Source organism: Streptomyces arenae, assembly GCF_022343545.1.
GTDB classification, from domain to species: domain Bacteria; phylum Actinomycetota; class Actinomycetes; order Streptomycetales; family Streptomycetaceae; genus Streptomyces; species Streptomyces humi.
In genome coordinates, this window is sequence record NZ_JAKQYH010000042.1 from 1 (window position 1) to 114,579 (window position 114,579).

At 72.4% G+C, this 114,579-nt stretch carries 92 protein-coding genes and 6 pseudogenes (1 of these 98 only partly in view); 32 read left to right on the forward strand and 66 right to left on the reverse strand.

What is annotated here, in order from left to right:
• Positions 1-191: 191 nt before the first annotated feature.
• Positions 192-440 (reverse strand): annotated as a pseudogene (locus MB828_RS17200) (helix-turn-helix domain-containing protein); the annotation flags it as partial.
• A 419-nt stretch (positions 441-859) separates the two neighbouring features.
• On the opposite strand from MB828_RS17200, the gene MB828_RS17205 reads away from it, so the two are divergent.
• Entirely contained in the window at positions 860-1,606 is a 747-nt protein-coding gene (locus MB828_RS17205) for a class I SAM-dependent methyltransferase (RefSeq protein WP_301648967.1), read from the forward strand.
• 194 nt (positions 1,607-1,800) lie between these two features.
• On the opposite strand, the gene MB828_RS17210 is transcribed toward MB828_RS17205, so the two are convergent.
• The 5 genes from MB828_RS17210 to MB828_RS17230 form a co-directional block, all read right to left on the reverse strand.
• Entirely contained in the window at positions 1,801-2,802 is a 1,002-nt protein-coding gene (locus MB828_RS17210; RefSeq protein ID WP_301648968.1) for an isopenicillin N synthase family dioxygenase, read from the reverse strand.
• A 91-nt stretch (positions 2,803-2,893) separates the two neighbouring features.
• Positions 2,894-3,868 carry a homocysteine S-methyltransferase gene (mmuM, locus tag MB828_RS17215; RefSeq protein ID WP_301648969.1) on the reverse strand — a complete coding sequence of 325 codons (975 nt, stop codon included), beginning with the start codon at positions 3,866-3,868 and terminating at the stop codon, positions 2,894-2,896.
• Complete coding sequence (locus tag MB828_RS17220; protein WP_301649127.1) at positions 3,865-4,614, reverse strand: amino acid ABC transporter ATP-binding protein; 750 nt, start codon at positions 4,612-4,614, stop codon at positions 3,865-3,867. Before MB828_RS17220 ends, mmuM begins: the two co-directional genes overlap by 4 nt.
• Positions 4,614-5,444: an amino acid ABC transporter permease gene (locus tag MB828_RS17225; protein ID WP_301648970.1), complete on the reverse strand. Its 831-nt coding sequence runs from the start codon at positions 5,442-5,444 to the stop codon at positions 4,614-4,616. The genes MB828_RS17220 and MB828_RS17225 overlap by 1 nt, the downstream gene beginning before the upstream one ends.
• Positions 5,441-6,346 carry an ABC transporter substrate-binding protein gene (locus tag MB828_RS17230; RefSeq protein ID WP_301648971.1) on the reverse strand — a complete coding sequence of 302 codons (906 nt, stop codon included), beginning with the start codon at positions 6,344-6,346 and terminating at the stop codon, positions 5,441-5,443. Before MB828_RS17230 ends, MB828_RS17225 begins: the two co-directional genes overlap by 4 nt.
• A gap of 170 nt (positions 6,347-6,516) precedes the next feature.
• Here MB828_RS17230 and MB828_RS17235 point away from each other — a divergent pair, with 170 nt between their 5' ends.
• Positions 6,517-7,335 (forward strand): IclR family transcriptional regulator, encoded by an 819-nt coding sequence (locus MB828_RS17235; RefSeq protein WP_301648972.1) that lies wholly within the window; start codon positions 6,517-6,519, stop codon positions 7,333-7,335.
• 23 nt (positions 7,336-7,358) lie between these two features.
• Here MB828_RS17235 and MB828_RS17240 read toward each other — a convergent pair whose 3' ends face one another.
• Complete coding sequence (locus tag MB828_RS17240) at positions 7,359-8,108, reverse strand: IclR family transcriptional regulator domain-containing protein (RefSeq protein WP_165941505.1); 750 nt, start codon at positions 8,106-8,108, stop codon at positions 7,359-7,361.
• A 347-nt stretch (positions 8,109-8,455) separates the two neighbouring features.
• On the opposite strand from MB828_RS17240, the gene MB828_RS17245 reads away from it, so the two are divergent.
• Positions 8,456-9,727 carry a sulfite oxidase gene (locus MB828_RS17245; RefSeq protein ID WP_301648973.1) on the forward strand — a complete coding sequence of 424 codons (1,272 nt, stop codon included), beginning with the start codon at positions 8,456-8,458 and terminating at the stop codon, positions 9,725-9,727.
• 34 nt (positions 9,728-9,761) lie between these two features.
• On the opposite strand, the gene MB828_RS17250 is transcribed toward MB828_RS17245, so the two are convergent.
• Genes MB828_RS17250 through MB828_RS17260 form a run of 3 tightly spaced genes read right to left on the reverse strand, consistent with a single transcriptional unit; the run spans position 9,762 to position 12,765 of the window.
• Positions 9,762-10,595 (reverse strand): carbohydrate ABC transporter permease, encoded by an 834-nt coding sequence (locus tag MB828_RS17250; protein ID WP_301648974.1) that lies wholly within the window; start codon positions 10,593-10,595, stop codon positions 9,762-9,764.
• A 2-nt stretch (positions 10,596-10,597) separates the two neighbouring features.
• Positions 10,598-11,491: a carbohydrate ABC transporter permease gene (locus MB828_RS17255; protein ID WP_301649128.1), complete on the reverse strand. Its 894-nt coding sequence runs from the start codon at positions 11,489-11,491 to the stop codon at positions 10,598-10,600.
• A 29-nt stretch (positions 11,492-11,520) separates the two neighbouring features.
• The gene (locus MB828_RS17260) at positions 11,521-12,765 is read right to left on the reverse strand and encodes an ABC transporter substrate-binding protein (protein WP_301648975.1); all 1,245 of its coding nucleotides are present in this window, start codon (positions 12,763-12,765) and stop codon (positions 11,521-11,523) included.
• Between the two features lie 151 nt (positions 12,766-12,916).
• Between MB828_RS17260 and MB828_RS17265 the strand changes: the two genes are divergently transcribed.
• Positions 12,917-13,726: a DUF427 domain-containing protein gene (locus tag MB828_RS17265; protein ID WP_301648976.1), complete on the forward strand. Its 810-nt coding sequence runs from the start codon at positions 12,917-12,919 to the stop codon at positions 13,724-13,726.
• A gap of 34 nt (positions 13,727-13,760) precedes the next feature.
• Here MB828_RS17265 and MB828_RS17270 read toward each other — a convergent pair whose 3' ends face one another.
• Positions 13,761-15,722, reverse strand: a complete 1,962-nt coding sequence (locus tag MB828_RS17270) for a PAS domain S-box protein (protein WP_301648977.1) — start codon at positions 15,720-15,722, stop codon at positions 13,761-13,763.
• Between the two features lie 229 nt (positions 15,723-15,951).
• Here MB828_RS17270 and MB828_RS17275 point away from each other — a divergent pair, with 229 nt between their 5' ends.
• Complete coding sequence (locus tag MB828_RS17275; RefSeq protein ID WP_301648978.1) at positions 15,952-16,977, forward strand: 6-phosphofructokinase; 1,026 nt, start codon at positions 15,952-15,954, stop codon at positions 16,975-16,977.
• Positions 16,978-17,006: 29 nt separating this feature from the next.
• On the opposite strand, the gene MB828_RS17280 is transcribed toward MB828_RS17275, so the two are convergent.
• The 4 genes from MB828_RS17280 to MB828_RS17295 form a co-directional block, all read right to left on the reverse strand.
• Complete coding sequence (locus MB828_RS17280) at positions 17,007-17,885, reverse strand: universal stress protein (protein ID WP_301648979.1); 879 nt, start codon at positions 17,883-17,885, stop codon at positions 17,007-17,009.
• Positions 17,886-18,057: 172 nt separating this feature from the next.
• Positions 18,058-18,759, reverse strand: coding sequence for a response regulator (locus MB828_RS17285; RefSeq protein ID WP_301648980.1), 702 nt, complete (start codon positions 18,757-18,759; stop codon positions 18,058-18,060).
• Between the two features lie 84 nt (positions 18,760-18,843).
• A complete protein-coding gene (locus tag MB828_RS17290) occupies positions 18,844-19,539 on the reverse strand; it encodes a CBS domain-containing protein (RefSeq protein ID WP_301648981.1) in 696 nt (231 codons plus the stop codon).
• 14 nt (positions 19,540-19,553) lie between these two features.
• The gene (locus MB828_RS17295) at positions 19,554-20,018 is read right to left on the reverse strand and encodes a cyclic nucleotide-binding domain-containing protein (protein ID WP_301648982.1); all 465 of its coding nucleotides are present in this window, start codon (positions 20,016-20,018) and stop codon (positions 19,554-19,556) included.
• A gap of 124 nt (positions 20,019-20,142) precedes the next feature.
• Here MB828_RS17295 and MB828_RS17300 point away from each other — a divergent pair.
• The 5 genes and pseudogenes from MB828_RS17300 to MB828_RS17320 all read left to right on the forward strand — a co-directional run.
• Positions 20,143-20,298: pseudogene (locus tag MB828_RS17300) on the forward strand (universal stress protein); the annotation flags it as partial.
• A gap of 143 nt (positions 20,299-20,441) precedes the next feature.
• Entirely contained in the window at positions 20,442-21,509 is a 1,068-nt protein-coding gene (locus MB828_RS17305) for a zinc-dependent alcohol dehydrogenase family protein (protein ID WP_301648983.1), read from the forward strand.
• 19 nt (positions 21,510-21,528) lie between these two features.
• The gene (locus MB828_RS17310) at positions 21,529-22,203 is read left to right on the forward strand and encodes a helix-turn-helix domain-containing protein (protein WP_133024199.1); all 675 of its coding nucleotides are present in this window, start codon (positions 21,529-21,531) and stop codon (positions 22,201-22,203) included.
• 152 nt (positions 22,204-22,355) lie between these two features.
• Complete coding sequence (locus MB828_RS17315; RefSeq protein WP_301648984.1) at positions 22,356-23,087, forward strand: CBS domain-containing protein; 732 nt, start codon at positions 22,356-22,358, stop codon at positions 23,085-23,087.
• A 12-nt stretch (positions 23,088-23,099) separates the two neighbouring features.
• Positions 23,100-23,729 (forward strand): Rv1733c family protein, encoded by a 630-nt coding sequence (locus tag MB828_RS17320; RefSeq protein WP_301648985.1) that lies wholly within the window; start codon positions 23,100-23,102, stop codon positions 23,727-23,729.
• Between the two features lie 67 nt (positions 23,730-23,796).
• On the opposite strand, the gene MB828_RS17325 is transcribed toward MB828_RS17320, so the two are convergent.
• Entirely contained in the window at positions 23,797-24,462 is a 666-nt protein-coding gene (locus tag MB828_RS17325; protein ID WP_301648986.1) for a CBS domain-containing protein, read from the reverse strand.
• 191 nt (positions 24,463-24,653) lie between these two features.
• On the opposite strand from MB828_RS17325, the gene MB828_RS17330 reads away from it, so the two are divergent.
• Together MB828_RS17330 and MB828_RS17335 are read left to right on the forward strand one after the other, a co-directional pair.
• Complete coding sequence (locus MB828_RS17330) at positions 24,654-25,505, forward strand: universal stress protein (protein ID WP_301648987.1); 852 nt, start codon at positions 24,654-24,656, stop codon at positions 25,503-25,505.
• Positions 25,506-25,530: 25 nt separating this feature from the next.
• Positions 25,531-27,930: a glycoside hydrolase family 65 protein gene (locus MB828_RS17335; protein WP_301648988.1), complete on the forward strand. Its 2,400-nt coding sequence runs from the start codon at positions 25,531-25,533 to the stop codon at positions 27,928-27,930.
• Positions 27,931-28,066: 136 nt separating this feature from the next.
• Here the strand turns inward: MB828_RS17335 and MB828_RS17340 are convergent, their stop codons facing one another.
• Positions 28,067-28,438, reverse strand: a complete 372-nt coding sequence (locus MB828_RS17340) for an STAS domain-containing protein (RefSeq protein WP_133024204.1) — start codon at positions 28,436-28,438, stop codon at positions 28,067-28,069.
• Between the two features lie 222 nt (positions 28,439-28,660).
• On the opposite strand from MB828_RS17340, the gene MB828_RS17345 reads away from it, so the two are divergent.
• The gene (locus MB828_RS17345) at positions 28,661-29,176 is read left to right on the forward strand and encodes a DUF2231 domain-containing protein (protein ID WP_301648989.1); all 516 of its coding nucleotides are present in this window, start codon (positions 28,661-28,663) and stop codon (positions 29,174-29,176) included.
• Positions 29,177-29,344: 168 nt separating this feature from the next.
• Positions 29,345-30,091, forward strand: a complete 747-nt coding sequence (locus MB828_RS17350) for a phosphotransferase family protein (RefSeq protein ID WP_301648990.1) — start codon at positions 29,345-29,347, stop codon at positions 30,089-30,091.
• A 134-nt stretch (positions 30,092-30,225) separates the two neighbouring features.
• Here the strand turns inward: MB828_RS17350 and MB828_RS17355 are convergent, their stop codons facing one another.
• On the reverse strand, positions 30,226-31,107 hold the full coding sequence (locus MB828_RS17355; RefSeq protein WP_301648991.1) for an SDR family oxidoreductase: 882 nt from the start codon (positions 31,105-31,107) through the stop codon (positions 30,226-30,228).
• 89 nt (positions 31,108-31,196) lie between these two features.
• Between MB828_RS17355 and MB828_RS17360 the strand changes: the two genes are divergently transcribed.
• Positions 31,197-31,775 (forward strand): TetR/AcrR family transcriptional regulator, encoded by a 579-nt coding sequence (locus MB828_RS17360; RefSeq protein ID WP_301648992.1) that lies wholly within the window; start codon positions 31,197-31,199, stop codon positions 31,773-31,775.
• Positions 31,776-31,872: 97 nt separating this feature from the next.
• Here MB828_RS17360 and MB828_RS17365 read toward each other — a convergent pair whose 3' ends face one another.
• The 5 genes from MB828_RS17365 to MB828_RS17385 all read right to left on the reverse strand — a co-directional run bounded on the left by MB828_RS17365 (position 31,873) and on the right by MB828_RS17385 (position 35,640).
• Complete coding sequence (locus MB828_RS17365; RefSeq protein ID WP_301648993.1) at positions 31,873-32,406, reverse strand: GNAT family N-acetyltransferase; 534 nt, start codon at positions 32,404-32,406, stop codon at positions 31,873-31,875.
• Positions 32,407-32,628: 222 nt separating this feature from the next.
• The gene (locus MB828_RS17370) at positions 32,629-33,330 is read right to left on the reverse strand and encodes an SDR family oxidoreductase (protein WP_301648994.1); all 702 of its coding nucleotides are present in this window, start codon (positions 33,328-33,330) and stop codon (positions 32,629-32,631) included.
• A gap of 160 nt (positions 33,331-33,490) precedes the next feature.
• Positions 33,491-34,366, reverse strand: a complete 876-nt coding sequence (locus MB828_RS17375) for an alpha/beta fold hydrolase (protein ID WP_301648995.1) — start codon at positions 34,364-34,366, stop codon at positions 33,491-33,493.
• Positions 34,367-34,503: 137 nt separating this feature from the next.
• Positions 34,504-35,022, reverse strand: coding sequence for a hypothetical protein (locus tag MB828_RS17380; protein ID WP_301649129.1), 519 nt, complete (start codon positions 35,020-35,022; stop codon positions 34,504-34,506).
• Positions 35,023-35,190: 168 nt separating this feature from the next.
• A complete protein-coding gene (locus MB828_RS17385) occupies positions 35,191-35,640 on the reverse strand; it encodes an SsgA family sporulation/cell division regulator (protein WP_301648996.1) in 450 nt (149 codons plus the stop codon).
• A 168-nt stretch (positions 35,641-35,808) separates the two neighbouring features.
• Between MB828_RS17385 and MB828_RS17390 the strand changes: the two genes are divergently transcribed.
• A complete protein-coding gene (locus MB828_RS17390) occupies positions 35,809-36,381 on the forward strand; it encodes a TetR/AcrR family transcriptional regulator (RefSeq protein ID WP_301648997.1) in 573 nt (190 codons plus the stop codon).
• Between the two features lie 70 nt (positions 36,382-36,451).
• On the opposite strand, the gene MB828_RS17395 is transcribed toward MB828_RS17390, so the two are convergent.
• Complete coding sequence (locus MB828_RS17395) at positions 36,452-37,021, reverse strand: TetR/AcrR family transcriptional regulator (protein WP_301648998.1); 570 nt, start codon at positions 37,019-37,021, stop codon at positions 36,452-36,454.
• A 322-nt stretch (positions 37,022-37,343) separates the two neighbouring features.
• Between MB828_RS17395 and MB828_RS17400 the strand changes: the two genes are divergently transcribed.
• Positions 37,344-38,363, forward strand: a complete 1,020-nt coding sequence (locus tag MB828_RS17400; protein ID WP_301648999.1) for an alcohol dehydrogenase catalytic domain-containing protein — start codon at positions 37,344-37,346, stop codon at positions 38,361-38,363.
• Positions 38,364-38,450: 87 nt separating this feature from the next.
• Here MB828_RS17400 and MB828_RS17405 read toward each other — a convergent pair whose 3' ends face one another.
• The gene (locus tag MB828_RS17405) at positions 38,451-39,041 is read right to left on the reverse strand and encodes a TetR/AcrR family transcriptional regulator (RefSeq protein WP_301649000.1); all 591 of its coding nucleotides are present in this window, start codon (positions 39,039-39,041) and stop codon (positions 38,451-38,453) included.
• 51 nt (positions 39,042-39,092) lie between these two features.
• Here MB828_RS17405 and MB828_RS17410 point away from each other — a divergent pair, with 51 nt between their 5' ends.
• Positions 39,093-39,644, forward strand: coding sequence for a GNAT family N-acetyltransferase (locus MB828_RS17410; RefSeq protein ID WP_301649001.1), 552 nt, complete (start codon positions 39,093-39,095; stop codon positions 39,642-39,644).
• A gap of 42 nt (positions 39,645-39,686) precedes the next feature.
• Here MB828_RS17410 and MB828_RS17415 read toward each other — a convergent pair whose 3' ends face one another.
• The gene (locus MB828_RS17415; RefSeq protein WP_301649002.1) at positions 39,687-42,413 is read right to left on the reverse strand and encodes an AAA family ATPase; all 2,727 of its coding nucleotides are present in this window, start codon (positions 42,411-42,413) and stop codon (positions 39,687-39,689) included.
• 301 nt (positions 42,414-42,714) lie between these two features.
• Here MB828_RS17415 and MB828_RS17420 point away from each other — a divergent pair, with 301 nt between their 5' ends.
• Entirely contained in the window at positions 42,715-45,576 is a 2,862-nt protein-coding gene (locus MB828_RS17420; RefSeq protein WP_301649003.1) for an ATP-binding protein, read from the forward strand.
• A gap of 9 nt (positions 45,577-45,585) precedes the next feature.
• On the opposite strand, the gene MB828_RS17425 is transcribed toward MB828_RS17420, so the two are convergent.
• On the reverse strand, positions 45,586-45,837 hold the full coding sequence (locus tag MB828_RS17425; RefSeq protein WP_301649004.1) for an FAD-dependent oxidoreductase: 252 nt from the start codon (positions 45,835-45,837) through the stop codon (positions 45,586-45,588).
• Positions 45,838-46,059: 222 nt separating this feature from the next.
• On the opposite strand from MB828_RS17425, the gene MB828_RS17430 reads away from it, so the two are divergent.
• The 4 genes from MB828_RS17430 to MB828_RS17445 all read left to right on the forward strand — a co-directional run bounded on the left by MB828_RS17430 (position 46,060) and on the right by MB828_RS17445 (position 50,368).
• Positions 46,060-47,490, forward strand: a complete 1,431-nt coding sequence (locus MB828_RS17430; RefSeq protein WP_301649005.1) for an AfsR/SARP family transcriptional regulator — start codon at positions 46,060-46,062, stop codon at positions 47,488-47,490.
• 235 nt (positions 47,491-47,725) lie between these two features.
• Positions 47,726-48,568: an alpha/beta fold hydrolase gene (locus MB828_RS17435; RefSeq protein WP_301649006.1), complete on the forward strand. Its 843-nt coding sequence runs from the start codon at positions 47,726-47,728 to the stop codon at positions 48,566-48,568.
• Positions 48,569-48,596: 28 nt separating this feature from the next.
• A complete protein-coding gene (locus MB828_RS17440; RefSeq protein ID WP_301649007.1) occupies positions 48,597-49,316 on the forward strand; it encodes a hypothetical protein in 720 nt (239 codons plus the stop codon).
• 311 nt (positions 49,317-49,627) lie between these two features.
• Positions 49,628-50,368: an enoyl-CoA hydratase/isomerase family protein gene (locus tag MB828_RS17445; RefSeq protein WP_301649008.1), complete on the forward strand. Its 741-nt coding sequence runs from the start codon at positions 49,628-49,630 to the stop codon at positions 50,366-50,368.
• A gap of 122 nt (positions 50,369-50,490) precedes the next feature.
• Here MB828_RS17445 and MB828_RS17450 read toward each other — a convergent pair whose 3' ends face one another.
• From MB828_RS17450 to MB828_RS17485, 8 genes are all read right to left on the reverse strand, one after another.
• Positions 50,491-51,447, reverse strand: a complete 957-nt coding sequence (locus tag MB828_RS17450) for an NADP-dependent oxidoreductase (protein WP_301649009.1) — start codon at positions 51,445-51,447, stop codon at positions 50,491-50,493.
• Positions 51,448-51,559: 112 nt separating this feature from the next.
• Positions 51,560-52,999: a dihydrolipoyl dehydrogenase gene (gene lpdA, locus MB828_RS17455; RefSeq protein ID WP_301649010.1), complete on the reverse strand. Its 1,440-nt coding sequence runs from the start codon at positions 52,997-52,999 to the stop codon at positions 51,560-51,562.
• A gap of 83 nt (positions 53,000-53,082) precedes the next feature.
• Positions 53,083-53,949, reverse strand: a complete 867-nt coding sequence (locus MB828_RS17460) for an alpha/beta fold hydrolase (protein WP_301649011.1) — start codon at positions 53,947-53,949, stop codon at positions 53,083-53,085.
• A gap of 106 nt (positions 53,950-54,055) precedes the next feature.
• Positions 54,056-54,883 carry an enoyl-CoA hydratase/isomerase family protein gene (locus tag MB828_RS17465; protein ID WP_301649012.1) on the reverse strand — a complete coding sequence of 276 codons (828 nt, stop codon included), beginning with the start codon at positions 54,881-54,883 and terminating at the stop codon, positions 54,056-54,058.
• A 209-nt stretch (positions 54,884-55,092) separates the two neighbouring features.
• The gene (locus tag MB828_RS17470; protein ID WP_301649013.1) at positions 55,093-56,775 is read right to left on the reverse strand and encodes a cyclic nucleotide-binding domain-containing thioredoxin-disulfide reductase; all 1,683 of its coding nucleotides are present in this window, start codon (positions 56,773-56,775) and stop codon (positions 55,093-55,095) included.
• Between the two features lie 112 nt (positions 56,776-56,887).
• Positions 56,888-57,628, reverse strand: coding sequence for a helix-turn-helix transcriptional regulator (locus tag MB828_RS17475; protein WP_301649014.1), 741 nt, complete (start codon positions 57,626-57,628; stop codon positions 56,888-56,890).
• Between the two features lie 22 nt (positions 57,629-57,650).
• Complete coding sequence (locus MB828_RS17480) at positions 57,651-58,487, reverse strand: alpha/beta fold hydrolase (protein WP_301649130.1); 837 nt, start codon at positions 58,485-58,487, stop codon at positions 57,651-57,653.
• Between the two features lie 255 nt (positions 58,488-58,742).
• Entirely contained in the window at positions 58,743-61,754 is a 3,012-nt protein-coding gene (locus tag MB828_RS17485) for an AfsR/SARP family transcriptional regulator (protein WP_301649015.1), read from the reverse strand.
• A 1,023-nt stretch (positions 61,755-62,777) separates the two neighbouring features.
• Here MB828_RS17485 and MB828_RS17490 point away from each other — a divergent pair.
• Positions 62,778-66,863: pseudogene (locus MB828_RS17490) on the forward strand (discoidin domain-containing protein).
• A 206-nt stretch (positions 66,864-67,069) separates the two neighbouring features.
• Positions 67,070-67,705: a TetR/AcrR family transcriptional regulator gene (locus MB828_RS17495; protein WP_301649016.1), complete on the forward strand. Its 636-nt coding sequence runs from the start codon at positions 67,070-67,072 to the stop codon at positions 67,703-67,705.
• Positions 67,706-67,786: 81 nt separating this feature from the next.
• Here the strand turns inward: MB828_RS17495 and MB828_RS17500 are convergent, their stop codons facing one another.
• The 6 genes from MB828_RS17500 to MB828_RS17530 all read right to left on the reverse strand — a co-directional run bounded on the left by MB828_RS17500 (position 67,787) and on the right by MB828_RS17530 (position 74,583).
• Entirely contained in the window at positions 67,787-69,283 is a 1,497-nt protein-coding gene (locus MB828_RS17500) for an FAD-dependent monooxygenase (protein ID WP_301649017.1), read from the reverse strand.
• 60 nt (positions 69,284-69,343) lie between these two features.
• Positions 69,344-70,360, reverse strand: a complete 1,017-nt coding sequence (locus tag MB828_RS17505; protein ID WP_301649018.1) for a GlxA family transcriptional regulator — start codon at positions 70,358-70,360, stop codon at positions 69,344-69,346.
• Positions 70,361-70,580: 220 nt separating this feature from the next.
• Positions 70,581-71,387: an MBL fold metallo-hydrolase gene (locus MB828_RS17510; protein ID WP_301649019.1), complete on the reverse strand. Its 807-nt coding sequence runs from the start codon at positions 71,385-71,387 to the stop codon at positions 70,581-70,583.
• A 528-nt stretch (positions 71,388-71,915) separates the two neighbouring features.
• On the reverse strand, positions 71,916-72,824 hold the full coding sequence (locus MB828_RS17520) for an aldo/keto reductase (RefSeq protein WP_301649020.1): 909 nt from the start codon (positions 72,822-72,824) through the stop codon (positions 71,916-71,918).
• Positions 72,825-73,091: 267 nt separating this feature from the next.
• The gene (locus tag MB828_RS17525; RefSeq protein WP_301649021.1) at positions 73,092-73,628 is read right to left on the reverse strand and encodes a DinB family protein; all 537 of its coding nucleotides are present in this window, start codon (positions 73,626-73,628) and stop codon (positions 73,092-73,094) included.
• Between the two features lie 103 nt (positions 73,629-73,731).
• Positions 73,732-74,583, reverse strand: coding sequence for a hypothetical protein (locus MB828_RS17530; RefSeq protein ID WP_301649022.1), 852 nt, complete (start codon positions 74,581-74,583; stop codon positions 73,732-73,734).
• 216 nt (positions 74,584-74,799) lie between these two features.
• Between MB828_RS17530 and MB828_RS17535 the strand changes: the two genes are divergently transcribed.
• Positions 74,800-77,466 (forward strand): helix-turn-helix transcriptional regulator, encoded by a 2,667-nt coding sequence (locus tag MB828_RS17535; protein WP_301649023.1) that lies wholly within the window; start codon positions 74,800-74,802, stop codon positions 77,464-77,466.
• Here the strand turns inward: MB828_RS17535 and MB828_RS17540 are convergent.
• Positions 77,391-77,990: a hypothetical protein gene (locus tag MB828_RS17540; protein WP_343236178.1), complete on the reverse strand. Its 600-nt coding sequence runs from the start codon at positions 77,988-77,990 to the stop codon at positions 77,391-77,393. The two genes, MB828_RS17535 and MB828_RS17540, sit on opposite strands and share 76 nt — an antisense overlap.
• 215 nt (positions 77,991-78,205) lie before the next feature.
• Here MB828_RS17540 and MB828_RS17545 point away from each other — a divergent pair.
• Positions 78,206-78,706: pseudogene (locus MB828_RS17545) on the forward strand (alcohol dehydrogenase catalytic domain-containing protein); the annotation flags it as partial.
• A 213-nt stretch (positions 78,707-78,919) separates the two neighbouring features.
• Here the strand turns inward: MB828_RS17545 and MB828_RS17550 are convergent.
• From MB828_RS17550 to MB828_RS17570, 5 genes are all read right to left on the reverse strand, one after another.
• Complete coding sequence (locus MB828_RS17550) at positions 78,920-79,387, reverse strand: hypothetical protein (RefSeq protein WP_301649024.1); 468 nt, start codon at positions 79,385-79,387, stop codon at positions 78,920-78,922.
• Positions 79,388-79,480: 93 nt separating this feature from the next.
• A complete protein-coding gene (locus MB828_RS17555; RefSeq protein WP_301649025.1) occupies positions 79,481-81,937 on the reverse strand; it encodes an NB-ARC domain-containing protein in 2,457 nt (818 codons plus the stop codon).
• Positions 81,938-82,083: 146 nt separating this feature from the next.
• Positions 82,084-83,241: a hypothetical protein gene (locus MB828_RS17560; RefSeq protein ID WP_301649026.1), complete on the reverse strand. Its 1,158-nt coding sequence runs from the start codon at positions 83,239-83,241 to the stop codon at positions 82,084-82,086.
• Between the two features lie 797 nt (positions 83,242-84,038).
• The gene (locus MB828_RS17565) at positions 84,039-86,852 is read right to left on the reverse strand and encodes a tetratricopeptide repeat protein (RefSeq protein WP_301649027.1); all 2,814 of its coding nucleotides are present in this window, start codon (positions 86,850-86,852) and stop codon (positions 84,039-84,041) included.
• A complete protein-coding gene (locus tag MB828_RS17570) occupies positions 86,849-87,301 on the reverse strand; it encodes a hypothetical protein (RefSeq protein ID WP_301649028.1) in 453 nt (150 codons plus the stop codon). Before MB828_RS17570 ends, MB828_RS17565 begins: the two co-directional genes overlap by 4 nt.
• Before the next feature lie 142 nt (positions 87,302-87,443).
• On the opposite strand from MB828_RS17570, the pseudogene MB828_RS17575 reads away from it, so the two are divergent.
• A pseudogene (locus tag MB828_RS17575) lies at positions 87,444-87,620 on the forward strand (arginase family protein); the annotation flags it as partial.
• Here MB828_RS17575 and MB828_RS17580 read toward each other — a convergent pair.
• Positions 87,605-88,126 (reverse strand): MarR family winged helix-turn-helix transcriptional regulator, encoded by a 522-nt coding sequence (locus MB828_RS17580; protein WP_301649029.1) that lies wholly within the window; start codon positions 88,124-88,126, stop codon positions 87,605-87,607. The pseudogene MB828_RS17575 and the gene MB828_RS17580 overlap by 16 nt on opposite strands.
• Before the next feature lie 40 nt (positions 88,127-88,166).
• On the opposite strand from MB828_RS17580, the pseudogene MB828_RS17585 reads away from it, so the two are divergent.
• Positions 88,167-89,099 (forward strand): annotated as a pseudogene (locus MB828_RS17585) (DMT family transporter).
• Complete coding sequence (locus MB828_RS17590) at positions 89,096-89,218, forward strand: hypothetical protein (RefSeq protein ID WP_301649030.1); 123 nt, start codon at positions 89,096-89,098, stop codon at positions 89,216-89,218. The pseudogene MB828_RS17585 and the gene MB828_RS17590 overlap by 4 nt, the downstream one beginning before the upstream one ends.
• Before the next feature lie 19 nt (positions 89,219-89,237).
• On the opposite strand, the gene MB828_RS17595 is transcribed toward MB828_RS17590, so the two are convergent.
• The 10 genes from MB828_RS17595 to epsC all read right to left on the reverse strand — a co-directional run bounded on the left by MB828_RS17595 (position 89,238) and on the right by epsC (position 99,706).
• Positions 89,238-89,765 (reverse strand): flavin reductase family protein, encoded by a 528-nt coding sequence (locus MB828_RS17595; RefSeq protein WP_301649031.1) that lies wholly within the window; start codon positions 89,763-89,765, stop codon positions 89,238-89,240.
• Entirely contained in the window at positions 89,762-91,165 is a 1,404-nt protein-coding gene (locus MB828_RS17600) for a dihydroorotase (protein ID WP_301649032.1), read from the reverse strand. Before MB828_RS17600 ends, MB828_RS17595 begins: the two co-directional genes overlap by 4 nt.
• Entirely contained in the window at positions 91,153-92,328 is a 1,176-nt protein-coding gene (locus MB828_RS17605; RefSeq protein ID WP_301649033.1) for an acyl-CoA dehydrogenase family protein, read from the reverse strand. Before MB828_RS17605 ends, MB828_RS17600 begins: the two co-directional genes overlap by 13 nt.
• Positions 92,307-93,341 (reverse strand): PrpF domain-containing protein, encoded by a 1,035-nt coding sequence (locus tag MB828_RS17610; protein ID WP_301649034.1) that lies wholly within the window; start codon positions 93,339-93,341, stop codon positions 92,307-92,309. Before MB828_RS17610 ends, MB828_RS17605 begins: the two co-directional genes overlap by 22 nt.
• Positions 93,338-95,206: an asparagine synthase (glutamine-hydrolyzing) gene (gene asnB, locus MB828_RS17615; protein ID WP_301649035.1), complete on the reverse strand. Its 1,869-nt coding sequence runs from the start codon at positions 95,204-95,206 to the stop codon at positions 93,338-93,340. Before asnB ends, MB828_RS17610 begins: the two co-directional genes overlap by 4 nt.
• A 7-nt stretch (positions 95,207-95,213) precedes the next feature.
• Positions 95,214-96,041 carry a cupin domain-containing protein gene (locus tag MB828_RS17620; RefSeq protein ID WP_301649036.1) on the reverse strand — a complete coding sequence of 276 codons (828 nt, stop codon included), beginning with the start codon at positions 96,039-96,041 and terminating at the stop codon, positions 95,214-95,216.
• 491 nt (positions 96,042-96,532) lie between these two features.
• Positions 96,533-97,501, reverse strand: a complete 969-nt coding sequence (locus MB828_RS17625; protein WP_301649037.1) for a DMT family transporter — start codon at positions 97,499-97,501, stop codon at positions 96,533-96,535.
• 84 nt (positions 97,502-97,585) lie between these two features.
• Positions 97,586-98,053, reverse strand: a complete 468-nt coding sequence (locus tag MB828_RS17630) for a cupin domain-containing protein (RefSeq protein WP_133024231.1) — start codon at positions 98,051-98,053, stop codon at positions 97,586-97,588.
• Positions 98,050-99,036, reverse strand: a complete 987-nt coding sequence (locus tag MB828_RS17635) for a PLP-dependent cysteine synthase family protein (RefSeq protein ID WP_301649038.1) — start codon at positions 99,034-99,036, stop codon at positions 98,050-98,052. The genes MB828_RS17630 and MB828_RS17635 overlap by 4 nt, the downstream gene beginning before the upstream one ends.
• 73 nt (positions 99,037-99,109) lie before the next feature.
• Positions 99,110-99,706 carry a serine O-acetyltransferase EpsC gene (gene epsC / locus MB828_RS17640; protein WP_301649131.1) on the reverse strand — a complete coding sequence of 199 codons (597 nt, stop codon included), beginning with the start codon at positions 99,704-99,706 and terminating at the stop codon, positions 99,110-99,112.
• Positions 99,707-100,256: 550 nt separating this feature from the next.
• Here epsC and MB828_RS17645 point away from each other — a divergent pair.
• Both MB828_RS17645 and MB828_RS17650 read left to right on the forward strand, forming a co-directional pair.
• Positions 100,257-101,447, forward strand: coding sequence for a hypothetical protein (locus tag MB828_RS17645; protein WP_301649039.1), 1,191 nt, complete (start codon positions 100,257-100,259; stop codon positions 101,445-101,447).
• Between the two features lie 220 nt (positions 101,448-101,667).
• Positions 101,668-102,114: a hypothetical protein gene (locus MB828_RS17650; RefSeq protein ID WP_301649040.1), complete on the forward strand. Its 447-nt coding sequence runs from the start codon at positions 101,668-101,670 to the stop codon at positions 102,112-102,114.
• Positions 102,115-102,205: 91 nt separating this feature from the next.
• Here the strand turns inward: MB828_RS17650 and MB828_RS17655 are convergent, their stop codons facing one another.
• The 8 genes from MB828_RS17655 to MB828_RS17690 form a co-directional block, all read right to left on the reverse strand.
• The gene (locus MB828_RS17655) at positions 102,206-105,235 is read right to left on the reverse strand and encodes an AfsR/SARP family transcriptional regulator (protein ID WP_301649041.1); all 3,030 of its coding nucleotides are present in this window, start codon (positions 105,233-105,235) and stop codon (positions 102,206-102,208) included.
• 739 nt (positions 105,236-105,974) lie between these two features.
• Entirely contained in the window at positions 105,975-106,226 is a 252-nt protein-coding gene (locus MB828_RS17660) for a tautomerase family protein (RefSeq protein ID WP_301649042.1), read from the reverse strand.
• Positions 106,227-106,236: 10 nt separating this feature from the next.
• Positions 106,237-106,713, reverse strand: coding sequence for a cupin domain-containing protein (locus tag MB828_RS17665; RefSeq protein WP_301649043.1), 477 nt, complete (start codon positions 106,711-106,713; stop codon positions 106,237-106,239).
• On the reverse strand, positions 106,710-108,143 hold the full coding sequence (locus MB828_RS17670) for an MFS transporter (RefSeq protein ID WP_301649044.1): 1,434 nt from the start codon (positions 108,141-108,143) through the stop codon (positions 106,710-106,712). The genes MB828_RS17665 and MB828_RS17670 overlap by 4 nt, the downstream gene beginning before the upstream one ends.
• A complete protein-coding gene (locus tag MB828_RS17675) occupies positions 108,140-108,811 on the reverse strand; it encodes an HAD family hydrolase (RefSeq protein WP_301649045.1) in 672 nt (223 codons plus the stop codon). Before MB828_RS17675 ends, MB828_RS17670 begins: the two co-directional genes overlap by 4 nt.
• Positions 108,808-109,746, reverse strand: a complete 939-nt coding sequence (locus MB828_RS17680) for a pseudouridine-5'-phosphate glycosidase (protein ID WP_301649046.1) — start codon at positions 109,744-109,746, stop codon at positions 108,808-108,810. Before MB828_RS17680 ends, MB828_RS17675 begins: the two co-directional genes overlap by 4 nt.
• A gap of 144 nt (positions 109,747-109,890) precedes the next feature.
• Entirely contained in the window at positions 109,891-110,892 is a 1,002-nt protein-coding gene (locus tag MB828_RS17685) for a helix-turn-helix transcriptional regulator (protein WP_301649047.1), read from the reverse strand.
• 64 nt (positions 110,893-110,956) lie between these two features.
• Positions 110,957-114,579 carry the 3' portion of a S8 family peptidase gene (locus MB828_RS17690; protein WP_301649048.1) on the reverse strand. Its footprint extends 226 nt past the window's final position, so 3,623 of the gene's 3,849 nt are visible here — the last part of the coding sequence; its start codon lies beyond the right edge, outside the window; its stop codon occupies positions 110,957-110,959.

Below are 114,579 nucleotides of genomic sequence, written 5' to 3' on the forward strand. Positions count from 1 at the left end.
GGTCACGGCCGCCACCGCCGGCACGCTGGGCGCCGAGGCGCTGGCGGGGAGGGTGCCGGCGGTGGCGGCCGTGACCGCCAGGCCTACGGTGGCCAGGGCGGCGAGCAGGGCGCGGCGGACCGAGCGGCGCCGTCTGTGGTCCGCGGGAGGTATACCGGAGGTTTCGCTCATGGGGGTGCCTCTCGGGTACGCAGGGCAGCCAGTACCTCAACCGCCTCGACGATGTACCGGTAGACGGTGGCCAGCCCAATCCCGAAGCCGGCCGCGAGCTGGGCGTACGTGTGCCCGCAGCGCAGATGAGCCAGCGCGAGCAGAGCCTGTCGGTCCGCGGTCAGGCGGCGCCAGCGCGTGCCGCGCTCACGCCGCCGGGCTCTCAGTAGGCCGGACAAGTAGCGCAGGGTCGAGGTGGACAGATCGATCCCCGATGGGTAGACAAGCACGTGAAGCTCCGGGCGGACAGGTTGATCTTGGTCGACAACCCATCTACCAGGAGCTTCACCTTTTCCTCAACGCCGTCCTCAACCAACCGACATGCTACGCAACCAGGTTGGAAAGGCCTCACTCTCGACTACGCCGGAAAGCGGCACCACCGCCATGTCCGCACGCTTAGCTTGCACCGTGAGGCAGGCCCGGGCGCACCCGCCGAAAGCTGAGAAAGTGGCCTGAGCGCTGTCCTGGAGGGCGGCGCGGTGCCCCTTGGTGGGGGGAGGGGCGGCTGTGTGGACCGGGCCGTGAGTGCCGGCACGCGGCCCGCGCCCATCGCCTCCCTACCGGCCTTGCACGCCCTCGCGTCACACGTGCTGAGCTGGGATTTCATGCCGTCCGGCCGTAGTGTCACCCCATCGCGAAAGGGGGCCGGATGGACCGGAACATCCGCACTGTCGAGGACGTACTGACACTCCTGGACGACCTGTTCACACCCGACGCCGACCGCTGGACGAGCGACGCGGCCGCCTGGTGGGACACCTTCTATGCCGACCGTTCGAAACCCGTGCCGTTCTTCCAGGCCAAGCCCGACGAGAACCTGGCCTCCTACCTCGACCGCGGCCTCATCACCCCGGGCCGGGCGCTGGACCTGGGCTGCGGTCCCGGACGCAACGCGCTCCACCTGGACTCCCTCGGCTTCCAGGTGGACGCGGTCGACCTCTCCCCGGCGGCCGTCGGCTGGGCCGAGGAACGCGCCCGTGAGGCCGGAGCCCACATCAGGTTCCACCGGGGAGACGCCTTCGCCCTCGCCCGCACCGAACTGGACGGACCCTACGACCTGATCTACGACTCGGGCTGCTTCCACCACCTGCCACCCCACCGCCGCGTCAGCTACCTCGCCCTGCTCGACCAACTGCTCGCACCCGGCGGTCACTTCGCACTCACCTGCTTCACCGACGGAGAGCACGGCGGGTCCGACCTGCCGGACGTGGCCTTCTACCGTGACGCCCGACTCCACGGCGGACTCGCCTACACACCGGAGTCCCTGCGCCGGATCTTCGCCGACCTCACGGAGGTCGAACTCCGGCGCATGCGCGACGAACCGGCCGACTCCGCGTACTTCGGCGAACCCTTCCTCTGGACGGCCCTGTTCCGGCGCGATGCCGTGGACACACGGTGACGGCTCTGCGCCCCCGGCGCGTCCGCCTGTCATGATCACCTCGTCGTGTTCCATGGTGGGAGCGTCGGAGTCGACCCGCCGCGCCCGTGAACCTCGTCGACGAACTGCTGGTCGTCCGGGACGGCGAGGTCGTCGACCGCTGGCCGGTGACGGCCCGGGGCACCAACACCTGATGTCCCACGTCAGCGCATGCGTCAGGAACCGGTCGTGCGCGGGACGATCGTCAGCTCCGGATGATGCTTCCGCACCACCGCGGGATGGGCGCGGGCCCAGCCCTTGAGCTCGTTCCAGCCGAACTCCGCGAACAGCGGGTTGTCCGGGTCCTCCGTCACGCCCGTCGCCTGCGAGGCGCCGGGGAAGGGGAGCGGGGTGATCCGGGCGTCGAGCCGGGGGTTGTAGAAGAACGGCGCGGAGAAGCGCTCACGTGATCCCGGAGGAGAGACCACGCGGTGGTTCGTCGCCTTCAGGTAGCCGTTCGTGGCGACCTCCAGCAACTCGCCCAGGTTCACCACGAACGCGCCCGGCAGGTACGGGACGTCGATGAAGTCCCGCCCGTCCGGCGTCTCCACCTGGAGTCCGGGGACCTCGTCCGTCAGCAGCAGGGTCAGGAAACCGTAGTCCTTGTGCACGCCGACGCCCTGGTCGTCCCCCTGCGGGGCCCGCCCCGGGTAGCGCACCAGTTTGAGGTGCGTGCGCGGATGGCCGGAGAAGGCGTCGTCGTAGAAGTCCGCGGGGCCGCCGACGGCCGCGAGCAGCTCGTGCAGCAGCCGGTGGGCGACCGCGCTGAGCCGGTCCATCCACGCCAGCGAGACCTCCCGTAGCGCGGGGAGGGCCGCGGGCCACTGGTTCGGCCCCTCCAGCCACCAGTAGGGCGGCTCGCCGGGGGCCGGCACGTGCGCGGGCAGCTCGTTGCTGATGTCGAGCTGGTCGCGCCAGTCGCGGCGGCCCTGGGTGTGCTCGTTGCCGATCCGCGTGTAGCCGCGGAAGTGCGGCGAGGCGAGGTTGTCGAGGGCGTGCCGGTCGGCCTCGGGCAGGGCGAAGAAGTCGCGGGCGGTACCGAGCAGCCGGTTCTGTTCGGTGAGGGTGATGCCGTGACCGACCAACTGGAAGAAACCGACGTCGCGGGCGGCCCGGTGGAGCGCTTCGCGGTCGGGGGCGGAGAGGTCGATCACCGGGAGGGCGGCGGGCTGGGACATGGGTGGCGTTCCTTGCGAGTGGTGCGCGTACGAGGGGGAGGCGGGCGGGGGAGCGGGGGCGGGTCGGACGGGGTCGGCCTCGGGATGCCGGTCAGCTGTCTGCCGGCGCGCTGCCGACGCGGTCGGCCAGCTCCCTGATCTCGGCGGGCCCGACCCGGCAGCAGCCGCCGACGAGCGCCGCGCCGGCGCCGAGCCAGGCGGGTGCGAGGTCCGCGATCTCGTCCCGGGCGCCCAGCCAGCTGCGGGATTCGGGGTCCCAGGTGCCGCCACCGTTCGGGTAGACGACGCCGGGCAGGCCCGTGACCAGGGCCAGCGCGGCCGTCGCGGCGGCGGCGGGGGCGCAGTTCACGCCGGTGGCGACGACGGCTTCGCTGCTGCGGGCCAGCGCGAAGGCCTCGGTCAAGGGCTGGCCCGCGCTGGTGGTCGTCCCGCGGACGCTGTACGAGAGCCAGGCGGGGATGCCGAGGCCGTCCAGGGCGGTCAGTACCGCCTCCGCCTCCCGCAGGTCGGGAATGGTCTCGACGGCGAAGACGTCGGGAGCCGCCTCGGCCAGGGCCTCCAGCCGGGGGCGGTGGAAACGGGTCAGCTCGGCCACGGTGAGACCGTAGTTCCCGCGGTATTCCGAGCCGTCGGCCAGCATCGCGCCGTACGGGCCCACGGACGCCGCGACCCAGCGCTTCCCGGCGGTCCCGGACCGGGCGGCCTCGGCGGCATCTGCGGCTTCGGCGGCCTGAGCTGCCTCGGCGGTTTCGGCGGTTTCGGCGGCCTGGGCGGCCTCGCGGGCCAGGGACACGCTGCGTCGCAGCAGTGCCGTGGTCTCGGTGCGGGAGATGCCGAGCCGGGCGAAACCGTCGTAGGTGGCCTGGTAGCCGGCCGTGATGGCGACCTGCGCGCCCGCCGCGAAGTAGGCGCGGTGGACGGCCGCGATCGCGTCGGGCTCGTCGCGGAGCAGGCGGGCGGACCAGAGGGCGCCGCTCAGGTCGTGGCCCTGGGCCTCCAGCTCGTTGGACATGCCGCCGTCCAGGACGAGGGGGCCGGCGGCCAGGGCGTCGCGGAAGGTCGTCACAGCACTCTCGTCACGAAGTCGCGGGTACGGGGGTGGTCGGGGGCCGTGAGGACGCGGCCGGGCGGTCCGGACTCCAGGATCCGGCCGTCGTCGAAGAACACGATCTCGTCGGCGACCTCGCGGGCGAAGCCCAGTTCGTGGGTGACGACGAGCATCGTCATGCCGTCGGCGGCGAGGCCGCGCATGACGTCCAGCACCTCGCCGACCAGTTCCGGGTCGAGGGCCGAGGTCGGCTCGTCGAACAGCATCAGCTTCGGGCGCATGGCCAACGCGCGGGCGATGGCGACCCGTTGCTGCTGGCCGCCGGAGAGCTGGGCGGGGTAGGCGTCGCGCCGGTCGGCCAGGCCGACCCGGTCGAGGAGTGCCAGGGCCTCCTCGGTGGCCTCCGCGCGGGGGCGGCCCGCGCCGACCGGTCCCTCGGCGACGTTGGCGAGGGCCGTCAGGTGCGGGAAGAGGTGGAAGCGCTGGAAGACCATGCCGATGTCACGACGCTGCCGGGCCAGGTCACGGCGGCGCAGTTCGCGCAGCCCGTCCCGGTACGGCTCGTACCCGATCGGTTCGCCGTCCACCAGGATCCGGCCGCCGTCGGGCCGCTCCAGGTGGTTCACGCACCGCAGGAAGGTGGACTTCCCCGAACCGGAGGGGCCGATCACACAGGTGACCGTTCCGCGCGGTACGCGAAGGTCGATCCCGCGCAGTACTTCCCGCCCGGCGAAGGACTTGCGGACACCGGTGGTCTCGATCATCATCGGCTGCCGCCCTTCGCGAAGTGACGTTCCAGGTAGTGCTGGCCGATGTTCAGCACGGTCGTGACGGCCAGGTACCAGATGCTGGCGACGATCAGCAGCGGGATCGTCTGGTAGGTGCGGGCGTACACGATCTGCACGGAGTACAGCAGTTCCGCGTAGGCCAGCACACTCACCAGGGAGGTCGTCTTGAGCATGGAGATGGTCTCGTTGCCGACCGGCGGGATGATCACCCGCATCGCCTGGGGCAGGACGATCCGGCGCAGGGTCCTGGCCCGGGACAGGCCCAGCGCGTCCGCGGCCTCCAGCTGCCCGGGGTCGACCGAGACGATCCCGGCCCGGATGATCTCGGCGAGGTAGGCGGCCTCGTTGAGGCCGAGACCGAGCAGGGCCGCGGTGAAGGTCGTGATGACCGAGTTCGCGGGGACGTCACCGATCGCCGGCAGGAAGGGCAGGTGCAGCGACAGTGTCGGGTACAGCGCGGAGATGAAGCCCCAGAACAGCAGCTGAACCAGCAGCGGGGTGCCCCGGAACAGCCAGATGTACGCCCAACTGACCGCTCGGGCCACGGGGCTGTCCGACAGCCGCATGAGCGCCAGCGCGATGCCGAGCGCGAGCCCGATCGCCATGGCGGCGGCGGTGAGTTCCAGGGTGGTCGCCAGGCCGGTCAGCACCGTCCGGCTGAACAGCCACGCACCGACCGTGTCCCAGCCGAAGCGCCGGTTGGTGATCAGTGACTGGGCCAGGCTCGCGGCGAGCAGCACCACCACGACGGTCAGCACCCACCGGCCCGGCCTGCGGCGCCGGTAGACCGGCAACTCCTCGCTCATGAGGCCGCGTTGATCTCGAACTTGTCCAGGGCACCGGACTCCAGGCCCCACTTGGCGAGCACCTGCTGGTAGCCGCCGCTCGCCTTCAGGTCCTCAAGGGCCGACTTGAGCAGCGCGGTCAGCTCACTGTTCTTCGGCACGGCGATGCCGAAGGGCGCGTTGCCGTAGGAGTCACCGGCGACCTCCAGCTTGCCGCCGGACTGCTTGGCGGCGTAGGCGGCGACCGGGGAGTCGGCCAGGGCGGCGTCGGCGCGGCCGCTGGTGACGGCCAGGTTCACACCGGTGCCGTCCGGGAAGGTACTGACCTTGATCGGCGTCTTGCAGGCCTTCGCCCGGGCCGGCAGGTCCACGAGCGCCTGCGTGGACCCCTTCGCCACGGCGACGGCCCGGCCGCACAGCGAGTCGCCTCCGGGCTTCAGCGCCTTCGGGTTCCCGGCCGGGACCAGCAGGGACGTGCCCGCGTCGAAGTAGGTGACGAAGTCGACGACCTTCTCCCGTTCGGCGGTGTCCGTGAAGGACGAGACGCCGAGCTGGTACTTGCCCGACTGGAGGCCGGGCAGGATCGAGTCGAAGGGCACGTTCACGACGGTCACCTTGACCCCGAGGACGGTGCCCAGGGCTTTGTCGAGGTCGGCCTCCGCGCCGACGACCGTCTTGTTGTCGGCCGCGAAGAAGTCCATCGGCGGGTAGCTGACGTCGCTGGCGACGGTGATCCCGCTCGTCTTCAGCGCGGCCGGGACCTCGGCGGCGAGCGTGGCGTTCTCCGATATCGCGGCGGTGGCGGCGGAAGAAGTGCCGGACGGCGTGCCGGCTGCTTCACCGGTCGGCCCGGAGGGGTCGGCGCAGCCCGCCAGGAGCAGCATCGCGGAGCCGAGGAGCAGTAGCGGGCGCAGAGCGGACAAGACGAACTCCTGAATGATCCTGGCGTGCGAGGGATGGCTGGAGACTATCCCTGGATGCGCAATAGACAAGTCCGGTTGCTCATCATGCACGCACCTTGCAATGAACCTGCAATGTGCGCGCAACGATGGCGCGCGGTGCCTCAGCGGCCCGGCGCTATGCTCGGCCCGCGATGACCACCGACAGCAGCCTGAAACGCGGACTGGCCGTACTCCGACTCTTCGCCGAGCACCCCGCGCGGGACCCGCACGGCCACACCGCCGCCGAGGTCGCGGCGCTGCTGGGCCGTGAACGCAGTCAGGTCTCCCGCATCCTGCGGAGCCTGGAGGCGGCCCGGTTCCTGCGCCGTGATCCCGCGTCGCTGCGCTACTCCGTCGCCTGGGAGCTGTACGCGCGCGCCCAGCAGATCACCGAGGCGAGACTGCGCCGGGACGGCCGCACCGCGCTGGAGGGCGTCGCCGCCGACACGGGGGAGTGCGCCTACCTGGGAGTCCTGCGGGGCGCCAGCTCGGTGACCATCCTGGAGTCGATGCCGCCGGCGCTGTCCTCGTTCGTGTCCTGGGTGGGCCGCGCCTACCCCGCCTACTGCAGCGACGCCGGACAGGCCCTGCTGTTCGACGCCGACGACGCCGAGGTCGCCGCCGTACTCGCCCGCACCGCCTTCGTCCGCCAGGGCCCCAACACCCCGGCCGACCTGGACGACTTCCTCGCCCGTCTGGACGCGGCCCGCAAGCGGGGCTACTCGGTCGTCGACCAGGAGGCCGAGCCCGGCCTGTACTCGCTCGCCGCTCCGGTCAGGGACTTCCGGGGCGAGATCGTCGCCGCCGTACAGGTCGTCGGCCCGCGCCGCCGTCTGGAACCGGCGACGGCGGCCTGCGCGGAGTCGGTGGTGCGCTGGAGCGACTGGCTGACCGCCGCACTGCGCTCGACGGACCCGGAGCCGGACGAGGCGGCGGTGAAGGAGCCGGGCTTGGAGCCGGACCAGGGCTGAGGGCCCGTGGAACGGCCCAGGGCTCAGGCGGGCGGCGAGGCCAGTCGCGCCGCCGCGTCACCGACCGCGGCGACGATCTCGTCCCGGTCGTCCCTGGCCGCCGCGTGCGGCACGACCGCGGTGACCGCCGCCACCACGTCCCCGCGCGCGTCCCGCACCGGCGCGGCCACCTCCAGCACGTCCTCGTCGTACTCGCTCTCGCACACCGCGATCCCGCGTCCGGCGTCCGCGGCGACGCGCGCCCACAGGTCATCGACGTTCCGCGGCGCGTAGGGGCCGCCCGCCCCGATGAAGTCCTCACCGTCCAGGAGCTGTGCCACTTCCGCCCGCGAATGGCCGAAGAGCAGCGCCCGCCCCGCCCCGGTGCACCAGACCGGCGTCAGCCGCCCCGCCCGCGCCCAGGCGAACTCGGCCCAGGCGGCCAGCTCGGCCCGCACCGAGAGCACCATCGGCCCGCGGAGCACGTCCACGTACGCACACGCCCCGAAGCGGACCACCAGCGCCCGCAGCAACGCCCGGCTCTCCACTCCCCAGGGGCCCGCCTGGGCCGCGACGGCCAGGAGATCCGCTCCGGCGCGGAACTCGTGCCCGTCCCGGGCGAGCGTCCCGGTGTTCACCAGATCCCGCAGCAGCCGCGACGCCTGCCCCTTGTCCAGCCCGCTCTCCGCCGCCAGCCGGACCACCCCGGGTCCACCGCGGCTGTCGAGCTCCCCCCGGACCACCCGCTCCACCAGCCCGAGCCCCCGAGGCAGTGCACCCGTCGCCAAGTCCATGCCCCGGATGCTACAGATGCCGGCGCGAAGCCTGTCGCCCCCGCTCCGTGGCGCCCAGCCGCCGCGACGGCACGGATCAGGAGTCCGCGCAGCCCCAATACCCCCGCAGGGCAGCTTCGTTGACACCCACAGGGCTACGTGCTTGCATCGCGTCATGCTTCCGTCGGAGCTCCTGACCCGTCGCCGCGCCGTGGACCTCGTCCGGGTGGCCGCGGCGCTGTGTCGCCTCCCCGGCTGACCGGCTCTCGCCCGGTTCTCCTCTTCGACGCCCGCGTCACGCATGCGTGCGTGGCCGGTCGCCGTGCTCCGCCCGAGTCCTCCGCCCCTCCACCCATGACGGGACAGCCATGTCCGCTGCCGGCTCCGCCGCCCACCACGAGATCGCCTACGACCGCCGCAGGCTGCGCCAGTGGCTCGCCGGGGAGGCCAGAGCGGACGGGGTGACCCGCCGCCGGCTGCTCACGCTGCTGGCCGCGACCGCCGCCGCCACCGCGCTCCCCGGCGGGGACCCGGCCCGCGCCGCTGACTCGCCCATCGTCAAACCGTTGCCGCCCGAGTGGTTCATCCCACGCGGCACCAACGCCGAGACCCGCTGGGAGGCGCTGCGCGGAACCGGTCATCACACCCCCAACGCCCTGTTCTTCGTCCGCAACCACACCGCGACGCCCGTCCTGGACGCCGCCGACTGGCGGCTGCGACTGTGGGGTGACGGACTGCGCGGCACACCGGCCGAGGACAGGCCGGTGGAGTTCGGGTACGACGATCTGCGCGCCCTGCCGGCCGTCACCCGGACCGCGTTCGTCGAGTGCGCCGGCAACGGCCGCAGCTTCTACTCGACGCAGCAGGGCGAGACGGTCACCGGCACCGCGTGGACGCTGGGCGCCGTCGGTGTCGCGCGCTGGCGCGGGGTGCGCCTGGGCGACGTACTGCGCAGGGCCGGCCTGTCCCGGCACGCCGTGGACGTGCAGCCCCGTGGTCTCGACGCCGAGTACGTCAGCGGCGGCGAGAGCCTCGGCCGGGTGCGCCGCCCGCTGCCCGTGGCCAAGGCGCTGGACGACGTGCTGCTCGCGTACGAGATGAACGGCGAGCCGCTGCCGTACGACCACGGCCACCCGGTGCGGGTGCTGGTGCCCTCGTGGGTGGGGATCGCCTCGATCAAGTGGGTCGGTGACATCGAGGTGTCGGCGCAGCCGCTGTACTCGCCGTGGAACACCACGTTCTACCGGCTGTTCGGCCCCGCCTACCCGCAGGAGGGCAGTGCGCCGCTGACCCGGCAGACGATCAAGAGCGCCTTCGAGCTGGCGAGCGGCGCGGTGTTCCCGGCCGGGGAGAGCCGGGTGCTGCACGGCCGGTCCTGGTCCGGTGCGGGTGCGGTCGCGTGGGTCGACGTCAGCACCGACGGCGGGACGACATGGCGGCGGGCCCGGCTGCACGACCGGCCGCGTTCGGGTACCTGGACGCGGTGGTCCGTGCCGTGGACGCCCGGTACCTCCGGTGACACGCACCTGCTGGCCCGTGCCACGGACACGGCGGGCCGTACCCAGCCGGACACCGCCGTGTCCAACACGCAGGGCTACCTGTTCGACGCGGTGGTGCGCCACCCGGTGACCGTGGTCTGACACCGCGGCGCCCGGTCCGGGACGGTGTGGACCCTCAGTCGATCCCGGACCGTTCGACGCCCGCCACGATCCACCGCTGGAAGCAGAGGAACACCACCAGCAACGGCAGGATCGACACCGCCGCCGCGACGAACAGCTCGTGGACCCTGACGACCTGGGACGTGGTGAAGGAGGACAGCGCCACCTGCACCGTCCAGGCGTCGCGGTCCTGCCCGATCACCAGGGGCCACAGGAAGGAGTTCCACGCGCCGATGAACACGATCGTCCCGACGGCGGCGAAGACGGGCCGTGCGTTCGGCACCACGATCAGCCAGTACGTTCGCCAGTAACCCAGCCCGTCGACCTGCGCCGCGTCCTCCAGCTCCGTGGGGAAGCCCAGGAAGTACTGCCGGAAGACGAAGCAGGCGAAGCCCGAGAACAGGGTCGGGACGATCAGCCCCCGGTACGTCGAGATCCAGCCCAGCGACGACACGAGCACGAAGCTCGGGACGAAGGTGACGGCGGCCGGGACCATCAGCGTGCCGAGCACGGCGTAGAAGACCTTGTTCGCGTGCCGGTAGGGGACGCGGGCGAGGCCGTATCCGGCGAGCGAGGCGAGCAGCAGTGTGCCGGCCGTCGTCGCCACGGCGATCACCGCGGAGTTGAGGAGGGAGCGGGCGAAGGGCACGGAGGAGTCGTCGAAGAGCTCCCGCACGTTCCCCCAGCGCAACTCCGAGGGGAAGAAGCCCCATTCCGGGGCCGTGATGTCCTGCTCGCTCGACAGCCCGTTGCGCACGAGGAGATAGAAGGGGATGAGGAAGAGCAGGGCCAGCACCACCAGCAGGACGAGCCGCAGCGCGCGGCCGGCCCGTACCACCGCGTCCTCCATGGTCACTCCTCCCTCGCGCCCAGACCGAACCAGCGTGCCTGGCCCACCGTCACCACCACGACGACCAGCGAGAGGATCACCGCGCCCGCGCTGCCGAGCCCGAGGTTCTGTCCCTGGCCGAGGGCGAGGTAGTAGAGGTAGACGAGCGGCGGACGGGCGTAGGGCGGGTAACCGCGGGCGTCCGACAGAAGGTTGTAGAACTCGTCGAAGGCCTGGAAGGCGTTGATGACGAGGAGCAGGACGACCGCGACCGACGTGGCGCGCAACTGGGGCAGCGTGATGTGCCACAGCACCTGCCGGCCGGGCCGGGCACCGTCGACCGCGGCGGCCTCGTACAGCCCGGGGTCGATCCGCTGTAGCCCGGCCAGGAAGAGGATCATGTAGAAGCCCGCCTGGAGCCACAGTCGCACCGTCACGATCACCAGCCAGTACCAGGGCGGATCGGTGCCGGACAGCCAGGCGACCGGATCGCCGCCGAACCAGCCGAGCACGGTGTTGGCGAGCCCGAACCGCACCCCGTTGAAGAGGGACATCTTCCAGATGAGGGCGGCGACGACGTAACTGCACGCGGCGGGAAGGAAGAACACCGACCGGAAGAACGCGCGCGCCCGGCGCACCCGGTTGACCATCAGGGCGAGGGCCAGGGAGAACACGTACGTCGTGGGCACGATGAACGCGGTGAAGACGAGGAAGGTGCGGAGGCTGTCGACGAAGGCGTCGTCCGACAGCAGTGCCGTGTAGTTGTCGAGACCGACGAAGTCGGTGGGCGTGACGGTGTTGTGGGCGTCGAAGAAGCTGAGGGCGACGCTCCACAGCAGCGGGACGTACGTGAACAGACCGAGCCCGACCGCGAACGGACCGACGAAGATCCAGAACCAGAGTGCGCGGTTGCGCACCCGACGCCGGGCCGTGACGACGTGCCCCGTCACGACTTCTTCCTCACCCGGTCGAGTTCGGCCGACACCTTCCGGACGACCGCCCGCAGTTCGCTCTCCGGGTTCGCCCCGCCCCGGATGATCCGGCTCAGCGCGTCCTGATAGGCGGTCTGGTCGGCCGGGGTCCACAACAGCGGCTGGGCGTAGCCGTGTTCGGTGGTGAGACGGACGGCCTCGGCGGCCGCGCCGGTCTTCAGCTTGCCGGCCTTCTTCGCCAGGGAGACGCGGGCCGGGATGTGGAAGCCGTAGGAGAGCGCGAAGTCCTCCTGGTAGTCGGTGCGTTCGACCCACAGCCACTTCACGAAGTCCTTGGCCGTGTCCTGGTGCCTGCTGCGGGCACTGACGGCGGCCCCGTACGCGCCGACGGGGACGGCGGGTGCGCCCGCCCCGTCCCCGGGGAACGGCAGCACCCCGAAGTCGTCGCCCAGTTCCTTCCGCACCTGGGGCAGCGCCCACAGGCCGGACCACTGCATGGCGGTCAGGCCCTGGAGGAAGGCGGACGGGTCCGACCAGTCGGCGGGGGCCCCGAGGAGCAGGGACCCGTCGGCGTACAGCTGGTGGACCTTGGCGAGGGCACGGGCCGCGGCCGGGTCGTCGAAGCCGACCTTGCCGTCACCGGTGATCAGCTGAAGTCCCGCCGCGTACAGCGGAGTTCCGCCGAGAACGCCGGCGCCGCCGTCATTGCCGAGGAAGAGCCCCTTGACCTTCTTCGTGGTCAGTCTCGCGGCGGCGTCGACCAGGGCGTCCAGGGTGTCCGGAGGTGCCACCCCGGCGTCGCTCAGCAGGCTCTTGCGGTAGTAGAGCAGCTGCATGTCGATGACCTGCGGGATGCCCCAGATCCGCCCGTCGTACGTCTTCGGGGTGAGCACGGCGGGGTTGAAGTCGTCCTTCACGCCGTCCAGCAGGCCGGTGAGGTCGACGACCTGGCCGCCCTGGATCTGGTCGAGGGTGGGACTCCCCTCGAAGACGTCGGGACCGGAGTCGGTGAGCAGCGCGGCGGCGGTCTGCTGGTCGTAGTTGCCGGGCCGCCACTGCACGCCGACCTTCGCCTTCGGGTACGCGGCGGCGTACCGTTCCACGGCCTGCTCGGTGCCCGTCTCGCCGTACTGGTGGTACCACTGCGACAGTCTCGGTCGCGCGCCGGTGTCGTCGCCGCGTCCGGTGTTGGACCCGCAGGCGGTGAGCAGTCCGGCGGCGGACCCCGCGGCGAGCAGTGCCCTGCGGCTGATGGTCATGGTGCGTGCCCCCTGACGATTGTCGTTGCACGGCCCAACGATCAATCATGGAGTGGGATTACGACGGGAGTGTTGCGGCAGTCTGTCCGAATCGAGAGGGCTGCCGGCTACGCCGAAGTCACCACCCCGAGCCGACCGGAGGAGCACCGATATGACCACGCACCCCACCCTCCAAGCGCTGCGGACCACCCCGGAAGGCCTGCTCTGGGAGCCCGGCGAACGCTGGGTGCGCGGCCGCAAGGGCGACGTCACGGTCGTCGACAGCCGCCACCCCGTCCTGGTCTGGGAGCCGGGCGTGCCCGTCCCGCTCTACGCGTTCCCGCATTCGGACGTACGGCAGGACCTCCTGCGTCCGGCGGCGAACCCGCCGATCGGCGCCCACACCGGCTCGCGGATCTTCTACGACCTCGACCTCGACGGCGAGCTGCTGGAGAACGCCGCCTGGACCTTCCCCGCCGCCGACCTGGCCGGGTACATCGCCTTCGAATGGTTCCGGCGCAGCGGCAGGGGCCTCGACCACTGGTCCGAGGAGGAGGAAGAGATCTTCATCCACCCCCGTGACCCGCACAAACGGGTGGACGCCATCCGCAGCAGCCGCCACGTCCAGGTGTCGGTCGGCGGCACGGTCGTCGCCGACACCCACCGGCCGGTACTGCTCTTCGAGACCGGTCTGCCCACGCGCTACTACATCCCGCGCGAGGACGTCCGTCTCGACCTGCTGGAACCGACCGACCACCACACCGGCTGCCCCTACAAGGGCACCGCCGCGTACTGGTCCCTGCGGGGCGAGGCGGAGGTGCCGCCGAACCTGGTCTGGAGCTACCCGGACCCGCTGCCCGCCGTCGCCCCGGTCAAAGACCTGCTCGCCTTCTACAACGAGGAGGTGGACATCACCGTCGACGGCGAGCCTCTGGAGCGCCCGGTCACCCACTTCAGCCGGACGCCCGGCCCGAGGACGTGACGGCGCACGACGTGCGGTACCTCACCACACCTCCTCACAGCCGCAGGGTGAACCAGGTGGTCTTGCCCTCGTCCGTGGGCCGCACCCCCCAGCTGTCGGCGAGCGTACGCACCAGCAGCAGGCCCCGGCCGGACTCCTCGTCCTCGGCGGCCTGCCGGGGCCGGGGCAGCTGCGGGCTGCGGTCGCTGATCTCCACCGTGAGGTCGGTGGCGGTGCGGTGCAGACGGAGGCCGATGGGCCCCTCACCGTGCTGGACGGCGTTGGTCAGGGTCTCCGACAGCAGCAGGAGCGCGTCGTCCGCCCCCGTGGCGCGGTCCCAGGCGGTGAGCGCATTGTGCAGGAACGCCCGGCCCGCCGGCACCGAGGACGGACAGGCCGGCAGCTCGGTGGTCAGCACCGCCAGCGGCCCGGCCGGGAGCTGGGCCAGCAGCAGGGTGACGTCGTCGTTGTGGCTCTCGGCGTCGGGCAGCAGGCTCGCCAGCACATGGTCGGCGGCGGTCTCCAGACACGGCGTGCCGGTGAAGAACTTCTCCAGCACGACGCTCAGTTCGGCGACCCGGCCCTCGATGTCACTGCCCGGGGTCTCGATCAGCCCGTCGGTGTAGAGGACGAGGGTCGAGCCGGGCGGGACGGCCGTACAGGACTGCTCGTAGAGGATGCCGCCCACCCCCAGCGGGGCGTTGACGGGCGAGTCGAGCATGCCGACCGTGCCGTCGGCGGCGCCCGCGACGAGCGTCGGCAGATGGCCGGCCGAACACACGGTCACCGTCCCGGAGTCGGGCGCGATGACCAGGTAGCAGCAGGTGACGAGCTGGTCGGGAACATCGAGGTCGGCCACACAGGAGTCCAGGGCCTGCATCAGCAGCCGGGGCTCCATCCCGGTCTTGGCCAGCGCGTGCGCCGCCGACCGCAACTGGCCCATGACGGCGGCGGCCTCCAGGCCGCGGCCCATGACGTCACCGATGAGCACGCCCACCCGGTCGGCGCCCAGCGGTATCAGGTCGAACCAGTCGCCGCCCACCCCGGCCCCCTGGGTGGCGGGCCGGTAGCGGCTCGCGGTGGCCAGGCCCGGCAGCGCCGGCGGGGTGCCCATCAGGCTGCGCTGGAGCGTCAGGGCGATGTGCCGCTGCTGCTCGTACAGAGCGGTGAGTTCGGCCTCCGCGCGCTTGCGGTCACTGATGTCCCGGACGATGGCGCACGCCCCGACCACCCGCCCCCGGGTGTCCCGCGTCGGCCACAGGGTGACGTCCACGTCGAGCAGCGTGCCCGAGCCGGTCACGCGCAGCGTCTCGAAGTGCTCGACCTTCTCGCCCTTGCGCAGCCGGGCCAGCAACGCGTGGATGTCCCCGCGGAGTTCCGGCGGGGCGAGCATGGAGACGTGCCGCCCGATGGCCTCCTCGGCCGTGTAGCCGTAGAGGTCCTGGGCCGCCGCGTTCCAGTACGTGATGTACCCGTCGAGGGTCTTCGCGAGGATCGCGTCCTGGGAGGACTCGACGAGGGCGGCGAGTTCGTTGATCCGGGCCTCGGCGGCCTTGCGGTCGCTGACGTCCCGCACGGCGGCGGACACCAGCAGCCCCTCCTCGGTCTCCATCGGGCTGAGGCTGATCTCCACCGGGAACTCGGTGCCGTCTCCCCGCAGTCCGTGCAGTTCCAGACCGGCGCCCATCGGCCGGACCTGGCGGTTGGCCGAATAGCCGCCCCGGTGCCGGGTGTGCTGGCTGCGGAAGCGGGTCGGTATCAGCAACTCCACCGGACGGCCCAGCAGTTCCTCGCGCCGATAGCCGAAGAGCGCTTCGGTCTGCGCGTTGACTAGCTTGATGATGCCCGACCCGTCGACGATCACCATCGCGTCCGGTGCGGCCTCCAGCAGCCCGCGGAAGCGTTCCTCCGCGGCGCCGTTCCCGCGCCCGGGCGCCCCCGAGCGGCCGCACGAGCAGCGCTCCGCCTCCGGCGTGACGACGCCGCGCGTCCGTTCCCCTTCGATGGAGCCGGCCATCTCCGCCCCACCCCTTTCCCACCTGTGAATGCGGTCATCCCAGCGCTTTCGGGGCGCTCGGACGAGGAGAAGTCGTTTACTGGCCGTGACCGGCCGAACCTGTCTGGTGCGGCGCCCTGGTTGGCCGTTCTGTGAGCGTGACCTGTGAGTCGCCGCCGGGACTGCGGTCGCCGAGAATGGAGGCACCAGCGACGAAGAACCTCACCCGCGCACGGAGGGGGAGGGAACCATGAAGGTAGGGGTACTGACCGGCGGCGGTGACTGTCCCGGCCTGAACGCCGTGATCCGCAGCGTCGTCCGCAAGGGCGTCCAGGAGTACGGCTTCGAGTTCGCCGGTTTCCGCGACGGCTGGCTCGGCGTGATCCAGGGCCGGGTGGTGCCGCTGGGCGTTCCCGAGGTACGGGGCATCCTGCCACGCGGCGGCACCATTCTCGGGTCGTCGCGCACCAACCCGTTCAAGCACGAGGACGGCGTCGCCCGGATCCGGGAGACCCTCGCCGAGCACGGTGTCGACGCGCTCGTCGCGATCGGCGGCGAGGACACGCTGGGCGCGGCGGCGGAGCTGGGCCGGCAGGGGATCCGGATCGTCGGCGTGCCGAAGACGATCGACAACGACGTGCCCGGTACCGACTACACCTTCGGCTTCGACACGGCGGTGGGTATCGCGACCGAGGCCATCGACCGTCTGCACACCACCGCCGAGTCGCACATGCGCACCCTGGTGGTGGAGGTGATGGGGCGGCACTCCGGATGGATCGCCCTGCACGCGGGTGTCGCGGGCGGTGCCAACGTGATCCTCGTCCCGGAACGGCCGTTCGACATCGATCAGGTGTGCGCGTGGGTGAAGAGCCGCTTCGAGTTCCACTACGCGCCGATCGTCGTCACCGCCGAGGGAGCCGTGCCCAAGGAGGGGCAGATGGTCCTGAAGGACCGGTCGCTGGACGAGTACGGCCACGTGCGGCTGTCCGGGATCGGGGAGTGGCTGGCCAGGGAGATCTCACGGCGCACCGGCACGGACGCCCGTACGACGGTGCTCGGTCACGTCCAGCGCGGCGGCACCCCGAGCGCCTTCGACCGGTGGCTGGCCACGCGCTTCGGACTGCACGCCGTGGACGCCGTCAGGGACGGCGCCTTCGGGACCATGGTCGCCCTCAGCGGCACCAGGATCGTACGGGTCCCGATCCCGGGCGCCGAGGCGAGCACCAAGCTGGTCGATCCGGCGCTGTATGACGAGTTCGGGGTGTTCTTCGGCTAGCGGCGCCGCCCTTCCAGGATGCCGGCGGCTCAGCCGTCGTACGGTACGACCGCCACCGGGCGGGCGGTGTGGTGCAGTACCGCGTGCGTGACCGGACCCAGCCGGTCCCGGCCGCCGCCCCGGCCCACGACCAGCAGGTCGGCTCCCCGGGACGCGTTCAGAAGAGCCTCCGCGGGATGCAGCAGGACGACGTCCGCGCTGACCGTCACCTCCGGGTACGTCTCCTGCCGGGTGCGCAGGGCGTCGGACAGTCGCAGGATCTCCTCGTCCTCCCAGGTGGCCCGGTCCTCCGAGGCCACGAACAGCGTCCGGGGCGACACGGCCTCGGCGGGCAGGGCCCACGCCCTCACGGCCCGGAGCACCGCGCCGCGCGACCGGGCCGCCCCGAACGCGAAGTCCGCCACCGCGTCGGCCGGGCGGTGCGCGTCGAAACCCAGCACGACCCGCGGAACGGCGTCCCCCGGGCGTACGCCGTTGCCGAGGGCGCCCGGCCGCGGTCCGGGCACCACGACGACGGGAAGGCCGGCCGCGGCCGCCACCCGGAGGGCCACCGAGCCGACCGCGAGGCCGTCGAAGCCGCCCGAGCCCCTGGCACCGACCACGAGCAGCCCGCAACCGCACGCGGCCGACAGAAGGGCCTCGGCCGGGTCCTCGGCGCGCTGCTCGGCCGCCGTCCGCAGCTCCGGGTGGCGGGCCGCGAGGTCGGCGATCACCCCCTGGACGATGCGTTCGCCCACGCGGCGCAGCGTCTCCTCGGCCTGATGGGGAACCACGTCACCGGGAAGGGGCGGAGCGGCGTGCAGGACGTGCAGCGGGACGTCCCGCACCACCGCTTCCCGCGCCGCCCACTCGGCCGCGGCGAGACTGTGCGCGGAGCCGTCGACACCGGCCAGCACGGGGTGGCTCATCACGGCCTCCTTCACCCCCGGGGCCCGTTCACGTGCTCCTTCACTCTTCCACGGCGGGCCCTGGGACGGCTCGACGGCGGGCCCTGGTACGGCTCGACGGCGGGCCCTGGTACGGCCCCACGGTGGGCCCTGGTAGGGACGCGGTCCGGCACCGTCACCTGGGCGGATGGCCTCACCTGGGCGGATGGCCGCCGGACCCCGGCTGTTCGAGGTGGGAGGCGAGGACCGCGGCCTGGACGCGGCGCTGGACGCCGAGCTTGGCGAGCAGGCGGGAGATGTGGTTCTTGACGGTCTTCTCGGAGAGGTAGAGCTTCTTGCCGATCTCGCGGTTCGTGAGGCCGTCCCCGATGAGGTTGAGGATGTCGCGCTCACGGGGGGACAGGCTCGCGAGTTCGGCCGGCAGGGCAGGCGTCTCGACGGGGTCGGCGCGCAGCGACCGCATCAGGCGGGCGGTGGTCGCGGGGTCGAGCATGGACTGGCCGGAGGCGACGGTACGGACCGCGGAGACCAGGTCGGAGCCCTTGATCTGCTTGAGGACGTAGCCGGAGGCCCCGGCCATGATCGCGTCGAGCAGGGCCTCCTCGTCGTCGAAGGAGGTGAGCATGAGGCAGGCCAGGCCGGGCATCTGGTCGCGCAGTTCCCGGCAGACGGTGATGCCGTCGCCGTCGGGCAGGCGGACGTCGAGGACGGCGACGTGCGGGCGCAGCGCCGGGCCGCGGGCGAGGGCGTGCTGGACCGTGCCGGCGTCGCCGACCACCGAGATGTCGGGCTCCGCGTCCAGGAGGTCCGTGAGGCCACGCCGGACCACCTCGTGGTCGTCCAGCAGGAACACCCGGATCGGGTCCCGTTCCGTGAAGGTGCGCGACTGCGTCATGACGACCTCTCGTCCTCGCCGGGTGCCGCGGGACGGACCGCCGGCCGCCCCGGGCCGATCATCGCGCCGCCGGGGCGGGACACGCTAGGGCCGTCCGGCCCCACTCGCCGGTTCCGCGGCGGGCGGGGGCGTCGTGTTCGGGGACAGGTCGAAGTCCACGTCCACCACGCCCTCGACGGCCCTGACCAGCCGGGCCGCCACAGGCACCAGGGACGTGTCCGGGATCCGGCCCGCGAGTGTCACGACTCCGTCGTGGACGTCCGCGCGCAGCACCGAGCCGGAGAACGGGAACAACTGCGACAGGACGTCTCGCTGGACCTCGTCGGCGATCTCCTCGTCGTCGCGCAGGAAGACTTTGAGCAGGTCGGCGCGGCTGACCACGCCCTGGAGGACGCCCACGGCGTCGGCCACCGGCAGGCGCTTCACCCTGGACCGTGCCATGATCCGCGCGGCCTGCGCGAGAGTCGCGTCCGCGTGGACGGTGACCGCGGGCGAGGTCATCAGCTCGCCCGCGGTCAGGGCACCGGCCCTCTCGGCCGGGCCGTGGCGCCGGGGCGGCTGCGCGGACCCGTCCTGGTCGCCGTCCCGGAACTCCTCCTCGTGCAGCAGGTCCGCCTCGGAGACGACGCCGACGACCCGGCCCTCGCCCTCGACCACGGGCAGGGCGCTGATCCGCCAGTCCCGCATGAGCCGCACGAGCTCCTTGAAGGGCGCCTCGCGTCCGACGCTCACGACGGTCGTCGTCATGACGTCGCTGACGGTGTGAGGGGTGCCGTACATGGGGTCCACCTCCGTCAGTTGTTCGCGCCGGCACCGTACGGGGCGTACAGGTCGAGCAGTCGGGTACGGGCCGCGCGCAGCCGGTGGGCCAGCACCCCGCCCACCCACTGGTCGACGGCGTCCGCCAGCGCCGGGTCCTCCCGGCACAGGGACCTGACGGCCTCCGCGTCGAACTGCCAGGCCCGCACCGGGGTCGTCGCCTCGGCGCCCAGTTGCCACACGGGCGGGCCGAACAGCCAGGACCAGCCGAGGAGTTCGTTGGGGCCCAGATTCTCGATGACGGCCGCCCGACGGCCGGGCACATGCAGGTCCAGCTCGACCCGGCCGGTACGGATGATCCAGAACCGGTCGGCGCGGCCACCCTCCTCGAAGAGCCGGGCCCCGGGGGCGAAGGACACCTCCTGAGCCGTCCCCGTCAGCCGCTCCCGGTACGGGGCCGGGAGCGCGCGCAGCACGCTGAGGGTCGGTGATGCGTTCATGGCGGCCTCCCGGCACAGGCGTACGTGGTCCTGCTGCCAGCGTGTGCCGCCGGCCGCGGTCCCGCCATGGGCCGAGTGGGCCCACCGCCCCGGGACCATCAGCCCGCTCCCTCCACGGTCACCTCGTGCGGTTCTCGTGGCCGCCTCGTACGACGCCGACCTGCTGGTCGTCGGAGCCCGGCGCCGCGCACGGACGTCCGGGCTCCAGCTGGGCCGGGTCGCCCACGGCGTCCTGCACAACTCCGCGTGCCCGGTCGTCGTCGTACCCGAGCCGGCCTGACCACGGTCCGGGCCCGTCGGCCGGTGCGGGGGCCGGACGGCCCAAGCGCGGGCTTCCCGAGCCGGGACACGATGGAGGTGCGGGGCAGGTGCGGCGTCGTCGGCGCCCGGCCCCGCAGCGGACCAAGGACGGTGAGCGACCCCATGAAGGCCCTCGTGTTCCACGGCCCCGGGCAGTCCGCCTGGGAAGAGGTCCCCGACCCCGCCGTCAAGGAGCCCACCGACGTCGTCGTGCGCGTGGACGCCGTCACGATCTGCGGAACGGACCTGCACATCCTCAAGGGCGACGTCCCCGAGGTGCAGCCCGGCACGGTCCTCGGGCACGAGGCCGTCGGCGAGATCGTCGAGGTCGGCGGCGACGTACGGACCGTACGGCCGGGCGACCGGGTGCTGGTCTCCTGCATCAGCTCCTGCGGGCGCTGTGCCTACTGCCGGGAGCGGATGTACGGCCAGTGCCGGGGCGGCGGAGGCTGGATCCTCGGCCACCTGGTCGACGGCACCCAGGCCGAGTACGTCCGCGTCCCCTTCGCGGACCTGTCGGTCCACGCACTGCCCGCCACCCTCGACAGCAGGGACGCCGTGCTGTTCGCGGACATCTTCCCGACCTCCTACGAGGTGGGCGTCCTCAACGGGCACGTCCGTCCCGGCGACAGCGTCGTCGTCGTGGGCGCCGGACCCGTCGGACTCGCGGCGATCACCACGGCACGGCTGTTCTCGCCCGAGCGGATCATCGCGGTGGACCTGGCCCCGGCCCGGCTGGAGGCCGCCCACCGGTTCGGCGCGGACGCGGTGGCCGACATCCACGAGGCCCCGGCCCAGCTGGTCGCGGACCTCACCGACGGGCTGGGCGCGGACGTGGTGATCGAGGCCGTCGGCGTGCCGGAGAGCTTCGAATCGTGCACCCGCATGGTCCGGCCCGGCGGGCACGTCGCCAACATCGGCGTGCACGGCAGGCCGGTGACCCTGCACCTGGAAGACCTGTGGAACAGGAACGTCACCATCACCACCGGCCTGGTGGACACCCACTCCACACCCACCCTGCTGCGGATGGCCGCGGCCGGCCGGCTGCCCACCGGGCAACTGGTCACCCACACTTTCCCGTTGGCGCGTATGGAGGAGGCGTACGACGTCTTCCGCCGGGCCGGCGAGACCGCCGCGCTCAAGGTCGTGCTCGGCGGTGAGCAGCACGAGGTCGCCATCCCCGCGGCCTGACGAGAGGACGTGACAGGTCATGGCCGAACAAGTGCACCCGGGCAGGGTGGAGCGGCCGCCGCTCGGTGACCTGGGCCGCCGGCTCATGACCCGCCGGCTCGAACTGGGCCTCACCCGCAGGGAGACGGCCGTCCGCGCCGGTGTCGCGCCCGGCTACCTCCAGTACCTGGAGGAGAACCCGCTCGCCGCACCCGGCACCGGTGCGCTGCTGCGACTGGCCGAGGTGCTGCACACCACCCTGACCCATCTCACCGGTGGCGACACCGAGACCCCGCCGGGCTCCGGACGGGCGGCACACGCCCCGGAGTTCGCCGAGCTGAGCCCCGCGCAGTGCATGACCCTGCTGGGCACCCACGGCGTGGGACGGCTCGGTGTGCCCACGGCCGGCGGACCGGTGATCGTGCCGGTCAACTACAGCGTCGTCGAAGGCGCGATCGTCTACCGGACGGCTCCCGGGACGCCCCCGGCGCTCGCCGCCGACCACCGGGTGGCCTTCGAGACCGACCGGATCGACGACGCGTTCAGCGAGGGATGGAGCGTGCTGGTCCAGGGCCGCGCGCACACCGTGACCGACGCGGACGAGATACATCGGCTCACGGCGTCGGCACACAGCACACCGTGGGCCGGGGGCCGCCGCGACCTGTGGATGCGCGTCGAACCCGACATCGTGACCGGGCGTCGTATCAGGGCGTGATCCGGCGGTGCGGCAAGAGGCCCGCCGCCACCCGGACACCCCGCCCGGGGAACCCCGGACCGTTGCCGAGGGTCGCTCGGCCCGTGCCCCGAGCGGAGAAAAGGCGGAGGCTGGAAGTGTCGCAGGACGGCATCTCACCCCTGGAGGTCGCCATGACCGGTAATCCGTCCGTCGTGAGTGACGTGATGACCCGCACGGTGGTCGCCCTGCGCCGCGGCGCGGCCTTCAAGGACATCGTGAGGACCATGCGGCGGTGGCGGGTGAGCGGCGTGCCCGTGCTCGACGACGAGGGGCATGTCCTGGGCGTCGTCTCGGAGGCGGATCTGCTGCGCAAGGAGGAGGCCCGCGACGGCGTCACGGTCGGGGCAGGGGCCCTGCCCCGCGTGGACGTCCGCACGACGGGGGCCGCGGTGACCGCCGGCGAACTGATGAACACCCCGGCCGTCACCGTCCGCGCCGACGCCACGCTCCCGCAGGCCGCGCGGGGCATGGCACGGCACGGGATCAAACGGCTGCCGGTCGTCGACGCCCAGGGGGTGCTGGTCGGCATCGTGAGCCGGGCCGACCTGCTCAAGGTGTTCCTGCGGGACGACGAGGAGATCGCCGAGGAGATCCGGCGCGACGTCCTCCCGCATCTCTTCGCGCTGGAGGCCGAACCTCCCCGGGTGTCGGTGCACGACGGTGTCGTGACCCTCACCGGCCGGGTCGGCGACACCGCGCTGGTGCCGCTGGCCACCGGCTGGGTGCGCAGCGTCGAGGGGGTGGTCGACGTCGACTGCGCACTGGCCGGACCCCGCCGCCGCCCGGACCTCGACCCCGACCTCCCGGACCTCGACCCCGACCTCCCGGACGTCGTCGCGACCCCGCGGACCCGCACCGTGTGAGGAGGCCGGACCGTGGAACGCGACAGCAGCCGGAAGCCGCCGAGCCGCGACGGCCGCCGGAGGAGGACCGGTTCGTGGTGCTGGCGCTGGCGGAGCAATCCGCTGCGGAGGCGCAGTGACGTGGTGGAGGCCTGGATCGTGCTCGGCCTCTGGGGCCTCGCCCTCGTCGGCGGGGTACTCGCCGGCTGGGGCGTGGCCCGAACCGTCGACCGGACCTTCGCCGAGCGGCGGGCCGAGGTGCACACGGTGACCGCGCGGCTGACCGAGGACGCGGCCGACGGCACGCCCGTCACGGCCGGCTACGACGTCGGCCTGACGTGGGCCACGGTCCGCTGGACGGCTGCCGACGGCTCCGTCCACACCGGCCGGGCCAAGGTCGTGCCCTCGGCCACGGCCGGCACCCCCGTCCAGGTGTGGGCGAGCCGCGGCGGGCGACTGGTAGGAGCACCGGCGAGCGAGGCGGAGTCGGCCTTTGAGGCAGTAGCGGCCGGTGTCCTCGTGGGGCAGTCGACCTCGTTCGTGGTGTACGGCGGGGGCCTGCTGGTCCGCCGACGGCTGCTCAGCCGGCGTCTCGCCGAGTGGGACGACGAATGGCGGCGCGTCGGACCTCAGTGGCGCGACTTCAGCGGCGGCAAGGGGTGACCGGAACGCAGACCGGAACGGCACCCCCACACGGCTGTCACACCGCTGTGCCCCGTGCCACCCCGTGTCACCCGATGTCGTCCCGGACGGAGACCGGTGCCAGCCGGCAGCGCACGTCGACCACGCCCTCCACGGCGCGTGCCAGGCGTTCGGCGACCGGTGCCAGCTCCGTCCCGTCGATCGAGCCGGTGAGGGTGACGACACCTTCGGCGACCTCGACCCGGATGTGGTCGGCGGAAAGCGGGAACAGGCGGTCGACGACCTCCCGGCGCACCTCCTCGGTGAGTTCCTCGTCCTCGCGGAGGAACACCTTGAGCAGGTCCGCGCGGCTCACGATGCCCTCCAGGATGCCCACCCCGTCGACGACGGGCAGCCGCTTGACCCTGCGCCGGGCCATGATGCGCGCGGCCTCGGCCAGGGTGGCGTCGGCGTGCACGGTGACCGCGGGCGCGCTCATCAGCTCACCGGCGGTCACCCCGCCGGCCTTGGCCAGGTCGGCGAGCCGATCCCGTTGCACGAACCGGTCCGGATCGGCGTCCCGGAACTCCTCCTTGGGCAGTAGGTCGGCCTCGGAGACGACGCCGATCACCCTGCCGTCGCCCTCCAGCACCGGGAGGGCGCTGACCTTCCACTGGTCCATCAGCGTGACGACGTCCTTGAAGGGGGCGTCGCGGCCGACGGCGACAGCGCTGCGAGTCATCACGTCGCCGACGGTGTGCGGGCTGCGGTGCATGGTTGCCTCCTCGGTTCTCCCCTCCAGCGTGTGCTCGGCGCGGCCCCGCCACCAAGGGCCGCCCAGACCCCTCCGAAGGATGGTGAAGGGGCCGAGTGGCCCCTCCTGCCCTCCGTCCGCCGGTGCGACGGTGGAAGGACAGGCACCTGTCTGCCCAAGAGGTGGCAGCCCGAGGAGAGGCGGTGGGGACGATGACACTTCCCCTGGTCGTGGGCGTCGACGGTTCGGATTGCAGCCTTCAGGCCGTCGACTGGGCGGCGGACGAGGCCGCCCGCCACGACGTCCCGCTCCGGCTGGTGTACGCGTCCATGTGGGAGCGCTACGAGAGCGGCGTACCCGGGACCGGCGAAGAGCGCCCCTCGGAGCGAGTGCTGGCGGAGCACATCGTCGCCTCGGCGGCCGACCGTGCCGCCCGGCGTGCCCCGGACGTGAAGGTCACCACCGACATACTCCCCGAGGACCCCGTGGACGCCCTCCTGCACGAGGGCAACAACGCCTGCCTGGTGGTCACCGGATCGCGTGGCCGCGGCGAACTGAAGGGACTGCTCCTCGGCTCGGTGGGGCTGGCGGTCGCGGGGCGGTCGTACTGCCCGGTGGTCGTGGTCCGCGGGGATCCGGCTGGCCTGGCGGGCACCCACGAACGGATCCTGCTCGGCGCCGGCGGTCCGGCCTCCGGCGGCGCGGCCGCGCGGTTCGCCTTCCGGGAGGCCGCGGTCCGCGGCTGCCCCGTGGACGTGGTCCGCGCCTGGCGTCGTCCCACGGTGGACGCGCCCGCCCAGAAGGGCGGCGAGCCGCAGGCCTCCGCTCTCTTCGACGAGCTGCTGCGCGGACCCGCGGCCGACTACCCGGACGTCCGGGTGCGCATCGTGACGGCCGAGGGCCCGGCCCACCGGATCCTGGTGCACCGCTCGGCCGCCGCCGACCTCGTCGTGCTGGGTGCCCGCCGCCGGCACGGCCACCGTGGACTGCAACTGGGCCGGGTGGTCCACGCCGTGCTGCACCAGGCGGACTGCCCGGTGGCCGTCGTACCGCAGACCGGGTGAGCGCCGACCTGAAGGGAGCGACCCGGTGAAGTGGGAGTACGACGGTTACGTGCCCGCCGACGAGCGGCTCAGGGAATCCCTGTGCACGCTCGGGAACGGGTACTTCGCCACCCGGGGCGCGCTGCCGGAGTGCGCCGCGGACGACGTCCACTACCCGGGCACCTACGCGGCCGGCTGCTTCGACCGGCTCACCTCCGAGGTCGCCGGACACCGGGTCGAGAACGAGGACCTGGTCAACCTCCCGAACTGGCTGCCGCTGCGGTTCCGGCCGGCGGGCGGCGACTGGCTCACCCCGGACACCGCGCCGGTGCTGGAACACCGGCAGGTCCTGCACCTGGCCGACGGGGTGCTGGAGCGGCGGACCCGTTACGGGCTCGGCGCCGGGCGGGTGCTGGACGTCCGCCAGCTGCGCCTGGTGCACATGGCGGACCCGCATCTCGCCGCCCTGCGCACCGAGTTCACCGCCCAGGGCTTCGCCGGTGAGCTGGAGGTCGAGGCGGCGCTCGACGGCGAGGTCCGCAACGCCGGTGTGCCCCGCTACCGCGACCTGGCCGGCCGTCACCTGGCTGATGTCCGTACCGGAACCGCCTCCCCGGAGACGGTGTGGCTCGGCTGCCGTACCCACACCTCGGACATCCGTATCGGTATGGCCGCACGACTCACCGCGGACGCCCCGGTCTCGGCGGGAGACGGCCTGCTGCGGGCCGTACAGCGGCTGCGGCCGGTGCTGACACCCGGCCGTACCCGCACCGTCGACAGGACCGTCGCCCTGCACACCTCCCGCGACCCCGCGATCGCCGAGCCGCTGGGCGCCGCCGTCGACCGGGCCGGCGGCGCGCCCGGATTCGACGCTCTGCTCAGGACCCACCGGGACGCCTGGAGCCGGCTGTGGCGACGGACCGCCCTCGACGTCCCCGGGGAGGCGGGCCGCGTCCTGCGCCTGCACCTCTTCCACGTGCTCCAGACGCTCTCCCCGCACACCGCCGAACTGGACGTCGGCGTCCCGGCCAGGGGTCTGCACGGCGAGGCCTACCGCGGGCATGTCTTCTGGGACGAACTGTTCGTCCTGCCCTTCCTCGACCTGCGCCTCCCCGAGGTCTCCCGCGCCCTGCTGCGCTACCGGTACCGTCGCCTGGAACGGGCCCGCGCCGCCGCCCGCGCGATCGGCCGGCGCGGCGCGATGTACCCGTGGCAGAGCGCCGCCGACGGACGCGAGGAGTCCCAGGCGCTGCACCTCAACCCACGCTCGGGACGCTGGTTGCCGGACCACTCCCGTCTCCAGCGGCACGTCGGCTCGGCGGTGGCCTACAACGTGTGGCGGTACTGCGAGGCGACCGGCGACACCCGGTTCCGGCACACCGAGGGCGCCGAGATGCTGCTGGAGATCGCCCGTTTCTGGGCGGACTCGGCCACCTGGGACGACCGCCTCGGACGCCACCGCATCCGCGGTGTGATGGGTCCTGACGAGTACCACGACGCCTACCCCGGCGCCGCCGAGCCGGGCCTCGACGACAACGCCTACACGAACGTCACCGCCGCCTGGGTACTGACCCGCACCCTGGAACTGGTGGCCTCCCTGCCCGAACCGCGCCGCCGTGAACTCGTCGAACGCACCGGCCTGGACGACGCCGAACGCCGACGGTGGCAGCAGGTGTCCCGCACCCTCCACGTTCCCTTCCACGACGGCGTCATCAGCCAGTTCGAGGGCTACGGCGACCTCGCCGAACTCGACTGGGACGGCTACCGCGCACGATACGGCGACATCCGCCGCCTGGACCGGATCCTGGAGGCCGAGGGTGACACCGTCAACCGCTACAAGGCCTCGAAGCAGGCCGACGTCCTGATGCTCGGCTACCTCTTCTCGCCCGCCGAACTCCGCGCGCTGTTCGGGCAGTTGGGGTACGAACTCGACGAGGACAGCTGGCTCCGCACGGTTGACCACTACCTGTGCCGCACCAGCCACGGCTCCACGCTCAGCGGCCTGGTGCACGGCTGGGTCCTGGCCCGCGCCCGGCGCGCCGATGCCTGGACGTTCGTCCAGGAGACCCTGCGCGGCGACGTCGCCGACGTCCAGGGCGGCACCACCGGCGAGGGCATCCACCTGGGCGCCATGGCGGGCACCCTCGACCTCGTCCAGCGTGGGCTGACCGGCCTGGAGACCCGGGACGGGGCACTCTGGTTCGACCCGGTTCCGCTGCCCGGCCTGTCGTCGTACGGCGTGTCCCTCCGTTACCGCGAGCACTGGGGGATACGGCTGCGGCTGCGGCGCGGACGGCTGGAGGTGACCGTCCCGTCGTCCGACGAGGGACCGGTCGACATCAGGCTGCCCGACCGTGCGGTGTGCGTCGAACCGGGGGACACCTGCGTGCTGGTTCTCCCTGACCACGACGGTCCGCCCGCGCACGGGGCGGCCCGCCCCGCGTGAGGGCCGGCCGGGCGCCGGATCAGCGTGCGCGCGACGCAGCACCGGGACCGAGTCCAGGACGGGCGGCCGGCGCACCCCGGTGCCGCGGGACGCCCGACAGGCCTGCCGACCGGCCCGGCGGAGTCGGAACGGGCGCTCAGGCGACCGCGTCGGCGACCGTCGGCCGGATGTCCAGGACCTGGTCCGCGCCGGTCAGTTCCAGTACGCGCTGGAACTGGCGGGCCGGCCTGGCCAGACGCAGACGGTGGCCGCGGTGGAACTGCAACAGCACGTTCAGCACGGTGGAGTCGGCGAAGGTCACCGCGGCCGCGTCCACGACGACCGTCGTGTGAGTGGTGGCCGCGTCCTGGAGGGCCGAGGCCAGCAGGGGAGCGGAATCGAGGTCGAAGGCGCCGTGGGCGGCCACCACCCAGGCACCCTCCTGCTCGTACTGGGTCAGGCGAGGCAGCGATGGCGCGTGCGACGTGGTCGGATCCGGCCGGCTCTCGCCGCCGTTCGCGGGACTCATGCCGGTGAGTATGCCGTGAAGATCCGACAAGTGGGAGAGAACCCCGGCGACTGCACGGGATGGACCGGTTTGTCGTGACCGATTCATGAGGCAGGTGGCTGTCCCGGCGCGCGCGGGGTCCGGCGCCGGGCGGCCGCGTTCAGAGGTTCCTGAGAGGTTCCTGTGCGACGCTGACGCGCCGTCGTACCGGCGCCCCTCACCGACTCCTCCGAGGATCTGTCCATGACCCTGATAAACGGCCTGCCCGCACACGTCCTGCTCGTGCACCTCGTCGTGGTGCTCGTGCCCTTGACCGCGCTGGCGCTCGTGGCCGCGGCGGTCTCGCGGCGAGCCGCCCGCCGCATGGGTCTTGTGCTGCCGGTGCTGGCGCTGGTCACGCTGCTCGGCGTGCCGCTCACCACGCAGGCCGGTGAATGGCTGGAACGGCACGTCAGCGACGACGCCCTGGTCCGTCGGCACGCCGAACTCGGCGACGGCCTGCTCCCGTGGACCGTGGGCCTGTTCGCTCTGGCGGCGCTGGTCTGGTGGGCCGCCCGTCCGGCCACGGCAGCCGGCCCGGACTCCGCGGGCGGTTCGTTCTGGACCACCACGCCGGTGCGCGTGGCGGCGGTCGTCCTGTCCCTGGCGGTGGCGGCGGGCGCCGTGGTGGACGTCTACCGCATCGGAGACTCCGGCGCGAAGGCCGCATGGCACGACGGCTTCTCCCAGTCGGCCTCGAACGGCGACACGGCGCGCTGACCCACCCCTGACAAGAGCGGGGCCCGACCCGTTCGGAGGTCGGTGCCGCTCGCGAAGAGTCGGCGGTGCCGCACGCGCAAGCCTGGCGGTGCCGTAGGCGAAGACGCGGCGGTGCCGTCCGCGAAAACCCGGCGACGCCGGTGACCGTCCCCGGGATACTGGTCGCCCATGGATGAGGTCGAAGTCGTCGTAGCTCATTCCGAGCGCGCGACGCTGCGCGTCGGCGACGTGTTCCTGAAGGTGGACGCCGATCAGGCGCGCGTCGACGCCGAGGTCGAGGCGATGGCCCTCGCGCCGGTCCCGACCCCGGCGGTCCTGTGGCGCAGGCCGCCGGTGCTCGCGATCGCCGCACTCCCGGGGACGACGCTCGGGCGGCTCGGCGGGCCGGCGACCGGGTCGCCCGCGGCGTGGGCCGCGGCGGGCGCCGCCATCCGGAAGCTGCACGACGCGCCGTTGCCGCCACGGCCGGGCCGGGCCGGCCGCGGTGTCGTCGCGCTGGCCGCGGAACTCGACGCCGAATGCGGCCTGTTGGTGGCGAACGACGTTCTGCCCGCCGACCTGATCAGCCGCAACCGCCAGGTCGCCGAGGCCGCGCTCCGGCCCTGGACGCCGGCCTTCACGCACGGCGACCTCCAGATCGCGCACCTCTTCGTCGACGGCGACGAGGTGACGGGCATCATCGACTGGTCCGAGGCGGGCCAGGGAGACGCCTTGTACGACCTCGCCACCTTCACGCTCGGACACGAGGACCGCCTCGACGACGTCATCGCCGGTTACGGTATCGACGTCGACCTCGACGTGATCCGCGGATGGTGGTCGCTGCGCAGCCTGCTGATCGTCCGCTGGCTGATGGAGCACGGCTTCGACGCCTTCGCGCCGGGCTGCGAGGTCGACGTGCTGAGGGCCCGGATGTGAGGACGGTCGCTCGTACCGGCACCCGGTCCTGACCTGGGCGTACCCGCGGACCCGCCGCCTGCACGAACCTCTCGCTCGGTCGCCGGTCGGCGCGCTCGCTCGGCGGCCGGTCGGCGCGCTCGCTCGGTCGCCGGTCAGCGGTGGATGTTCTCCAGGTCCTCCAGCAGGCCCGGGTGCTTCGGCTCCCAGCCGAGCGCCTGCCGGGTGTGGGCACTGGACGAGGGCTGGTCGGTCGCGAAGATCTGGCCGAGTGGGCCGAAGGTCTCCGTCGGCACCGACCGCACCGGCAGGCCCAGGCGGCGGCCGATGACCGCCGCTATGTCGCGCACCTCGTCCCCCTCGTCGGCCACGGCGTGCCAGGAAGTACCTGCTTCCGCCTGCTCCAGGGCGAGTCGGAAGAGGACTGCCGCGTCGAGCGCGTGCACGGCCGGCCAGCGCTGTGCGCCGTCACCCGGGTAGCCGGACACGCCGGTCCGGCGTGCGATGTCGGTCAGCAGGCCGGCGAACCCGCCCGCGCCCTGGTGGTGAACGGTGCGCGGCATGCGTACGGCCGTGCTCCGGACCCCGCGCGAGGCCAGGCCCAGGACCGCCGTGACCGCGCGCCCGCGCCCGCCCACCGGACCGTCGGTCGGCAGCGGGTCGGCCTCGGTGGAGACGCGGCCCGGCACCCAGGGCGTGCCCGACACGGTGACGAAGGGGCGGTCGCTGCCGACGAGTTCCTCGCCGAGGGCCGCGAGGGCGGCACTCTCCTCGGCGACCGACCTGGCGACGGCCTCGGGACTGCTGAAGTCGTTGCCGAAGGCCAGGTGGATCACCCCGTCGGCCCGGGCGACGCCGGCCCGGAGGATGTCCAGGTCGGCGAGGGCTCCTCGGAGCGGCTCCGCGCCGGCGGTCTCGGCGGCGAGCGCGGACGCGTCGGAGCGGGCCAGCGCGAGGACGGTGTGGCCGTTGCGGAGCAGCTCGGCGATGACGGCGGAACCGATCAGACCGGTGCCACCTGTGACGAAAACACGCATGGGAAAACTCCCGGACAAGTGATGGGACTCTTGTCCCATCACTCTAGCGCAGTGATGGGACAAGAGTCCCATCGCCTATGATGGCGACCATGGGCAGATGGGAACCAGGCGCACGGGAACGCCTCGTGGTGGCCGCCGTCGACCTGTTCACCGAGCAGGGGTACGACGCCACGACGGTCGCGCAGATCGCCGAGCGCGCCGGAGTCACCAAGAGCACCTTCTTCCGGCACTTCCCCGACAAGCGCGAACTGCTGGTGGCCGGGCAGGAGACGCTGAGCCGGCTGCTGACCGAGGGCATCGCCGAGGCGCCCGGTGACGCCAGTCCGCTCGAGGCGGTCGCCGCCGGCCTCGAGCGCGCCTCAGGGGCGATGGGACCCATGAACCGCGAGCTCGCTCCCCGCCTGAAGGCGGCCGTCGCCGCGAGCGCCGAGCTTCAGGAGCGTGACGCCCTCAAGAGCGTCAGCCTCGCGGCCGCGATGACGACCGCTCTGGTCGCCCGAGGCGTACCCGACGCGACCGCGGCCCTGGCGGGCGAGCTGGGCGTCCTCGCTTTCAAGCGGGGGTTCGCCCAGTGGTCCGAGGGTGAGCGTGACGGCAAGCAGGACCTCGCCGGGTACACCCTGGCGGCGCTGCGTGAACTGCGCGCGGCGAGCGCGTCGCTGGGCTGAGTCGGCGGCCTCACACGCGGGCGCGGCCGCGGGCAACCGCAAGGCGGCGACGGGTCGCGCGCCGGCGGCCCCGTGCTTGACCGACGGCCCGGCCGGGCTACGCCTCGAACTCGGTCAGATCGATGGCGTGAACGCGGAGAGGGAAGCCGTACACCGGGTGCACCGTCTCCCGCTCGGGCACCATGCCGAGCTTGCGGCTGACGTTCTCGGAGGCGTTGTCCCCCACCCGGTTGATGCTGATGACGCGGTCCAGGCCGCGGTCCTGGAGCGCGAACTCCAGCGTGGCGTGCGCCGCTTCCGAAGCGTATCCCTGGCCCCAGAACTGCGGGCCCAGCCGCCAGCTGATCGCCACGGCGGGCATCACCTCCGGCAGGAACCAGGGCACGGACAGTCCCGTGAGGCCGATCAGCTCGCCCGAGGCCAGCACTTCGACGGCGAAGAGCCCGAAGCCCTCCTCGTCCCACTCCTCCTCCCAGCGCTCGACCGCCTCTGCCGTCTCGTCCAGGTCGCGCACCGAGCCGTCGTCGACCCACCTCATGACCCGCGGGTCCGCGTTGATGTCTGCCATGGGCACCAGGTCGTCGTCGTGCCAGCCACGCAGGAGGAGACGGGGTGTGCGGATCTCGGTCATACGCCCATCCTGCCGGAGACGGACGCCGGCCACGTAATCCGGCGGCCGCCACCCGTGCCGTTCCCACCAGTACTCCCGGGCCGCCCCACGGTGGCTCGGGAGCACTGGTGCCGGGCCGCCCCACGGTGGCTCGGGACTGCTGGTGCCGGGGCGCCGGCTGTCCCGATGCCGGTAGGTCAGCCGAACGCCTCCGAGGCCGGCCGGCCCGTCGGCCCGCCGACGTCACTTCCCGAGTTGCGGATAGAGCGTCTCGATGTCCGCGGCCAGGCCCGCCTTGACGCGCCGGGACAGGTCGTCGGCGAGCACCTCGTAGGCCCCGGACTCGACTCCGTCGACGGCGAGCGCGGCGACCGCCTCCGGGCTGGACTTGGCCGCGTCGACGTCCGCTGCCATGTCGGTGTCGACGTAGCCCACATGCAGACCGGTCACATCGATACCGCGTGGCTTCAGCTCCAGCCGCAGGGAGTTGGTCTGCGACCACAGGGCCGCCTTGGACGCGCTGTAGGAACCGGCCACACCGATCCAGGAGAGGACGGAGTGGACGTTCAGGATGTGGCCGCCGCCGTTGGCCTCGATGACCGGAACGAAGGCGCGGGTGACCTGGAGGGGGCCGTAGAAGTTCGTTTCGAACTCGCGCCGGATGTCCTCGACCGGCGAGGTGAGGAACGACGCCTGCACCGAGACGCCCGCGTTGTTGATGAGTACGGTGACGTCCTTCGCCGACTCGGCCGCTGCCGCCACCGACGCCGGATCGGTCACCTCCAAGGCCACCGGCACGACGTCCGGGTTGGTCACCGAGCGAGGGTCCCGTGCCGTGGCGTACACCTTGGCCGCGCCGCGCGCCAGCACCTCCTCGACGAGTGCGCGCCCCAGCCCGCGACCGCCGCCGGTGACCAGGACCACTGCGTTTTCAAGCGATGTCATGTCCAGCTCCTCAGAAGAACCGTCCCCCGGATTTCCGAACCAACCGTCACGCTGGCACACGTGTGAGAAAGACACGCGGAGAGGACGCACCCGCCATGACACATGTGCTCAACGCTCCCCGTCAAGTTGACGCACACATGTCTCGACATGTGCGGTCTCCTCAGCGCAGGAAGTCCAGGACCTCCCGCGCGAACTCCTCGTGGTACTGGAACAGGAAGCCGTGTCCGGAGTCGGGGTACAGATGTGCGCGGGCGTCGGGCAGCGAACCCGCGAGCAGCCGGAATGCCGAGGGCGGGACGACCCGGTCACTGTCCCCGCCCGCGACGAGTGTGGGCTGCCGGATCGCGCCGAGTCCGTACGGCGCGCCCCCGTCGGGCACGCCCCACTCGAGCAAGGCCGCGGACTGGGCTTCCCGGGCCGCCGCGCTGACCGGCAGATCCCGGTCCCGCTCCCGCTCGATGTAACGGCCGAAGAATTCCAGGCCACTGCGCTGGCCGGCCTCGGTGTGGTTGAAGAAGGCGGACAGGTAGTGCTGAGCCCGGGGTTCGCCCGAACAGACGTGGCCGAGCACGTCGTCCCGCAGTCCGTGGATCCCCGGTGCACCGCGCGGGGCGGTGGCCGCGAGGACGAGGCGGCGGACGGCGGCCGGCTGGAGCAGGGTCATCTCCTGCGCGGTGTACCCGCCCATGGAGAACCCGAGCACATCCACTTCCCGCACCTCGACGGCCCGGAGGAAGGCCATGGCGTCGAGGGCGGTGTCCCGGATGGTACGGGGTGTGCTGCCGGTGCTGAGACCGACGCCGGCGTTGTCGAAGGCGATGACATCACGCTCCGTAGCCAGCGCGTCCACCAGAGCGGGATCCCAGCTGTCCAGCGTGCCACTGAAGTGTGGAAGGAGCAGCAGCGGAGGTTGCGAACCTCTCGGACCGCACCGGCGGTAGGCGTAGGTGATGCCGGAGGCCGCTCGGGCCCTGCGGTTCGGCGTCTCGTGGTACATGACGTTGACTCCTGCGCCGGTGAAGTGCTCATCGGTCATGCGAGGAGCACAGGGACGGCGACGAGTCTGACGCCGTCCGCGGCGCGGGCCATCGGACATTTGACCGTACGCGAACCCCGGGCGCGCCGGCGCACGGATGACACGTGGGGCCGTTGGTGCCGTGCCGCGCGGCCGGGTCAGTCGCGGCCGGGAGCGGCGCCGTCCGATGCGACCGGGGTGTACGTGACCGACCGGTCCTGCTTGTGGCGTCGGATGCGGCCCTTCGCGACCAGGCCCTCCAGGGTGTTGCGCACGACCTGAGGGGTGGGGACCCGGTCGGGATGCGCCTCGATCAGCTCTTCGCGCAACTCCTTGGCCAGGCGCGGAGTGTCGTGCTTCTTCAGCTGGTCCAGCAGCAGGTCCCCGAGGAGGGGGCGCGGCCCGGTCCGTCCCCGTGGGGCCTTGACCTTGCGTGAGGCGGCTCGCCTCGCGGCCTTGACCGCGCGCGGACGAGTCGCGGACTCCTCCGTCGCCTCCGGACTCGGCGCGGCTTCCGGCTCGGTGCCCCGTGCCTGCTCCGGCACCGTGGTGGAGTGCTCTGCCAGGTTGAGGATGTCCAGGAGCAGTTTCTCCTCCTGACGCAGGGTCTCGAGCTGGCGTTGCAGCTCCTGCTGCTGCCGGCGGTTGTCCTCCAGATCGGACGCGGCCTGCTCCATGTATCGCGACCGGACCGTGGCGGCGGCTGACTGGGTGGGCACAGCCTCACTCCCTTGCGTGTGGGTGACCTGCGCATCGTACTCAGGAATACCCACACGAGACGAGTGAGCGGAAGACATGCGACCGCCGTGGGTGTGACGTGCCGGGGCCGGGGCCGGCAAACCTCGTCAGGCGGGCGGCAGCGACGCCCCGGTGAGGCTGTCCCAGTCCAGCAGAGTGTCTTCGGCACCGGCGGGCACGAGTTCGCAGGTGTGCTCGAGCCACCCGCGTACCTCACTCAGGTCGGCCGCGAAGGTCGCGTTCCCCTGCGGGCGTTCCAGTCTCAGGTAGAGCAGGGGGGTGCCGGACCTCGCACGCGAGGGCCAGGCCTTGAAATCGCCGTTCCCGCTGAGGCCTTGGACTCCGGCGATGAGGACATCGCGCCCCACCACCCAGGTGACGTGGACGTCCGAGGAGACATGGAACTCCAGGCGCACGGCGAGCGGACCGTCGGTGCCGTAGCGGAAGGCGCATTCGACCGTGCTGTCTCCTGGGGGTGCCGACAGGAGGTGAAGGCTGGTGCGCAGTTCCGAGAGCGGATACCGCGAGCCGTCGCCGCGGTCGGATGTGTCAGTCATGCGCCCGGTGCCTCTTCGTCGTCGTCGACTCCCGCCGAGGAGCACAATATGACCGGTCGTCTTGAAAGTCAACGCCGGTCGCGCCCCGGCTGCCTCACCCACCCCTCAGCTTGAAACGGCAGGTCATGGGCTTTTGACAATCTCAAGCAGACCGGCCATATTGGCCGTATGCCTCAGGTGAGCGTCATAGGGAAGCTGATCGAGCACGCGGAGACCGTGTTCCGTCAGCAGGGGTTCAATGGCGCCAGCGTCGCGGACATCACCAACGCTGCGGAAGTACCCAAGGGCTCCTTCTACAACCACTTCAAGAGCAAGCAGGAACTCGCCGCCGAGATCGTCCGCCGGTACAGCCGCGGGACGGACCTGAGCATGCTCGGCGCCCAGGACCTCCCGGCGCTGGAACAGCTGCGCGCACACTTCGCCGCCCAGGCCTCGCGCACCAACTCCACCGGGGTGGAGTACGGATGCCTGCTGATGACCATGGCGAGCGAGGGCCCGGCGGTCGGCGACGAGGTCGGTACGGTGGTCCGCCGCAGCATCGCCGCGTGGATAGGTGTGCTGACGCCGGTGATCGAGGAGGGGCAGCGAGCCGGTGAGATCACGTCCCAGGAGCCGGCGAGCGACCTCGCGGCCTTCCTGATCGACGCCTTCGAGGGCGCGGGGCTGCGCGGCAAGGCGACCCGGGACGAGGCCGCGGCCATGCGCTCCCTGGACCTGGCCCTCAAAGCCCTCAGGCCCTGACAGCGAACTGCTCCGGCCGACGCGGGCCTGGCGGCAGGTTCCTCCGGGGAACCGGAACACCGGCCGCACCTCAGGGACGCAACGCTTCGAGGGCGATGCTCACCTCCTCGGACATGAGCGCGTGATCGGCCGTGGTCCTGGCCCGCAGTGCGGCGCCTTCGAACAGGTCCAGCAGGAATGCGGCCAGCGCGGCAGCGGACCACGCGGTGGTGATCTCGCCTGACGCCTGACCGTCGGCGATCGTGGCGGTCAGCGCGTCGGTCCAGCCGTCCAGTGCCTCCCGGACCGCCTCCCTGACTTTCTCGCCGGCGTTGGCGCCGTCGCTGGCGAAGGTGCCGAGCAGACATCCGAACTCGATTCCGGAGTCGCGGATACGCTCGACCTGCGCGATCAGATGCCCCCGCAGGCGTTCCAGGGCCGGACCCGGACCCTCGAGGATCGAGTGGTCGGCGGCACGCGCGTAGCGCAGGACGATCTCCACGGCGAGGTCCTGCTTGCTGCGGAAGTGGTTGTAGACGGACCCCTTCGGCACACCTGCAGCCTCGGTGACGTCCTGGATGCTCGCACCGCTGAACCCCTTGCGGCGAAACACGTCCACCGCGTTGTCGACCAGTCGTTCCCGGACACTGATCTGTGGCATGTTCTCCGCTCCTCGGCGGTGTGCGGCGGCACGGACGGCACGTCCGCAAGCTGGTGGACCGGGCGGTCGACGCGGCGCATTCGAGGCAGGTGTGATCGTTGTCGCCCCTGCCGCCATGAATGTGTCCGGTCGTCTTGGGAAAGTCAAGTCGGCCCCCGCGCCGTGCCGTTCTCGCGCGCGGGTGTCGGCCCGCGGTCAAGAGCGCGGCCACAAACATTCCACTGGCCCCCGCGAAGCTGGGACGGATGTTCGCGGGGACACACACGGACCGCCTGTTTCCGCACTCTCGACTTCCTCGGAACTTCCTCGGACGGAGTTGTTCATGACCACGTATCGCGCAGTCGAGGTCGCCCCGGGCGGCGGCCTGCGTCCCACCGAGCGGGAGCTGGTGCCGCCAGGTCCGGGGCAGGTGCGGATCAGGGTCGAGGCGTGCGGTGTCTGCCACAGCGACTCGATCGTCGTGCATACGCATGAGGAGGGGGAGACCGGCCGCGTTCCGGGGCACGAGGCCGTGGGCCGTGTCGACGCCCTCGGCGACGGTGTCGAAGGGTGGCGCGTGGGCGACCGGGTCGGTGTCGGTTTCCTCGGCGGACACTGCGGTGTGTGCGCGGCTTGCCGACTGGGCGACTTCGTCGGCTGCACCGACCAGCCGTACACGGGTGTGCACGTCGACGGTGGTTACGCCGAGTACATGTACGCCCGGCAGACCGGGCTGGTGGCCGTGCCGGAGGAGCTGAGTGCCACCCGGGTGGCACCGCTGCTGTGCGCGGGGTTCACGGTGTACAACGCCCTGGCCGACCATGTGCGGCAGCCGGGCGGCCTGGTGGCCGGGGACCTGGTGGCCGTGCAGGGCGTCGGCGGCCTCGGGCACCTGGCCCTCCAGTACGCGCGTGCCCTGGCGCTGCGGGTGGTCGCGATCGCGCGCGGGGCCGACAAGGAGGAACTGGCCCTCCGGCTGGGCGCGCACCACTACGTGGACAGCAGGGCCACGGACGCCGCCGAGCGCCTGACCGCACTCGGAGGCGCCCGGATGGTCCTGGGCACGGCGGCAGGCGGAGACGTGAGTCCGCTGCTGGGGGGCCTGACCCGGCGGGGCCGGCTGGTCCTGGTGGGGGTGTCGCCGGAGCCGGTCCGGGTCACGCCGCGTCAGCTGATCTTCGACGCCGTGCAGGTGTCGGGTTCCCTCACCGGTACCGCGGCGGAGAACGAGCAGAACCTGGCCTTCGCCCTGGCTCACGACGTGGCGCCGATGGTGGAGCACGCGTCGCTCACCGACGCACAGGCAGCGTACGACCGGATGCTGAGCGGCGAGGCGCGGTTCCGCATGGTCATCGGCATCTGAGGGCGGCGTCCCCGGGCCTTCCGCCGCCCTCGGCCCGCCATCAGCTCCTTCAAGGGCTACTGGGTATCGCCTGGGGACAGGTCGTCGTCAGGGCGAGGCCGTCAAGGAGGCCAGGTAGTCGTCGAGGAGTTCGACCTGGCGTCGGGGCGGGAAGGCCGCCGGGTCGAGCAGTGCCTGGACGACCAGTCCGAGGACGAAGGCCTGGGCTCCGGCCGCGGTCCGGGCGGGGTCGCCGGGGGGCAGTTCGCCGAGCTCCTGCGCCGCGCTCACCCGCTCGGTCAGGCGGTCCCGGCCCTGCGCGTACTTGCGGGCGTAGTCACTGCTCAGGGCGGGGTCGGTAAGCGCGGTGTCCCAGGAGCAGACCCAGATGCGGTTGCTGTCCGTGGCCTCGGGGGTGAGCGGCAGGATGTCCAGCAACGCGTCCCTGAGGGCGGCCAGACCTTCGCCCGTACGGCGGCGCGGCCGGGACACGGTGCGCTGTTCGAGCAGGTCGAGGGCGTACTCCACGAGCGCGTGCTTGGTGGGGAAGTAGTGCGTGAGCAGGCCGGTGCTCGCGCCGAGTTCGGCGGCGACGGCGCGCAGGGTCAGGCCGGCGAAACCACGGGTGGCCATGACCTGCCAGACCGCCGTGGAGACGTCGCGTCGACGGGCCTCGTGATCTCCCTTGGTGCGTGGCATGCAGCCACGGTACATTCTCACAACGCTTGTTATGAGAATGAGGAGGGTCGCATGTTCTCCCTGTCGCTGCGCGACGGTGCTCGCCTCGGTCCACTGGAGGTCTGGCACGCCGAGGAGTTCGCCGGCCATCTGGACCGGGCCCGCGAGCACATTCGTCCCTGGGTCGGGCCCGCGTTCGTCACCGAGGACGTGGACGGGGCACGGGCCACGCTGCAGCGGTACGCCGAGCGCCAGGCCGGCGACGGTGCCCGCCTGTACGGCATCCGGCGGGACGGACTGCTGGTCGGCGGTGTGATGTTCACCGCCTTCGACGCCGCCGCCGGCGCGTGTGAGATCGGCTGCTGGCTGGAGCCGTCCGCCGAGGGCCACGGTCTGGTCACGCAAGCCTGCGGAGCGCTCCTGGACTGGGCGTTCACGTCCCGGGGCCTGCATCGGGCCGAATGGCACTGCCGGGCCGACAACGAGCGCAGCGCAGCGGTGGCCGAGCGGCTGGGCATGACGCTGGAGGGGGTGCGCCGCGAGGCATGGCCGTATGAGGGCGTGCGCCACGACAAGCAGCTCTGGGCGATCCTCGCCCCCGAATGGCGAGCCCGGCGCCGGTGACCGGCGCCGGCCTTCCGATGTCCCGGACAGTCGCCCTCGCCGTCACGCGCCGTCGGCTTCGTCGAAGGCCTTCAGCGCGTCTCGCAGCGCGGCGCGGGAGGTGATGCCCAGCTTGGGGAACACCCGGTAGAGATGGGCACCGGCGGTGCGGGGCGAGATGTTGAGCTGCCGGCCGATCTCCTTGTTGGACAGCCCGCTCGCCGCCAGTTCGGCGATACGCCGCTCCTGGGCGCTCATCCTCACCCCGGCCCTGGCGTCCGCCACCCCGACGCCCACGCCGGCCGCGCGTAGTTCGTCCCGCGCGCGCTGCGCCCAGAGCGGAGCCTTCAGCCGCTGCTCGAAGAGTTCCAGCGCCCGGCTCAGCTGGACGCGTGCGGCCGTGTACTCCCGACGCCGCCGCAGCCACTCGCCGTACCAGAGCCTGACACGCGCGTGTTCATAGGTCCACAGCTCGGCGTCCGGCACGGCGAGAGCCGCCTCGTACAGGGTGCCGGCCTCGTCGTCGGGGGCGGTCACCGCCACGGCCGCGGCGAGTATGACCGCGTGGTGCGGTGAGATGGCGTCCAGGCGCGCCTGTCTGCCCGCATCCACGTGTGCGCGGGCCGCCGCGGCTCTGCCGGTGCGCATCGCGGACTCCACCAGGTCCAGGAACACCCGGGAGAAATGCGGGAAGTGCGCGGGCAGTTCGCCCGGCGGGGTCAACGCGGAGGTCAGCAGATAGGCCTCCTCGAAGTCCCCGCGCCCGACGGCGGCACGGGCCCGGGTCTCGTGCACCGTCGACATCAGCAGCTGCATACGTCGCGGCTGCGCCCACGCGGTGATCGTGTCGCAGTGCCGGCGCAGTGCTTCCTCGTCCCCGCGGCCGGACGCGACCATGGCCAGCCCGTACGTGAAGATGACGTGGATGAGGTTGTACTCGTGCTCGGTGGCGTCCGCGATGCCCTGTGACGCGATCGCCTGGATCCTGTCCCACTCACCTCGCATGAACGCCTCGTGGGCCCGGGCCACCACGCCGAAGCGCAGGCTGTCGTACGCGCTGTGCCCGACGGCCTCCCGCCACACACCGTCGTAGAAGGTGAAGCAGTCCAGGTACATGGCCGTGTAGATCAGCCAGTTGACACGCCACAGGGGAGTGTCGGAAGACAGCGCGGCGGTCGCCCTGTCGAGTTGCCGCCGCACGCCGTGCGCCGTCCGCGCCGGGTCGGCCACGCAGTCGAAACACATGCGCGCGGACTCGGAGACGAGGTCGAGCACGCGATACACCGGAGGCCACAGTTCCGCACGGCCTCCCCACACCGCCGTGTTGAGCAGGACGTAGAACGCGTCGTCGAACGCGTCCACGTCCTGCGGGGCGCTGCTGGAGCGTGCCGCCTCCATGGCGGGGGGCAGGATGCGGTAGACCGCGTCGATGTCACCCTCCCGGTGGAACTGTACGTAGGCCGCGGCTGCCGCGCCCCGCAGTGATTCCGTGGTCCGGCCGGCCAGTTCGTGGGCCGTCCCGAGGAGACCGGCGATGCCGGCGGCGAACGCCGCCTGCTCCAGGCGGCGGCCACGTTCGGCCGGATCCTGGCTGAGTTCGGCGGCACGGCGGTACGCGGTGGCGGCCTCCGCGGCGCCACCACGGGCCACGGCTCGCTCCGCGGCGCGGGTGAGTTCGACGGCGACCGCCTCGTCGGGGTGGTCCGCGGCATGGGCGAGGTGCAGGGCACGCCGTTCCGGCTCCGACGTGAGGACCTCGGCGAGTGCGCGGTGCGCTGCTCTGCGGCGCGCGGCCGGGGACATGTGCACCGTGCACGAGCGGACCAGGGGGTGCCGGAAGGTGACCTGCTCCGCGACTTGGTCGACACGGACAAGACCGGCGTGCTCGCTTGCCTCCACCAGGTCTTCGTCCCACTCCTCGCCCAGGACTCCCGCCCCGAAGGCCGCCCGGATGTCCCGCAGGTTGCCGGGACGCTCGCCGTCCAGTGCCGTCAACAACAGGACGAGACGCGACGCGGAGCCGAGGCGCCGGAGACGGTCGGCGAACACGCTCTCCAGGCGGCTGCTGAGCGGCAGGTTCACCGGCAGGGACGCGGCGCCGTCCCGCTGGGCGTCGGTGAGCTGGCTCGGCAGCTCCACCAGGGCGAGCGGGTTGCCTTCGGACTCGTCGAGCAGGCGCCGCCTGGTCGATTCGGCCAGCCCCGGGTGGCTGCTGTCGAGCAGAGCCAGGGCGTCGAGGGCCGGCAGCGGGCCGACGTCGAGCACACGCAGGCCCGTCGGGTCGAGGTAGCCGTGTGCTCCACTGCGCGCCGCCATGACGAAGGCCGCCCGGCAACCGGTGAGCCTGCGCGTGATGAACGTCAGCACCTCCGCGCTGGAACGGTCGATCCAGTGCGCGTCGTCCACCACCACGCACAGCGGCTGCCCCTTCGCCGCTGCCTGGAGGAGCGCCAGTGTCGCCGCGGAGATCGCGAAGCGTCCCGGCGCCGAGCCCGCACGGATGGAGAGCGCCTGTTCCAGCACACCGCTCTGGAAGGACGGCAGTTCGGCGAGGTGATCGAAGAGCGGATAGAGCAACTGGTGCAGGGCGGAGAACGCGAGTTCCTGTTCGCTCTCGACACCGACGACCTGGAGCACCCGCAGTCCACCGACCCGGGCCCGGGCGGTCACGGCGTCCAGCAGCGCGGTCTTCCCCACGCCGGGGTCACCTCTCAGCAGCAGCGCTGCTCCCTCGCTCTCGGCCTCGGCCAGCAGCGCTTCGAGGGTCTGCAACTCGGACGTACGGCCCACCAACGACAACGTTCCTCCCACGCCGGACGGCGGTTGCTCCTGCCGGCGCTCACATGATGGCCGACGGGGGCAGGCGACACATCTGTCGGTCGACTGGGATCGGCCAGGACCCGGAGAACCGTACGTGAGATACGTTTTCACCGGCACACCCGCGCCGGGTTGTGGAATGAATCTGGAATTCTCCCTGTTTCGATGCGGAAATTCTTGATTGTTTCTTGAGGGGTGACCTCTTTTCAGCGGGGAATCCGGGTGTTCCGGAATTCCGTGATAGCTTCCGGTTGATTCGAACCGGGGAGTGACAATGGTCCGTGTACGCCTGGGAGTCGGCGCATCGAACGGGATCATCGGACGCGAGCCGGAGATGGCACGCATTCTGCGAGGCCTCTTTCCGGAGCGGGCCGAGAATTCCAGCGCTCTTCTTCTCGTGGGTGAGTCCGGTATCGGAAAGACAACGCTGCTGCACGCCGCGGAGGCGGAAGCGGCCCGCCGTGGCACCACCGTGATCGGCTGCGCCGGCAGCCGTACCGAGCACACACTGGAACACGGCGCTCTGCACCAGTTGCTGAGGCCGGCGCTGAAACACCTGCCACGGCTTCCGGCTCCCCAGCGCGCCGCCCTCTCCCGAGCCCTCGGCCTGCACCACACGGACGGCGCCGACGACCGGCTGCTCGTCGGACTCGCGACCCTCAACCTGCTGCTGGCGTCGGCGCGCCACCGGCCCGTCACGATCGTCGTCGACGACATGCAGTGGCTCGACCGCTCCTCCCTGGGGACGGTGCTGTTCGTCGCGCGGCGTCTCGTCGGCGAACCGGTGGGCCTGCTGGCGGCAGTGCGCGGTGACAGCGCGGCCGGACCCGGCTGGCCCGGGTTCGAGCAGGTGCCGGTCGAGCCGCTGTCCGCGGAAGCGGCCGGCCGCCTGCTGGACGCGCAGCCTGTCGTCCCCAGAGGCCGGGTGCGCGGGCAGGTGCTGCGAACGGCGGCGGGACTCCCTTTGGCGCTGGAGGAGTTGGCACGGGACGCGGCGGAGCGGGGTGCTGCGGGATGGGACGCAGGAGTGGGCGCGGACTTCGCGCTGCCGGTCCGGCTGGAGAGGGCTTTCGCGGAACGGCTGGGCGCGCTGCCGGAACCGACACGCCAGGTGCTGCTGTTGGCCGCCGCGGCCGACGAGCCGGACTCGGCGGCGGCCTTGTCGGCGGCCGCGTCGGTGCCCGGTGGCGCCGAGGCATGGGCGGCCGCGGAGAACGCGCGACTGGTGCGTCTGGTGAGCGGGCGCGTCGAGTTCCGGCATCCGCTGGTGAGGTCCGCGGTGTACGGGACGGCGACGTTCGCGGAGCGCCGCGCGGCGCATCTCCGGTTGGCCGACGCTCTGGCGGGAGATCCCGACCGGCGGGCGTGGCATCTGGGCGCGGCTTGTCTGGCACCGGACGAGTCGGTCGCGGGCGCGCTGGTGGAGACGGCGGACCGGGCCCGCCGGCGTGGCGGCTGCCGGATGGCGGCCGCCGCGTTGGAGCGAGCGGCGAGGTTGAGCGAACGGGGCCGGGCGCGGGCCCACAGGTTGCTGGACGCGTGCGATCTCGCCGCGCGCGCGGGTGAGCCGTGGTGGGTCGAGGCGCTGGCGGGCGAGGTGGCCGCGGCGACGGACGACACCGAACTGCTGGCCGCGGCGGCGTTGCGCCGTGGGTGGGCGCTGGCGGCGACGGGACGGCAGCGGGCGGCGCTCTCGCAACTGCTGCCCCTGGCCGCCGACATGACGGAGACCTCGCCGGTGACGGCGCTGGAAGCGATCAGTCACAGTGCGGTGGTGCTGTACTGCAGTGGTGACGTCACGCTCCGCAGGCAGGCGCTGGCGTCGCTGGCGGGTGTCCCGGCGGATGTGGGCAGCGCGCACGAACAGGTGTGGGCACGTGCCTGCTGCGATCCGTTCGGTGACCGTCGCGGTGTGCTGGCGGCACTGGCACGCGCCACGGCCGAGGCGGACGGCCTGCCGGAACGGTTGACCATGCTGGGAAGCGCGGCGTGGCTCCTCGACGAGACGGCGCTCGGAGTGCGGCTGCTCAGTGCCGCGGCGGAGCGGGTGCGGGAGGTGCCGACCGAGGGTTGCGGCGCGATGGTGGGACAGTCGCTGGCGTTGGCGCAGTTCGACGCCGGCGCGTGGGACGCGGCGTGGGAGTCCGCCGGGGACGCGCGGCGGGCGGCGGCGGAGAACGGGCTGGAGATGGCCACATGGGTGGCCGTGTACGTGAACGCCATGGTGCTGGCGTTGCGCGGGGAGGACGCCCGCGAGTTGATGGCGCGGGCCGTGACGGGGTTCGACGTCTCGGAGAGCCGGGCGCTGGGGGTGCGTATGGCGAGGGTACGGGCGGCGGTGGCCGCCGCAGAGGGGGATCACCCGGTGGAGTTCGAGTTGCTGCGCGGGCTGTTCACGGCGGGGCCCGAGCCACGGCCGGTGCACTATCACTGCTCCCTGTACGGCGTGGCGGACCTGGCGGCCGCCGCCGTCCGGGTGGGGCGGCCGGAGGAGGCGGTCGCGGTGGTTGCCGCGGTCGAGCGCTGGGTGGGCGAGGAGATGTCGCACCGCCTGCGGCTGATCGTGGCGCGGGCAAGGGCGCTGCTGTGCGAGGGGGAGGAAGCGGAAGGGCTGTTCCGTACCGCCGTTGGGGACCCGATGGGAGAACAGTGGCCGTTCGAGCGGGCGGTGGCCTCTCTTGAGTTCGGTGAGTGGCTGCGCCGCAGGCGCCGGATGGGCGAGGCGCGGGCCGAACTGGCCCGGGCACTCACGGTTTTCGAGCGGCTGAGGGCCCGTCCGTGGGTGACGCGGACGACGGGGGAGCTGCGGGCCTGCGGGGTGCCCGTGCGGGACGCGGAGGGGAGGTCGGGACCGGTGGAGCGGCTGACTCCACAGCAGTTGCAGATCGCGCGGCTGGCGGCGGCCGGGCTCACCAACCGGCAGATCGGTGAGCGGTTGCTGCTGTCCGCCCGTACCGTGGGCTTCCACCTGTACCAGGTGTTCCCCAAGCTGGGTGTCAGCAGCCGGACCCAGCTCCACGACGCACTCGGCCGCGCCCGGGGGACACAGGAGCAGCCACCGGAACCCGCGTCCACCGGCGGCGGTCCCGACCGGCCGGGCGCCGCGGGGCGGCTTCTCAGTCCACCCAGGACGTGAACAGCGCGTTCAGCCCCTCCGCCACGGTCGGTCGCGCGGGCCTGCGGGGGCGAGCCGAGCGCTGGTCACCAGTGTCTTGGTCGGGATGCGGACGTTGACACAGCTGCCGCCGGTCATGCTCTTCTCGACCATGAGCACCCTGCGGCCGGCCCGCGCGGTGTCCATGGCGAGTGACTTGCCGGCCTTGCCGCCACCCACCACCAGCAGGTCCACGTCCTCCACGACGTCCGTTCCCGCTCCGCCCTCCTCAGCTGTGAACAAACGTGGGCAGGGCAGTCGGCACGTCCCGCACCGGCCCCCGGCCGAGACTCGCCGCTCGCACGGGCGGCCGTGTCAGTCGAATGACCGCCGCCTTGAGTCAAGCGACGGATGGCCGTCGAGCGGCCCGGACCTACGTTGTCAGCACGGCCGTACGGCGGTGCGAACCGAGACGGCGGACCGGCTGCCCGACGGACGTCCTGACGATGAAAGGAGGACGCCTCGATGCCCGTGACACCACACCGACGCGTCGGCGAAGAACAGGAACCGGCACCAGCGTTGCGTTTCACGCTGCTGGGGCCGGTGCGGGCCTGGCGCGGTGCGGAGGAACTCCCGCTCGGCCCCCGCCAGCAACGCCTGCTCCTCGCCGCGCTGCTGGCGGGCGCGGGGCGGCCCGTCCCGCTGTCCGAACTGATCGGCCTGCTGTGGGACGGCGAGCCGCCGGTCAGCGCCGTGAACGCGGTCCACCGGTATGTCGGCTCGCTGCGCCGGCTCCTCGAACCCGGCCTGCCGGTCAGATCGCCGGGCCGGTGGCTCCTCCGGCAGGCCGGCAGCTATCTGCTGCGTGTCGACGCCGAGGCCCTGGACCTGCTCAGGTTCCGAGCCCTCGTCCGGCAGGCCCGCGCCTCGGTCGCCACGGGCGACCTCCCGGCAGCCGTCGACACGTATCTGGAGGCGTTGGGGCTCTGGCAGGGAAACTGCGCGGAGGACCTGGGCGCCCTCGCCGCGGTGCACCCGACCTTCGCCCTGCTGGAACACGAATACGCTCCGGTCGTGTGTGAGGCGGCCACCGCGGCCCTTCAATGCGGCAGGTCCGGTTCCGTCCTGCCGGCCGTACGACAGGCCGCCGACCGCTGCCCGCTCGACGAGGCGCTCCAGGCGTCCGTACTGCTCGTGCTGGCCGCCGACGGAAAGCAGGCCGAAGCGATCACGCGCTACCACAGCATCAGGAACCGGCTGTCGGACGAACTGGGGATCGATCCCGGACCGGCGCTGCGGGCCGCTCACCGGAGCGTTCTGCGCGGCTGTCCGGTGGGGCCCTGGCTACCGGCGCCCACCGGGCCCATGGCGCCGCCCCGTCCCCGAGCGCGGACGCTGTGGACCGAGCCCGCCCGGCTACCACCGGATGTGGCCTCCTTCGCCGGACGCGAGCAGGCCCTGGGCCAGGCACTGGACATCGCGCACCAGGTCGGCGACGGTCTGCGGGTCCTGGCGTTCGACGGCGCTCCCGGAGTCGGCGAGACCGCGTCGGCGGTCCACTTCGCCCACCGGGTGGCGGCGGACTTCCCCGACGTCCGGCTCTGCGCGGACCTCGGCGGATTCGCCCCGCACGGGGTTCCCGCGCATCCCGCCGAGGTGCTGCACGGGTTCCTGGAGGTGCCGGGGGTGGACCCGCACCGTGTTCCCGCCGGGTGCATGGTCGTGGTCACCAGCCGACGTCGGCTGAACGGTCTGGCGACGACGCACGAAGCACGGCTGGTCTCGCTGGACGTGCCCCCGGCGGCCGAGGCGTCGGAGTGCCTCCTACGATGTCCCGGCCCCGCACGGGCCGACGCCGGGTCGAGCACAACGCGAGACCGCCGCGCGCCTTCCTCACGTGCGGCTCGTGCCGCTGGAGCGGGCGTCCGGCACGACGAGCGTGCTCCGGGGGCGTGACGGCGCCTCCCCGGCCCGTCGGCCTCCGTCTCCCGACGGCCTTCCCGTGGCGGTCAAGACACGCACCACAAAGTTTCCACTGCGCACTCCGCATGCTGTTCGGGAAGCAGCGTGGGGCCCGGAGCGACCGGACCACCGCCGGCGTCGACCGTCCGCAACGGACGCCGGGCCCGCGGAGAGCCGCCCCCGACTTCACCACCCCGAGGATTCCGATCCCGTTCCGGCAGGGAGAAACATGTCCGCTGTTACCCACCACACCGCCCCCACGCAGTTCGTCGAGGCCGACGGTGTCCGCTACGCCTACCGCAGGCTCGGCTCCGGCGGCGAGGTCCCCCTCGTGATGCTCCAGCACTTCACCGGCAACCTCGACAACTGGGACCCGGCCCTCGTCGACGCACTCGCCGCCGAACGCGAGATCATCCTGGTCGACTACCCCGGGGTCGCCTCGTCCACCGGCCGCTTCGCCACCACCATCGCGCAGCTCGCCCAGCAGATGATCACCTTCACCGACGCCCTCGGCCTGGACCGGATCGACCTGCTCGGCTTCTCCATCGGCGGCTTCGCCGCCCAGGACATCGCACTCGTCAGGCCCCGTCTGGTCCGCCGCCTCGTGCTCGCCGGCACCGGCCCCAAGGGCGCCCCCGGCATGCACGGCTGGCGCGAGGACATCGAGACACACGCTCGTGCCGAGGTGCCCACCGGCGAGGACCTGCTCTACATCTTCTTCGCCCACACCGAGACCAGCCAGGCCAAGGGCGTGGAATTCCTCGGCCGGTTCATGGCCCGCACCGAGGGCCGCGACGTGCCCAGCAGCCTGCCCTCCCGTGACGCCCAGTACGACGCCGTACTGGAGTGGGGGATCCCCGACCACGCCGCACTTCAGCGCCTCACCGGCATCCAGTGCCCCACGCTCGTCATCCAGGGCGACGACGACCTGATGATCCCCACCAGGAACAGCCACCTGATGGCCGGCCTGATCCCGGACGCACAGCTCCGGATCTACCCGGACGCCGCCCACGCCTCGCTGTTCCAGTACCCCGCCGAAGCCGCCAAGGACGTCAACGCCTTCCTCGGCTGACCCCTGCCACGTCATACAAGGAGCACCCATGTCCGATCTGCTCGACATCGTCTTCGACGCCCATGGCGGGCGCGCCCGCTGGGAGGAGGCCCACCGGATCACCGCCCGGCAGTTCTTCGGCGGGGCCCTGTGGGGCATGAAGGGCCACCCCGGCGCCCTGAACGACGTCGACGTCACCGTCGACCTGCGCCGTGAGTACGTCACCCAGAAGCCGTTCTTCCACCCCGACCACCACACGGTGTTCTCCGCCGGCCGCGTGGCGGTGGAAGACTCCGACGGCAACGTGATCGAGGAACTGACCGAGCCGCGCGCGTCGTTCGCCGGCCACGACCTGATGACGCCGTGGACGCGCCTCCAGCTCGCGTACTTCTCCGGCAGCGCCATGTGGACCTACCTCGCCGAGCCGCTCTCACTGACCTTTCCCGGCGTGCGGACGGAGGAGATCGATCCGTGGACCGAGGACGGGGAGAAGTTCCGGCGCCTGCACATCACCTTCCCCGACAGCATCGCCACCCTCAGCACCGAACAGACCGTCTACGTCGACTCGCAGGGCCTGATCCGCCGCCGCGACTACAGCGTGGAGATCGCCGGCGACACCCCTGCCGCGCACTACCTCTCCGGCCACCAGGAAGTGTCCGGCCTCGTCATCCCCACCACGCGGATGATCTACAGCCGTGACGAGAACGGCCACAAGGTGCCCGAACCGCTCGTGGTCTCGGTCCATCTCGAAGACGTCGAGGTCTCCTGACCCGTCTGGGGTTCCCGCCGCGGTGGGCCGGCCCGAGACCGGTGCCACCGCGGCGGACCCGTCGACACCGCGGGGACCCACCGTCTGGGACCCGCCGACGCGGCGAACCGGCGGGAGCCGCACGGCGTCATGGAAGCGGGCACCGCCCTCGGCAAGATCACCCTCACCGGCTTCTGACGGCTTCCCGGACACGGTCACATGACTGATGGCTGCCCCAGAGCGATCGGACAAGGTTGCTCCCGGACAGAGACCGCAGGACCGAGCCGGCTGTCCAGAATCCGGCCGGCCCGCACACACATACGGAGCGGACCATGGCTACGTGGACCTCGGATCGGTTCGGCCCGGTGGCCGTCCTGACCTTCACCAGGAAACCCGGCAACTTCATGGATTTCGGCTCCATGATTCAACTCGGTGCGCTGCTCGAGGACTTGGGCCGGCAGGCCGACCAGGTGAAGGTCGTCGTCCTGACCGGCGGGCTGGACGACAGGTTCATCGACCACGCGGAGCTGTCCGATCTGGCCCGGGCGGGCGCGGGACTGGCGACTGCGGAGGAACTCGGCTCGTGGTCGCGGGCGCTGCGCCTGCTGGAGGAGATTCCCCAGCCCACCGTCGCGGCCGTCGACGGACTCGCCTCGGGCGGAGGCAACGAGATCGCCCTGGCGTGCACTCTGCGGGCCGCTTCCCCGCGCTCCCGCTTCCAGCAGCCCGAGGCCGCCGCCGGCATCATTCCGGGCGGCGGCGGAAGTGTTCGGCTGCCCCGGCTGATAGGCCCCGGCCGCGCCGCCGAGGCGATCCTCACGGGACGGCTCGTCCACGCCGAGGAGGCGCTGCGGGTCGGTTGGGTCAACACCGTCCTCACGGACGCCGACTTCGTCGCGGACGCGTTGCGCTGGGTCGGGGCCGTCGCCAGGAACCCGGGGCCCGCGCTGTACGCGGCGAAGCACTCCGTCGTGGCCGGCTCGCGGCTTCCGTTCGGCGACGCGATCACGACGGAACGGCGTCTCTTCGGCGAGCTCACCGCGGACAACGAGGCCCTCTCGTCTGGTTCCTGACGTGACATCAGGGGCACCCGAGCCGCCGCGCCGGCACCGCGTCACCCCGCGCGGGAGTGCTCTCCTTCGTTCAGGCTGCGCGAGGGGCCGGCCCGCACAGGAGACGCGACCGAGAGGCGGCGTCAGTTCACCAGGAGCACCGTCTTGCCCGTGCCGGGCTTGTTCGCCTGGGCCTTGGCCACGTCCTCCAGGGCGAACGTGGCACCGATGTGCGGGGTGACACGGCCGTCGGCCGCGAGCGAGGCCAGTTCCCGCATGCCGAGCCGGTCGGCCTCCACGAACAGTCCCGCCAGGCGCACCCCGCGCTCGGCGGCAGCCCCCGCCGCGGCGGCGAGGGAAGGGGGCAGCGTCGAGACCAGGATCCCGCCGGGCTTGAGGACCCGCACCGCCTGGACCGGGTACTCCCCGCCGACGCTCTCCAGAACCACGTCCAGATCGCCGGTGGCCTCGGTGAGGGTGGTGGTCGTGTAGTCGATCACCTCGTCGGCACCCAGCCCGCGTACGAAGCCGGCGTTGGCCGCGGCCGCCACCGCCACCACGTACGCCCCGTGCGCCTTGGCGATCTGGACCGCCAGGTGACCGACCCCGCCGGCCGCGCCGTTCACCAGCACGCGGCTGCCCGCACCGATCCCGGCGGTCTCCACCAGCGCCTGCCAGGCGGTGAGACCCGCCATCGGCAGCGCCGCGGCCCGCGCGTGGTCCAGCCCCTCCGGCTTGCGCACGAAGGGCCGGGCCGGGGCCACCACGTACTCCGCATGGGAACCCAGACCGTGCGGGAAGGGCAGCATGCCGAACACCTCGTCACCGGCCCGGTGCACGGTCACACCCGGGCCGACCGCCGCGACGGTGCCCGACACGTCGTAGCCGAGCACGAACGGCGGCCTGCCGCCGGTGAACACCCCCGTCGCCCGGTTCATGACGTCGACCGGGTTCACACTCGTGGCGTGCACGCGCACGAGTATCTGCCCGAGACCCGGAGCGGGACGAGAAACGTCGACGGACTTGAGGACCTCGGGGCCGCCGAGTGTGTCCTGACTGATGGCGCGCATGGTCGCGGACGCCTGCGTGGTGTCGTTCATACACACATGTTTGCATCCGCCGTGGGCGGCCGACGGTGACGGAAAGGCCATTCAGCGATGGAAACCTGCCACCCGCCCACCGCACGAGACTCACAGCGGCATCCGGTGGACATCACAGGTTGATCATGTGGCCGGTCAGTCCGTGGACGGCCTCCTTGACCGCCTCGCCCAGGGTGGGATGCGCGTGCACGTTGCGGGCGACCTCATGGACGGTCAGGTCCCACTGCTGGGCCAGCGTCAGCTCCGGCAGCAGTTCGGCGACTTCGCCACCGATGAGGTGCGCGCCCAGCAGCTCACCGTGCGTCCCGTCGCTGATGATCTTCACGAAGCCCGTCGGGTCACCGAGGCCCTGCGCCTTGCCGTTCGCCGTGAACGGGAACTTCGCCACCCGCACGTCGAAGCCGCGCTCCCGCGCCTGCGCCTCCGTCCACCCGAAACTCGCGATCTGAGGCTTGCAGAACGTGACACGCGGGATCATGACGTAGTCGAGCTCCATCGTCTCCGCGCCGCCGATGGTCTCCGCCGCCACGATGCCCATCGACTCGGCGGCATGCGCCAGCATCAGCTTGGCCGTGACATCGCCGATGGCGAAGATGTGGGGCACGTTGGTACGGAGCCGGCCGTCCACGTCGATGGCGCCGCGCTCGGTGAGTCGTACCCCTGTGTTCTCCAGGCCGTAGCCGGTCACGTTGGGCCGGAAACCGAGTGCCTGGAGCACCTTGCCGGCTTCCAGGACCTGTTCCTGCCCGGCGCGGGAGACGGTGACCCGTACCCGGCCGTCTTCCTCGGCGACGGCGTCCACCCGGGTGGAGGTCAGCACCTCGATGCCGAGCCGTCGGTACCACCGGGCCAGCTCCGCGGAGACCTCCTCGTCCTCCAGGGGGACCGGCCGGTCCGCGAACTCCACCACGGTGACGCGGACACCGTAGTTGTGCAGCACGTACGCGAACTCGACGCCGATCGCGCCGGCACCCGCGATGATCACGCTGTCCGGCAGCTCGGAGGCGAGGATCTGCTCCTCGAAGGTCACCACCCGCTCGCTGAGCCGGGTACCGGGCAGCAGCCGCGCGCCGGCTCCGGTGGCGATGACGCAGTGGCCGAAGGTCACCGTCTCCGTGCTGCCGTCGGCACCCGTCACCCGCAAGGTATGGGCGTCGGTGAAGTGACCGCGCCCCTCGTACTGCGTGATGCCGTTCTTCCGCATGAGGAAGTTGACGCCCCTGGCCCGGCCGTCGGCAACCCGCCGGCTCCGCCGGAACGCCTCGCCGTAGTCGAACCGCACCTGTCCGTCGGCCTCGATACCGAAGGTCTTGGCCTCCTGGGTGAAGATGTGCGCGAGTTCGGCGTTGCGCAGCAGTGCCTTGGCCGGGATGCAGCCCACGTTCAGGCACACCCCGCCCCAGTAACGCTCCTCGACGACCGCGGTGCGCAGCCCCAGTTGGGCCAACCGGACGGCGGCCGTGTACCCGCCGGGACCGGCGCCCAGGACGACGACGTCGTAGTGGCTGGTGGTGACGCCGCCGTGGCGGCGGACGTGAGGCTGGCTGCGCATGGAGGTGTCCCTGATTCTGGATGTGTGCGATACGGAGGGGCTGTGCGGCGAGCGCGGACCTCGATCGCTCGCCGCGCGGGCCGTCAGCCGCCCAGGAAGGCGTTCACCTCGGCGGCGAACTCGGCCGGGTACTGGAAGAGGAATCCGTGGCCGGCGTCCGGGTAGATGCTCAGCCTCGCGTTGGGCAGGTGTTCGGCCAGCAGGTAGGTGTTCCGGGTGGGGACCATCTCGTCGTTGTCTCCGTTGGCCACCAGCACCGGCTGCCGGATGGATTCCAGACGCTGCAGGCGCGAGTCGTCCCGCACACCCCACGCGGAGATCGCCGTCAGCTGGGCGTCGCGGACGGCCAGGTCGGTCGCGGCGTCCCGGTCGGCGGTGCGCAGACCGAGTCGCTTGAGGAACTCCACGCCCCTGGCCTGGCTGGACGCACTCTTCTCGAAGAACAGGGTGAGCAGGTTCGCGGCGGAAGGAGCGTCATCGAGGGCCGCCTCACGGATGGCGCCCGCGGTGTACTGGTGGATGTCCCGGCCGCCCCGGGGCGCCGTGCCGGCCAGCACCAGCCGGCGTACCTGCCACGGGCGGAAGAGCGCGATCTCCTGGGCGACGAAACCGCCGAGGGAGAAGCCGAGCAGGTCGAACCGGCGCAGCTCGACGGCGTCGAGGAAGGCGATCGCGTCGTACGCCATCTCCTCGACGGTGCTCGGCGTAGTCCCGGTGGAACCCCCGACCCCGGCGAGGTCCACCAGGACTACCTCCCGCTCGGCGGCGAGGGCGTCGACGAACTCGGGATCCCAGTTGTCGAGATTGGCACGGAAGTGCACCAGGCAGACCACCGGCAGACTGCTCGCGTCGGAGCGGCCGAACCGGCGGTAGCGGTAGGTGACGCCGTCGGCGGCCTCGACGTGGAGGTTGGGCGCCGTGAGCTGGCTGTGGGTGGTTTCGGTGGTCACGATGAACGCCTTTCAGCACTGGTGAACGGGATGGGCAGACGGGACGGGGAGGGTGGGCCGGCGTCCGGACCAGCCGCGGGGGCCGGGAAGGCGGGCCGGCGTCGGGCTAGCCGCGGGGACCGAGGCGTTCGCCCATGTTCAGTTCCAGGTCGTGGATGACCTCCGGGCTCGCCTTCGCCGACAGCCGCAGGCGCTGCTGGACGAAGTCGCGGGCGAGCAGCCCGGCGAAGCGCCGGTGGGTGGCCGCCAGATCGTCGGGGCTGTGCAGCGGAGCCTCCTCGTTGACGATCTCCTTGACCGCGCGCAGCGCGTCGGCGTCGAAGGAGGCGATCCGGCGCGCGTAACGGTCGACGACCGCGTCCAGTTCCGCGTCGGGGACGGCACGGTTGACCCAGCCGTACAGTGCGGCTGTGTCGGCGTCGTAGTCCTCACCGGAGGTGATGATCTCCAGAGCCCGTGACCGCCCGGTGAGCTGCACCAGCCGCTGGATGCCACCGCAGCCCGGGATGATCCCCGTCCCGATCTCCAACTGGCTGAGCACGGCCTTCTCCCGGCTGGCGAACCGCACGTCGAGAGTGGTCAGGAACTCGTTGCCGATGCCCCGCGCACGGCCGCGCAACGAACCCACCGTGAGGAAACGGGCGGTGCCGAGCCGTCCGACGATGTCGAACCAGGTCGGCATCCCCTCCCCGAACTCCGCGACCCTGCCCAGGTTCAGGTGTGCCATGTAGAAGTCCGGCACGGCGCTGTCGAAGACGACCACCTTGACCTCGGGGTCCCCCTCCAGCCGGTCGATGATCCGCGCCAGCGCGGACTCCACCTCGGGCTCGTAGAGGTTGAACGGGGGATTGTCGAAGGTGACCTTCCAGTAGCCGGGGCCCTGCTGTGCGGCGCGTACGGGGGCATGCGTGGAGACGGTTGCGTTGTTCGACATGGAGAAGTCCCGGTTCGTAGGGGTGCACGCAGGAAGTTCACAGGGGTGCACGCAGGAAGTGGCACATGAGCCCTGTCACGGAGGACCGGCCGCCGACGACGACACTACGGGCGCCCGCACTCCGTGGCCGCCGCCGGACGCCAACGGTGCCCTATAGGGCACACTTGACTCACACGTGTGACTGCGGACCGGCTCCCTCGGATCGGCCCTCAGAACGTCGCGAGGTGCTGGTGGACGGAGCGCACGGCACCGGCGCCGTCACCGACCGCGGCGGCGACCCGCTTCATCGAGGCCAGACGCACGTCACCGGCGGCGAACACGCCCGGCACGCTGGTCTCGTAGGGCAGCGGCTCGCGTCCCAGTTCCTTCCAGCGCGGTCCGAGGTCAGCCGGCGACAGCTGCCGGTCCGTCGGCACGAACCCGTCCGAGTCCAGCAGCACCCCGCTGAGCCAGGTCGTCGCGGGCCGGGCCCCGATGAAGCAGAACAGGCCCGCGCAGGCGACGTGCCGTTCTTCGGACTTGTCGGCCCGGCCGGACAGCGACACCCCCTCCAGACGGGGCCTGCCGTGCAGCGCCGTCACCTCGGTGCCGGTCAGCACGGTGATCCGGGGGTCGTTCCGGACGCGTTCCACGAGGTACGCGGACATCCGGGCACCGAGATCGGTCCCTCGTACCACCAGGGTGACCTCGGAGGCGTACCTGGCCAGGTGCAGTGCGGCCTGCCCCGCGGAGTTGGCGCCGCCGACCACCGCCACCGGCCGGCCCGCCACCGCCTGGGCCTCCAGGTCGGTGGCCGCGTAGTAGACGCCGCAGCCGGTCAGCTCCGGCCAGCCGTCCAGGGGAAGCGCCCGGTACTCGGCTCCGGTGGCGACGAGCACCGCCCGCGTCTCGATACGGGTTCCGTCCGTCAGGGTCACCACGTGCTCGCGGCCCTCCGTGCTCAGCCCGGCCACACCGCACGGACTGGCCAGGTGCACACCGAATTTCAGCGCCTGTACGGCCGCACGCGCGGTCAGGTCGGCCCCGCTGAGCCCGAAGGGAAAGCCGAGGTAGTTCTCGATCCGTGCGCTCGTGGCGGCCTGGCCACCGACGGCCACTCCGTCGAGCAGCACTGTCTCCAGTCCCTCGGAGGCGCCGTACACCGCGGCCGCCAGCCCCGCCGGACCGGCACCCACCACTGTGAGGTCGGCCGAGCCACGGCCGGTACGCCGGTAGGCGAGGTTGAGCCGCTGGCTCAGCACACCCGGAGTCACACGCCGCGTCGCCCCCCGTGCCGACAGAGCGGCCGGCAGGCCCTCCTCGGCGAGACCCGAGGAACGCATCGCGTCCGTGCCCTGCGGGGAGCCGCTGTCGAGCCACCGGTGCGGCACACCCTGGCGGTCCAGGAAGGTGCGCATGGCCAGGCCCGCGGCGGAGCCGGTGTCGCCGACGATCCGCAGGGTCTGCTCCGTGGCCTGGCGCAGCAGCCGGCGCCGGGCCAGGATCGCCCGCAGAAGCAGGTCGGAGAGCTCCGTCTCCTGGGCCATCAGCCTGCGGAAGGCCGCTGGTTCGACCCGGTGGACCGTGCCGCCGGCCGCGACGCGCACGGTCAGTCCGCGCCGCTGTCCCGTGAGCAGGTTGAGTTCGCCGGCGAACTGGCCGGGACCGTGGGTCATGAAGAGGTGCCCGGCGCCGCCCTCGGAGGACGGGATGATCGCCTCCAGCGTCGCCGTTCCGCACAGGAACAGGTCCACCGAGTCGTCCTCGACCTGGTAGAGGACGACTCCCGCCCGGACCTCCTCGAGGCTTGCGTACCGGACGGCCCGGGCGAGCTGACCCGCGTCCAGCCGGACTCCGGCGGCAGTGGCGAGATCGTCGGGGCGATCACCGATCTCGGGGAATGAGGTTGCCATGCCCGAAGAATGCCACCGGCCCACACCGCCGGGCCCCGCCATGTGTTCCCGGCGACGCACATGTGCCCGCCAGGACAGTCCACCTGCACGAACGGCTCCACATGTGTCGCCGTCACAGCGCGCCGTTGCGGATGGCGTAGGCCACGGCCTGCGTCCGGTTGCGCAGGCCCAGCCGGGTGATGACCTCGTGCAGCACGTTCTTGATGGTGCGTTCCGAGTAGTTGAGGCGTCCCGCCACCTCGGCGGTGCTCAACCCCTCCGCCAACAGCCGCAGGACGTCCACCTCCCGGGCGGACAGGCCGGACGAGTCCGGCCCGCGCCCGGGCACCGAGCGCAGCCGTTCGACCAGCGCGCGCACCAGGGTGGGCGGCAGCGGAGACTCCCCGTCCAACGCCCGGCGGCTCGCCCGCACGACATCGGCGTAGCCGACCTCGCCGCGCAGCAGCACGCCCACCACTCCGCGGTGCACCGCGTGCCACAGGTGTCGCTCGCTGATCGAGTCCACCACCAGCAGCACCGGCGGTCCCTGCCCCCGGTCGGACCCGGTGACTTCTTCGACACGTGTGAGCGTGGCCGGTGTGACCCGGTGCGTCAGCACCAGCGCCACGTCGGCGTCGTGCCGGTCGTCCCAGGGCACGACGCGCACTCCCGACGCCCCGCGCAGGTAGGCCTGGGCGCCCTCCTCGGTGAGTACGTCGCTCGCCGTCACGGCCAGCGTGAACGGCACGGCGTCGCGGTTCTCACCCTCTCGTACGGCCCGCGCCGCCGGTGCGTCGGGTACGGACGTCAGGCGGAATCGGCCGGCCGGACCCGAAGGGTCCCGCGCCGGCGCCTCGACGGCACTCCGTGTCATGTGTGATCACCGGGTTCCGGTGCTACTTGGCGAGGAAGGTGAGGAGGGCGTCGTTGACCTCCTCGGCGTGGGTCCAGAGCAGGCCGTGGGGGGCACCGTCGATCTCGACGTAGTCGGCCTGGGGGAGCGCCTTGTGGAAGGGGCGGCCGGTGGAGTCGATGGGCAGGATGTTGTCGGCGGTGCCGTGGACGATGAGGGCGGGGACGTCGATCTTGGGGATGTCGTCACGGAAGTCGGTGGGCCAGGTGAGGGGGGCGGCCCAGGCGGCGTGCGCACCTCCGCCGGCGGCGACGTTCCAGCTGTTGCGGACGGCTTCCTCGCTGATGCGGGTGCCCAGGTTCTCGTCCAGGTTGTAGAAGTCGTTGTAGAAGGTGGTGAAGTAGGCGTAGCGGTCGTTCTTGGCGGTGTCCGAGACACCCTGGAAGAAGGCCTGGTCACCGGCGCCGGTGGGGTTGTCGTCCGTCTTGAGCAGGAAGGGCTCCAGGGAGGCGAGGAAGGCGGCCTTGGCGACGCGCGCGGAGCCGTAGGCGGAGATGTAGCGGGCGACCTCGCCGGTGCCCATGGAGAAGCCGACGAGGGTGACCCCGTGAAGGCCGAGGGTTTCGATGACGGTGTTGAGGTCGGCGGCGAAGGTGTCGTAGTCGTAGCCGGTGGTGGGCTGGCTGGACTGGCCGAAACCACGGCGGTCGTAGGTGATGACCCGGTAGCCGGCGCCGAGGAGGGCGGTGGTCTGCTTCTCCCAGGAGTGGCCGTCGAGCGGGTAGCCGTGGATGAGGACGACAGGGCGGCCGGTGCCGTGGTCCTCGTAGTACAGCTCGATGTCGGTGGAGTTCTCCTGGCCGACGGTGATGTACGGCATGGTGTGGCCTTTCGGGTGTGTGACGCCGGGTGGCGCCGACGAGGTGGGGACGGTGTCGCGGGAACGGTGCTGCCGGGCGACGAACACACCCTCCCGCGCGGCGGGCACGGCCGAATCCGTCTAACGACTCATCGGCGGAGAGGGCCTGTCGGATCGTCACCGGTCGTGTGCCCTTCCGGCGGGGCGCTCTCCTCGGTGGGATGCCCCGCGCCGGCGCCGTCGAGTGCGACCACGGCCGTGGCGTCCGGCGTGCAGTCAAATGACCGATGCTGCCTGCCGCTGCTCCTTCGCCGCGTCCAGTTCGGTCAGTTTCCTTCTGACCCGGCGGGCCAGCGGCAGGTCGGGGTCGTCCAGGCTCCGGAGGGCGTCGGTCCAGGCCCGGCGCGCTCCCGGCACGTCCCGGGCGTCGAGTCGTACCTCTCCGAGTGCCATCAGTTCCTCGGCCACGTTCGCCCGGCTGCCTGCCAGCCGCAGCAGTTCGATCCCCCGCTCGTAGTACAGGGCCGACCGGGCGTGGTCGCTTCGCCGACGGTACACCTGCCCGATCACCGTCAGGGTCAGTCCTTCACCGTTGAGGTCGCCCATGGCGCGGAACATCGCGACCGTGGTGCGCAGCAGCCGCAGCGCCTCCTCCAGGTCACCGAGTTTCACCCGGGCCATTCCGGCCATGGAGAGGATCGTGGCCTTGAGCGGGTCGGCCTCGGGGCCGTCCAGCAGTGCCAACGCCCTCTCCAGATGCCGCAGGGCGCGGACGTGATCCCCCTGGTTGTGGTGGACCAGGCCGATGTTCCGCAGGACGTGTGCCAGGTCGTGGGCGGACTTCAGCTGTTCGAAGTGATGACGGGCTCGTTCCAGATGGCGCAGTGCGTTGGGCAGGTCACCGAGATGGTGCAGGGCGCCGGCCAGGCCGTGGTGGGTGCGGGCCTGACCCTCCGCGTCCTCGGCCCTGCGCGCCGCCGCGAGAGCGGCCCGCATGGTGGCGGCCCAGTCGTGCCACCATCCCATGCGCTGCTGGCTCAGCTGCAGGGTCAGGGCGAGTTCCCACGCCATCCGGCTGTCGCCGTGCGCGGCGGTGGTTTCCACCACCGAGCGCAGTACCGCCCGTTCCCGTGTGTACCAGGCCGTCGCCGCGGCCGGGTCCGTGAGCGGCTCCGGCGTCACCGACGGCAGCGGCGACGCGGGCGCGCCCGGCTGGGGCCCGGGCCGCAGCAACAGGTTCGCGACGTGCGCGGTCTGACGGTAGTGGTCGTAGACGCGGGACCGGACGGCCGTCCGGTCCCGCTCGTACCGGACGGCCAGTTCGGCGGCGTACGCGAGGATCAGGTCGTGGGCCCAGTAACGGTCTCGCCCGTGTGCGGTGAGCAGTCTGGCCCGCACGAGTTCGCCGACGGCGCGGGCGGCTTCGCGCGGCGTGATGCCGGCCATGGTGGCGAGGGCGGCGACAGTGACGTGCGGGCCGGGGTGCAGGGGGAGGAGCCGGAACAGGTGTGCGGCTTCGGGACCGAGGGTGCGGTAGGACCAGGAGAAGACGCCCCGTACGTCGTTGTCGAGGTCGTCGTCGCTGAAGGCGTCCAGGCTGTGGTCGGCCGCGGACAGTTCCTGGTCGATGTCGTGGAGTGGGCGTTCGGGGTGGGCGGCGACCCGGGCGGCGAGGACGGCCACGGCCAGGGGGAGGCGGCCACAGCGTTCGACGAGTGGGCGGATCTCGTGCGGGGACGTGTGCGGGCGGCTGGGGCGGACGCGTTCGAGGAAGACGTCGGCCGCCTCGGCGGGGCCGGGCACGTCGAGGGTGAGCAGGTGTGCTCCGTGGGCGGTGGCCAGTGCGGTCAGGCGGCTGCGGCTGGTGACGACGACCATGCAGTGACCGGTACCGGGCAGGAGGGGTCTGACCTGTGCGAGGTCGTGCGCGTTGTCGAGGACGACGAGAACGCGGCGGTCGGCCAGGACCGTGCGGTAGAGGGCGGCACGGGCGTCGGACCGGGCAGGGACGCGCTGGGGCGCGACACCGAGGGCGCCGAGGAAGGACCGGAGGATCTCCGTGGGATCGGCGGGTCTGCCGTCCGGGGTGAACCCCCGCAGATCCGCGTAGAGTTGCCCGTCGGGGAACTCGGATGCCACCTGGTGGGCGAAGCGCACGGCCAGGGTGGTCTTGCCGATGCCGGGAATGCCGTCGACGGCCAGCACCCGCAGGGCACCCCCGCCCCGCGCGGCCAGGGTCCGGGCCCGCGCGAGCGCTTCCTCGCGACCGGTGAACACCAGTAGGTCGGGCGGGAGCTGGGCCGGACGGACGGCGTGCACGGAAGTCAGGCTCGGCGATTCGGAAGGGGCGGGCACCGGTGGCGCGGAGGCGGCGGTCTCCCCGGCCTTGTCTGTCGCCGTCGCCGTCGCCGTCGCCGTCGCCGTCGCCGTCGCCGTCCCCGTCGCCCTGGCCGTCCCCGTCCTCGCCCCCGTCGCCGTCTCCGTGGTCGTGCCGGTGTCGAGGCGGTTCCGCAGTATCCGTCCGTGAGCGGCCCGGAGTTCCGTGCCAGGGTCCACACTCAGCTCCTCCGCCAAGCGCAGGCGGATCTCGTCGTACAGCGTCAGGGCCTCGGCCCGCTTGCCGTCCGCGGCCAGCACCAGCATCAGGCGTGCCAGCAGCGCCTCGTCCAGCGGGTTGCGTTCCGCGGCCTGCCGCAACGGCAGCAGCACCGCCTCGGCACGACGGCAGCGCAGTGCCGTGTCCGCCGCCTCGCACACCACCGACACGTATTCGTGTTCCAGCATGACGAAGGAGGGGTGACTGCCGCTGACCGGTTCCAGATCCGCCGCACACCGTCCCTGCCACAGGCCCAGAGCGGTGGTGAACAGCCCGACGGACTCCGTCGAGTCGCCCGCGGCCTCCGCCTGCCGTGCCTGCTCGACCAGGGCCCGGAAGTTCAGCAGGTCGAGGCAGTCGGCGTCGACTCGCAGCAGATACCCACCCGCCTGCCGGGCGAGCCACCGGCCGGGCGACCTGGCGGGCAGGCCGGGCTCCAACAGGCGGCGCAACGCCCCCACATAGCGGTGCACCGCGTTGGTCGCGCTGGAGGGCGGGTCCCCGTCCCACAGCAGATCGACGAACTCGTGCATGGACACGGGCCGCCCGGCACGCGCCAGCAGCACGGCCAGGATGAGCCGCTGCTGCCTCGGGCCGAGCGACAGCTCGCTGCCGCCCTGCCAGACCCGTACCGGGCCGAGTACGGAGAACCGGACGGCTTGGTCACGCGCATCGTGCGACAACCCTGGCATCGTGCATCTCTCCTTGTCGCCGACTCCACTCTCCGGCCACCGCGCCACGCACCGTCGGCGGCGCCGACCGGTCACGGGGGGCTCCCGTCTTCGATGTGCTGTTCACACGTCACGAAGGAGATCGACCGCCAGGCGTCCGGCACCGGCGGCTTCCGGGGACACGCGGTCGCCGCCGGATCCCGGATCCGTGCAGGTGGGCCGCTGGGCCGATGGATCACGGCACGTCCTCGGGCCCTGTCGATGAACCACCAGGTGTGTGGTCACACCTTTAATATGGTCGGTCATTTTCACCCTGTCAAACCCGTCTCGCCTGCCGCTTCGGCCCGAATCGCGTGGACCGCCCAGTCGTACCTGCGGCTCGGCGACCGGACCCGTTTCCGCGACGTTCCTCCGCAGGTCGGTGTGACCGCCGCGCACCTGCCCGCTCCGCCGCCAAGTGCGCGGCAGGGCCGCGACTCTGCCTCATCGGGCACTACGACCCGCGGGATGCCAGGTGCCCGCACGGTGAGCGGCAAGGCTGGGCGGGCACCGGATCTGGGGAGATCCGGCGCCCGGCCCGGTGGTCGTGTCGCCGCCGATGCCGGACCGGACCGTCCTTCGAAGCGCCGATACGGCCGCGAGGGGCGAAGGCCGCCGCCCAGGACGCCCGGTCGCCACGGCGGGGCGGCGGCCGGCGGGGGCAGTCGGGTCTCCCGGCTGCCCCCGCCCTATGCCCCGTCGGCGGCCCCCGGGGTCTCGGCGGAGCTGCACGACGGTGCGGAGGCGGCCCCCGTGGTCACGTTTTTCCGGCCCGCGCGGACTTCCCGCCGAGGCGAGAAACGTGTGACCAGCCGCCGGTTGCGGGTGTGCGTCGGGCGGGGGCGAGTCCCGGCCGCAACTCGCGTTTCTGTCAGACGTCTTGACATCGGGGCGTCGGACGAAACAGCCTATGGCAACGTTGTCAGGCGCTCTTCATCACCGCCTGGAGCCATGCCGGCCATGGCCTTCGTCGCCGCATTCGTCACTCGATTGGACGTCCCGCAGATGGCAGCTCAAGGTGATTCGGCGCCCAGCCGCCCGTCCCGGCGGTCGGTGGTAGCCGCCGGTTCCTCCCTTCTCGCCGGCTTCGGACTCGGCGGCGCCTTCCCGGCGGCCGCGTCCGCCGCCGAGCGTTCAGCCGCCGCCACCGCGCCCTCCGCCTCCCATGAACTGGCGGTCTACCGCCCGGTCGAGGTGTCCTCCACCGCGTACGCCCCGACTCCGGCCTCCTTCGTGGTGGACGGGCTCAACGAGCGGGGAGTGCGCGGCAGCGGATGGCGGGCGGCCGACGGAGATCCGCAGTGGGTCGCGGTCGACCTCCAGGCGGACTGTGCGGTCACGGACATCCGTCTGACGTTCGAAGCGCAGGCCGGTGACCCGGTGTTCGTGCCGCCGGCGAGCGGCAACTGGGCCGACGGCACCACCGGCAAGGAGATCCTCTCCAGCTACGCGACCGACTTCGTCGTGGAGACCTCCCGGGACCACGAGTCGTGGAGCGGCGTGTACCGCACCTCCGCCGGAACCGGTGGCGTCGTCGAGATCCGGCTGCCCCGGCCGGTGACCGCCCGCTGGGTGCGCATGACCTCGCGCCGGCGCTCCAGTGCCAACCCCCTTGGCCTCAACGGATTCGAGGTCTACGGGACCGCGGGCGGCCACCGCCCGGCGGTGTCGGGCTGGACGGACTGGGGCACGCACCACGGCGAGGCGCCGCCTCTCGTGGTCGCCGACGACGGCACGGTGCCCCTGGAGTCCGGCTGGACCCTCACCCTCGACGACCGTGAGGCCCGCGACGGGGCGGACCTGTCGGCGACGGGCGTGGACACCAGCGGCTGGCTGCCCGCCACCGTGCCCGGCACGGTCCTGGCGTCACTCGTCGAGCAGGGCCGGCTGCCCGACCCGGTCGCCGGCCTCGACAACCTGCGTGTCCCCGAGGCGCTTTCGCGGCATTCCTGGTGGTACAGACGGCAGTTCACGCTGCCCGGGGGGCTGCGCACGGGCCGGGGCCGCAGAGTGTGGCTGGAGTTCGACGGGGTCAACCACCAGGCCGACATCTGGCTCAACGGCGGCAGCGTGGGCCGGCTGACCTACCCCTTCGCCCGTTCCGCCCACGACGTCACGGCACTTGTCACCGACCAGGGCGACCAGGCCCTCGCGGTCCGGATCACGCCGATGCCGGTCCCGGGAAGCCCCGGTGACAAGGGACCGGCGGGCGAGTCCTGGGTGGACGCCGGCGCGGGATAGATGAACCTCAACTCGCCCACGTACCTGGCCGTCTCCGGCTGGGACTGGATGCCCGCCGTGCGCGACCGGGCCGCCGGCATCTGGAACCATGTCCGGCTCAGGTCCACCGGTGACGTCGTGATCGGCGACCCGCGCGTGGACACGGTCCTGCCCCGCCTGCCCGACACCTCGGTCGCCGAGCTCACCCTCACCGTGCCGGTCCGCAACGCCGGTGCGACCGACCGCACGGCCACGGTCACCGCGGGGTTCGGCGACGTGAAGGCGTCCACGGTCGTCACGGTCCCGGCCGGCCAGACCCTGGACGTCGTCCTCCGCCCCGACGCCCATCCCGCCCTGCGCGTGCGGAACCCCGAACTGTGGTGGCCCAACGGCATGGGCGAGCCGCACCTGTACGACCTGGACCTCCGGGCGACCGTGGACGGCGCGGAGAGCGACCGGCGGACCACCCGCTTCGGCATCCGCCAGTTCGGTTACGAGTACGAGGTGCCGCTGCCCTTCGTCACCTACGGCAACGCCTGCCCCCAGTCCGTGCCCACCGGGCCGCGACAGGCCAGGTACGTCCGTGTCAAGTGCTCGAGCCGGGCCACCAGTTGGGGCAGCTCACTGTGGTCGCTGTCCGTGGCCGACAGCGGCCGCCCCGGCGTCGACCTCGCCCTGCACGCCCCGGCCACCGCCTCCAGTACCGACGGCGACGACCACGGGCCCGGCAACGCGACCGACGGCGACTCGGGTACCCGGTGGTCCTCGGCCTACGAGGACGACCAGTGGATACGTGTCGACCTCGGCTCCGAGCAGACCTTCGACCGCGTCGACCTGGTGTGGGAGCAGGCGTACGCCGCCGCCTACGTCGTCCAGGTGTCCGCCGACGACGAGACCTGGACCGACGCCGCACACGTCGACAACACGGCGGTGCCCCTGCTGTTCAACCGGGGTGACGCGAGTCTCCGGACACACGACTTCGCGGCCCGGACGGCCCGCTTCGTGCGGATCTCCTGCGGTGTGCGGCAGACGAGCTGGGGGAACTCCCTGTGGTCGCTGTCGGTGATCGACAGCGGCGATCCGGGCACCGACCTCGCCCGTGACCGCCCGGCGACCGCCTCGACCGAGGAGTCCGACCATCCCGCCGCCCATGCCACCGACGGGGACAGCGGCACCCGGTGGTCCTCGAAGGCGGAGGACCACCAGTGGATCCAGGTCGACCTCGGCTCCGGGCGGACCTTCGACCGGGTGGCCGTCATGTGGGAGACGGCCTATCCGAAGACCTACGCGGTCCAGGTGTCCGACGACGGCGAGACCTGGTCCGACGTGGTCTCCGCGACGAACACTCCCGATCCGTTGAAGATCAGCGTCAACGGTGTCCGGGTCCTGGCGCGGGGCGGCAACTGGGGCTGGGACGAACTGCTGCGCCGGATGCCCGCCGAGCGGATGGACGCCGCCGTGCGGATGCACCGCGACATGAACTTCACCATGATCCGCAACTGGGTGGGCAGCAGCAACCGCGAGGAGTTCTACGCCAGTTGCGACGAGCACGGCATCCTGGTGTGGAACGACTTCCCCAACGCCTGGGGCATGGACCCGCCGGACCATGACGCGTTCAACGCGATCGCGCGGGACACCGTGCTGAGGTACCGCGGCCACCCGTGTGTCGTGGTGTGGTGCGGCGCGAACGAGGGCAATCCGCCGGCCGCCGTGGACCAGGGCATGCGGGAGGCGGTCGAGCGGCTGGCCCCGGGCATCCTGTACCAGAACAACTCGGCCGGCGGGATCGTCAACGGCGGCGGACCCTACAACTGGGTCGAACCGCACAAGTACTACGACCCCTCCTCGTACGGCAGCAACAGCTTCGGCTTCCACAGCGAGATCGGTATGCCCGTGGTCTCCACCGCCGCCGGCACCCGCGCCATGGCCGGCGACGAGCGGGCCTGGCCGATCGGTGACGTCTGGTACCACCACGACTGGAGCGAGCACGGCAACCAGGCACCGCAGGGCTACAAAGCGGCCATCGAGGAGCGCCTGGGCACCGCGACGGACCTGGACGACTTCGCGCGCAAGGCGCAGTTCGTCAACTACGAGAACATCCGTGCCATGTTCGAGGCGTGGAACGCCAACCTCTGGAACGACGCCTCCGGGCTGATGCTGTGGATGTCACATCCCGCCTGGCACAGCACCGTCTGGCAGACGTACGACTACGACTTCGACGTGAACGGTGCCTACTACGGCGCCCGCAGCGGGTGTGAGCCCCTGCACGTCCAGGCGGACCCCCTCCGTTGGGAGGTGCGGGCGGTGAACCACACGAGCCGCATGCTCAAGGGGGCCACGGTCACGGCGCAGCTGCACGACCTGAGCGGCAGCCGGCTGGGAGCGCCGGGCACCGCCGAGGTGGACCTCGCCCCGGCATCGGTCGCCCGGGCCTTCACCGTGGACTTCGCGGACGCGCTGCCCGACCTGCACCTGCTGCGTCTCACCCTGAAGGACCGCGCCGGCGCCACCCTCTCCCGCAACACCTACTGGCGCCACCGCACACCCGCGGCCATGCGGCGGCTGACCACGCTCAGGCCGGTCGCGCTGACCACGACGGTCACCCGCATGTCACGGTCGGGCAGTCGCCACGAACTGACCGCGACCGTGGCCAACCGGGGCCCGGTCGTCGCCGCGATGGTACGGCTGTCGCTGCTGGACGGCCGGGGTGACCGCGTACTGCCGACGCTGTACGGCGACAACTACCTCTGGCTGCTGCCCGGCGAGTCGCGGACGGTCACCCTGTCCTGGCCCGGCAAGGCCCTGCGCGCGGGCCGCCCCGTACTCCAGGCGGAGGCCTTCAACAGCCGTCCGGTGCGGACGCCTTCCTGACGTCCGCACCGGACCGGGAGCCGTGCGGGAGCGGACCGGGCCACGGCCCCCCTCCCGCACGGCTCCCGGGGCGGAAACCGATCCGCGGGCCGGGCACCCGGCGGGCCGGGCGCACGGCCCGCCGGGAGAGACTCCGGACCTGGAACGGCCGGAGGGGAAGGGATCGGCCTCGGCGGCGGGAACGGCCGCGACGCTAGGCTCGGCCCATGGCCGCACCCGACACCGACCCGCCCGCCCCACCGCGCCGTACGCGGAACCCGGAACTGCACCGGCGAGCCATCCTGGAAGCCGCCGCACAGGCCTTCGCCGAGCGCGGTTACCACCGGGCCACCCTGCGCGACATCGCCCGGCGCGCCGGCGTGACCCACGGATCGGTGCTGCGTCATTTCGGCAGCAAGGAAAGCTTGTTCCTGGCGGCCGTCCCGGGCACCCGGGACATCGACGCCCTGGCCGAGGACACCCAGGAGCGGCTGGCCTCACGCATCGCTCGTGGCTACGTCGGTCGCATGGAGGGCGCCGACGGCAACGACACCTTCGTGGCGCTCCTACGCAGCGCAGCCGACGACACCGGCAGCGCCGCCGCCCTGTACGTGGCGATGCAGGAACGTACCGACGAGGTGTACCGCCGGTTCCTGGACGCGTACGACCTGGAGCACCGGCTGCCGTTCGTCGCCGCCCTGCTCGTCGGCGTCACGTTCAGCCGGTACGTCGTACGGGCCGGGGCGCTCGCGGAGATGAGCGCGGAACAGCTGACCGCGGACCTCACCGCCTCCCTCGAAGGGGTGCTCCACGCGGACTCGGGCACCGGATCCGCGCCCGGTGAGCAGGGCGGGGGACGGTGACGGCCGAGGGCGCCGCCACGGCGACCGAGGCACGCCGCACGGGGCGACGGCCCCGCTGCCGGCCGGCGGCACGCCTGGGCTTCATCGCGGTGCGGGCAAGGACTCGAGGGCCCTGGTCGTCGCACTGACGTGGCCGGCGGTGGCGGCGGGCTGCTCGGTCGCCCACCACACATGCCCGTCGGGTCGCAGCAGTGCCGCGGTCACGCCGGCCCACTGCTCGCCACCCGTGACGGACAGGCGGCTGCGGTGCACGGTGACACCGGCCGTCGCCGCCCGTTCGGCCACCTCCCCGGAGACACGAATGTCACCCATGGTCAGCAGCACCGGACGACCGTCGTGCAACAGCGGAAGGACGCCCTGGCCCTCGGGGTCGTGGGCCCTGACACCGGTGAGGGGGTGGGCGTGCGGGTCGGTCGGCGGGTAGACCGTGTCGAGTCCCGAGAGCTTGCCGGCCAGCATCCGGGAGAAGTGCGGATCGTCGGCCACCGCGTCACTCAGCAGGGCTCGCAGGGCGGTGACGTCCGGCGTCAGGCCGGTGATCAGCGCGCTCTGCGCCAGCGTGTGCTCCGCCAGTTCCTCGCCCACCGCGTGCCGTTCCGCGTGATAGGTGTCGAGCAGTTCCACGCCAGCCCTGCCCTGGGCGACGGCGGCCAGTTTCCAGCCGAGGTTCATGGCGTCCTGGAGACCGACGTTGAGACCGACCCCGCCCGCGGGGAAGTGGCTGTGCGCGGCGTCCCCGGCCAGCAGCACCCGGCCGGTGCGGTAGGACGCGGCCAGGCGCGTCGCGTTGCCGAACCGGGTCAGCCAGGAGGGGTCGCGCATTCCGAAGTCGGTGCCGGCGATGCGCCGGGCGGCGTCCCTCAGCTCCTCCAGCGTGAGCGGCTCACGGTGCTGGTTGAGCGGGTCGTACCCGGTGACCCGGTATCTGCCATGCGCGAGTGGCACCACCAGGAGGCGACCGGCCTCGTTCAGGGCCTGGAACCCGGCCGGCGGCGGGCTGTCCAGCACGACCTCGCCGAGGTATCCGTACGCTGAGGTCTCGGTGCCGGGAAACTCACATCCCACCTGCCGGCGTACCGTGCTGCCAGTGCCGTCGGAGCCGACGACGTACTGGGCGGTCACTTCATAGGGACCGTCGGGACCGCGGACGCCGAGCGTGGCGGTCGTGTCGTCCTGGGTGAGGGAGACCACCTCGTGTCCCCGCCGGACCTCCGCGCCCAACTCGGTCGCGTACCGCTCGAGAAGCTGCTCGGTGGCTGACTGGGGGAAGGCCAGCATGAACGGGAAGGGCGTCGGCAGCGACCTGAAGTCCAGCCGGGTCTCCAGCATGCCGAAGTGCCAGTTCGGTACGGGCCGGCCGGCTGCCAGCAACTCCTCGTGGCGTCCGCGCATGGCCAGCACCTCGATCGTGCGGGGGTGCACGCCGAGGGCCTTGGAATGCGGGCTGCGGTGCTCGCTCCGCTCCAGGACGAGGGGGCGTACGCCCGCCAGGGCCAGCTCATGAGCGGTCCACAGACCGACGGGGCCGCCGCCGACGATCACCACCTGGTGAGTCGTGGGCTTGCTGTCCTCGGACACGCCGTCTCATCTCCTGTCGGGTATGCCCGCCGGCCTTAATGACCAATCGGTCATTACAGGTTACGACCTGGGTGCCTTAATGGCCAGGCGGTCATTAGGGCGGCCCGACGACCGGAACGTACGGCGGTACGCGACGGGGGAGACGCCCAGCTCGGCGTTCATGAGCTGGCGCAACGAGGCCGCGGTGGCGAAGCCGATCTCGGTGGCGATCTGGTCGATCGTCAGGTCGCTGGACTCCAGGAGCTGGCGGGCACGGTCGAGACGTTGCCTGATGAGCCACTGACGTGGCGTCACCCCGGTCTCGTCACGGAACCGGCGGCTGAAGGTGCGCAGGCTCATGTGGGCGTGCCGCGCCAGCTGGGGGAGCGTCAGGGGTTCGCTCAGCTGCTGAAGCGCCCACTGGCGGGTGGCGGACGTGGAGGTGGCGTCGTCGTCCGGGACGGGGCGTTCGATGTACTGGGCCTGGCCGCCTTCGCGGAACGGGGGCACCACGCAGCGCCGCGCCGCGGCGTTGGCCGGCCGGGTGCCGTGGTCGGTGCGGATCAGGTGCAGGCACAGGTCGATGCCGGAGGCCGCCCCGGCGGACGTCAGCACGTCACCGTCGTCCACGAACAGCACGTCCTCGTCCAGGCGGATGTGCGGGTACCACGTGCGGAACAGGGGAGCGCACTCCCAGTGCGTGGTGGCGGGGCGATGGTCCAGTAGTCCGGCCGCGGCCAGGACGAACCCTCCGGTGCAGATGGAGGCGATGCGCGTGCCCGGGGTGATGCGCGCGAGGGCGGCGGCGACCCCGCTCGGCAGTTCGCGGGTCAGACCGGCGGGGTCGATCGGGGCGACGATGACCGTCTCCGCGGATGCCAGTACTTCGGGACCGTGGTTCGGTGTGACGGTGAACCCGCCCTCGGTCCGCACCGGCCCGCCGTCCACGGACGTCACGACGACCTCGTAGCGGCCGTCGGCCGCGCCGAGGATACGTGTGGGGGTGCCGAGCTCGAAGGGGTACACCCCGTCCAGCGCGAGAACCACGACCCGGTGCGGCGCCGTACCGGACGACTGCGAAGGTGGTGCGTCAATCATGACCGGATTCTATCGACCCGATACGTTTCTCCCGTCCGGTAGACATGTGTTTGTCGCCGCACCTGTCCGCACGCGCACACCCGGCTCTCTGGCGTGCCCAGCGTGTGAAGGCGGCAGACCGCGACCCACGGCCACCCACGGCGGCCCCCGCGGGCCGAATGGGCCCAGTGGGCCGCGGGGGCGGTTCATCGGGGAAGCGGGAGCCGCGTCACGGCACCGTTCAGGCGGCCCAGCGGCCCACCGCGGTCAGCCAGGCGATGCCCGGGTTCAACCAGGCCGGGAACCTCCGTACCATCGCCTCGAAGTACTCCACCCGGCTGGTGGCACCGGCGAAGACCTCCGCGGCGGCGAGCAGGTAGTCGCGGGTGTCGTCGATGATGGACGCCGGATCGTCGCGATCGGGGTTCTTGTGGCCGGCCACGACGGTCGTCGGGGCGACGGCAGCCACGGCGTCGATCGCGCTGAGCCAGGTGTCGATGCCGTGTTCCCCTGCCTCGGAGAGGTACTGGTGCACCTGGTTGTAGATGACGTCGCCGCTGACGACCAGGTCCAACGACGGTACGTGCAGGAACGTCGTGTGCTCGGTGTCGGTGTGCCCGGCGGCATGCGGGACGAGCAGCTGCCCGTCCACCAGGAGACCGTCGTCCGGGACGGCCTCGGCGATGACCGGGGTGTCGCCGATCAGGCCGGGGAACGTGGCTCCCCAGAACGGGTTCGGCTGACCGCCGGGTGTGGTCCGCGCCATTTCCGCGATCGTGTCCGCCGTGGCCCACACCTTGGCGTCGGGGAACTGCTCAAGCACGGGCGCCGTGGCATACCAGTGGTCGCCGTGTGCGTGCGTGACGTAGATGCCGGTGATCGTGCGATCGAAGCCAGCGGCCCACTTCGCGACGGCGGCCCCTTGCTCCGTGGTCAGCCCCGGGTCGACCAGGACGGCCTCGTGGGGACCGTAGACGAGAGTGGTGGACAGCGGGGACCACAGCAGCGGACCACCGTCCGGCCGGGGCGGCAGGGCGGTCGGCGCCATGGGCTGCATCGGGCTTACATGTACGGCATAGGCCAAGGACGTCATCGTTGTTCCTCTCAGCTGGCGAAGACAGTGCTCGCCGCCCTGTCCACGCCCGGGCGGCCGGCTGCGCGGTGTGCGGTGTGCGGTGTCCGCCTCGGGCCTCTGCTTCGAGCCGGCCGTACGGATCCAGTGATGCGAAGCGGAGAGGTACGGGCGCTACCGCGTCCCCCCCCGCAGGTCGTTCACCACGCGCCGCGGCCAATCCTCCGGCCGCGATGGCAGAGAAGGGCCGCGGACGCGCAGCAACGAACCGATAGGGCAACCCTTCTGCCCTCGCCTCGCCCGGCACCCGGATCCTTCGAGCGCGGATCACCCGGCGGCGGCAGTCAGTTCCGCGGCGACCTGACTCGGCTTCGACCTGCTCTCCGCTGCCTGGAACACCGTGGTGCTCCGGGCACTGCGCGACGGTGCCCGGCGCCCGGGTGAATCGCGAGAGCGGATCGGGGCATCAGTTCCAAGGTCCTCACCTGCCGGGGCGACGGTCCGTCATGCGTCGGTCGGCTGCGGCGCGGTGAGGCGGGCCAGCTCCTCCTTCGAAAGTCGCAGCGCGCCGGCCGCCATGTTCTGCGCGAGGTGGTCCGGATCGCCGGTCCCCGGGATCGCCAGTACGTGCGGCCCCTGCTGCAAGGTCCAGGCGAGCCGGACCTGAGCGAGGGACGCGCCGTGCGCGCGGGCGACGGCGCGCACCTCTTCGCTGTCATCGGAAGCCGGACCCGCCTCGCGGCCGGGACCGGCGATCGCGAAGAACGGCACGAAGGCGAGGCCGAGTTCACCGCAGCGCTCCAGGAGTGCCCGGTCCTCGCTCGTCGCGCCGATCCCGTACGGGTTCTGCACACAGACGACCGGGGCGATGGCACGGGCCTCGGTCAGTTGACGGGCCGTCACGTTGGATATGCCGAGGTGGCGGATCAGCCCGGCGTCGCGCAGCTCGGCCAACGCCCCGAAGTGCTCGCTGATCGATTCGGCCTGCCGGCTCGGTGGCACGCGCAGGTTCACCAAGTCCAGGTGATCGCGGCCGAGTTGACGGAGGTTCTCCTCGACCTGGCCGCGCAACTGCTCCGGAGCGGCCCACCACCACGCGCCCGAGGGGTCGCGGCCCGGCCAGACCTTGGTGGCGATGACCAGGTCCTCCGGGTACGGTGCCAGGGCCCGGTTGATCAGCTCGTTGGCGGAGCGCGTCGCGGAGAAGTAGAACGCGGCGGTGTCGATGTGGTTCACGCCGAGCTCGACCGCCCGCCGGAGCACACTGATCGACTGCTCGCGGTCACGCGGCACGCCGTGGTCGAAGGGTGCGGTACCCGTCAGGCGCATGGCGCCGAACCCGATGCGGTTGACGGTCAGGTCACCGAGCCGCCAGCTTCCGGCAGTTGTCGTGGTGTCGGTCCGTGTGCTCACGGCATGGGCTCCTCTTGCGGGCGGGAACGGGGAACCGGTGGCGCGCCGCCGTGGGTCGAGGCAGGGCGCCGGGCATGAAAAAAACCTCCCCGGCGGATCATCATCCGCACCGAGAAGGCTCTCCTGCTGGCCGACATTCTAGCAGGGTGGGGCGGACCGCCGGCCGCCGCCGATCACGGTCGTCGGGATCCACGACGCGCGCGGCCAGCCCGGCCGCCTCCACCCCCGCCCCCTGCCGACCGCCCGCCTGACGAGGCGAGGGCGGGGTCACTCTCCGACGGCACCGTCGACGGCTTCGCGGAGCAGGTCCGCGTGGCCGACGTGACGGGCGTACTCCTCGACCACGTGCTCCAGGACGAACCGGACGTCGGTGTCGCCGAACTCCGGGTTCGGCACGAGGCGTGCGGGATCGGCGGTCACCCGTGCGAACAGCTGCCGCGACTCCTCGCACGCCTCAAGGTAGTCCTCGTAGACGTCCCTGGCCGGCGTCGGGTCCGACTCGTCGTACCACTCGTCACCGGCGGCGGTGACGTAGGTCCGGTACGGGAAGAAGCGAGGGGGCGTGGCCGCCAACGTCCGCTGGAACCAGGCCCGCTCGACGCCCTGGAGGTGGCGCATGAGCCCCAGCAGGGTCAACGCCGACGAGCACAGGGGCCGTTGCCGCAGCCGCGCCTCGGACAGGCCCTCGCACTTCCACAGGAAGGTCGCGCGGTGGTAGTCGAGGTTCGAGGCGATCACCTCCAGCCACGGACCCGACAGCACGCGCTCCGGCCGGATGATCTTCTGAACCACGATGTCGTCCACGCCAGGGTCTCCTCGCTCCTCGACAGCTTCGGCCGCTCGGTAAGACCCCCGCGTTCGTGGAACTCATCGCCCGCCCAAGGGCCGTCCGTCAATCGGGCCGCTCCTACTTGACGTCGACGTAGTCGCCCGCCGCGGTCGAGGCGCCGGTGGTGGTGTTCGTGGCGAAGGAGAAGCGGTAGTACCCGTCGGCCGTGGCCTTGGTGGTGGTCCTGAGCGAGCCACCGGTGCCGGTCGTGACCTTCTTGAGGGTGGTGTAGGTGGTGCTTCCCTTCTTGCGGTACTGGAGCAGCACGCTCTGCCCGGCGTAACCGGTGTAGGTGCCGCTGTTCCAGTCGGCGCGCTTCAGACCGCCCGTGACCGTGATGGTCCTGCCCTTCTTCACCGGCTCCGGGGTGGCGTTCGCGGTCAGCTTGGACGTCTTCTTGATCCGCGTGGTGGCGACGTCGTCGTTGTAACTGGCGTCGGCGTAGAGGTCGTATCCGCCGAGGAACAGCTTCCAGGTCCCCGCGGCACCGTTGTTCTTCAGGTCGGACGCGGCGTTGATGTGGAAGACGGCTTTGCAGGCGTAGACGCCGGTCTGGGTGGTCGACTCGGTGCAGTCGGGGTCGTCGTCGGTACCCAGGGAGCCGGTGATCGTGTCCTCGCTCGAACTGTCCGTGCCCTGCCAGAGGAAGGCCTCGGTGAGGGCGACCCCGCTCGAACTGGTCGCCGTGTACGTCACGGTGACCGACTGCCTGGTGGTGGTGCCCAGCACGATGTCCTTGCCGCCGTTGATGACCGCCTTGGAGAACTTCATGCTGCCCAGTGAGGTGTCGGGGTGGGCAGAGCGGGTGACGAAGGAGCCGAGGCCTGCCGTCGTCCCCGGCCGCGCCGCCGCCTGGGCGGCCGCCGGAAGGCCGAGCACGGACAGGGCGACGGCACCGGGCAGAGCGGCCGACATTGCACGTATACGCATGTGAGTCCCCGTGGAGTCGTGAGCGGGCTGCCCGGGGGGCTCCGGGCAGGTGGGCCGGGCGTGTGACGCACGGGCCTCATGCGCACCGTATGCCGCACGGCCCCGGCCTCGGCATCCGTGAAACCACGTAACCGAGAGAGAGGTTCGCGGACCGGCTGGGTGCGGGCTTGGTCACCACTGTCTCCGCCTGCCGGTTTGCCCGACTACGCTTCGGTCATGGCTGATGATCCGCAGTACGGCGGTCTGTCCGCGTCCGACGCGGAGGCATCCGCGTTCGTGGGACGCACCGCAGAGACCGGCGAACTCCTGAAGGCGCTGGGGGAGTTGCGGGCCGGTTCCGGGCGGGTCGTCGCGGTGACCGGTGAGCCCGGCGTCGGCAAGACCACCCTCCTGACCGCTGTGGCGGCCCGCGCCCGAGCCGACGGAATCCCGGTCGTGTCCGTGGCGGCGGTCGCCGACGCGGAGCCTCGTCCGGACGCACCCCTGGTCGTCGTGGTGGACGACCTGCACGTCCTGTCGGAGGAGCGGATCGTCCACGCGGAACGGGCCATGCGGTCCGCCGCCACCACCCCGACGCTCTGTCTCCTCGGCTACCGCCCCCGGCAACTCTCGGCCCAGTACGCCGAGTTGCTGGCGCGGGCGACGTCGGCGGGTCCGTTCTCCGCAGTGCCCCTCGGCCCGCTCACCCGTCAGGAGGCGGCGGAACTGCTGGGCGATCACTCACGCTCGGACACCCTCTACGACGGCGCCCTGGGCAATCCGCTGTACCTCAAGGCGCTGGGCACGCGGGGCCCGGCACACGAGCAGGCCGTGACAGCGATCCTGGGCGAGCTGGCCGGACTTGGCGAGCACGCGCTCGTCGCCCTACGTGCCGCGGCCGTCCTCGGCGGCCCGTTCCAGCCGGAGTTGCTGGCCGCGGTGGCGGACCTCGGCATGCCGACGACGCTCGGCGCGCTGGACGAACTGACCCGACTCGATCTCGTCCGCCCGGCCGAGCGCGCGCCGCAGCTCGCCATCAGACACCGCGCCCTGAGCGAGGTCGTGTACGAGCGGGTGCCGCCGAGCCTGCGGCACGGCATGCACCGGCGGGCCGATGCCGAACTGGCCCGACGCACGGCGCCCGTCACCCTGCGCGCCCGGCATGTCGCCCAGGTCGCCGACCCGAGCAGGCCGGACCACGCCACCACGCTCATCAGCGCCGCCCGGAGCGAGCTGTACGACTCCCCGTCGGCGGCCGTCGAGCACCTGGAGGCGGCGGTCACGCTGCTGTCCGACGGAGCGGAACACTGGTACGAGGCTCATGTCCTGCTGGCCCGGGCCCGGATGCTGAGCGGCAAGGCGGCCGACGCCCGCGCCCTGCTGGACACGCTGCGGTCCGCCATCACCGGCTCGGACGAAGCGGCCGCACTCGCCGACTCCAGCCGGCTGGAACGCCACCGCGGCCGGCACACGGAGGCGGGAGCCATGGCCCGGGCCGGGCTGGCCGCCCTGACCGAACACAACGGCGCCACCGCCGCCGCCCTGCACGTCGAACTGGCCGACCACGCCTACACGGTGCGGGACCACCAGTCGTCCCGGCACCACGCCGAGACGGCCGCCGCGCTGGCCCGGGGCCACCGCGACCGGGTCGGCGAGTCCCACGCCCTGGCACAGGCGGCTCTCGCCTCCCTGTTCCTCGGCGACCAGCACACCGCACGCCGGCAGGCCACGACCGCCGCCGAACTCGTCGACGCGGCCGGTGATCTGCTGCTGTCGACGAACCTGGACGCGCTGCTCCAACTGGGCATGACCGAGGGGATGCTGGAACGGCTCGACGACGCCGAACGCCATCTGGAGCGGGCCGCCGCGCTGTGCGGGCGCACCGGCCAGGTCTACATCGAACCCGACATCCTCACGGTCCTCTCCAACACCCAGCTGCGGTCCGGGCGGCTGCGCGCCGCACTGGCCACACTCGACCGTGCCGACGCGATCCTGGCGGGCGACGGTGCCCCGGTGACGGCGGCGATCATCGCGATGGTCCGGGCGGAGACCCTGTTCTGGCAGGGTGGAACGCGCGACCAGGAGGCCTGGCGGGCGTCGGCCGACCGGGCGCTGGACATCGTGGCCGGTTCGCAGGCCGCCTGGGCCATCTCCGTTCGCTGCTTCCACGCCGAACTCGCCCTGCACGCGGGCGGGTCGGACCCGGCCCACGCCCGCTGGCTGCTGCTGGACGCCGCCGGGGGCGATGAGCTCTCCCGCGTGGCGGGCTGGCGCAAGCCACGCTGGTGCGACGCGCTGGCCAGGGCGGCTGCCGCCGTGTCGGATCCGGCCGCCACCGCGCACTGGGCGGAGCTGGCCGAGTCCTGCGCCGGGCAGCTCCCGTCGGCCGGCCGACGGGCGTTCGCGCAGCGGGCACGGATGTGGGACCACGCCGTACGGGGGGACGTCGACAGCGCCCTGCGCAGCGCGCGGGAGGCCGTCGAGGGATTCGCCGCGGGTGAGGAACGCGTCGAACTCTGCCGCACCTTGCTGGACGCGGCCGGGGTGGCGCTGGGCGCGGGACGCACGCAGGACGTGGCCGACTGGCTCGACCGGGCCGAGGCGCTGGCAGGCCGGTGCGGCTCGGCACGGCTCGCCGACACGGTCACGAGCCGGCGCCAGGAACTCGCGAACCGGACCCGGCCGTCGGCGCCACAGGGGCCCTGGGCCCTGTTGTCGGGCCGGGAACGGGAGATAGCCCGCTTGGTCAGCCAGGGGATGACGAACCACCGGGTGGCGGAGGCGCTGTTCCTCAGCGTGCGTACCGTGGAGACCCACCTGGGACAGATCTACCGGAAGCTCGGTGTCGCGAACCGGGCGAGCCTCACCCATGTCCTCCTCACCCACGGCGGACAGCACCCCTGACCGCCGCAGGGTGCCTGAGGCAACGTGGACGGAGCGCGGCCGACGCCGTCGTTCCGGTGTGCGGCCACGATGTCCGGGCGGTCGTCGGTGACGAGGGCCGCGGACAGGGTCATGGAGTCCAGCAGCCACTGCACCCGGGGCGGGAGGCCGACGGCCACCCGGGGCGGGAGGGCGACGGCCACCCCGGGCGGGAGGTCGACGGTCTTGCGGCGCCGGGGCGTGCGGCCGGCCGGCCGCGCGGCCCTCGCCAGGTCGAACAGGTAGGGGCGTTCGTCCTCGTCCAGGCGCGGCGCGCGGGCGACGGCGTGCGGGACGTCCTCGGACACGCCACCGAGGTGACCCTTCTCCAGCCGGGTGTACCACTCGGTACTGACTCCGGCCAGGACGGTGACCTCCTCGCACCGCAGGTCCGGGACGCGGCGTCGGCTGCCGCCGGGCAGTCCGGCGCGCTCCGGTGTGATCCTGGCCCGCCGGCTGACGAGGAAGTCCCGGATGCCGGCGCGGCTGCCGCCTGGCTGGTTCATGCCCTCCACGGCAGTGGCGTGCCGCGACGGAGGGAGGTTGACCTGGTACCCCCGACAAGCCCGGCCTTCCCCGCCCGCGGGAGGCGAAGTCTCCCGGACGTGCAGCCGCCGCCGACCCCATGGACCATGGACTCGGAAGCCGCCCTGAACTGCAGCGATGCCTCGGGCCCGAGCCATCGGCGCCCATGAGGAGTACGAAGCGAGGAGACGCAGACATGCGTGGAGTAGTGATGCACAGCGCCGGGGACGTCCGGGTGGAGGAGCGCGAGGATCCGAAGATCGTCGAGCCGACCGACGCGGTCGTGAAGCTCAGCGCGACCTGTATCTGCGGGTCGGACCTGTGGCCGTACCGCGGTGTCGAGCCCGCCGACCACACGCTCATGGGGCACGAGTACGTCGGCGTGGTCGAGGAGGTCGGCTCGGAGGTGAAGAACGTCCGGGCCGGTGACTTCGTGGTCGGCTCCTTCGTGATCTCCGACAACACCTGCGAGATCTGCCGGGCGGGCTTCCAGTCCAAGTGCGTGCACGCCGAGTTCGTCCACGGGGGGATCGGCACCCAGGCCGAGAAGGCCCGTATCCCGTACGCCGACGGCACCCTGGTGGCCACGCCGGGGCAGCCCGACCCGGAGCTGATCCCCGCTCTGCTGGCCGCCTCCGACGTGCTGGGCACCGGTTGGTCGGACGGAGAAATCGAGCTCCCGGCCCCCGGCGCGACCGACGACCTGGCGGCCGGCCATCGGACCCACGTCCGGCTGGCCGTCCAGGACGGCATCACGCCGTCCACCGGCGGTCACTGGTACCACCAGCGCACCCGGGATCCGCATCCCGCCGCCCGCGATCCCGGGGTCCAGGACCGGCTCCTGCACGCCCTGGCGGAACGCACGGGGGTGCGGCTCGACTGACCGGACGCGGCCCCGCCGAGCCGGCGGTCAGCGCCCTTTCCCGGCTTCGGGTGAGGTGGCGCCGAGGCTGGTGCGGCGCATGGCCCGGTACAGGGCGGCGTCCTCCGGCGGGTCCGGCAGCGGGCCGCGGGCGGGCGCCTTGAAGGACTGGATCATCCACGCGACCGGTCGGCGCCAGGCGTCGGGGGCGGCCTCGCCGGTGGCGCTCAGCACCCCGGCATTGGCCATGAGCAGCAGGACCAGGTCCCGGCTGGTGAAGTCCTCGCGCAGGTCTCCGCTGTCCTTGGTGCGGGCGATGAGTTCCAGGAAACCCTGGTACGCCTCGGCGCGGGACGACTCCAGAGCCTCGGCCCCGGGCAGGCTCATCGTCAGGACGTCCGCGAAACCGCGGTCGGCGGCCTGCATCGCGCAGACCGCCTCGATGTAGCCGGTGAAGCCGCGCCACGGATCGGGGTCGGCCAGTGCTTCGGCGGTGGCCTGCACGTATACGTCCAAGTTACCTTCCGTGAGGCCACCACCAAGTCCGGATCGGGCCGGCATCGGCCATCGGCCGCTTCGGTGCGCCCGGCTCCTCCGGCAGGAATGCGTTCACTCCGCCTCGGGGGAGAGGCCGCGCAGGCCGGCCAGGAGGGTCCGGGCGGCCTTTGCGAGAGGGGCGTCCGGGGGCAGCGCACCGTCCATGTCGGACAGCAACTGAATCAGCTCGGCCACAGCGAGGGCCAGGGCGGTGCCCCCTGTTTGCCCGAGCCTGCGGGCGTGGTTGTACCGGGCGGTGAACAGGTCGGGATCGTCTGCCGGCAGGGCGCGCCCCATGTCGTCGACCAGTTCGGAGAGTTCTGCCACCGCCTGGCTGAGGTTGCCGGTCTCCGCGTGCCAGTACGCGAGGTCTTGCCGGACCGCGAGGACCCGGCGATCGTCCTCGTGCAGTGCTTCGAGCATGTCCGGCCGCAAGCCCTCCAGTGCTTCGGCGGCCGCTTGCGGGTCTCCCGCTGTGCCCACCCAGTGGGCGAGCCTGTGCCGGGTGACGAGGGTGTGCGGATGGAGTTCGCCCAGCTTCTTCTCCATCCTGGTGACCAGCTCGGCCAGGGCGGCGGCCGCCCCCGACGCGTCGCCCGCCTCGCCGAGCCAGCGGGCGTGGTCGTTGCGGGCGCTGAGGGTGTCGGGATGGCCGGCCGTCATCACACGTACGAGGTCCGGGAGCAGTTCGGCCAGTTCTGCGGCGGCGCCACGCGCGTCCCCGGTCTCCCCCCGCCAGCGGGCCAGGCTGTGACGGGTGGCGAGGGTGATGCGATGGTCCGCGCCCAGTTTGACCGTGGCGTCGGACAGGAGCTCTGCGAAGTCGCTCACGGCTCGTTCCGGTTCCCCCGCCTCTCCCCGCCATCGGGCGCACTCGTGCCGGACGGTGAGCGTGCCGATGTGGTCATCGACCTGGACGCGCTGGTGGTCCTTCAGCAGTTCGGCGAAGGCGTCGGCGGCACCGGCGGCATCTCCGGCCTGTCCGCGCCAATAGGCCAGACTGTGCCTCATGCCGAAGGTCTCGGGGTGATCGGCGCCCAGTGTCCTCTCCATACGGGGCAGCAGTGCCTCGAGCTCGGCCACGGCTCCGGTGGCGTCTCCGCCCTCTCCCTGCCAGTAGGCCAGATAACCGCGTGCGATCAGGAAGTCCGGGTGCTCAGCACCCAGGCGTCGTTCCACGGACCGAGCCAGGCTCTGGAAGTGGTCGCGTGCCTCACCGGCCCTGCCGACCCCTCCGAGGCTGGTGCCCACCCGGAACAGCACGGCGTGCGCGTCCGGGCTGTACAAGGCGTCCTCGGCACACCTGCGGAGGGCGGCGGTGTTGGAGCGCAGCGCGGCGGCCAGGTCCACGTCACGTTCGCCGCTCGGCCACACGTCCAGCAGCGCGTCCGCCGCGCTCCGGGCGCACAGGGCGCCGGCCTCGGCGGAAAGCCGTTCCGTGACGGCCCGCTGGATCAGTTGATGGACACGGGCTGTTCGGCCGCCGCTTCGGGGACCGTGTTCGACGAGACTGAACTGACGCAGGTTCGCCAGGGCGTCGGCCGCGTCCTCGGCGTCGGCGATGTCACGGCCGTGACCGGCTCTGGACGGGGGAGTGGCATGACCGCTGAGATAGCGCCGGGCAGGTGCGCTCAGCAGAACCGGTTCGGGAACGCCGTTGGGGTCGAGCATGCCGAGCAGGTGGAGCAGGGGCCGGGCCAGCCCTCGGGGCGGCTGCTGGTCGGCGAGGTCGATGGACAGGTCCCATGCCGCCGCCACGGTGAGGGCCTGGTTGTCGGGCAGCCCGGTCCCGGTGGGCAGCACGTCGTCGAGCGACCTGCTCCGGTTCGCCAGACGAGCCCGGTAGGCGGCACAGTCGAGCCCTCGGTTGACCATGTAGGGGACGGCCTGCGACAGAGCCAGCGGCAGCCGGCCGAGATCTTCGGCCAGTGCCGCCACCTCCCGGGCCGCCCCCGGCACGGCGTGGCGTCCGAGTGCGGCGGTGACGTACTCGACGGCCTCCTCCAGGGTGAACCGGCCGACGTCGACGCGGGTGCGTCCACCACTCAGGAAGACGGCGTCACGGTTACGGGTGGTGATCAGGGTCCGCCCGTGCGGGACCTCGGGGGGCCACAGGTCCTTCAGGGCACCGGCATGGGGGACGTCGTCGAGCACCACCAGCCATCGCGCGCCCGGCCGTGACCGGGCCGTCCCCGGTGGCCGCTTCAGCCAGTCACGGAACAGCATGCCCGCCGCCCGGGGGTCGTCGCGTCCCGCACCCAGCAGCCCGGCCGCCGCGGCCGCGAAGGCGTCGACGACCGCGGAGTGGGACGTGGCGTTCACCCACACCAGTACGTCCACCTGGCCGTGGTCGTAGAGATCGCGGGCGTACTGGGCGACCAGTTGGGTTTTGCCGACTCCGCCCGTCCCGCACACGACACGCTGCTGTGACTCCCCGGTGCGTGCCGGCCGCTGGAGCCAGGCCATCAGCCCCGGCCGAACCTGATAGTGGTCCGCCCGAGCGGGCACCACACCGAACTCCCCGCGCACGGCACCTCCCCGGCCGGGCGCTGAGCGACCACGCCCCCGATGTCGCCGGCGTCCTGTCCGGACCGGATGACAACCGGACGCTATCGCAGCGTGTCTGAGCTGCGTAGACGGTGAACAAGCCGTTCCGGCCGCCGTCCCGGAGAGACTCAGCCGTTCGCCGTGTGCAGGGTCTGGCCGGTGGCTGCCTGACCGCCGGCGGACGGGGGGCGTCGGCGGCGGTCGTGTACCGGCCAGAGCAGGACGTACGCGGTGGAGACGATGACGAAACCCAGGCGGATCAGGCCGCGCGCCGCGTCACCGGGGACGGCGAAGACCGCGCCGTACAGGGTGATCAGACCGATCCAGCTCCACCAGGGCACCAGCCGCCGCTGTCCGATCACGTCCCACAGCAGCGTGCCCAGCAGGACGGAGGCGGTGTAGTACGTGTAGACGCTGGGGTCCAGGGCGATCCGGGCGTTGGCACCGAGCAGGACCACGGCGGCCCAGCGGCCCCGCCAGACCGCGACGCACCCCAGCACGAGCCCTGTCGTGGCCTGTGCGGGCCGGTCCCAGGGCGGGGTCCGCGGATCGTCGACGCCGAGCCAGTGCAGCGCGGACGCGGGCTGGTTGGGAATGGTGAACCGGGCCGCGGTCAGCGACTGCGGTGCGTCGAGGAGGAACGGGAGCCAGGCGAGCGCGACCAGCGCCGCGCACCACAGCCCCGCACGCAGCCACTGTCCCCTCGGCAGCGCGAGCAGCAGCGGCAGGAAGGCCAGCGCGGTCGGTTTGGAGTCCACGGCCAGGGCCAGGAAGACGCCCGTCGCGGCCGGGTTGCCGCGGGTGACGGCGCGAACGGCGAGGGCGGTGAAGAAGAGCGCCAGGACGTCGTCGAGATGGCCGAAGCGGACGGCGACCTCGATCCACATCGGGATGAAGGCCAGGCCCGCGATCAACACCCGCTGCCGCAGCCGCTGGTGGTTGGTGCCCGTGCCCAGGAGATGCCAGGCGGCGCTGCGTCCGGCCACCACCAGGATCAGCAGACCGAGCAGGGACATCACACCGGCGGCCAGCAACTGCCCGACGGGCTCGGGGAAAGGGTTGAACACGCCCGCCGCGAGAAAGCTGACGGGACCCATCTGGAGCTCGGGGTGGTGGGCGTACAGGTTCAGGCCGCCGTCCGCCCGGTCCGTTCCCGCGTAGAGCAACTCCCCACCCGTACGCAGGTAGTGCCAGGAGAAGCCCCCGTGCGGCTGGACCACGGCGAACCAGAGGACTGTCCAGGCGGTGAGCAGCACCAGGTGCACCCGCTGGCTGATGGCCGACACGCTCTCTCACTCTCGCTCCTCGTCGCCCCGCTCGGTTCCCACGCGTCAGGCGCCCCTCCTAGAGATGACGGGAAGGCAGGGCGGGTTGTCGTACGTGAGGTAAGAAGCGGCCGTCCACTCCGCTGGGCGGAGTGGACGGCGGGTTGCAAGGACGCGATGGGGGGACGGTCGCTCAGCGTGCGTAGGTGTCGCACAAGGACCGGACGGACGGCGCGACCACCCCGTCCGACCAGCCGCAGACGGTGCGCAGGTCATAGGTCGGACCAGGCTGTGCCTGCGAACGGGCACGGCGGTGAGGCGCATGCCGGGTGGCGGCGGGTCGCGGCCGCGTGCGGTGCCCGGGGGCGGACAGAGGCTGGGGCTGCCGCGGCCGGCGGACGGCTTGCCGCGGCCCGCGGGCAGTGCTCCGCGGTCCCGGTCGACGGGGCGCCGGTACCGCCTCGTTGTCGTGACGCGAGCCCGCCGTCCGGCGCTTCGCCGGGCGCCGCGTGGGTGCCGCGTCCTGAGCGGTCTCCACGAACGCCGTGCGCCCCGAGGCCTGGGTGGGCTCCGCGAGGTCGGGGGAGGCCGCGCGCACCGCGGCCGGGGCCGGGTGGACGGGTGGTCTCCCGTCCGTGGAACCGACGGAGACGCATCCGCCGGCGAAGAGCGCGGCGGCCAGCGCGGCGGCAAGCGTGATGGGAGAGCGCATGGGCCCAGGTTGGCGGAACGACGGAGCACGTGGACCGCGGCGCGCGCGTCCGGCCACCGGTACGGGTGACGGCAACGCCGTTGCGGGCGGCCCAAGGTGAGTGGTTCTACTCCGGCCGTCGGCGCGGCGGGCGGGGACGGAGCGGGAACATCATGCCGGTCATCTCCGTCGGGTCGCCGGTGCGGAGGAACCGGTGGAGCGCGTCCGCCTCGACGGTTCTGCCCGCCGCGCGGAGCAGGTCGGCGTGCACGCCGAGGACGGCCGCGATGAACGGCTCGTAGGCGCGGCCGTCTTGGGCGCGCAGTTCGAGGTAGATCTCCAGCGCGTCGTCGGACGCGGTCAGGGCCGGGGCCAGGTCGTGGCCGCCGTCGAGGCTGACCTTGGCGAAGGTGGCCAGGGCGCGCGCCAGGCGGTCCCGGTGGACCGCAGGCTCGGTCTCGGTGAGGTCGCGCAGACGGCGGACGGCCTCGGTGGCCGAGGTCAGTGCCTCCTCGTGCCGCCCCACCTCGGCGAGCGCGGAGCCGAACCCGGCAAGCGATTCAGCGAGTTCGAGGCCGTGGGCGTCCGGCGCGGCCTCGGCCAGGCGGCGCCGGATCACCAGGGCCTGCTCGGCACGGGCCAGGGATTCCAGGTGCCGGCCGCAGTGGGCGAGATGGGTGGCCAGGTTGGCCACGGACCGGGCGAAGGCCGTCTCGTAGGCGGCCGGGTTGGCCCTGACGAGCTGTTCGAAGATCTCAACGGCCTCCTGTTCGGCGCCCAGGCCCTCTTCCCAGCGCCCCAGATCCCGCAGCCGCTGCCCCAGGTTGGACAACGAGCGGGCCAGTCCGGGCAGTTCCTGACCGGGATCGTCCCGGGCCAGTCGACGGCGGACGGCCACGGACCTCTCGGCGGCGGGCAGCGCGTCCTGCCAATTGCCCGCTTCGGAAAGGCGGGTGCCGAGGTTGGACAGCGATGCGGCGAGTTCCGACTCGTACCTCCCCGGCTCGGCCGCGGCGAACCGCTCGAGGATCTCCACCGCCTCCAGTTCCGCGTCGAGGGCTTCCTGGTGCCGGCCGAGGTGGGAGAGCCCGACGCCGACATGGGACAGCGCCACGGCCAGCGACGGCTCGTACGTCCGCGGATCGGACAGCGCCAGCCGCCGGTACAGGTCCGCCGCCCGTCGCTCGTCGGCCACGGCGGCCCTCCAGCGTCTCAGCGCCAGCAGGGTGACGCCGCGGTCGTTCAGCGTCACCGCCAACACCGGTTCGGCCGACCGCGGTTCGTGTGCGACGAGTTCTTCGAGGAGTGCCACGGCCTGGTCCTGGGCGGCGAGGGCGTCCTCGTGGAGGCCGGCGTGCGACTGCCGGCCGGCCAGCGTCATGTTGACGTGGATCCGGTCGACGGGGTTCGTGGCGTCGGCCAGACGGTGCCGGGCCAGGCGCGCGGCGACGGCCGCGACGCCCGGGTCCAGGTCCGCGTCCCGGCCGCGCGGAAAGTGCGCCTCGACGGCTTCCAGGACGGCGGGGTCCAGGGCGGTGACGTTCGCGACCGCGGTGAGCGCCGCACTGCCCGCCGCGACCACGAGGGCCGGATCGGCCCGGACGAGCGCACCGAGGTGCGGCGCCAGGTGAGGCCAGCGGCCCGGCCCGGCGGCGGACGCGAGGAAGGTGATCAGGCGGCTGATGTGTGCGGGCGGTTCGCCCTGCGCCGTGCGCGCGGCGAGCGCCTGAGCGGTGAACGCGGCCCAGGGGACCGGAGGATGCTCGCCCGCGACGGAATGGCCGGGGAAGGCGAGGGCCAGGTAGTCCTCGGCGAGCCGGTCGGGATACAGGGGTTCCAGGGCCGTGCCGGGGTCGGTGGGCGGGTAGCAGACGGCGTGGTCGGTCAGCCTCCGGTAGGGGTCGGAGCGCAGGTCGAGGCCCCGCAGCAGCGCGGCGCCACGTTCGTAGGTCCGCGCGCCGGTCAGGGCGGCGACGAAGACGGTGTGCGCCATCTCGGCCGGACGCGTGGCGTAGTCCTTGCCCTCTTCCGCGGCCTCGTACAGCACCTGCCAGTGGTCCTGTTCCCGGGCCAGCAGATACGAGGACAGGCCGGCCAGGTCCTCGGGAGGCCGTACGCCGTGCACGTGGGCGTCGACCGCGGCCAGGGCTGCCATGTGCACGGCGAGCACGAGGCCGAACTCGGGCAGGGAGAGCGAACCGGGTACCCGCACCTCCGTGGGTGCGGTGAGACCGTAACCGGCGGCGAAGCAGTCCCGGGCCGCGGTGAACATCCGCTCGCGCTCACCGATCCCGTCGGACAGCGGCGCCAGCGCCTGGGCCCGGCCGTCGGCCCCCACCTTCGTCAGGGCGGCGCGCAGCACCGGCCACGGCTGGGCGGACCGGGCGAGCAGCAGTACTCGGGTGGGGACGGACTGGTGCAACAGGGCGTTGCCGAAAAGCCACTTGAGGTGTGAGGTGGGCCAGCGGTCGGCGTAGTCGATCACCAGCAGCAGCCCGCGCTCATGACGCAACCGCAGATCCTGGCTGCCCGGCGACGGCACGATCCCCGCCGTCGGCCCGTGCAGGGCGTCGACCGCCTTCCACCCGGCGGCCTGGCTGCGGGCCGCGAACTCGTCGGCGAGCCGTGTCTTGCCCTGCCCGCCCGGGGCGTGCAGCCAGCGCACCGACAGCCGCCGAGCCGCGGAGTCCCGCCACTCGGCCAGGTCGTCGAGCTCCATTCGACGGCCCGCGAACTCCACCACCTGATGACGGGCGTCGAGCATCCGGCTCGGCTGCGCCGGCAGCCACTCGGCCCCGGCGGGCTGCGGTGGGCGGTGCTCGGTCAGCAGGTACACCGGCCCCCGGTCCTGGAAGACGTGCACGGAGGCGCCGACCGCGCCGTACCCGTAACCGCTCTCCACCTGTACGACCTGGCGGGCGCCCGCCGGTTCGCCGGTCACCCGTCGCTCCCGGGCGACGGAGGCTCCGTACGCTGGGGCGGCGTGTGGTGGACGACGACATCGCCGCCCTGCGCCGCGAAGACACGGCCGCCGTCGCGGGCGACGTTCGTCTGCACCCAGGCCCGCTCGGACCGCGCCGACGCGGCGGCTGCCTGCTCCGCGAAATCCCGCAGTTCGTCCCGCACTTCCGGATGCCGGCGGATCAGGTCGGCAAGACGCAACTCCCAGGCGGCCGCCAGCGCCTGGCGCGCACGGGCGGCGTCCTCCGACCGCGACACCAGTGCGGCGTCCTCGTCCAACTGCGTGAGCGCGGAACGCCGGTGGTCGTCGCCGGCCCGCCGGAAGAGGCGTACGGCACCGTCGCGTACGGACTGCCAGGCGCTGGTGGCCATGGCAGCCACGACCGTCGTGGCCGCCGTCATCACCAGAGCGGCTTCCGGATCAGCCATGTCATCTCCCTCGTTCGGGCAGCGGATACCGCCCCTGCCGACACCAGAACCATAGGAAACGCGTCGGCGGACCGGGGCACGGCGACGTCCGTACTGCCGAAATGCTGTGGCTCGTGCGGTCTGGCGCGGTGAAAACGGCCGGATGCGTCGTCCCGTCGTCATTGACGCTCCGTCCGATCTCGGCCTGCGGCCGCCCACCGAAGGCGGTGTGCCCGGCTGTTACAAACCGGCGGGCGCGCTGCGCGAACAGCGGCTGGTACAGCGGCTCGGAGCGCAGGAGGGCGGAGTGGTCGTACCGCCCCGCTACGACCGCGGCGACTGCGGATGCTCCATGCCGGCGAGCCAGGTGGTGAGGAGTGTTTCGAGCGCCCCGGCCTCGGTGGGCGTCAGCAGGTCCAGCAGGCGGCGCTCGTTGCGCATGTGGTCGTCGAATGCCCGGTCGATCAGCTCACGACCGGGCCTGGTGAGGGCGACGATCCGGCCGCGCTGGTCGTCGTCCGAACGGCGGCGGGTCACGAGCCCGGCCCGTTCCAGACGGTCGATCCGCTTCGTCATCGCGCCGGTGGTGACCATGGTGTGCGCGGCCAGCTCACCGGGCGCCCGCTCGTAGGGATCTCCCGCGCGGCGCAGCGCGCACAGGACGTCGAACTCGCCCTCGCTCAGCCCGTACTGGGCGTAGACGAGGCAGAGTTCCTCCGTCAGCCGGTCGGCCAGACGATGCAGCCGGCCGATCACGCCCTGGGGACTGACGTCGAGGTCGGGGCGCTCGCGGCGCCAGTCGGCCTGGATGCGGGCCACGCGGTCCATCGGTTCACCGTGCTCCATGCGTCCCATGATAGCTTCCCGGGAAGCTATATTGGCTTCCATGGAAGCTAATCTGCGCTGGGTGGCCGTGACCGCCGTCGCACCGGTCGCCTGGGGGACCAACTACTACGTCACTCACGAGTTCCTGCCCACCGACCGGCCGCTCACCGGCGCCGCCCTGCGGGCCCTGCCCGCCGGCCTCGTCCTGCTCGCCCTGCGCAGACAACGGCCGCGCGGCGCCTGGTGGTGGCGGTCGGCGGTGCTGGGACTGCTCAACATGAGCGTGTTCTTCGTCCTCGTGTAAATCGCCTCCCAACTGCTTCCGACCAGCGTCGCCTCGACCGTCATGGCGGTCTCCCCGCTGGCGATGATGCTGGTGGCCTGGCCTCTGATGTCCGAGCGGCCGCACGCGACGCACCTGGCCTGCGCCGCGATCGGACTCACCGGGGTCTGCCTCATGCTGCTCACCGGGACGCGAGCGGTGAGCGTGCCGGGGGTTCTCGCGTCGGCCGCCGCCATGCTGGTGTCCTCCTTCGGGCACATCCTGACCAAGAAGTGGAGCGCCGACGTCGACGTCCTCGCCTCGACCGCCTGGCAGCTCACCGCGGGCGGGCTGTTCCTGCTCGTGGCCGCCGCTGCCGTGGAGGGCCCGCCGCCCGCGCTCACGACGCCGACGCTCCTCGCGTTCGGTTACGTCGCCCTGATCGCCACCGCGCTGGCCTTCGTCGCCTGGTTCACCGGGCTGCGGCACCTGCCGGCGGGGACGGTCGGCCTGATCGGACTGCTCAACCCCGTCACCGGCGTCCTGCTCGGCACCACCGTCGCCGGAGAGACGCTGGACGCACGGCAACTGTGCGGTCTGGTCCTGGTCCTGGCCGCAGTCGTCCTGGGCCGGCCCAGACGCGCGGTACGGCACGACAGCAGTCGGACACCTCGCCGTCCGAAAGCCGGCGGGTGTCCCGCGCCGTCCTCCTCGGCGCACACCTCTCCATGACGACCACGGACCCGGACACCGGCGACCACCTCGTGGAGTGCCCCGGCTACCTCCGCCGCTCGCCGACCACGCCCGGCTCGACCGACGCCCGGGGGCCGCTGTCACCGTCGCGACGGTGACAACGGCCCCCGGGCGCGGTCACGGGCGGCGCGCGTGCGCGAAACCGCGTCGGTGCCAGAGCAGGCCGCCGGCGTGCGCGGGCTCGCCGCTCACCTCGGTGACCCGGCCCACCAGGATCGTGTGGTCGCCTCCCTCCAGGAGCCGGTGGCGGACGCAGCGCAGCACCAGGGAGACGCCGGCGATCACAGGGGCCCGGTCGGGACCCGCGCCGAGAGGAAGGCCGGCGAAGCGCTGCTCGGCCGGCTGCGTGAAGCGGTCGACGAGGTGCTCCTCGCCGGGGCCGAGCAGATGGACGGCGAAGTCCTCGGCCCCGGTCAGCACGTCGTGCGTGCGTGAGGCCCGGTCGAGACAGACCAGGAACAACGGCGGGGCCAGCGACAGTGAACTGACGGCGCTCGCCGTCAGGCCACGCGGTCTGCCCCGGTCGTCGTAGCAGGTGACGATGGTGACGGGGGCGGCCAGGGCGGACATGGCGGCGCGGAAGGAGTCGGCGAGGTCCGGGGCGGTCGTGGCCGAGGTCTGGTCGGCCAGCAGGGCCGGGCTCACCGGGCCACCTCCAGCGGCCGTGCGGAGCCCCGCAGCCAGCGGCCCTCAGGACGGCCGGTGAAGCCGGTACGGATGTCCCAGCGGACGCGGCCGGCCAGCACCGTGGTGGTGAAGCGGCCGGTGAAGGTCCAGCCCTCGTACGCGGACCAGCCGCACAGCGACCGCACGTCACGAGCCGAGAACTGCCACCGCGCCGACGGGTCGAACAGTGCCAGATCGGCGTCCGCCCCGGGTTCGAGCCGTCCCTTGCCCGGCAGGTCGAAGAGGCGGGCGGGCCCCTCACCCATCAGCCGGGCCAGGTGCGCGGCGGCCTCGTCCGGATCCGTGCGGCGGGTGAGCAGACCGGTCCAGACACCCGTGGCCAGCTCCTGGACGCCGGGCAGACCCGGCGGTGCCTCGGCCGGCGGACGGTTCTTCTCCTCGACCGTGTGCGGCGCGTGATCGCTGCCGAGCGTGGCGGCCTCGCCGTTCAGCACGGCCCGCCACAGCCGTTTCTGGTCCCGGCACTCGCGGATGGCGGGGGAGAGCCGGGTACGCGGGCCGCGCCGGGTGGTGTCGTCGTGCGTGAACGACAGGTGGTGGCCGGTCACTTCGAACGTGAGGGGCAGCCCCTCGGCGGCCGCCGCCGTCAGCAGGTCGGCCTCCTCCGCCGACGACACGTGCAGGATGTGGGCCTTCGTGCCGTACTCGCGGACCAGCCTGATGACCTGGGCCACCGCGACGATGCCACCCGAGCGGGGGCGGTGCGGCTCGTACTGGCCGTACGAGTCGGGGATCCCCGCGTCCGCGTCGAGGAGGTCGAAGACGTGCTGGTCCTCCGCGTGCAGGACCAGACGGACACCGCCACGCGCGGCCGCGGCGAAGGCCCGCCGCAACTGCTCGTCGTCCCGGAACACCACCGGTGCCGTGTGGTGGCCGGCCATGAAGATCTTCGCGGAGGTCGCGATCCGCGGATCGAGCTCGGCCAGGAGCTCGGGACGGTCCGGGTCGGCACCCATGTGGAAGCGGTAGTCGGTCCACGAAGTTCCCTCGATCAGCTCGGCCTTGGCGAGCAGAGCGGCCTCGTCGAGCGACGGCGGGCGGGTGTTGGGCATGTCGATCACGGTGGTCACACCGCCGACGAGGGCGGCCCGGCTGCCGTGGTCCCAGTTCTCCTTGTACTCCAGGCCCGGGGTGCGGAAGTGGACATGGGAGTCGATCAGCCCCGGCAGCACGTACTGGCCGCGGGCGTCGATCCGCGGACCCGGGGGCAACGGCGCGCCGGGTGCCGGCAGTTCGGCGATCCGGCCGTCACGGACGATCACCGTCGCGTCGCGGACGCCGTCGGGGGTCACGAGGCGGCCGCCCTCGACGATCAGCTCGGCGGGCCGGCCGGCGGACACGGGCTTCACCTGTTCCACGTCAGACTCACCAGTTCCTTGCAGAGGTCGTTGGTCGGTCCCATCAGGGCGACCGCGCGCGCGTCGCGGCCGTATCGGTTGATCTCGTGCGAGGCGACATAGCCGGCCGAACCCAGCAACCGCTCGACCGCGTTGACGACGCGTTCGGCGGCCGAGGCGGCGAAGAGCTTGGAATGCAGCGTCGCGATCCCGGGGTCGGGAGCCGTACGCCGGCCGGTCCGTTCGACGATCGCCCGGGCCGCCTCCACCTCGCAGGCGATGTCGACCAGACGGTGCCGTACGGCCTGCTGGGCCGTCAGCCCCCGCCGTGCGGCGTGCTCGTGGGCGAGGTCGAGGGCCGCCTGCGCGAGCCCCACGGAGACGGCGCCGAGCGTGGCGCCGCTGTCCCGGACCCCGGCGATGATCGAGGCGGCCGTACCGACCGGCCCGAGCCGTGCGGTGTCCGGGACACGGCAGTCGTGCACGGAGACGAAGCCGGTCGCCGACCCCCGCATGCCGGTCAGCTGGAGCGAGGTGTCCGGCTCGAGGCCGGGGGTGTCGGCCGGGATCAGGAAGAAGGTCTGGCCGGCCGCGCCGTAACCGGTGTCGGGAGCGGCGTCCGCGGCGGCCTGTTCGGTCTGGGCGAGCACCAGGTAGATGTCGGCGAGGCCGGCGCTGGTGGTGAAGGACTTGGCGCCGTCGACGACCCAGCCGCCGTCGGACGTGCGGCGGGCGGTGGTGGACAGGTGCTTCTTGTTCGCGCCCGCGCCCGTCTCGCTCCAGGCGGAGGCGGCGAGCCAGTCGCCCCGGGCGAGCCGGGGCAGCAGCCTGCGGCGCAGGGCCGGACTGCCGTGTTCGAGGATGCGCCTGCTGACCGCGTAGTGCTGGAACAGCATGATCGACGCGGAGGCGTTGACCTGCGCCACCTGTTCGACGGCCGTGTTCAGACCGTGGGCGTCGGCACCGGAGCCGCCGTACTCGTACGGCAGCGCCAGACCCAGCAGCCCGGACTCGCGCAGCAGGGCCAGTGCCGGCCGGTCGGGTTCGCCGGTGGCGTCCGCGGTCCGCGCGCAGGCGGCGAGACGCTCCCGCAGCGGGACGGTCAGCGTGGTGCCCGGCCGGGCGACGGGCGGCTCGGTGAGCGCCGGCACGTCGGCCACGGTCAGGCTGTCAGCGGAAGCCATGACAACTCCTCGGAGGTGGAGGCGGGAAGGAAGGGACCGCGGTAGTCGACCTGCTTCTCCGCGACGGAGATCCAGGCGAGCCTGCGGTCGCCGGGACCGCCCGTCGTACGGGCCGAGGCACGGACGGTGGCGCCGGGCGTGCGCAGGGCGAGCATGCCGTCCTCCGGCTGGTCCGCGGCACCGGACAGCAGGTACGGGATCGTGCCCGCCACGGCGGCCCCCGCGGCGAGGCAGGTCGCACCGGTGAGGGCCACGGTCGGATGCCAGGACGGTACGGAGATGGCGCGCACGGCGAGGGCGCCGGGGCCGTCGGGAAGCAGCGCCGCCACCTTCGGGAAGGCGCCGGCCGTGTCCCAGCCCTGCTCCCGGCACACCGCGAGACGCAGCCCGCTCATCCGGTCGAACAGGACGGGATCGTCGGTGAAGAGCTCCTCGACCGTGCGGACACCGAGTTCCGCGGCGTTCACGAAGAGGTACGGATTGCCCATAGAGACCAGGGAGACGGGGACCGTGCGCCCTTCGAAGCGGATGCCGGTGACCGGTTCACCGGTGATCAGCAGCTCGTTGACCGGCCGCGCCGGCGAGCACAGGAAGTGGGCGGTGAAGCGGGTGCCCTCCGCGGAGGTCTCCTCGGCCTCGCACACCACGTTGTCCCCGTTGTTGAGCACGTTCACGCGGACCCGGCAGCCCGCCACGAGAGGCTGGATCATGCCGGTACGGGCGGCCGCCTCCACGGCGGCCAGGATGGAGTGCCCGCAGGAGCCGCGCAGGTCGAAGCTGTCGAGCCGGTCCGGCATCGACTGGACGAACCGGTAGTCCAGGTCGAACAGGGGGTGCCGGGACGGCTGGACGAGCGCGTTCTTCAGGACGTCCGCGGCCCCGTGGTCGGCCAGGGCCATGCGTAACCGGGTGAGCCGGTCGAGGAGTTCGGGTTCCGAGGAGGGCAGGGTGCGCGCGTCGACCACGGCCGTCGGGCACGGGGTGCCGTGCGCCCGCGCGAGACTGACGCTCATGCCGCCTCCAGCAGAACCCGGTCCGCCGTGCGCAGCGCGGCGGGGGCCGTGGTCGCCGCCGTCGCGAAGAACTCCTGGCGCCACAGCTGGTGCGACATCAGCGACCACAGGGCCAACGAGACGCTGTCGCCGGGCCGGACGGCCTGCTCCTCGAAGAGCGCGGCCACCCGCTCCGGGCGGATCCGGCCGTCGGCGCGGAGCGTGTTGGGGGACAGCACGTCGCGGGCGAGGGCCCACAGCGGCTGGCCGGGCGCGAGCATCGCGGTGACCGGGAGGGTGAAAGGCTGCTTGGGGCGGTCGAGCACACTGCGCGGGATCAGCCCCCCCGCGGCCTGGTACAGGGCCCGCTTCACGCCCAGACCCGGCACCAGCCGGTGGCTGTCGGTCAGCGTGGCGGCGAAGCGTACGACGGAGGGCTGGCAGAACGGCAGCCGCACCTCGATGGAGCTGGCCATCGACAGGTGGTCGACGCGCCGCAGGTGGTAGGCGGGCAGCCGGTAGCGCTGCTCCACGGCGGCGATGCGCTGGAGCCGGGTGCCGGGGCTGCTCCGCAGGATCTGCCGGATGTCCGCCGGCAGGGCCGGTCCGGCCGCGCGCACCGCGAAGGCGTACTCGTCGGTGTAGAGGCTCTCGCGCAGCGCCCGGGGGACGGCGGCCAGGTGGTCGAGGTAGTCCTCGGCCCAGTCCGAGCCGTGGTGCGCGGCGACGGCCTGCGTCATACGGGCGTAGCCGCCGAAGAGTTCGTCCGCCGCGTCGCCGGTGAGGGCGACCTTGAAACCGGCGTCGCGCACCGCGCGGAAGAGGGAGAACGTGGACAGGGTGATCGGGTCGGCGTTGGGCTGCCCGAGGTGGCGCACCACGTCGCCCATCAGGTCCGGGAAGGTCGCCGGGTCGATCTCGACCTGGTGGTGCCGGGTGCCCGAGGCGCGTGCGACCTCGGCGGCGTAGGCGCGTTCGTCGCTGGGCCAGGTACCGGTGTAGGCGATGTTGAAGGTGTGCAGACTGCCGTGGCCGCCGCCGGCCCGCAGCGCCCGGGCCGCGAGCGCCGTGACCAGGCTGGAGTCGAGCCCTCCGGAGGTGACGGCCGCGACCGGGGCGTCCGCCACCAGCAGCCGGGCCACCTCGTCGGACAGCAGGGCGCGCAGCTGCTCGCCGGCCTGTTCCAGGGAGCGGCCCTCGTCGGGGCGCAGGCCCTGCTCGTGGGCCATCGGACGGTGCCTGATGCGCAGTCCGTCGCGGTGGCTGACCACGGCGGTCGCGGCGGGCGGCAGCACCCGCACGCCCCGGAACATGGTGCGGTCCCCGAACGGGGTCTTGGACGTCAGGTAGGCGTCCAGACCCGTCTCGTCCTCCTCGGCCCGAACCCCGGTGAAGCCGAGCAGGGCCGGCAGTTCCGAGGCGAACCGGAAGCGGCCGGCGGCACGTTCCCAGTGGTAGTAGAGCGGTTTCATGCCCGAGTCGTCGGTGGCCAGCACCATCCGGGGTGTGGACCGCAGGTCCATGACCGCGACGGAGTACATGCCGTCCAGCTGTTCGGCGAACCGGTCGCCGTAGGTCAGGTACAGCGCGGGCAGGATCGACCCGTCGCACTGGTCGTCGAAGTGGAAGCCCAGCCCGGTCAGCCGTTCCCGCAGCTCGCGGTGGTTGTAGATCTCGCCGTTGAAGACCACCGTGATCCGGCCGAGGTGGTAGGGCTGGGCGCCCCCCTCGGGGTCCATGATGGACAGCCGGTTGTTGCCGAGCGCCCAGTCGGCCCGGTGGGTGACGCCCTGGGCGTCGGGACCGCCGTGGTGCATCAGGTCGGCGACGCGGCGCAGTTCGGCCTCGTCGGAGTGGACGTTGAAGGTTCCGTATATGCGGCACACGCTGCTTTCACCTGACCTGTGAGGAGTGGCCGGCGGCGGAGTAGAGCGCCGGGTCGTACGGGCTGGGACCGCCGCAGGTGACGAACCGGCGGGCGGTGGGGCCGGTGTGCGGGTTGCGGGCGCCGTGCAGGACGCCGGGCGCCGCGTACAGGACGTCTCCCGCGGCGACGTCGATCCAGCGGTCGCGCAGGTACATCTGGCCGACGCCCTCGAAGGCGATGAACGCCTCGTCGCTGTCGGGGTGGAGGTGGACGTTGAAGGTCTCGCCCGGCTGCTGGATGCCGCAGTGCAGGCACAGCCGACTGCTGCCGGTGCCGGGCCAGAAGACGAAGTTCATGGTGGCCCGGCGTTCGGCGGCCTCGACCTGGCCGGTCCCGTCGAAACCGCGCAGCTGGGTGGTGTCGTCCCAGAGCGAGGAGTGCAGGACCGGGTCGCTGCCGGCGGGGGCGCCGGCGAGCGGGGTGCGCCACACGTACGCGGTCATGCCCGGTTCGTCGGCGCTGAGGGTGAGGACGTGGCCGGTCGGGGCGTAGGCGGCCGAACCGCGTTCGACGGGACGGGCGTGCTCGCCGACCGCGGCGGTGCCGGCGCCCGCGAAGACCACGACGGTGTTCTCCTCGGAGGCGCTGTGCTCGGGCGTGTACGACTCGCCGGCCGCGATCCGGACGACGTGCAGGGTGACATGGGTGGCGCCCGCCGCGGGACTGACGGGTGTCGCCACCGTGGTGCGGCCGCCGGGAACGGGATGGAACGCGAACTCGGCCGCGGTGATGATGCGGGCGTCACCCAGTGCGGTGACGGCGCTGGCGGCGGGGGCTGCGGTGGATGCGGGCATGCTGGGCTGCTTCCTGTGTTCGAAGGCCTGCCGGAGTGGGGCCGGCCGACGGGTGCGGTGGGGGAGCGGGGAGCGGGGAGTCCGGCGGCGGCCCGGCCGGCCGGCGTCACCGGCAGGCCGACGGGCGGGTGCCGCCCGGCCCTTCGCGTGCGGCGAGGCGGCGCCGGCGTGCGCCGGGACCACGGCCCCGCCGGTCAAGGCCGGCGGGAGCGGCCGGGGTCGGTGCTCACGTCGGCAGGTGCGGGGGCCGTCGTGGTGTTTCCCTTGCTCTATGGAAGGTTCGCGCCACGGGTTCCCGGTTGTCTCCCGGGTCGCTCCCGGCCCCTGCGACCCCTCGGGGAACGGTGGGGGCGGCGGCCGGGACCGTGCGGTGGCCGCCGGCGTCCCGGGCCGTGGCCGCCGTACACGTGAACGCCGTACGGCGCACCCCTGGGCAGGGGCGCGCCGTACGGCGTTCACACGGAGGCCGTGACCGGCCGGTGGGGCACCTGTCAGCAGGCCTCCCGGGTGGCCGCGGTCCGGGACCGGTCGGCCGCCGGCGGCACCTTCTGCGCCACCGGTGAGTCGGCTGCGCGGCGCGCCGGCAGCGGCAGCCGTCCCTCCGCCAGGGCGAGCGCGGCGATGACCACGGCGCCGCCCACCGGTACGTTCCAGGTGATGCTCTCGCCGAGGGCGGACGCGCCGACGATCACGGAGAACACCGGGACCAGGTAGTTGACGCCGGACGCGGTGGTGGGACCGGCGTCCGCGATGAGCCGGTTCATCAGGGCGAAGGCGATGCCCGTGGAAGCGCCGCCGAGGACCAGCAGCGAGAGCAGCGGGCCCGCCGTCAGCTCGCCCGGCAGGTCCCAGCCGACGGTGAACGCGGTGATCAGACCGGTGATGACCATGGCGGAGGTGAGCTGCCCCGCGGTCACGGCGAGCGCCGGGATCTTGTACGGGGCGATGAAGCGGCGGACGTAGACGAAGCTGATCGCATAGCTGACCGCCGCGCCGACACAGGCGAGTTGGCCGCCGACGGAACCGAATCCGTCGGTGTGCCACGGTCCGACGACGACGATCAGCCCGGCGAAGCCGATCACGAGACCGGCGACCTTGCGGGCCGTGGGCTTCTCCGTGCGGATGGCCATGGCGGCGAGCCCCAGGGTGACCAGCGGGGTGGCACCCTGGATGACGCCGGCCACGCTCGCGGTGGTGTGCTGCTCACCGACGGCGAAGAGGGTGAACGGCACGACGTTGCCGAAGACCGATGCGACGACGATGTGCCCCCAGACCTGGCGGCCGGGGAAGGAGCCCTTGGTCACGGTGAGGATCACCGAGACCACGACGGCGCCCACGAGGAGCCGTCCGAAGGCGAGTTGGAGCGGTGCGAAGGCGTGCAGCGACACCTTGATGAAGGCGAAGCTGCACCCCCACAGCGCGGCGAGCAGCCCGAAGCGGGCCCAGTTGACGGGATGCATCCGATGACTCCTGGAGGTTGCGAACGGGGACGGGGGAGTGGGACAGGGTCGGGAGTGGGACAGGGGACGGGGGAGCACGCGGGATCAGGGCTCGTCGACCTCGAACTGGTCGTACTTCTCCATCAGCGCCACCATCTCGGCCCGCGTCGGCACGTTGCCGTCGGCGAGGAGCTCCGCCAGGCCCGTGAAGTAGGCCTCGCGGTTCTCCGCGGGCGTGAAGATGATCAGCATCTCCGCGGGCGCGTCGCTGTCGTTGCGGAAGCCGTGCACGGCGTGCTCGGGCACGTGCAGGAAGTCGCCGGCGTGGGCCTTGTGCCAGCCGGTGCCGTCGTGGACGGTGACCTCGCCCGAGATGACGTAGAAGGACTCCGAGATGCGGGTGTGGTAGTGCGGGGCCGCTCCGGCGGCGCCCGGCAGCATGTGGTGGTGGAAGAGGCCGAGCCGGCCGTCGGTGGTCTCGGCGAGGGCGATGTACCGGGTGGTCGTCGTCTGCCCGATCCGGACCGTGACGGCGTCCCCGAACCTCTTCAGGGTCGACACCAGGAGGGTCATGAGCTCTCTTCCCACATGCTCAGATAGCGCTCGCCGGTGTCCGGCAGCACGGTCACGACACACCGGTCGCGGTACTCGGGACGGGCGGCCACCAGGCGTGCCGCGTGCACCGCGGCCCCGGCGGACACGCCCACGAACAGGCCCTGTCCCGCGGCGAGTTCGCGGGCGGTACGCAGTGCGTCCGCGTCACTGACGGCGATCGCCTCGTCGATCAGGGAGACATCGGTGGTCGGAGCGACGAAACCGCCGTTGAGACCGGGGATGCGGTGACGTCCGGCCCGCCCGGCCGACAGCAGCGGGGAACCCTCCGGCTCGACGGCGACGATCCGCACGCCGGGGTCCTGCTCGCGCAGGTGACGGCCGATGCCGGTGAGGGTCCCCCCGGTGCCGACCGCGCAGACGAGGGTGTCGGCGCGGCGCCCGGTCGCGGCGAGGGCGGCGGTGATCTCGGGGCCGGTCGTCGCGTAGTGGGCCTCGACGTTGTCCGCGTTCTCGTGCTGGCAGGGGAACCAGGAGCCGGCGGTGGCCGCGTGGATCTCCTCGGCCTTCTCGATCGCGCCCGGATAGCCCAGCTCGGCGGGGGTCTGCACGACGTCGGCGCCCAGCGCCGACAGCAGGCGGACCCGCTCGGTCGTCGCGTTGTCGGGCAGCACGATGACACAGCGGTAGCCGCGCGCCGCGGCCAGGGCGGCGAGCGAGATACCGGTGTTGCCGGAGGTGGCCTCGACGATCGTGCCGCCCGGCGCGAGATCGCCGCGCGCCTCGGCGGCCTTCAGCATGTACAGCGCCGCCCGGTCCTTGCTGCTGGACATCGGGTTGGCCGCCTCCAGCTTGGCCAGCACCTCGGCGCCCGGCGCCAGGCCCTGGAGTCTGAGGCGGATCAGCGGGGTACCGCCCACCAGTTCGTCGATCCCGTCGGCGACGGCCGGGCGGACCGGGGGCGGCAGGGGGGAGCGGGGCGGGCGGGGTGCCAGAGTGGGCATGATGTGATTCCTCGTCAGATGAAGTCGTATGCAGCCGGAAGAAGTCGGGGAGGAGACGGACCGTAGCCCGGGGCTACCAGGAACCGGCCGACGCGATGCTCGCGACGACGTCCTCGGCCGGGCGGTTCGGCGTCCGTCCGGTCGCGGTGGCCGCCAGCATCCGCATCCCCGGCGGCACGTCCTTGTTGACCAGGGCCTGCGCACCGATCACCGCGTCGTCGCCGATGGTCACCGGGCCGAGCACGGTGGCGTTCGTCCCGAGGATGACGTTGCGGCCCACCACCGGATGCCGGCGGTCGCCCTCCGGCCTGGCGTTGTCGCTCCACCAGCCGACCGCGCCCAGCGTCACCTGGTGGTAGATCGTCACGTCGTCGCCGACGGTGCAGGTCTCGCCGATCACCACCGCCGCTCCGTGGTCGATGAAGACCCGGCGGCCGAGCACCGCACCGGGGTGGATCTCGACGGCGGTAAGCCGGCGCGCCCAGCGGGCCAGCAGACGCGCCGTCATCCGGTGCCCCCGGGTGTGCAGCCGGTGCGCCACCCGGTGCGTCCACAGCGCGGTCAGCGCGGGGTGCAGCGCAGCCTCCAGGAGGCCGTGGACGGAAGGGTCCCGCTCGACGACGACCCGCAGGTCCTCGCGCATCAGACGGAGCAGACCGGTGCCGGTCATGTCGGGAGGGGTGGCGGACGGCACGGCGCGGGCGGCGTCCGAGCCGGCCCGCCGGAACGGCAGGACGGACGCGGGCTCCTTGGAAGTGGCGCTCACGGAGTCTCCAGTGCTCGAGGGGCGGTCGCGGAAGGTGCCGGGACCCGTGTCCCGGGGCGGAGCGGGGAACCCGGAACACGGCGGTCACCGTGGGGTCCGGGCCTCGGGGAGAGCATCGCCGCCGCCGTTCCCGTTCTCTTCCCGCCCGGATCCCCGGCCGTGACCACGCGCCCCGCCCGGGACCGGACAGCCGCCGGCGACGTCCGGGCCCCGACCGCGCCCCGGCCGGGAGCGGCGGGGGAGCGATCCGGGAACGCCCGGCGGGACACTTCCCCCGAGCCCCGCTCCGCGCCCGTCTGCGCGGGGGCACGGCCAGGACGGCCGGCCGGGCGACTCACCCTGCGAGAGAGCAGTCACCCATGTACGAACGACCAGTTGCCGGGGGTACCCGGAACGCGAGCGACCACGGCGTCCGGCGGATCCCGGCCGCCGCCGAGGAGACGAGGACCCAGCCATGAGTGCGACGGCCGACCACGAACAAGAGCCATGTCCGGCAAGCGACGCCGCGCAGCGGGTCCTGCTGATCTGCCCGTCGCCGCGCCTCGTACGCGCGGCGGTCGCCGCCGGTTTCGCCGTACGGATACTCACCGACACACCGCTGCCCACGGACGGCACCATCCCGCCGGGGGTGCCCGTGGACCTCGTCGACCTGACCGACGAGGCCGCGCTGACCGAAGCCATCACGGTGTCGGTCCAAGCCCACGGCACGCAACGGCTGCTGGCCCTCGCCGGCACGGCCGAACTGCCCGCGGTCGCCGGGACCGCGGCCCGCCTCGGCGTGACCCCCAACCCGGCCGACGCGGCCCGTCTGCTGGGTGAGCCCGCCGCCATGCGGGCCCTGCTCAACGGCAGCCGGCACTCCTACGTCCCGGCCGCGCGGGCCCGCACCGCACAGGAACTGCCCGCCGCGGTCGAGGAGATCGGCGGGCCGGTCACCGTCCGCTCGCTGGACTCCGGCACCGGGCGGGCGGCCGCGGGGGAGCCGGCGGGAGAGCGGGCCTACCTGGTCGAGCAGTATCTGGAAGGCCCGGAGTACGGCGTGGTGACCCTCACGGCGGACGGAATGCACCGGGTCCTGGGCGTGGTGGCCCTGCACGGTGCCTGGCACCCGGGCTGTCACCTCTTCCCGGCGCCCCTGGCGGAACGGGACGAGGCGGAGGCACGCGCGATCGTGACGGAACTGCTCGACCTTGCCGGATACGAGTTCGGGTACGCCTACACCGTGGTCGTGCTGACGGCCGACGGACCGCGGGTGGTCCGGTCCCGGTCCGGGTTCCCGGACGAACCGCTGGCCTCCCTGATCGAGGTCGCGACGGGCTTCAGCGCGGACGAGGAGCTGGTGCAGGCGCTCGCCGGTAAGCCGGTGAGCGCGCCGACGGCCGACCGGTACGCGGCGGTGGCGACCTACCGGTTGCCGACGGGACGGCTGTTGTCGGTGTCCGGACTGGAGGCGGTGACCGAGCTGCCGGGCGTCCACCGGGTGCACTTCCCGTACGAGTCCGGGGACGACATTCCCGGTGACGGCCACAGCTCCGAGGGCTACGTGATGCTGAGCGCGGACTCGCCGCAGGACGCCGCGGGGACCGTCGCGGCGGTGGGCAGCCTGCTGCGCGCCGAGATCAGCCGAAGCCCCGACCGCGCCTGAACCGCCCACCGCCGTGGGCGGTTCCCGGCATCCCGACCCCATTCCCGAGTCCTTCCCTCCCGGGGCCGACGTCCCGGTAACGGATGCGGAATGTCCCGGGAGCGGCCGACGAGACCTTTCTTTCTGTCAGCACCGCAGACCGTGACGACAGAAGGCGGATCTCATGACCAGCAAGGGTTTCGGAACCTCGGCGGGCCTCTTCGCCACCGCGGCGATCACCGTGGCTCTCGGCCTCGGTGTCGCCGTCGGCGCGACGGCCACGGGCCCCGCCTCGGACGAAGGCCCGAACCTCGTGCCCCGCGTCTCCCTCGTCCACGCCCTCACACCCGCGTCCGACGAGGGCCCGAACGTGGCCACGACCGGTACGAACGGTGACGAGGGTCCGAACGTCGTCGCGGTCGGTACGGATGGTGATGAGGGTCCGAACGTGGTTGCGGCCGGCACGAACGGTGATGAGGGTCCGAACGTCGTCGCGGTCGGTGCGAACGGTGATGAGGGTCCGAACATCGTCGCGGTCGGTGCGAACGGTGATGAGGGACCGAACATCGTCGCGGTCGGTGCGAACGGTGATGAGGGACCGAACGTCGTCGCGGTCGGTGCGGATGGTGACGAGGGGCCGAACCTCGTCGCGGACGGGGACGAAGGGCTCAACGTCGTCGCCGTCTGACCGAGGCTCCTCCCCCCCACCCCGCAGTACCCACGAGATGCCGGTGCCCGCCGTGTCGAACGGCGGGCACCGGCATCTCGTGTCGTGAGCGTCATTCCCCCAGGCGGACCCGGCCGGGGATTCCCATGGCACGGAACGCCTCCCGCGCGGCGGCTGCCCGTTCGGCCGCCTCCGCCGTGTCCCCGAGAGACGCCAGCGACCGCGCGAGGCCGTCGAGCGCGTAGGCCTCCTCCACCTGGTGGCCGAGCCGTACGGCGGACGCATGCGCCTGCCGGTGCAGGGTCAGCGCCCGCTCGTGATCGCCACCGCGCCGGAAGAAGCGCCCCGCCGCGTTCCACACCGCGGCCTCCCGGACCGGCGCGTCCTCCAGCCCCTTGATGGCAAGCGCCTCCTCCACCCAGGGCAGCACCTGCTCGCCGCGCCCGAGCCGGTCCTCGGCCTCCGCGGAGAGGATCAGCAGCACGGCCCGCTCCGCCGGAGCGACGACACCGGGCGCCCGCTCACGTGCGACCGCCAGCGTCCTGGCCGCCGTCTCGACGTCGCCCATCGCCAACTGGACCTGCGCGAGGTCGCCGAGCCCCACCAGCTCCTTCTCCAGCGCGCCGATCTTGCGGGCGAGGCCGATGGAGCGGGTCGCCGTACGGACCGCCTCCGGGAAGTCACCGCGCTCCATGTGCACGGTGCTGATGTTCGACAAGGACTCCGCCTCGGCTCGTTCAGCCCCCAGTTCACGCTTGAGGGCGATCGACTGTTCAAGGCGGGGAAGCGCCTCGTCGAACCGGCCGGTGGTGGCGAGCAGCAGACCGAGCACGCCGGTGTCCTTGGCCTGTCCCCGGCGGTCACCGATGTCGACCGCCAGTTCATGGGCCTCGACGGCCGCCGCTATGCCGTCCTCGAAGCGGCCGCGTTTCCAGCAGGCGACCGCCAGGTTGGACAGGCTCAGCCGCAGCAGGTCGGCCTCGCCGAGGCGCCGGGCCGCGGCGACGGCGGTGTGGCAGAGCGCGAGGAACTCGTCGAGCCGGCCCCGGAGGTCGAGATGGAAGACAACGTTCGCCGCGAGGAGCGCCACCTCGCGGTCGAGGTCCCGGCGGAAGGCCAGGGCGATCGCGGCGAGCAGGCTGTCCTGTTCGCGTTCGAACCAGTCCCGGGCGGCTTCCGGAGTGCTCAGCGGCGCGAGTTCCGGTTCGGACGACGGCGTCGGCCGGGGCGTCCGTACCCTGCCGGGGAAGAGCAGGTCGCAGGCGACGTCCGAGGCGGTCAGCGAGTACTCCATCAGCCGGCGCACGGCGCCTGCCGCCTCTTCGCTGAACTCACCGGTGCCGCCCGAGTGCCGGGTGCGCGACAGCATGTGGGCGAAGCTGCGCACCAGGTCGTGGAAGGCGTAGCGGCCGGGTTCGTGCTGTTGCACGAGATGCATGTCGAGGAGGTACTCCAGGACGTCCTCGGCGTCGCGGGTCCCGAGGTCGAGCAGGGCCGCCGCCGTGTAGACGTCCAGTTCGGCGCCGGGGTACTGGCCCAGCAGCCGGAAGGACTTGCGGTAGGAGGCGTCCAGTCCCTCGTACGACAGCCGCAGGGTGACCTCGACGCTCCGTTCGCCCGCGCTGAGTTCGGCGAGGCGGTGGGTGTCGTCACGGAGCCGGTCCACGAGGTAACGCACGCTCCAGCGGGGGCGCTTGCGCAGCCGGGCCGCGGCGATGCGCAGCGCCAGGGGTAAGTGGCCGCTGAGGTCCGCGAGTTCGGCGACTGCCTCGGGTTCGGCCTGCGCCCGGCGGTCGCCGATGATGCTCTCCACGAGGGCGACGCTGTCGGGCGGGGCCATGGTGCCGAGGGAGATCGAGTGCGCGGCGTCCAGGTCGACGAGCAGGGCGCGGCTGGTGACCAGGACGACGGTACTGGTGGGGGAGGCCAGCAGGGGCCGTACCTGGGACTCGTCGACTACGTTGTCGAGCAGCAGGAGCATCCTGTGTCTGGTCATGGTGGCGCGCCACAGGGCGATGCGGCCCTGCGGATCGTCGGGTATCCGTTCGCCGGGAACGCCGAGCATGCGCAGCAGCGCCTCGGCTGCCGCCGCCGGAGTGAGGGGTTCCTCGTCGGGGGTGTATCCCCGTAGATCGAGGTGGAGTTGGGCGTCCGGGTAGCGTTCGGTGAGCTGGTGTGCCGCGCGGACGGCGAGCGAGGTCTTGCCGCTGCCGCCCATTCCGTCGATGGCGACGATGAGGGGTCCGGTGCCGTCGGCGTCCTCGATGAAGCCGAGGAGCTTGTGCAGTTCTTCCTCGCGGCCGGTGAAGTCGCGCAGATCGTAGGGGAGGGTGGAGCGCCCGCCGCTCACGGCGGGCGCCGGCGGGGTCTTCGGGGCGGTGCCGGTCAGCGAGGGGTCGTTGCGCAGGATGGCCTGGTGGAGCTCGCGCAGTGACGTGCCGGGCTGGATCCCGAGTTCCTCGTCGAGTACGGCGCGGATCGTGCCGTACTCCTCCAGGGCCTCGGCCTGGCGCCCGGAGCGGTACAGGGCGAGCATGAGCTGACCGCGCAGGGCCTCGCGCAGCGGGTTGTCACGGATGGCGGCGCGGATCTCGGCGATCAGCTCGGAGCTTTCGCCGGCTTCCAGGCGCAGGTCGAAGAGCTGCTCGACCGCGGCCATCCGCCGCTCCTCGAGCGACGCGGAGGCCGCGTCGACGACGGCGCCGCCACTGCCGGACAGCACCGGCCCTCGCCACAGGGCGAGTGCCTCGCGCAGCAGCGCCGTGGCCTCCGCGGTCCGGCCGGCGGCGGTGTGGTCGCGGGCCCGTTGCAGCGCGTCGGTGAACTGGAGCAGGTCGAGTTGTTCGAGCGTCACCGAGGCGCGGTATCCGGGTCCGTCCGTCGCGATCAGGGTCCGTCCCTCGGGGATGCGCTGACGCAGCTCGGCTACGGCCTTGCGGACCTGGTGGGCGGCGGTCGCGGGCGCGTCCTGGTCCCAGACGGCCTCGATGAGGCGGTGGACCGGCAGGACCCGCTGCGGTTCCAGGAGCAAGGTCACCAGCACGCGCTCACTCACGGGTCCGCCGACGTGGATGCGTTCGTCCGCGTCCCAACATTCCAGTGATCCGAGGATGCGGAAGCGGATGGGCACTGTCTGGTGCATGGCACGTGTCCTCTCCTCGGTCCTGGACGGCTGCCGTGACACCGCCCGACCGCGGGGACCGAGGGAGACCGAGACGGCCTCCCGTTCCTTCACGTTCCGCAGTGAACGGCACAGGGCGGCCGACGTCGTTGCTGGCATTCTCACCCATCGGCGGACCGAGTGGTGCGCGTTGCCGGCCGTGGGCGTGGCGAGCCGGAGCACGCTGCTCGATATCGGACAGGCTCTCGCGGGTGTCCGGTGCTTGCGCAGGTGGACGGGGTGCCGGTGGCCGGTGACGCGCGGACGGATGGCGGCGGCAGGCGGTCCGGGCGGTGCGGCGGCCTGCCCCGGCGTACGGGAGGCCGGAGTTCGCGCCGCGCGGGCCAACTCGCCTGCCCTTCACAGTGAGTGACTATGCATCATGTCATCGGAGCTGTCCGGGCGTCGGCCGATGCCTTCGCCGACGCCGGCCGTACGACACGGCCTGGACCGGACGGCCCGGGACCAGTGGTAACGAGGACCGGGAGCGCCCGTACGGCAGGTGTGTCCGCACCCGCTTCACAGACGGGACATCCGCACCTGCGGGGCCGGTCAGGTGCCCTGTACAACCAAGTCCACCCTCGGGTGGTCGAAGGGCACCGCACCCGTGGGCTGACCGGCGCGCAGGTGCGGAGGGGCCTGCGTGCCCGAGCGGGCGCGCGCACGGCGGACGGCCGGCGACACACTGCCGCCGGCCACCCACCGTATGCACAAGGTCATCTCAACGAGGTGCCGATCCCTGGTGCGGGACGTCGGCGAGCACCGGCGGGCGGTCCACGGACACCGGTGCCGGGGCGTCGGCCAGCACCCCGCCCCGACCCCAGTGATCCTGTTCTATGTCCCTCACCAGGACCGTCACCGCATCCGTCGGGCATCCCGCGATCCGGGCCACGGTGGCCGTCAGCTCGCCCACGAGATCGGCTCGTTTCTGTCGGTCGTTGCCCTTCCACCAGTCCACGGTCACGACAGGCATGGTCTTCTCCTCACTGTCCGGGCCGCACAAGGCCCTCGGTCGCCGGGAACTGGTCGAATCGGCGTGCCAGTTCCGCCATCATCTCCGCGGTGGGTTCGGGCGAGGAGTCCAGCAGCTCGCCCAGTTCGCGGAAGTACCGCTCCCGGCCGCCGTCCGGGGTGAACATCACCAGCAGGGTGGCCGGGTCGGTCCCGGGGTTGCCGAACGCGTGGCTGGTCCCGGGCGGCACCAGCATGAACGTCCCGGGAGACGCGATGCGTCGCTCCGCGCCCAGCGTGAGCAGCACGTCGCCGTCCACCACGTAGAACATCTCGGTCAGTTCGTTGTGGAAGTGCAGCGGCGCTCCGGGCGCCCGGGGCGGGAGCCGGTGTTCGGTGAGGCCGAACCGGCCGGCCGTGTCGTCCCCGGTGACCAGGAACGACACCGGGGTGCCGCCCACCACGGTCCCGGGACCGGCACCGGGTCCGACGACCCGCGGCCAGGTCATCGCCCGCCCCCGGCATCCGGCCGGGCGACCCCGGCTCGGCCCGACAGCGTCCACAGCGCCACCGCCGCGGCGGCCAGGGCGAGTACGGCCGTCAGCGCGTAGGCCCGGCCGAACGCCGTGTCCCCCGGCGCGCCACCGAGGATCAGGACCAGTACCGCCAGGCCCGTGGCACCCCCCGTGTACTGGGTGGTCGTGAGCACCGCGGACGCGGTGCCCTGGTCGCTGTCGGGCACGTCCTTGGTGCCCGCGATGTACATCCCCGCGAAGGCCATGCCCTGGCCGAGCCCGCTGACCAGCAGGCCCGGCAGCACGCCGGTCCAGTAGCCGGAGCCGCTCGTGCCGATACCGAGCAGGGCCAGCCCCGCCGCGCCGACCGCGAACCCGGTGGCGAGCGTACGGCGGATGCCCCAGGGCTCCGCGAGCCTCCCGGTGACGAGGTTGCCCGCGACCACGCTCAGGGTCAGCGGCAGGAAGGCGATGCCGGCTTCCAGCGCACCGTAGCCCCACACGTCCTGGAGGAAGAGGGTGATCAGGAAGAACTCGGCGCCCACGCTCGCCATGTAGAGCGCGGACATCGCGCTCGCGCCCGCCAGCGAGCGCACCCGCAGCAGCTCCGGAGGGATCAGGGCGGTGGCGGCCGGCCGCCTGTCGTACACCGTCCAGGCGGTGGCCAGTGCCAGAGCCGCCGCCAGGCAGCCGAGACAGGACGGGGAGGTCCAGCCGTCCACCGCGGCCTGCGTGAGTGCCGCCACCAGGCACAGGACGGCACCGGTGAACAGGGCCGCGCCGGGGACGTTGAGATGCCGGACCGACGCCCGGGTGCGTGTCCCGGGCGGCAGCACCCGCAGCGCGAGGGCGACGGTGACCAGGACGAGCGGGACGTTCACGAAGAACACCCACCGCCAGGACAGCACCGAGGTGAGCACACCGCCGATCAGCACACCCGCCGCGAGTCCCACCGCACCGAGCGCCCCCCAGATCGCGAGCGCCCGGGAGCGCACGGGCCCGGCCGGGAAGGCGGCGCCGATCAGGGCCAGCATGGACGGCGTCAGGGCGGCGGCGCCGACGCCCTGGGCGGCACGGGAGGCGATCAGCAGCCACTGGTCACCGGCCAACCCGGCCGCGAGGGAGCCCAGTCCGAACAGGGCCAGCGCGCCGAGGAAGAGCCTGCGCGGACCGGTCAGGTCCGCCGCGCGACCGCCGACGACGAGGAAACTGGCGAAGAACACGGCGTACGCCGACACCACCCACTGAAGCCGTTCGGGGGCCAGGCCCAGTCCCGATCCGATGCTCGGCAGGGCCACGTAGATGATCGAGTAGTCCAGTGCCACCAGGAACTGGGCGATGGACAGGGCCAGGAGGGCGGCGGCCATGCGGCCGGTGAACCGGTTGGCCGCCGGGGCGGCGGTCTCTTCGGTGCGGACGGTCATGACAGGACTCCGGTCGGCTGGAGCAGCAGGTCGGTCACCGTCGGGAAGTCCGCCGCGACATGGTCGGCGCCGGCGGCCGTGAGCGCCTGCGCGGTGTCGACGCCGTAGGAGACGGCGACGGTCCGCAGGCCGGCCGCGTGTGCCATCGCCATGTCGGTGACGGTGTCCCCGACATACCAGGACTGTGAAGGGTGAGCGCCCAGTTCGGACAGGACCCGCAGGGCCATGTCGGGGTGCGGCTTGCCGTGTTCGACCATGTCGTGGCAGACCACGGTGTCGAACTTGTCGAGGATGCCGGTGGCCTCCAGCAGGGCGTACGCGCTCGCCTGGATCTTGGAGGTGGCGACGGCGAGCGGGTGCCCTGCCGCCCGCATCCGGTCCAGGCCCTCGGCCACGCCTGGCATCAGGAGTCGCGGCCCCCGGCTGAGCAGGTCGTCGGTGAAACGGCGGCGGTAGCGGGCCGCGGCCTCGGCGGTCACGGCGTCGTGGACGCCGGTGCCCAGCAGTCCGGCGAGGGAGGCCTCCAGGGGTTTGCCGACGGTGGCCAGCACGTCCTGCCGGCTGGGGCGGGCGCCGAAGTCGCGGACCACGTCACCGATCAGTCCGGCGATGGCGGCGGGCGTGTCGGCGAGGGTGCCGTCGATGTCGAAGACGAACACGGAGGTCATGCCGCGACCTCCCCGGCGGGCACGGCGGTCGCCGCGTAGGCGACGGCGAGGTGTCCGGCGAGCCGGGCGGTGCTGATCAGGACCTCCCGGTTGGCTGCGGCGGAACGTCCCTCGGTGGCCCGTGAGACCGCCTTCATCAGGTAGGGGGTCGCGGCGGGGCCGCGTACCCCGTCCCGCTCCGCGGCGCCCAGCGCCTCCTGGATCACTCCTTCCATCGCCTCCCCGTCCAGCGCGTGTTCCTCACTGATGGGGGCCGTGACCAGCGCACCGCCCGGCAGGCCGGCCGCCCAGTGCATGCGGAGCGCCCGGGCTACGCCGTCGGCGTCGTCGATCCGCTGCGGCACCCGCAGACCGCTGGAACGGCAGTAGAAGGCGGGGAAGTCGTCGAAGCGGTAACCGATCACCGGCACCCCCAGCGTCTCCAGGTACTCCAGGGTGAGCCCCAGGTCGAGGATGCTCTTGGCCCCGGCGCACACCACGGCCACCTTGCTGCGGGTGAACTGCACGAGGTCGGCGGAGACGTCGAAACTCTCGCTCGCGCCCCGGTGGACGCCCCCGATCCCCGCCGTGGAGAAGAACGGGATGCCGGCGAGGTCGGCGGCCACGAGGGAGGACGCCACCGTGGTGGCACCCATGCCGCCGCCCGCCAGCACGACACCGACGTCGCGGCTCGACACCTTCGGCACACCGGTGCCGACCGCGAAACGCTCCATGTCGTCGGGGGACATCCCCACGGTGAACCGCCCGCCGTCCAGCCCGACGGTCGCCGGTACCGCACCCGACTCCCGCACCGCCTTCTCGATGGCGAGCGCCGTCTCCACGTTGCCCGGATACGGCAGACCGTGCGCGATCACCGTCGATTCCAGAGCGACGACCGGCCGGCCCTCGGCCAGCGCGTCACCGACTTCCTCACTGATACGCAGCAGTGGGTTCATACGAGTCTCCCAAACGGTTGCTGGAACGAGAGCGACGACGTACCGGCGACCCGGACCACACCGCGCCGTCCGTCAGGCCACCACCGTCCCCGACCCCGTTCCCGTTCGGTTCCCGTTCCGGGGCCGGGCCCCGGCACCCGATGCTCAGAGCCAGCCGCGGCGGGCCGCCTGCCAGGCGAGCTGCATCCGGGTCGTGGCCCCGGCGAGGGTCATCATCTGCTGGATGTGACGCTGGATGGTGCGCCGGCTCAGTCCCATCTGACTGGCGATGGCCTTGTCCGCGATGCCTGCCACCAGCAGGGAGAGGATCCGCCGGTCGGTGCCGGACAGCGGGTCGCCCGCCCGTACGGCGGCGGCGTCCGGGAGGGTGCCCGCGGCACTGACGTCGAGAGGGACGGCGGTCTCCCAGTAGCGTTCGAAGAGCGAGGTGAGCGCGTCCAGGAGACTGCTCTCACGGACCAGGGCGGCGGTGGGTTCACCGGGGGAGCCCTGGGGGCCGCCGGGCACCAGCGGGCAGATGGCGATGGCCCGGTCGGCCACGGCCAGCCGCAGCGGCAGATGCGGCACACTGCGGGCGATCTCCCCGGCCTGCACTCCCTCGATCACGTTGTCCACGGCGTGGTCGTCGTCGAAGAACGCCTGCTCGTACAGGACGCGGTAGCGCACCCCGCGGGCGAGGGCGTCGTACTCGGCGCGGTTGCTGCCCGACGGCATCGCGACGTACTGGGCCTTGCAGAACCAGAGCATCTCGTGCCGGGCGTTGTCCTGCATCTGCCGCAGGTGCTGCCGCAGCGACTCGGCGCCCGTGATCACCTCGATCAGCTGGCCCGCGTCCTGACGGCGCCGGGTGCTGCGGTACAGGTCCAGCAGATCGGTGACCGTGCTGCGCGCCTTGTCGAGTTCGTCGGTACGCCGTTGCAGCCGGGGCAGCAGAGCCACGTCCGGCGGCACGGCGGAGTACTGCGGCGGCACGTGATCGGTGGGGCTGGCGAGCCCCTTGGCCGTGAGGCCCGCCAGCACCACCTCCAGCGTCCCGTGCGGCAGTTCGCTCTGCTCCGCCAGTTCGCGCGCCGAGGCCGTGACCGCTCCGACCAGGAGGCGGTAAACGGTCTCCTCGACGGCCGTCAGCCCTGCCGCCTCCAGCATCGGCGGTCCCTCCCTGTTGCTCGCGCGGCGCGGCCGCCGCTTCCCGTTCCGCTGCTTCACCGGATCAGTGCGACGTGGCGGATCCCCGGTGGAGGAAGGCGCGGTCGATCGTCTGCCGGACGCTGTGCCCGGCGTCGTCCGCCGCTGTGATCCGCAGTGTGACACAGGCGTCGCCGCGCACCCCGGACGGACGTTCGACGGTCGCGGTGAAACGTCCGCTCGTTCCCTTCCCGGACGTCGGCGCGGTCCGTGCCGTCACCCAGGTCCTGCCGTCGTCGTAGGACGTCTGCACCGTGAGCTTCGTGCCGTGCGGGGCGGGCACGCCGTCGGGCATGCGGACGTCGAAGCCCAGCGTGTGGGTGCGCTGCGGGCCCACGGCGTTCTCGGCGTCGACGGGCACTGAGTAGTCCACCTGGAGCAGCGGAAGCAGCGCGGGGCTCGCGGTGGTGTCCGAGGCGAAGGACCACGAGGTCTCGGTCCGGGTGCCGAAGCGCCAGTCCTCCGAGTCGCGTCCGGTGGCCAGGTCCAGCCGGTAGCCTGCCCGGCCCGCCGGCACCTCGAAGGCGCCCCACGCGCCGGTGTCGGAGTGGGCGACCCGCTGTCCGTCCCGGTACAGGTCGGCGACGGCGGTGTCGCCCGTACCGGACGCACGGGTGCCGACGCCGCCGAGGCCCTCGCTCTCCGCGAAGGACCAGTGCCCCGCGGCGTCCGTGAAGTCCGGGACGTACAGGGAGACGGTGTCGCCGTACCGGGTGGAGGCGGGCCAGCCGGCCACGCCGTGCGGGACGGAGGGGCGGACCGGGGCGGTGAACCAGCGCTCCGTGGCCTGCTGTCCGGCCCGGTAGGTGTGGGTCGCGTCCCGCATGCCGGCCTGGAGCGGGAAGTCCTGGTCCAGGACGGTGTCGTGGTGGACGACGTGGTTCCAGAGGGTGTCGCCGGCCGTCACGTACTCCACGCGCTCCCGGCCCACCGGCACGTCCCGCGTGTACTGGTTCCATGCGGTGTCCTGGTACGGCCGCCAGGCGAAACGCTGCTCACTGGCCCAGTCGGAGGCGCCGGTACGGGCGTAGGTGGCGTGCACGAGCGCGCTGTCCTGCCCGGAGACGGTGTGCACGAGGTGCTGCGGGACGCGCTGGCGGGACACCTGCATGACGTCGTAGAGGTAGGGGCTGCGCACGGTGCCGGTGAACCGGACCCGGGTGACGGTCCGCGCGCTCCGCTTCAGGATCGCCGTGCCGTCCGCGTTGCCCGCGCGCATCACGGGCAGGGCGAGGCGTGTACCGCCCGGGCTCCAGCGTGTCCACGGGTAGAAGCCCTCCGGCACGACGAGCATCAGCGCCTTGGCGCCGGCGTCGGCGGCGGCCCGCGCGAGGGCGGTGTCGTCACCGAAGTCGTAGCGGATGACGGCCAGTCGGCCGCGGACGTGGGCGGCCTTGAGGTCGGCGGCGGTGCCCGTGCCGGCGTCCACGGCGGTCAGCCGGACGCCCTTGTCGTCGAACACCGGTGACGTCGGCAGGTAGTAGGGGGTGAAGGACCGTGAACCACCCTGCGGCCGAGCGGTGAGTTGCGGGGCCGTCAGCTGCCAGCGGGAGGCGAACTCGAAGGTGCCGTCCGTGACCTGCGCGGTGGGGCTGACGTAGATCCGCTTGGCGACGTCGAAGTACATGACGCCCTGGATCAGACCGTTGCCGTCGATCTGACGGTACGTCTGATAGCTGAGCACGCCGTGCTGTTCGGACGGTCGCGGGGTGCGGATCCGCACTTCCGTCACCTTCGAGGCGTCGAGGGTGACGGTCGAGTCCTTGGTGACCCGCACCTGCGGGTCGATCACCTCCCGCAGTTCCTGGCCGTCGGCCGCGTCGTCCAGGGTGCCGAAGCTCACCTGGTAGGTGCCCTCTTCGACGACGGCGACGGCAGGGTCGAGACCGGTGTACTGAGCGAAGCCGTCGGCCCCCCAGATCGTCGGGGCGGCCTGCGGTATCACCTTGCCGGCCCGGTCCTTGGCGATCACGGTGAGCCGGTGCAGCGGCGCGTGCACGACGAGGGAGAGCGTGGTGTGGGCGAGTGTGGTGCCGTCCGGTCCGGTCGCGGTGGCGTAGCCGTAGTAGGCGCCACGCGCGGAGTGCGCGCCGTCCGTGAGGACCGGGACGTCCGCCGAGGCCCCGGGGGCGAGCCGGATGCCGCCCGAGCCCAGGGTGACCACGCCGTCGGCGAGGGTGACACCGTTGTCGCGGGTCAGCGAGGCCGACAGTCTGAGGTCGAGGGCGTGGTCGCCGTCGTTGGTGTAGTGCAGGGTCGCCACCCGCCGCGGTCCGCCCGCGTCGGCGGTCTGGAGCGCGGGCAGGGTCACGGAGCCGGTGGCCGTCAGGGTCCCCATGGCCGCGCCGATGTCGATGCGCCCGCCGCCCTGTTCGGTCACCTTGGTGCCGGACACGAGGTGGGCGGTGCTGACGAGCGCGTCCTTGAGCTGCGGCCCGCTCCACTCGGGGTGCCGCTGGGCGAGAAGGGCGGCGGCCCCGGCGACGTGCGGTGTGGCCATCGACGTCCCGGACGCGGCCGTGTAATAGGGGTCCACCGGGGTGCCCATGGCCGTCCCCGAGGCGCGTGCGGCGACGATACCGACGCCGGGCGCGGTCACGTCGGGCTTCACGGCCTTGTCGCCGGGACGCGGGCCCCGGCTGGAGAAGGGCGCCAGGGAGTCGTCCCGGTCGACGGCCCCGACGGTGAGCGCGGCGTCGGCCGCACCCGGGGCGCCGATGGTCGACGCGCCCTGCTCACCGGCGTTGCCCGCGGCGACCACGAACAGCGTCCGCCCCGAGGCGGACAGGGTGTCGACGGCCTGGCTCATGGGATCGGTGCCGTCCGAGGGCGCGTCCGAACCGAGGCTCATGTTGACGACCTTGGCGTGCTCGGCGGCCGCCCACTCCATGCCGGCGATGACCTGCGACTCCGAGCCGTACCCGTCGTCGCCCAGCACCTTGCCGATCAGCAGGTCCGCACGCGGCGCGACCCCGCGCCGGGTACCGGAGGACGCCGCGCCGCTGCCGCCGACGATCGACGCGACATGCGTGCCGTGCCCGAAGTGATCGCTCACGCTGCCGCTGTCCGAGAAGTCACGGGACTCGGCGATCCGGCCCGCCAGGTCAGGGTGGCCGGCGTCCACACCGGTGTCCAGGACGGCCACCTTGACGCCCTGTCCCTCGAAACCGGCCTTCCAGGCGGCGGGTGCGCCGATCTGCGCCGTGCTGCGGTCCAGTGCCGGTGCCACCCTGCCGTCGAGCCACACCCGGGGGGTCTGCGCGAGCCGGGCCGTGCCGGAGGGGCGCAGGGTCCTCCAGAACGCGCCGAGGTCGTCGTCGTCCACCCGCAGGGCGGTCGCGTCGATGCTCGCCAGCCGGCGCTCGGGCACGGACCCCGTGTTGAACGCGGAGAGCCGGTCCGCCGTCGTCGCCGCGGCCCTGCGGCTCGCCGCCGTCCCGGCCGCCGCGCCGCCCGGCTCGGGGGAGACGATCAGCGGCAGCGCCGGGGTGCCGGCCTCGTCGTAGCCCTGGGCGATGAGGGCGGTGACGTCGAAGAGACGCCGGTCCAGCGTCCCGGCGGCGACCAACTCCGCGGCGTCGGACGGGAGTACGGTCATCGTGCCGTCGTCCTGCTCGTACGTCCGGAAGACGATGCCCCGGCGGCCCG

Excerpts from the sequence above, each read along its gene's own strand:
- MB828_RS17205 (WP_301648967.1), top strand. The coding sequence starts at position 860 with ATGGACCGGAACATCCGCACTGTCGAGGACGTACTGACACTCCTGGAC.
- MB828_RS17210 (WP_301648968.1), bottom strand. The coding sequence starts at position 2,802 with ATGTCCCAGCCCGCCGCCCTCCCGGTGATCGACCTCTCCGCCCCCGAC.
- MB828_RS17220 (WP_301649127.1), bottom strand. The coding sequence starts at position 4,614 with ATGATCGAGACCACCGGTGTCCGCAAGTCCTTCGCCGGGCGGGAAGTA.
- MB828_RS17225 (WP_301648970.1), bottom strand. The coding sequence starts at position 5,444 with ATGAGCGAGGAGTTGCCGGTCTACCGGCGCCGCAGGCCGGGCCGGTGG.
- MB828_RS17235 (WP_301648972.1), top strand. The coding sequence starts at position 6,517 with ATGACCACCGACAGCAGCCTGAAACGCGGACTGGCCGTACTCCGACTC.
- MB828_RS17240 (WP_165941505.1), bottom strand. The coding sequence starts at position 8,108 with ATGGACTTGGCGACGGGTGCACTGCCTCGGGGGCTCGGGCTGGTGGAG.
- MB828_RS17245 (WP_301648973.1), top strand. The coding sequence starts at position 8,456 with ATGTCCGCTGCCGGCTCCGCCGCCCACCACGAGATCGCCTACGACCGC.
- MB828_RS17250 (WP_301648974.1), bottom strand. The coding sequence starts at position 10,595 with ATGGAGGACGCGGTGGTACGGGCCGGCCGCGCGCTGCGGCTCGTCCTG.
- MB828_RS17260 (WP_301648975.1), bottom strand. The coding sequence starts at position 12,765 with ATGACCATCAGCCGCAGGGCACTGCTCGCCGCGGGGTCCGCCGCCGGA.
- MB828_RS17265 (WP_301648976.1), top strand. The coding sequence starts at position 12,917 with ATGACCACGCACCCCACCCTCCAAGCGCTGCGGACCACCCCGGAAGGC.
- MB828_RS17270 (WP_301648977.1), bottom strand. The coding sequence starts at position 15,722 with ATGGCCGGCTCCATCGAAGGGGAACGGACGCGCGGCGTCGTCACGCCG.
- MB828_RS17275 (WP_301648978.1), top strand. The coding sequence starts at position 15,952 with ATGAAGGTAGGGGTACTGACCGGCGGCGGTGACTGTCCCGGCCTGAAC.
- MB828_RS17280 (WP_301648979.1), bottom strand. The coding sequence starts at position 17,885 with ATGAGCCACCCCGTGCTGGCCGGTGTCGACGGCTCCGCGCACAGTCTC.
- MB828_RS17285 (WP_301648980.1), bottom strand. The coding sequence starts at position 18,759 with ATGACGCAGTCGCGCACCTTCACGGAACGGGACCCGATCCGGGTGTTC.
- MB828_RS17290 (WP_301648981.1), bottom strand. The coding sequence starts at position 19,539 with ATGTACGGCACCCCTCACACCGTCAGCGACGTCATGACGACGACCGTC.
- MB828_RS17295 (WP_301648982.1), bottom strand. The coding sequence starts at position 20,018 with ATGAACGCATCACCGACCCTCAGCGTGCTGCGCGCGCTCCCGGCCCCG.
- MB828_RS17305 (WP_301648983.1), top strand. The coding sequence starts at position 20,442 with ATGAAGGCCCTCGTGTTCCACGGCCCCGGGCAGTCCGCCTGGGAAGAG.
- MB828_RS17310 (WP_133024199.1), top strand. The coding sequence starts at position 21,529 with ATGGCCGAACAAGTGCACCCGGGCAGGGTGGAGCGGCCGCCGCTCGGT.
- MB828_RS17315 (WP_301648984.1), top strand. The coding sequence starts at position 22,356 with ATGACCGGTAATCCGTCCGTCGTGAGTGACGTGATGACCCGCACGGTG.
- MB828_RS17325 (WP_301648986.1), bottom strand. The coding sequence starts at position 24,462 with ATGCACCGCAGCCCGCACACCGTCGGCGACGTGATGACTCGCAGCGCT.
- MB828_RS17330 (WP_301648987.1), top strand. The coding sequence starts at position 24,654 with ATGACACTTCCCCTGGTCGTGGGCGTCGACGGTTCGGATTGCAGCCTT.
- MB828_RS17340 (WP_133024204.1), bottom strand. The coding sequence starts at position 28,438 with ATGAGTCCCGCGAACGGCGGCGAGAGCCGGCCGGATCCGACCACGTCG.
- MB828_RS17345 (WP_301648989.1), top strand. The coding sequence starts at position 28,661 with ATGACCCTGATAAACGGCCTGCCCGCACACGTCCTGCTCGTGCACCTC.
- MB828_RS17350 (WP_301648990.1), top strand. The coding sequence starts at position 29,345 with ATGGATGAGGTCGAAGTCGTCGTAGCTCATTCCGAGCGCGCGACGCTG.
- MB828_RS17355 (WP_301648991.1), bottom strand. The coding sequence starts at position 31,107 with ATGCGTGTTTTCGTCACAGGTGGCACCGGTCTGATCGGTTCCGCCGTC.
- MB828_RS17360 (WP_301648992.1), top strand. The coding sequence starts at position 31,197 with ATGGGCAGATGGGAACCAGGCGCACGGGAACGCCTCGTGGTGGCCGCC.
- MB828_RS17365 (WP_301648993.1), bottom strand. The coding sequence starts at position 32,406 with ATGACCGAGATCCGCACACCCCGTCTCCTCCTGCGTGGCTGGCACGAC.
- MB828_RS17370 (WP_301648994.1), bottom strand. The coding sequence starts at position 33,330 with ATGACATCGCTTGAAAACGCAGTGGTCCTGGTCACCGGCGGCGGTCGC.
- MB828_RS17375 (WP_301648995.1), bottom strand. The coding sequence starts at position 34,366 with ATGACCGATGAGCACTTCACCGGCGCAGGAGTCAACGTCATGTACCAC.
- MB828_RS17380 (WP_301649129.1), bottom strand. The coding sequence starts at position 35,022 with ATGGAGCAGGCCGCGTCCGATCTGGAGGACAACCGCCGGCAGCAGCAG.
- MB828_RS17385 (WP_301648996.1), bottom strand. The coding sequence starts at position 35,640 with ATGACTGACACATCCGACCGCGGCGACGGCTCGCGGTATCCGCTCTCG.
- MB828_RS17390 (WP_301648997.1), top strand. The coding sequence starts at position 35,809 with ATGCCTCAGGTGAGCGTCATAGGGAAGCTGATCGAGCACGCGGAGACC.
- MB828_RS17395 (WP_301648998.1), bottom strand. The coding sequence starts at position 37,021 with ATGCCACAGATCAGTGTCCGGGAACGACTGGTCGACAACGCGGTGGAC.
- MB828_RS17400 (WP_301648999.1), top strand. The coding sequence starts at position 37,344 with ATGACCACGTATCGCGCAGTCGAGGTCGCCCCGGGCGGCGGCCTGCGT.
- MB828_RS17405 (WP_301649000.1), bottom strand. The coding sequence starts at position 39,041 with ATGCCACGCACCAAGGGAGATCACGAGGCCCGTCGACGCGACGTCTCC.
- MB828_RS17410 (WP_301649001.1), top strand. The coding sequence starts at position 39,093 with ATGTTCTCCCTGTCGCTGCGCGACGGTGCTCGCCTCGGTCCACTGGAG.
- MB828_RS17420 (WP_301649003.1), top strand. The coding sequence starts at position 42,715 with ATGGTCCGTGTACGCCTGGGAGTCGGCGCATCGAACGGGATCATCGGA.
- MB828_RS17430 (WP_301649005.1), top strand. The coding sequence starts at position 46,060 with ATGCCCGTGACACCACACCGACGCGTCGGCGAAGAACAGGAACCGGCA.
- MB828_RS17435 (WP_301649006.1), top strand. The coding sequence starts at position 47,726 with ATGTCCGCTGTTACCCACCACACCGCCCCCACGCAGTTCGTCGAGGCC.
- MB828_RS17440 (WP_301649007.1), top strand. The coding sequence starts at position 48,597 with ATGTCCGATCTGCTCGACATCGTCTTCGACGCCCATGGCGGGCGCGCC.
- MB828_RS17445 (WP_301649008.1), top strand. The coding sequence starts at position 49,628 with ATGGCTACGTGGACCTCGGATCGGTTCGGCCCGGTGGCCGTCCTGACC.
- MB828_RS17450 (WP_301649009.1), bottom strand. The coding sequence starts at position 51,447 with ATGAACGACACCACGCAGGCGTCCGCGACCATGCGCGCCATCAGTCAG.
- lpdA (WP_301649010.1), bottom strand. The coding sequence starts at position 52,999 with ATGCGCAGCCAGCCTCACGTCCGCCGCCACGGCGGCGTCACCACCAGC.
- MB828_RS17465 (WP_301649012.1), bottom strand. The coding sequence starts at position 54,883 with ATGTCGAACAACGCAACCGTCTCCACGCATGCCCCCGTACGCGCCGCA.
- MB828_RS17470 (WP_301649013.1), bottom strand. The coding sequence starts at position 56,775 with ATGGCAACCTCATTCCCCGAGATCGGTGATCGCCCCGACGATCTCGCC.
- MB828_RS17475 (WP_301649014.1), bottom strand. The coding sequence starts at position 57,628 with ATGACACGGAGTGCCGTCGAGGCGCCGGCGCGGGACCCTTCGGGTCCG.
- MB828_RS17480 (WP_301649130.1), bottom strand. The coding sequence starts at position 58,487 with ATGCCGTACATCACCGTCGGCCAGGAGAACTCCACCGACATCGAGCTG.
- MB828_RS17485 (WP_301649015.1), bottom strand. The coding sequence starts at position 61,754 with ATGCCAGGGTTGTCGCACGATGCGCGTGACCAAGCCGTCCGGTTCTCC.
- MB828_RS17495 (WP_301649016.1), top strand. The coding sequence starts at position 67,070 with ATGGCCGCACCCGACACCGACCCGCCCGCCCCACCGCGCCGTACGCGG.
- MB828_RS17505 (WP_301649018.1), bottom strand. The coding sequence starts at position 70,360 with ATGATTGACGCACCACCTTCGCAGTCGTCCGGTACGGCGCCGCACCGG.
- MB828_RS17510 (WP_301649019.1), bottom strand. The coding sequence starts at position 71,387 with ATGGCGCCGACCGCCCTGCCGCCCCGGCCGGACGGTGGTCCGCTGCTG.
- MB828_RS17530 (WP_301649022.1), bottom strand. The coding sequence starts at position 74,583 with ATGCGTATACGTGCAATGTCGGCCGCTCTGCCCGGTGCCGTCGCCCTG.
- MB828_RS17535 (WP_301649023.1), top strand. The coding sequence starts at position 74,800 with ATGGCTGATGATCCGCAGTACGGCGGTCTGTCCGCGTCCGACGCGGAG.
- MB828_RS17540 (WP_343236178.1), bottom strand. The coding sequence starts at position 77,990 with ATGAACCAGCCAGGCGGCAGCCGCGCCGGCATCCGGGACTTCCTCGTC.
- MB828_RS17570 (WP_301649028.1), bottom strand. The coding sequence starts at position 87,301 with ATGGCTGATCCGGAAGCCGCTCTGGTGATGACGGCGGCCACGACGGTC.
- MB828_RS17580 (WP_301649029.1), bottom strand. The coding sequence starts at position 88,126 with ATGGAGCACGGTGAACCGATGGACCGCGTGGCCCGCATCCAGGCCGAC.
- MB828_RS17590 (WP_301649030.1), top strand. The coding sequence starts at position 89,096 with ATGACGACCACGGACCCGGACACCGGCGACCACCTCGTGGAGTGCCCC.
- MB828_RS17605 (WP_301649033.1), bottom strand. The coding sequence starts at position 92,328 with ATGGCTTCCGCTGACAGCCTGACCGTGGCCGACGTGCCGGCGCTCACC.
- MB828_RS17610 (WP_301649034.1), bottom strand. The coding sequence starts at position 93,341 with ATGAGCGTCAGTCTCGCGCGGGCGCACGGCACCCCGTGCCCGACGGCC.
- MB828_RS17620 (WP_301649036.1), bottom strand. The coding sequence starts at position 96,041 with ATGCCCGCATCCACCGCAGCCCCCGCCGCCAGCGCCGTCACCGCACTG.
- MB828_RS17625 (WP_301649037.1), bottom strand. The coding sequence starts at position 97,501 with ATGCATCCCGTCAACTGGGCCCGCTTCGGGCTGCTCGCCGCGCTGTGG.
- MB828_RS17630 (WP_133024231.1), bottom strand. The coding sequence starts at position 98,053 with ATGACCCTCCTGGTGTCGACCCTGAAGAGGTTCGGGGACGCCGTCACG.
- MB828_RS17635 (WP_301649038.1), bottom strand. The coding sequence starts at position 99,036 with ATGCCCACTCTGGCACCCCGCCCGCCCCGCTCCCCCCTGCCGCCCCCG.
- epsC (WP_301649131.1), bottom strand. The coding sequence starts at position 99,706 with ATGACCGGCACCGGTCTGCTCCGTCTGATGCGCGAGGACCTGCGGGTC.
- MB828_RS17645 (WP_301649039.1), top strand. The coding sequence starts at position 100,257 with ATGAGTGCGACGGCCGACCACGAACAAGAGCCATGTCCGGCAAGCGAC.
- MB828_RS17655 (WP_301649041.1), bottom strand. The coding sequence starts at position 105,235 with ATGCACCAGACAGTGCCCATCCGCTTCCGCATCCTCGGATCACTGGAA.
- MB828_RS17660 (WP_301649042.1), bottom strand. The coding sequence starts at position 106,226 with ATGCCTGTCGTGACCGTGGACTGGTGGAAGGGCAACGACCGACAGAAA.
- MB828_RS17665 (WP_301649043.1), bottom strand. The coding sequence starts at position 106,713 with ATGACCTGGCCGCGGGTCGTCGGACCCGGTGCCGGTCCCGGGACCGTG.
- MB828_RS17670 (WP_301649044.1), bottom strand. The coding sequence starts at position 108,143 with ATGACCGTCCGCACCGAAGAGACCGCCGCCCCGGCGGCCAACCGGTTC.
- MB828_RS17675 (WP_301649045.1), bottom strand. The coding sequence starts at position 108,811 with ATGACCTCCGTGTTCGTCTTCGACATCGACGGCACCCTCGCCGACACG.
- MB828_RS17680 (WP_301649046.1), bottom strand. The coding sequence starts at position 109,746 with ATGAACCCACTGCTGCGTATCAGTGAGGAAGTCGGTGACGCGCTGGCC.
- MB828_RS17685 (WP_301649047.1), bottom strand. The coding sequence starts at position 110,892 with ATGCTGGAGGCGGCAGGGCTGACGGCCGTCGAGGAGACCGTTTACCGC.